This is a genomic window from Tabrizicola oligotrophica, assembly GCF_011008935.1.
Taxonomy (GTDB): Bacteria; Pseudomonadota; Alphaproteobacteria; order Rhodobacterales; family Rhodobacteraceae; genus Tabrizicola_A; species Tabrizicola_A oligotrophica.
In genome coordinates this window covers 55,832-150,624 of record NZ_JAAIVJ010000009.1, presented here as the reverse complement: position 1 = coordinate 150,624, position 94,793 = coordinate 55,832, and the positions used below count along the sequence as shown (strand labels likewise).

General features: G+C 68.1%; 97 protein-coding genes, 2 tRNA genes and 4 riboswitches (1 of these 103 cut by a window edge). Of the genes, 61 read left to right on the top strand and 38 right to left on the bottom strand.

Annotation, left to right across the window (positions count from 1 at the left end; translation table 11 throughout):
* Together G4Z14_RS14840 and G4Z14_RS14835 are read left to right on the top strand one after the other, a co-directional pair.
* The coding region (locus G4Z14_RS14840) for an ATP-binding protein (RefSeq protein ID WP_164627068.1) at positions 1 to 254 on the top strand (254 nt) is incomplete at its 5' end.
* A 347-nt stretch (positions 255 to 601) separates the two neighbouring features.
* Positions 602 to 1,165 (top strand): hypothetical protein, encoded by a 564-nt coding sequence (locus G4Z14_RS14835; protein ID WP_164627066.1) that lies wholly within the window; start codon positions 602 to 604, stop codon positions 1,163 to 1,165.
* Positions 1,166 to 1,287: 122 nt separating this feature from the next.
* On the opposite strand, the gene G4Z14_RS14830 is transcribed toward G4Z14_RS14835, so the two are convergent.
* From G4Z14_RS14830 to G4Z14_RS14780, 11 genes are all read right to left on the bottom strand, one after another.
* Entirely contained in the window at positions 1,288 to 2,583 is a 1,296-nt protein-coding gene (locus G4Z14_RS14830; RefSeq protein WP_227751765.1) for a site-specific DNA-methyltransferase, read from the bottom strand.
* Entirely contained in the window at positions 2,583 to 3,443 is an 861-nt protein-coding gene (locus G4Z14_RS14825) for a DUF5681 domain-containing protein (RefSeq protein WP_164627064.1), read from the bottom strand. Before G4Z14_RS14825 ends, G4Z14_RS14830 begins: the two co-directional genes overlap by 1 nt.
* Before the next feature lie 378 nt (positions 3,444 to 3,821).
* Positions 3,822 to 3,914, bottom strand: a tRNA-OTHER gene (locus G4Z14_RS14820).
* Between the two features lie 897 nt (positions 3,915 to 4,811).
* Complete coding sequence (gene pdxR / locus G4Z14_RS14815) at positions 4,812 to 6,311, bottom strand: MocR-like pyridoxine biosynthesis transcription factor PdxR (protein WP_164627062.1); 1,500 nt, start codon at positions 6,309 to 6,311, stop codon at positions 4,812 to 4,814.
* A 59-nt stretch (positions 6,312 to 6,370) separates the two neighbouring features.
* The gene (locus tag G4Z14_RS14810; protein WP_164627060.1) at positions 6,371 to 7,168 is read right to left on the bottom strand and encodes an inositol monophosphatase family protein; all 798 of its coding nucleotides are present in this window, start codon (positions 7,166 to 7,168) and stop codon (positions 6,371 to 6,373) included.
* A complete protein-coding gene (locus G4Z14_RS14805; protein ID WP_164627058.1) occupies positions 7,165 to 8,202 on the bottom strand; it encodes a sugar phosphate isomerase/epimerase family protein in 1,038 nt (345 codons plus the stop codon). The genes G4Z14_RS14810 and G4Z14_RS14805 overlap by 4 nt, the downstream gene beginning before the upstream one ends.
* Entirely contained in the window at positions 8,199 to 9,005 is an 807-nt protein-coding gene (locus G4Z14_RS14800; protein ID WP_164627056.1) for an ABC transporter permease, read from the bottom strand. Before G4Z14_RS14800 ends, G4Z14_RS14805 begins: the two co-directional genes overlap by 4 nt.
* A complete protein-coding gene (locus G4Z14_RS14795; RefSeq protein ID WP_164627054.1) occupies positions 9,002 to 10,051 on the bottom strand; it encodes an ABC transporter permease in 1,050 nt (349 codons plus the stop codon). Before G4Z14_RS14795 ends, G4Z14_RS14800 begins: the two co-directional genes overlap by 4 nt.
* The gene (locus tag G4Z14_RS14790; RefSeq protein ID WP_164627052.1) at positions 10,044 to 11,141 is read right to left on the bottom strand and encodes an ABC transporter ATP-binding protein; all 1,098 of its coding nucleotides are present in this window, start codon (positions 11,139 to 11,141) and stop codon (positions 10,044 to 10,046) included. The genes G4Z14_RS14795 and G4Z14_RS14790 overlap by 8 nt, the downstream gene beginning before the upstream one ends.
* A 66-nt stretch (positions 11,142 to 11,207) precedes the next feature.
* On the bottom strand, positions 11,208 to 12,323 hold the full coding sequence (locus tag G4Z14_RS14785) for an extracellular solute-binding protein (protein WP_227751764.1): 1,116 nt from the start codon (positions 12,321 to 12,323) through the stop codon (positions 11,208 to 11,210).
* 89 nt (positions 12,324 to 12,412) lie between these two features.
* Complete coding sequence (locus G4Z14_RS14780; protein WP_164627051.1) at positions 12,413 to 14,080, bottom strand: Na/Pi cotransporter family protein; 1,668 nt, start codon at positions 14,078 to 14,080, stop codon at positions 12,413 to 12,415.
* Between the two features lie 390 nt (positions 14,081 to 14,470).
* On the opposite strand from G4Z14_RS14780, the gene G4Z14_RS14775 reads away from it, so the two are divergent.
* From G4Z14_RS14775 to cobD, 14 genes are all read left to right on the top strand, one after another.
* Positions 14,471 to 15,157, top strand: coding sequence for a class I SAM-dependent methyltransferase (locus G4Z14_RS14775; protein ID WP_164627049.1), 687 nt, complete (start codon positions 14,471 to 14,473; stop codon positions 15,155 to 15,157).
* Position 15,158: 1 nt separating this feature from the next.
* Positions 15,159 to 15,302 (top strand): hypothetical protein, encoded by a 144-nt coding sequence (locus G4Z14_RS14770; protein WP_164627047.1) that lies wholly within the window; start codon positions 15,159 to 15,161, stop codon positions 15,300 to 15,302.
* Between the two features lie 411 nt (positions 15,303 to 15,713).
* The gene (locus G4Z14_RS14765; protein ID WP_164627045.1) at positions 15,714 to 16,085 is read left to right on the top strand and encodes a hypothetical protein; all 372 of its coding nucleotides are present in this window, start codon (positions 15,714 to 15,716) and stop codon (positions 16,083 to 16,085) included.
* A 65-nt stretch (positions 16,086 to 16,150) separates the two neighbouring features.
* Positions 16,151 to 17,635, top strand: coding sequence for a multicopper oxidase family protein (locus G4Z14_RS14760; RefSeq protein ID WP_164627043.1), 1,485 nt, complete (start codon positions 16,151 to 16,153; stop codon positions 17,633 to 17,635).
* Between the two features lie 277 nt (positions 17,636 to 17,912).
* Positions 17,913 to 20,246 (top strand): heavy metal translocating P-type ATPase, encoded by a 2,334-nt coding sequence (locus tag G4Z14_RS14755; protein ID WP_164627040.1) that lies wholly within the window; start codon positions 17,913 to 17,915, stop codon positions 20,244 to 20,246.
* Positions 20,247 to 20,278: 32 nt separating this feature from the next.
* Positions 20,279 to 20,758, top strand: coding sequence for a DUF411 domain-containing protein (locus G4Z14_RS14750; RefSeq protein WP_164627038.1), 480 nt, complete (start codon positions 20,279 to 20,281; stop codon positions 20,756 to 20,758).
* A gap of 23 nt (positions 20,759 to 20,781) precedes the next feature.
* Entirely contained in the window at positions 20,782 to 21,816 is a 1,035-nt protein-coding gene (locus tag G4Z14_RS14745; protein WP_164627036.1) for a YncE family protein, read from the top strand.
* A gap of 63 nt (positions 21,817 to 21,879) precedes the next feature.
* Positions 21,880 to 22,103, top strand: a riboswitch (cobalamin riboswitch).
* Positions 22,104 to 22,170: 67 nt separating this feature from the next.
* Positions 22,171 to 22,839 (top strand): energy-coupling factor ABC transporter permease, encoded by a 669-nt coding sequence (locus G4Z14_RS14740; RefSeq protein WP_164627034.1) that lies wholly within the window; start codon positions 22,171 to 22,173, stop codon positions 22,837 to 22,839.
* Positions 22,839 to 23,138, top strand: coding sequence for an energy-coupling factor ABC transporter substrate-binding protein (locus G4Z14_RS14735; RefSeq protein ID WP_164627032.1), 300 nt, complete (start codon positions 22,839 to 22,841; stop codon positions 23,136 to 23,138). The genes G4Z14_RS14740 and G4Z14_RS14735 overlap by 1 nt, the downstream gene beginning before the upstream one ends.
* Before the next feature lies 1 nt (position 23,139).
* Positions 23,140 to 23,874 carry a cobalt ECF transporter T component CbiQ gene (gene cbiQ, locus G4Z14_RS14730; RefSeq protein ID WP_164627030.1) on the top strand — a complete coding sequence of 245 codons (735 nt, stop codon included), beginning with the start codon at positions 23,140 to 23,142 and terminating at the stop codon, positions 23,872 to 23,874.
* On the top strand, positions 23,871 to 24,728 hold the full coding sequence (locus G4Z14_RS14725) for an energy-coupling factor ABC transporter ATP-binding protein (RefSeq protein ID WP_164627028.1): 858 nt from the start codon (positions 23,871 to 23,873) through the stop codon (positions 24,726 to 24,728). The genes cbiQ and G4Z14_RS14725 overlap by 4 nt, the downstream gene beginning before the upstream one ends.
* 45 nt (positions 24,729 to 24,773) lie before the next feature.
* Positions 24,774 to 24,955: riboswitch (cobalamin riboswitch) on the top strand.
* 43 nt (positions 24,956 to 24,998) lie between these two features.
* Entirely contained in the window at positions 24,999 to 25,706 is a 708-nt protein-coding gene (gene bluB / locus G4Z14_RS14720) for a 5,6-dimethylbenzimidazole synthase (RefSeq protein WP_164627026.1), read from the top strand.
* On the top strand, positions 25,696 to 26,508 hold the full coding sequence (locus tag G4Z14_RS14715) for a propanediol utilization protein (RefSeq protein ID WP_227751763.1): 813 nt from the start codon (positions 25,696 to 25,698) through the stop codon (positions 26,506 to 26,508). The genes bluB and G4Z14_RS14715 overlap by 11 nt, the downstream gene beginning before the upstream one ends.
* A 16-nt stretch (positions 26,509 to 26,524) precedes the next feature.
* The gene (cobD, locus tag G4Z14_RS14710) at positions 26,525 to 27,496 is read left to right on the top strand and encodes a threonine-phosphate decarboxylase CobD (protein ID WP_164627024.1); all 972 of its coding nucleotides are present in this window, start codon (positions 26,525 to 26,527) and stop codon (positions 27,494 to 27,496) included.
* Here the strand turns inward: cobD and G4Z14_RS14705 are convergent.
* Entirely contained in the window at positions 27,493 to 28,953 is a 1,461-nt protein-coding gene (locus G4Z14_RS14705) for a cobyric acid synthase (protein WP_227751762.1), read from the bottom strand. The genes cobD and G4Z14_RS14705 overlap by 4 nt on opposite strands.
* A gap of 141 nt (positions 28,954 to 29,094) precedes the next feature.
* Here G4Z14_RS14705 and G4Z14_RS14700 point away from each other — a divergent pair, with 141 nt between their 5' ends.
* Complete coding sequence (locus G4Z14_RS14700) at positions 29,095 to 30,291, top strand: NnrS family protein (protein ID WP_164627023.1); 1,197 nt, start codon at positions 29,095 to 29,097, stop codon at positions 30,289 to 30,291.
* Between the two features lie 3 nt (positions 30,292 to 30,294).
* Here G4Z14_RS14700 and cobO read toward each other — a convergent pair whose 3' ends face one another.
* Positions 30,295 to 30,936 (bottom strand): cob(I)yrinic acid a,c-diamide adenosyltransferase, encoded by a 642-nt coding sequence (gene cobO, locus G4Z14_RS14695; protein WP_227751761.1) that lies wholly within the window; start codon positions 30,934 to 30,936, stop codon positions 30,295 to 30,297.
* Positions 30,937 to 30,980: 44 nt separating this feature from the next.
* Positions 30,981 to 31,221: riboswitch (cobalamin riboswitch) on the top strand.
* 89 nt (positions 31,222 to 31,310) lie between these two features.
* Here cobO and G4Z14_RS14690 point away from each other — a divergent pair.
* The 7 genes from G4Z14_RS14690 (at position 31,311) to cobJ (ending at position 39,337) form a co-directional block, all read left to right on the top strand.
* Complete coding sequence (locus tag G4Z14_RS14690) at positions 31,311 to 31,667, top strand: DUF1636 family protein (protein ID WP_164627021.1); 357 nt, start codon at positions 31,311 to 31,313, stop codon at positions 31,665 to 31,667.
* A complete protein-coding gene (cobW, locus tag G4Z14_RS14685; RefSeq protein WP_164627019.1) occupies positions 31,668 to 32,702 on the top strand; it encodes a cobalamin biosynthesis protein CobW in 1,035 nt (344 codons plus the stop codon).
* A 111-nt stretch (positions 32,703 to 32,813) separates the two neighbouring features.
* Positions 32,814 to 36,050, top strand: coding sequence for a cobaltochelatase subunit CobN (gene cobN / locus G4Z14_RS14680; protein ID WP_164627018.1), 3,237 nt, complete (start codon positions 32,814 to 32,816; stop codon positions 36,048 to 36,050).
* Entirely contained in the window at positions 36,047 to 37,189 is a 1,143-nt protein-coding gene (cobG, locus tag G4Z14_RS14675; RefSeq protein WP_164627016.1) for a precorrin-3B synthase, read from the top strand. The genes cobN and cobG overlap by 4 nt, the downstream gene beginning before the upstream one ends.
* Positions 37,189 to 37,818: a precorrin-8X methylmutase gene (locus G4Z14_RS14670; RefSeq protein WP_164627014.1), complete on the top strand. Its 630-nt coding sequence runs from the start codon at positions 37,189 to 37,191 to the stop codon at positions 37,816 to 37,818. The genes cobG and G4Z14_RS14670 overlap by 1 nt, the downstream gene beginning before the upstream one ends.
* A gap of 11 nt (positions 37,819 to 37,829) precedes the next feature.
* Entirely contained in the window at positions 37,830 to 38,570 is a 741-nt protein-coding gene (locus tag G4Z14_RS14665; protein WP_321573058.1) for a precorrin-2 C(20)-methyltransferase, read from the top strand.
* Positions 38,567 to 39,337 (top strand): precorrin-3B C(17)-methyltransferase, encoded by a 771-nt coding sequence (gene cobJ, locus G4Z14_RS14660; RefSeq protein WP_164627010.1) that lies wholly within the window; start codon positions 38,567 to 38,569, stop codon positions 39,335 to 39,337. The genes G4Z14_RS14665 and cobJ overlap by 4 nt, the downstream gene beginning before the upstream one ends.
* On the opposite strand, the gene G4Z14_RS14655 is transcribed toward cobJ, so the two are convergent.
* Positions 39,295 to 40,062 (bottom strand): cobalt-precorrin-6A reductase, encoded by a 768-nt coding sequence (locus G4Z14_RS14655; protein ID WP_164627008.1) that lies wholly within the window; start codon positions 40,060 to 40,062, stop codon positions 39,295 to 39,297. The genes cobJ and G4Z14_RS14655 overlap by 43 nt on opposite strands.
* Between G4Z14_RS14655 and cbiE the strand changes: the two genes are divergently transcribed.
* The 12 genes from cbiE to G4Z14_RS14595 all read left to right on the top strand — a co-directional run bounded on the left by cbiE (position 40,061) and on the right by G4Z14_RS14595 (position 47,995).
* Positions 40,061 to 41,242 carry a precorrin-6y C5,15-methyltransferase (decarboxylating) subunit CbiE gene (gene cbiE / locus G4Z14_RS14650; RefSeq protein WP_164627006.1) on the top strand — a complete coding sequence of 394 codons (1,182 nt, stop codon included), beginning with the start codon at positions 40,061 to 40,063 and terminating at the stop codon, positions 41,240 to 41,242. The two genes, G4Z14_RS14655 and cbiE, sit on opposite strands and share 2 nt — an antisense overlap.
* On the top strand, positions 41,239 to 41,607 hold the full coding sequence (locus tag G4Z14_RS14645; RefSeq protein ID WP_164627004.1) for a cobalamin biosynthesis protein: 369 nt from the start codon (positions 41,239 to 41,241) through the stop codon (positions 41,605 to 41,607). The genes cbiE and G4Z14_RS14645 overlap by 4 nt, the downstream gene beginning before the upstream one ends.
* Positions 41,604 to 42,377: a precorrin-4 C(11)-methyltransferase gene (cobM, locus tag G4Z14_RS14640; RefSeq protein ID WP_164627002.1), complete on the top strand. Its 774-nt coding sequence runs from the start codon at positions 41,604 to 41,606 to the stop codon at positions 42,375 to 42,377. Before G4Z14_RS14645 ends, cobM begins: the two co-directional genes overlap by 4 nt.
* An 11-nt stretch (positions 42,378 to 42,388) precedes the next feature.
* A complete protein-coding gene (locus G4Z14_RS14635; RefSeq protein WP_164627000.1) occupies positions 42,389 to 43,729 on the top strand; it encodes a cobyrinate a,c-diamide synthase in 1,341 nt (446 codons plus the stop codon).
* The gene (gene cobA, locus G4Z14_RS14630; RefSeq protein WP_164626999.1) at positions 43,726 to 44,445 is read left to right on the top strand and encodes a uroporphyrinogen-III C-methyltransferase; all 720 of its coding nucleotides are present in this window, start codon (positions 43,726 to 43,728) and stop codon (positions 44,443 to 44,445) included. Before G4Z14_RS14635 ends, cobA begins: the two co-directional genes overlap by 4 nt.
* A gap of 5 nt (positions 44,446 to 44,450) precedes the next feature.
* A complete protein-coding gene (locus G4Z14_RS14625; protein WP_321573056.1) occupies positions 44,451 to 44,780 on the top strand; it encodes a DUF1636 family protein in 330 nt (109 codons plus the stop codon).
* Between the two features lie 27 nt (positions 44,781 to 44,807).
* Positions 44,808 to 45,029: riboswitch (cobalamin riboswitch) on the top strand.
* Between the two features lie 31 nt (positions 45,030 to 45,060).
* Positions 45,061 to 45,237 (top strand): CbtB domain-containing protein, encoded by a 177-nt coding sequence (locus G4Z14_RS14620; protein ID WP_164626997.1) that lies wholly within the window; start codon positions 45,061 to 45,063, stop codon positions 45,235 to 45,237.
* Between the two features lie 12 nt (positions 45,238 to 45,249).
* A complete protein-coding gene (locus G4Z14_RS14615; protein ID WP_164626995.1) occupies positions 45,250 to 46,029 on the top strand; it encodes a CbtA family protein in 780 nt (259 codons plus the stop codon).
* A 71-nt stretch (positions 46,030 to 46,100) separates the two neighbouring features.
* Positions 46,101 to 46,880, top strand: coding sequence for a precorrin-6A synthase (deacetylating) (gene cobF, locus G4Z14_RS14610; RefSeq protein ID WP_164626993.1), 780 nt, complete (start codon positions 46,101 to 46,103; stop codon positions 46,878 to 46,880).
* A gap of 10 nt (positions 46,881 to 46,890) precedes the next feature.
* On the top strand, positions 46,891 to 47,133 hold the full coding sequence (locus tag G4Z14_RS14605) for a proline racemase family protein (protein WP_164626991.1): 243 nt from the start codon (positions 46,891 to 46,893) through the stop codon (positions 47,131 to 47,133).
* A complete protein-coding gene (locus G4Z14_RS14600; protein WP_164626989.1) occupies positions 47,130 to 47,693 on the top strand; it encodes an NAD(P)H oxidoreductase in 564 nt (187 codons plus the stop codon). Before G4Z14_RS14605 ends, G4Z14_RS14600 begins: the two co-directional genes overlap by 4 nt.
* Before the next feature lie 11 nt (positions 47,694 to 47,704).
* On the top strand, positions 47,705 to 47,995 hold the full coding sequence (locus tag G4Z14_RS14595) for a DUF1330 domain-containing protein (RefSeq protein ID WP_164626987.1): 291 nt from the start codon (positions 47,705 to 47,707) through the stop codon (positions 47,993 to 47,995).
* A gap of 28 nt (positions 47,996 to 48,023) precedes the next feature.
* On the opposite strand, the gene G4Z14_RS14590 is transcribed toward G4Z14_RS14595, so the two are convergent.
* A complete protein-coding gene (locus tag G4Z14_RS14590; protein WP_164626985.1) occupies positions 48,024 to 49,541 on the bottom strand; it encodes a winged helix-turn-helix domain-containing protein in 1,518 nt (505 codons plus the stop codon).
* Between the two features lie 116 nt (positions 49,542 to 49,657).
* Between G4Z14_RS14590 and G4Z14_RS14585 the strand changes: the two genes are divergently transcribed.
* Together G4Z14_RS14585 and G4Z14_RS14580 are read left to right on the top strand one after the other, a co-directional pair.
* Positions 49,658 to 50,737, top strand: coding sequence for a PLP-dependent cysteine synthase family protein (locus tag G4Z14_RS14585; protein WP_164626984.1), 1,080 nt, complete (start codon positions 49,658 to 49,660; stop codon positions 50,735 to 50,737).
* A 10-nt stretch (positions 50,738 to 50,747) separates the two neighbouring features.
* On the top strand, positions 50,748 to 52,232 hold the full coding sequence (locus G4Z14_RS14580) for a pyridoxal phosphate-dependent decarboxylase family protein (protein WP_164626981.1): 1,485 nt from the start codon (positions 50,748 to 50,750) through the stop codon (positions 52,230 to 52,232).
* 142 nt (positions 52,233 to 52,374) lie between these two features.
* On the opposite strand, the gene ubiV is transcribed toward G4Z14_RS14580, so the two are convergent.
* Genes ubiV through ubiT form a run of 3 tightly spaced genes read right to left on the bottom strand, consistent with a single transcriptional unit; the run spans position 52,375 to position 54,834 of the window.
* Positions 52,375 to 53,259 (bottom strand): ubiquinone anaerobic biosynthesis protein UbiV, encoded by an 885-nt coding sequence (gene ubiV, locus G4Z14_RS14575; RefSeq protein ID WP_164626979.1) that lies wholly within the window; start codon positions 53,257 to 53,259, stop codon positions 52,375 to 52,377.
* A gap of 4 nt (positions 53,260 to 53,263) precedes the next feature.
* Positions 53,264 to 54,256 carry a ubiquinone anaerobic biosynthesis protein UbiU gene (ubiU, locus tag G4Z14_RS14570; protein WP_164627094.1) on the bottom strand — a complete coding sequence of 331 codons (993 nt, stop codon included), beginning with the start codon at positions 54,254 to 54,256 and terminating at the stop codon, positions 53,264 to 53,266.
* Positions 54,256 to 54,834 carry a ubiquinone anaerobic biosynthesis accessory factor UbiT gene (gene ubiT, locus G4Z14_RS14565; protein WP_227751760.1) on the bottom strand — a complete coding sequence of 193 codons (579 nt, stop codon included), beginning with the start codon at positions 54,832 to 54,834 and terminating at the stop codon, positions 54,256 to 54,258. The genes ubiU and ubiT overlap by 1 nt, the downstream gene beginning before the upstream one ends.
* 59 nt (positions 54,835 to 54,893) lie before the next feature.
* Between ubiT and G4Z14_RS14560 the strand changes: the two genes are divergently transcribed.
* From G4Z14_RS14560 to ric, 3 genes are all read left to right on the top strand, one after another.
* Entirely contained in the window at positions 54,894 to 56,375 is a 1,482-nt protein-coding gene (locus tag G4Z14_RS14560) for a UbiD family decarboxylase (RefSeq protein ID WP_164626977.1), read from the top strand.
* 193 nt (positions 56,376 to 56,568) lie between these two features.
* A complete protein-coding gene (locus G4Z14_RS14555; RefSeq protein ID WP_164627093.1) occupies positions 56,569 to 57,138 on the top strand; it encodes a UbiX family flavin prenyltransferase in 570 nt (189 codons plus the stop codon).
* Between the two features lies 1 nt (position 57,139).
* The gene (ric, locus tag G4Z14_RS14550; RefSeq protein ID WP_164626975.1) at positions 57,140 to 57,805 is read left to right on the top strand and encodes an iron-sulfur cluster repair di-iron protein; all 666 of its coding nucleotides are present in this window, start codon (positions 57,140 to 57,142) and stop codon (positions 57,803 to 57,805) included.
* A gap of 169 nt (positions 57,806 to 57,974) precedes the next feature.
* On the opposite strand, the gene G4Z14_RS14545 is transcribed toward ric, so the two are convergent.
* From G4Z14_RS14545 to G4Z14_RS14535, 3 genes are all read right to left on the bottom strand, one after another.
* A tRNA-Met gene (locus tag G4Z14_RS14545) sits at positions 57,975 to 58,051 on the bottom strand.
* Positions 58,052 to 58,256: 205 nt separating this feature from the next.
* Positions 58,257 to 60,257, bottom strand: a complete 2,001-nt coding sequence (locus tag G4Z14_RS14540; protein WP_164626973.1) for a hydantoinase/oxoprolinase N-terminal domain-containing protein — start codon at positions 60,255 to 60,257, stop codon at positions 58,257 to 58,259.
* Between the two features lie 162 nt (positions 60,258 to 60,419).
* Complete coding sequence (locus tag G4Z14_RS14535; RefSeq protein WP_164626971.1) at positions 60,420 to 61,562, bottom strand: MFS transporter; 1,143 nt, start codon at positions 61,560 to 61,562, stop codon at positions 60,420 to 60,422.
* A 186-nt stretch (positions 61,563 to 61,748) separates the two neighbouring features.
* Here G4Z14_RS14535 and G4Z14_RS14530 point away from each other — a divergent pair, with 186 nt between their 5' ends.
* Positions 61,749 to 62,339 carry a 50S ribosomal protein L25/general stress protein Ctc gene (locus G4Z14_RS14530; protein WP_164626970.1) on the top strand — a complete coding sequence of 197 codons (591 nt, stop codon included), beginning with the start codon at positions 61,749 to 61,751 and terminating at the stop codon, positions 62,337 to 62,339.
* A 61-nt stretch (positions 62,340 to 62,400) separates the two neighbouring features.
* Here the strand turns inward: G4Z14_RS14530 and G4Z14_RS14525 are convergent, their stop codons facing one another.
* Positions 62,401 to 63,117 carry a hypothetical protein gene (locus G4Z14_RS14525; protein ID WP_164626968.1) on the bottom strand — a complete coding sequence of 239 codons (717 nt, stop codon included), beginning with the start codon at positions 63,115 to 63,117 and terminating at the stop codon, positions 62,401 to 62,403.
* Positions 63,114 to 64,133, bottom strand: coding sequence for a glycosyltransferase family 2 protein (locus G4Z14_RS14520; protein ID WP_164626967.1), 1,020 nt, complete (start codon positions 64,131 to 64,133; stop codon positions 63,114 to 63,116). The genes G4Z14_RS14525 and G4Z14_RS14520 overlap by 4 nt, the downstream gene beginning before the upstream one ends.
* Positions 64,134 to 64,245: 112 nt before the next feature.
* Here G4Z14_RS14520 and pth point away from each other — a divergent pair, with 112 nt between their 5' ends.
* From pth to G4Z14_RS14505, 3 genes are all read left to right on the top strand, one after another.
* On the top strand, positions 64,246 to 64,959 hold the full coding sequence (pth, locus tag G4Z14_RS14515; protein ID WP_164626965.1) for an aminoacyl-tRNA hydrolase: 714 nt from the start codon (positions 64,246 to 64,248) through the stop codon (positions 64,957 to 64,959).
* A 92-nt stretch (positions 64,960 to 65,051) separates the two neighbouring features.
* Positions 65,052 to 66,215: a serine hydrolase domain-containing protein gene (locus tag G4Z14_RS14510; protein WP_164626963.1), complete on the top strand. Its 1,164-nt coding sequence runs from the start codon at positions 65,052 to 65,054 to the stop codon at positions 66,213 to 66,215.
* A 118-nt stretch (positions 66,216 to 66,333) separates the two neighbouring features.
* On the top strand, positions 66,334 to 66,675 hold the full coding sequence (locus G4Z14_RS14505) for a hypothetical protein (RefSeq protein ID WP_164626962.1): 342 nt from the start codon (positions 66,334 to 66,336) through the stop codon (positions 66,673 to 66,675).
* Positions 66,676 to 66,693: 18 nt separating this feature from the next.
* On the opposite strand, the gene G4Z14_RS14500 is transcribed toward G4Z14_RS14505, so the two are convergent.
* The 7 genes from G4Z14_RS14500 to rpoN all read right to left on the bottom strand — a co-directional run bounded on the left by G4Z14_RS14500 (position 66,694) and on the right by rpoN (position 71,671).
* A complete protein-coding gene (locus G4Z14_RS14500; protein WP_164626960.1) occupies positions 66,694 to 67,173 on the bottom strand; it encodes a low molecular weight protein-tyrosine-phosphatase in 480 nt (159 codons plus the stop codon).
* Positions 67,170 to 67,847 (bottom strand): pyridoxamine 5'-phosphate oxidase family protein, encoded by a 678-nt coding sequence (locus G4Z14_RS14495; protein WP_164626958.1) that lies wholly within the window; start codon positions 67,845 to 67,847, stop codon positions 67,170 to 67,172. The genes G4Z14_RS14500 and G4Z14_RS14495 overlap by 4 nt, the downstream gene beginning before the upstream one ends.
* Before the next feature lie 129 nt (positions 67,848 to 67,976).
* On the bottom strand, positions 67,977 to 68,597 hold the full coding sequence (locus G4Z14_RS14490) for a hypothetical protein (RefSeq protein WP_164626956.1): 621 nt from the start codon (positions 68,595 to 68,597) through the stop codon (positions 67,977 to 67,979).
* A gap of 257 nt (positions 68,598 to 68,854) precedes the next feature.
* Positions 68,855 to 69,355, bottom strand: a complete 501-nt coding sequence (locus tag G4Z14_RS14485) for a copper chaperone PCu(A)C (RefSeq protein ID WP_164626954.1) — start codon at positions 69,353 to 69,355, stop codon at positions 68,855 to 68,857.
* A gap of 39 nt (positions 69,356 to 69,394) precedes the next feature.
* Positions 69,395 to 69,742 (bottom strand): DUF2946 family protein, encoded by a 348-nt coding sequence (locus G4Z14_RS14480; protein WP_164626952.1) that lies wholly within the window; start codon positions 69,740 to 69,742, stop codon positions 69,395 to 69,397.
* A gap of 125 nt (positions 69,743 to 69,867) precedes the next feature.
* The gene (gene rpmB / locus G4Z14_RS14475; protein ID WP_164626950.1) at positions 69,868 to 70,155 is read right to left on the bottom strand and encodes a 50S ribosomal protein L28; all 288 of its coding nucleotides are present in this window, start codon (positions 70,153 to 70,155) and stop codon (positions 69,868 to 69,870) included.
* A gap of 145 nt (positions 70,156 to 70,300) precedes the next feature.
* Complete coding sequence (rpoN, locus tag G4Z14_RS14470; protein WP_164626948.1) at positions 70,301 to 71,671, bottom strand: RNA polymerase factor sigma-54; 1,371 nt, start codon at positions 71,669 to 71,671, stop codon at positions 70,301 to 70,303.
* Positions 71,672 to 71,793: 122 nt separating this feature from the next.
* Here rpoN and selD point away from each other — a divergent pair, with 122 nt between their 5' ends.
* The gene (selD, locus tag G4Z14_RS14465; protein WP_164626946.1) at positions 71,794 to 73,974 is read left to right on the top strand and encodes a selenide, water dikinase SelD; all 2,181 of its coding nucleotides are present in this window, start codon (positions 71,794 to 71,796) and stop codon (positions 73,972 to 73,974) included.
* A 120-nt stretch (positions 73,975 to 74,094) separates the two neighbouring features.
* On the opposite strand, the gene mnmH is transcribed toward selD, so the two are convergent.
* The 3 genes from mnmH to rpe all read right to left on the bottom strand — a co-directional run bounded on the left by mnmH (position 74,095) and on the right by rpe (position 76,616).
* Entirely contained in the window at positions 74,095 to 75,144 is a 1,050-nt protein-coding gene (gene mnmH, locus G4Z14_RS14460) for a tRNA 2-selenouridine(34) synthase MnmH (protein WP_164626944.1), read from the bottom strand.
* 115 nt (positions 75,145 to 75,259) lie between these two features.
* The gene (gene gph, locus G4Z14_RS14455; RefSeq protein WP_321573054.1) at positions 75,260 to 75,937 is read right to left on the bottom strand and encodes a phosphoglycolate phosphatase; all 678 of its coding nucleotides are present in this window, start codon (positions 75,935 to 75,937) and stop codon (positions 75,260 to 75,262) included.
* Entirely contained in the window at positions 75,930 to 76,616 is a 687-nt protein-coding gene (rpe, locus tag G4Z14_RS14450; protein WP_164626940.1) for a ribulose-phosphate 3-epimerase, read from the bottom strand. Before rpe ends, gph begins: the two co-directional genes overlap by 8 nt.
* A 124-nt stretch (positions 76,617 to 76,740) precedes the next feature.
* On the opposite strand from rpe, the gene idi reads away from it, so the two are divergent.
* Positions 76,741 to 77,268 (top strand): isopentenyl-diphosphate Delta-isomerase, encoded by a 528-nt coding sequence (idi, locus tag G4Z14_RS14445; RefSeq protein ID WP_227751770.1) that lies wholly within the window; start codon positions 76,741 to 76,743, stop codon positions 77,266 to 77,268.
* Positions 77,269 to 77,392: 124 nt separating this feature from the next.
* On the opposite strand, the gene G4Z14_RS14440 is transcribed toward idi, so the two are convergent.
* On the bottom strand, positions 77,393 to 78,499 hold the full coding sequence (locus G4Z14_RS14440; protein ID WP_164626938.1) for a class II histone deacetylase: 1,107 nt from the start codon (positions 78,497 to 78,499) through the stop codon (positions 77,393 to 77,395).
* 209 nt (positions 78,500 to 78,708) lie between these two features.
* On the opposite strand from G4Z14_RS14440, the gene G4Z14_RS14435 reads away from it, so the two are divergent.
* From G4Z14_RS14435 to G4Z14_RS14410, 6 genes are all read left to right on the top strand, one after another.
* Complete coding sequence (locus G4Z14_RS14435; protein ID WP_164626936.1) at positions 78,709 to 79,620, top strand: lipid A-modifier LpxR family protein; 912 nt, start codon at positions 78,709 to 78,711, stop codon at positions 79,618 to 79,620.
* Between the two features lie 132 nt (positions 79,621 to 79,752).
* On the top strand, positions 79,753 to 80,817 hold the full coding sequence (locus G4Z14_RS14430; protein ID WP_164626934.1) for a Hint domain-containing protein: 1,065 nt from the start codon (positions 79,753 to 79,755) through the stop codon (positions 80,815 to 80,817).
* 42 nt (positions 80,818 to 80,859) lie between these two features.
* Positions 80,860 to 81,492 carry an imm11 family protein gene (locus G4Z14_RS14425; RefSeq protein WP_164626932.1) on the top strand — a complete coding sequence of 211 codons (633 nt, stop codon included), beginning with the start codon at positions 80,860 to 80,862 and terminating at the stop codon, positions 81,490 to 81,492.
* A 200-nt stretch (positions 81,493 to 81,692) separates the two neighbouring features.
* Complete coding sequence (gene rpsD / locus G4Z14_RS14420) at positions 81,693 to 82,313, top strand: 30S ribosomal protein S4 (RefSeq protein ID WP_164626930.1); 621 nt, start codon at positions 81,693 to 81,695, stop codon at positions 82,311 to 82,313.
* A gap of 79 nt (positions 82,314 to 82,392) precedes the next feature.
* Entirely contained in the window at positions 82,393 to 82,929 is a 537-nt protein-coding gene (locus G4Z14_RS14415; RefSeq protein WP_164626928.1) for a TIGR00645 family protein, read from the top strand.
* Between the two features lie 52 nt (positions 82,930 to 82,981).
* Positions 82,982 to 84,355: a homospermidine synthase gene (locus G4Z14_RS14410; RefSeq protein ID WP_164627088.1), complete on the top strand. Its 1,374-nt coding sequence runs from the start codon at positions 82,982 to 82,984 to the stop codon at positions 84,353 to 84,355.
* 46 nt (positions 84,356 to 84,401) lie between these two features.
* On the opposite strand, the gene G4Z14_RS14405 is transcribed toward G4Z14_RS14410, so the two are convergent.
* Complete coding sequence (locus G4Z14_RS14405; protein WP_227751759.1) at positions 84,402 to 84,683, bottom strand: DUF4242 domain-containing protein; 282 nt, start codon at positions 84,681 to 84,683, stop codon at positions 84,402 to 84,404.
* Positions 84,684 to 84,804: 121 nt separating this feature from the next.
* Between G4Z14_RS14405 and G4Z14_RS14400 the strand changes: the two genes are divergently transcribed.
* From G4Z14_RS14400 to G4Z14_RS14385, 4 genes are read left to right on the top strand one after another with little or no spacing between them, the layout of a single operon-like run.
* On the top strand, positions 84,805 to 85,743 hold the full coding sequence (locus tag G4Z14_RS14400) for a LysR family transcriptional regulator (RefSeq protein WP_164626926.1): 939 nt from the start codon (positions 84,805 to 84,807) through the stop codon (positions 85,741 to 85,743).
* A gap of 26 nt (positions 85,744 to 85,769) precedes the next feature.
* On the top strand, positions 85,770 to 86,855 hold the full coding sequence (hisC, locus tag G4Z14_RS14395) for a histidinol-phosphate transaminase (protein WP_164626924.1): 1,086 nt from the start codon (positions 85,770 to 85,772) through the stop codon (positions 86,853 to 86,855).
* Positions 86,852 to 87,802, top strand: coding sequence for a prephenate/arogenate dehydrogenase family protein (locus tag G4Z14_RS14390; RefSeq protein WP_164626922.1), 951 nt, complete (start codon positions 86,852 to 86,854; stop codon positions 87,800 to 87,802). The genes hisC and G4Z14_RS14390 overlap by 4 nt, the downstream gene beginning before the upstream one ends.
* A 4-nt stretch (positions 87,803 to 87,806) precedes the next feature.
* Positions 87,807 to 88,679, top strand: a complete 873-nt coding sequence (locus G4Z14_RS14385) for an extensin-like domain-containing protein (RefSeq protein WP_164626920.1) — start codon at positions 87,807 to 87,809, stop codon at positions 88,677 to 88,679.
* A 59-nt stretch (positions 88,680 to 88,738) separates the two neighbouring features.
* On the opposite strand, the gene G4Z14_RS14380 is transcribed toward G4Z14_RS14385, so the two are convergent.
* Positions 88,739 to 89,530 (bottom strand): inositol monophosphatase family protein, encoded by a 792-nt coding sequence (locus G4Z14_RS14380; protein WP_164626919.1) that lies wholly within the window; start codon positions 89,528 to 89,530, stop codon positions 88,739 to 88,741.
* 99 nt (positions 89,531 to 89,629) lie between these two features.
* On the bottom strand, positions 89,630 to 90,535 hold the full coding sequence (locus G4Z14_RS14375; RefSeq protein ID WP_164626917.1) for a LysR family transcriptional regulator: 906 nt from the start codon (positions 90,533 to 90,535) through the stop codon (positions 89,630 to 89,632).
* A gap of 91 nt (positions 90,536 to 90,626) precedes the next feature.
* Here G4Z14_RS14375 and metF point away from each other — a divergent pair, with 91 nt between their 5' ends.
* From metF to G4Z14_RS14355, 4 genes are all read left to right on the top strand, one after another.
* Positions 90,627 to 91,493: a methylenetetrahydrofolate reductase [NAD(P)H] gene (metF, locus tag G4Z14_RS14370; protein WP_164626915.1), complete on the top strand. Its 867-nt coding sequence runs from the start codon at positions 90,627 to 90,629 to the stop codon at positions 91,491 to 91,493.
* A gap of 209 nt (positions 91,494 to 91,702) precedes the next feature.
* The gene (gene aroQ / locus G4Z14_RS14365) at positions 91,703 to 92,152 is read left to right on the top strand and encodes a type II 3-dehydroquinate dehydratase (RefSeq protein WP_227751758.1); all 450 of its coding nucleotides are present in this window, start codon (positions 91,703 to 91,705) and stop codon (positions 92,150 to 92,152) included.
* 69 nt (positions 92,153 to 92,221) lie between these two features.
* Positions 92,222 to 93,349, top strand: a complete 1,128-nt coding sequence (locus G4Z14_RS14360) for an AMP-binding protein (protein ID WP_164626911.1) — start codon at positions 92,222 to 92,224, stop codon at positions 93,347 to 93,349.
* The gene (locus G4Z14_RS14355) at positions 93,340 to 94,416 is read left to right on the top strand and encodes a thiolase family protein (RefSeq protein ID WP_164626909.1); all 1,077 of its coding nucleotides are present in this window, start codon (positions 93,340 to 93,342) and stop codon (positions 94,414 to 94,416) included. Before G4Z14_RS14360 ends, G4Z14_RS14355 begins: the two co-directional genes overlap by 10 nt.
* Here the strand turns inward: G4Z14_RS14355 and G4Z14_RS14350 are convergent.
* Positions 94,413 to 94,793 carry the 3' portion of a biotin transporter BioY gene (locus G4Z14_RS14350; protein WP_164626907.1) on the bottom strand. 162 nt of this gene lie beyond the right edge of the window, so only the last 381 of its 543 coding nucleotides appear in the window; its start codon lies off the right edge, out of view; its stop codon occupies positions 94,413 to 94,415. The two genes, G4Z14_RS14355 and G4Z14_RS14350, sit on opposite strands and share 4 nt — an antisense overlap.

Here is a 94,793-nt window from a genome sequence, read left to right as displayed (position 1 = left end):
GCCTCGCAGTCCTGACCGCCCCCGAGCGACGTGACCTCCTGGAAATCCTCGAAGATCGCCACGGCCGTGCTTCCACCATCGTCACCAGCCAACTGCCCGTCGAACATTGGCACGACGCCATCGGCGACCCAACCCTGGCCGACGCGATCCTCGATCGCCTCGTCCACAACGCCCACAGGCTCAAACTCACCGGAGAAAGCATGCGAAAAGCCGCCGCCCGCAACACAAGCCTTGACCTGTCAGCCCAAGCCTGACTCCATGAAACCGTCGGTCAAACCAGCTGCCCACCTTCGCGTGGAACAGCTGCCCAAGATGCCGTGGAACGAGTGCCCACGATCACGTGGAATAGGCGCCCAGCTTCCGTGGAATGCGCAACGACGAGACGCTGTCCAAAAAAACAGACGCGATCTTCCATTACTTTTCACACCGATTTTATAATGGATCGGCCGGGGCCGCGCCCGCTGTTTATTGATACTCGCGGCGGGCATTCATTCTGCTTGATTGTAAACGTTGTCCTCGGCTTTCTTATGAAACCGTGCGACCGTTCCGCATGGCAGCACCCTTGGCCTGAAACCTTTGACCCTTGCACGGATGAACAAAAGTGGAGCGAGAAACTATCAAAGATTATCCTGATTTCGAGAATGGAAAGCCAGTGCGGGTTCCGCCTTTTGACGTCAGCCTCACGGCTCCCGAGCATGGTTGGATTGATCTGGGCCTTTGGACGACGGGTATCGCTTACGGCATCTCGCTCAGTTTTGTCTTCGATCCTTTTGTTGCGATCCGCCAATTTCTTGAAGGAGTTGCGCAAGGAACAGGGGCAGTGCTCTTGATCCACGATGAAGGGCACGATCATTTCATTCGCGCAGGCGAAACGAGCGATGCTGGCCTGTTTCGCCTTGCCGTTTGGAACACATTCAGGCTGCAGTCGACTGGTGGCGATGCTTCTGCGTTGACGCTTGCCTTTGATGTGATGACCGAGAGGGATGCTTTCGCCAGATCCTTTTATCAAGCAATCATAGAGATTTGGGGCCTGCCGGACGACCTCACATTCCGTCGCGCCTGGTTCAACTTTGATGAAAATGAGGATCCTTACGAAGACGAACACGGCCTCGCGCGGACCCTACCGGAGGTTCGGTCACCGGCACTGGATCAATTTTTGGGCTAGAAACCCGAGCTGCCAACTAGCCACAGTCGGGAAAATTGGCAGCTTTCAGGATCGCCGCCCTCTTGGGGCGCTGTTCAACTTTGACTGCCGGGTCGGTTCTGCTGTTCCGCCAGTTCCTCCAGTCACAATCCGCTCGCAAGATGCTTTGCCCGCTTGCCGGAGAGTTTCTCCCAGCGGCGGATGATGGTGTCGCAGTATAGCGGATCATACTCGACCAGCCGGGCCTGCCGGCCGGCGAGATCGGCTGCAATCAGGGTGCTGCCGGAGCCACCGAACATATCCAGCACCACATCGCCCCGGCGCGCGCAATCGCGGATCGCATCGCCGATCAGGGTGACAGGCTTGACGGTCGGGTGCATCGCCAGATCGGCATCCCGGGTGGCGCCAAAGGTGTTGACCCCGGCATAGTCCCAGACGTTGGTGCGATAGCGGCCGGTCTCACCAAGGCCGAAGCTGTTGACATGCGGGCCGGGCTTGACCTTCCAGACGAACACCAACTCGTGCTTGGAGCGGTAGAAGGTGCCCATGCCGCCATTGGTCTTGTTCCAGACGCAGAGGTTCTTCAGCTCGGCGAAGACCGTGTCCCCAGCGGCCATCATTTCGCGCATGTGGCGCCAGTCCATGCAGACAAAGGCGATGGCGCCGTCGCGGCAAAGTGCAGCGGCGGGCACAAGGGCCGCAGTCAGAAAGTCGATGAACTCGACCTCCGTCATTTCGCCGCTGGCCATCGCGAATTCGCGATGCTTGACCCGACCCAAACCGCTGACATGACCCTCGATCGCCACGTTATAAGGCGGGTCGGTGAAGATCAGGTCGACCGGCTGGTTGCCGAGGAGGACCCCTAGGGCATTTGCATCCCGGGCATCGCCACAGATCAGCCGGTGCGGCCCCAACTGCCAAAGATCGCCGAGTTTCGTGATTGCGGGACCCGCAGGCAGGGCGGGAACGTCATCGGCAGCATCGCCCGTTGCACCGCCGCCACGTTCACGGGCGTCGTCGAGGATCACATCGATCTCGGCAATGGCGAAGCCGGTCAGTTCCACTTCGAAGTCGAACTCAACCAAGGCCTGCAATTCGATGGCCAGAATATCGCGGTCCCATCCGGCCTTCTCGGCGAGCCGGTTGTCGGCAAGGATATAGGCCCGCTTCTCGGCGGCAGAGAGATGGGTCACAGATAGGACTGGTACTTCAGTGAGGCCAAGGTGCTTTGCGGCCGCGAGGCGGCCATGTCCGGCAATGACCTGATCTTGTGCATCGACCAGGATCGGGTTCACAAAGCCGAATGCGGTAATACTTGCTGCAATCTGCTTGATCTGCGCACGCGAGTGGGTGCGGGCGTTGCCCTGATAGGGGATCAGCGCCTCAATCGGTCGCAATTCTATCGACTGGGTGATCATGGTTGGGATGCCAAGGACCATCACATGATCCCCCTTTCCCGAAACATCGTCTGTGGCACGGGTGCTGAATTCCCCAAAGGCAGTTCCTCAAACAACCGCTGGCGGCCTTCGGCAATTGCGTCGTCTATCTCGAGACGATTGCCCTCGGCCTCCCGGATCCGCACCAGTGTGGCCAGAGTGATGTCGAGATAGCTGATGCAGATACCAATCCCCGGCAGCTGCGCCCCTCGCGGAAGATGCATTCCAAGCTTAGCCCAGCCGCGGTAGCAAAGTGTGAGCAATTCGCGCTTGGTGTACAGCGAGCTGGCCCGCCGGAGCGCTTCTAACTCCGCAGCTTGGCTCAGTTGGAACCGCTTCGGTAGTGTCCGGTTTATGAAGCTGGCAAAGAGCAGGGGGCTGGTGGGTTTGATCTGACTTTGATCCTCTCGTTCAGACGCACCACCAAGCCGATCTTCCAGGCCCTGCTGAAGGAATAGAAGGTCGCGCATCTGCATGGCTTCGTGACAAGCCGCCAGCTCTGCCGTGTCGCAAGGGCCAACAACGCGCGCATCATCGGCATCAATCACAATATCCTCGGGGTGAGGCAAGATCAGGTCAACATCTTCCCCCTTCGCGATAGCCGCGACATGGCGGCGCTCCTGAGACTGCTTGATACGGACCCAAGCTTCACGCTTGGCCAGTCGTTCTTGCGCCTCGCGTTCTGTGGCGCGTTGATCCATCATCAAAATGTGCCGGATTGCATAAGGGCTGCCCTTGAGTGCCACCTCGGCTTGTTTCGCCAACATGGCCTCCCGCATCGACATTGGCTTGGTTTGGCCGTTTTGTCGGGAGGTGACCGTCTTGCGCATGTGGCGCGCAACCGCGTTGTCGAATTCGTCCATCATTGCCCCCAAATCTGCAGCGAAGATCGTCACAGCTCTTAGGGTAATGGTGCGAAAGCTACTTAATCCACCCTGAAAACAACGAGTTGCGGGCGTCGCGTCTCGCAAAAACAACCGCGTTTAGAGGGAACGTTTAAACCCCCGTTTAAAGGGGTGTTAAATGGATTTTAAAAACCCCGAAAACGTTTAAAGCGACATTTCGTGTCGCAAAAACCCGTGTTCACAAATTGTTTCAACCGCGGCCAATTGGGGAGCTTCAAGCCAGTCAGGCGCAAGAACGGGCGGCTCATCAACAAGAAACGAGCGAAGAAAGTTCTCAAACACACTGCTCTCCGGGCAGCGCCAACTCGGATCTATTGAGGAGGCAAGTGGAAGAGGCGCGCGGGGCCGGACTTGAACCGGCATCAACAGCGGGAAATCACGAGCCTCGAGACCTCCCGTCGCCCCCTTACCCATCGGCGTACACCGCGCGCCACTGGTGGCAAGTCGAGGCTCCCCTTCATATACACACACACTTCCATGCGCGCCGCAGAGCCCGCCCTCAAACTTTGCCTTGCGGTGTGGCGCCAATCAGCCGAAGTCTGGCCGAGCGCCGCGTCCACTAACGGCGGTACGGGTCTTCACGCGACCTCTCGTCAGATTGAGGAAAAGGTGCCCCTGTCGCCATTTTTCCCACCAAGGATACCTCTTCGCAGAATCACAAAACGACGAGGCTACCCTGGGTAACTGCAATCTCATCCCACCTTGCGACAATCCTGCCCCGCGAGGGGGCAAGTACATCCAGCGGGGCGCCAAGAGCTCACATGATAACAAGTGCCCTCAATCACAAACAGCCCAGTGACAACCACTTCAGACCCAAAACTTCCCAGGTAACTGCACTGCTGCGCTTGCCCGGCTCCTGCCGGCTGCAATGTTAACGCTCTGATAATACGATAAAACATTCAGATTTCAACAGAGACTGGTTCGCCAAAACTGACTCCACCGCCATCACGCTTCTGCTCATGGCCATGAACTTCATGCAAAACGAGGATTTTCCCGGAGGCTGTCGGGCCAAATTGACCCGAAGTGCTGCACATCCTGCTCACATTGCCTCTCTTTCCCGAAAAGCGGTTGCGGGCTTGGGCGCATGTCGGTCTGGCAGGGGAAAGACCCGGCGGAGCGACTTTCACCAGGCCTGCCGCGCAGGGCGAAGCGCAACGGCTCTTCCGGGCGTGGCAGGCTGCGCCCGACAAGCGGGATGGTCCTGGCATCAGGTCGCGTGCATTGCGACGGCGGGTCCCCGGGCGGATGGGGCGTCTGCCGTCGGGTAGGCCGGCGCCGCGCCTGGCTGTCCTGACCGGCGACAGCGGCCGGCGTTTCGCGGCAGGTTCACGGCCGGCGCATCGCCGGATCCGCCAGCAGCTGCGCCAGCGCATCGAGGCCCGGTCCAAGCTGGTGCGGCGCGACCCCGGTAAAGCCCAGCAGCAGGCCGGGCCGGGGCAAGGGGCGGACGCAGTAATCGCCCAGCGGGTAGCCATGCACCCCGGCCAGCACGGCACGCCGCGCCGTCTCGCGGTCATCCTGGCCACCGGGAAGCCAGGCGATGGCGTTCATGCCGCTGTCGGGCATCTCGACCTGGTAAAGCCCTGAACCGGATCGGGTTGCGGCCTGAAGAAAGCCTTGCCGGCGTTCGGCATAAAGCTCGCGCATCCGGCGCAGGTGGCTGGCGAAATGGCCATCGGCGATGAAACCGGCCAAGGCCATCTGCGTCGCCAGCGGCACAGAGCGCACCATCAGGGCAATGGCGTTGCGGAACATGCTCACCAGCGCAGGCGGCAGGACCAGATAGCCAAGGCGCAGGGCCGGAAACAGCGCCTTGCTGAAGGTGCCGACATAGATCACCCGCCCGCTGCGGTCGATGCTGCGGATCGAGGGCAGCGGACGGCCGGTATAGCGGAACTCGCTGTCGTAGTCGTCTTCAAGGATCCATGCATCCGTGCTGTTGGCCCAATCCAGCAGGCGCAACCGGCGTGCCAGCGACATGGTGCGGCCAAGCGGGTGCTGGCGCGACGGCATCACGAAGGCCAGCCTTTCGCCGCCGCCGTGGGCGATGGCGTCTTCAAAGTCCATGCCGTCGTCATCCACCGGAACATGCACCAGCTTGCGGCCAAGAGCCTCGAACAGGTTGCGGGCAATCATCGGTCCGGGGTCTTCAAACAAAAGACCGTCGCCGGGTTCAGTCAACAGCAGCGCCGCGATCATGAAGGCGGCATGGCCGCCGGGCGTGATGACGATCTGTTCGGGGTCACAGGCGTCGCTGCGATGCAGGGCGAGGTAATCGGCGATGGCGTGGCGTAGTGGGGCATAGCCCGCCGGATCGCCGTATCCCATAGTGCCGCGATAGGCCTGCCGCGTCTGCCGGTTCACATATTTCTGCCAGAGCGCGAAGGGAAACTGGTCATAGGCCGGTGAGTTCGGCAGGAAGGGCCGGTTTTCGCGGGCAATGAAATCAACCTCGGCCGCGCCGAACCGCGACCCAAGGCCGGAAACCCGAGGGGCTATGGCGCTGTCCGGACCCGGTTCCGGCTGGCTGCGGAACCGTTGTGGCACATGCGCCGGGAACGTGGCCGCGACGAAGGTGCCCGAACCGCGGCGCATCTCCAGAAAGCCCTCCGCCGCGAGGCTTTCCAGCACCTGCACCACCGTTTGCCGCGACACGCCCAGATCGGCGGCCAAGGCCCGGCTGGCCGGTAGCCGCGTACCGCCCGACAGCGAGCCGGCCAGAATCCTGCCGCGCAACTGGTCCTCGATCTGGCGGAACAGGGGCGTCCGGCTGTCGCGGTCGATGGCGATTGTGGTCAGCAGGGCGCCGGATTTTCGCTTGGCCATGGGCTCTGCCTCCTGTCGAACTGCTTGTGCAGTCCTTTGTAGCGGTTGGCGCCGCAGGCTCAACCGGCGTGCAGGGCCTCCAGCGCCGCCGCGTGCAGCCTTGCATTCGCCGCCATCAGCACGGTGTCGAAACGCGCCGCATCGGTCAGGGGCTTGCCTGCCCAGTCGGTCGCAATGCCGCCGGCGCCAAGGATGATCGGCAGTTGCGGCAGGATGTCATAGTCGTGGACGTTGCCCTCGACCAAGAGATCCACCGTGCCAAGCGCCAGCAGCCCCGCCGCATAGCAATCATGCGAAGCGCGCGCGAACCGCGCTCGCCCGGCAAGGCGGTCATAGCGCTGCCGCTGCGCCGCGTCGAAATGGTCGGGGGCAGAGGTGTAGACCACCGCCTCGGCCAGCGCGCCCGTGTCACTGGTTTGCGCCGTTGCCCCGTTGAACAGCGTCGGCTCGCCTGCCCGGCCCAGCCAGCGCTCGCCGGTGATCGGCTGGTCGATCAGGCCCAGCACCGGCTGGCCGCGGTGCAAAAGCGCGATCTGGGTGCCGAAGGCCAGCGAGCCGGAGACAAAGCTCTTGGTGCCGTCGATGGGGTCCAGCACCCAGACCCAGTCGGCATCGGCCTGATGCAGTCCGAATTCCTCGCCGCGGATGCCGTGACCGGGAAACCGCGCCGCGATCATGGCGCGCATGGTCTGTTCGGCCTCGCGGTCGGCGATGGTGACGGGGCTGGCGTCGGCCTTGGCATCCACCGCGATGCGGGTGCGGAAATGGCGGCGGATCACCGGACGCACGGCGTCGGCCATGGCATTGGCCAGCGCGGTCATCTCGGCCGGGCAGGGGGAAGTCTGGGGGGCGGTCATGGTGTTGTCCTGAAAGGTTCGGCGGCGGTGGCGATGTCGTCCAGCAGGGCGCGCACCACCTGCAACTGGCGCAGGGCGGCCTCGCGTTCGCGCTGCAGGCGGGCGGAAAGATCGCCGGGGCCGGGATCGGTGAAACTGGCGGTTCGGGCGGGGATATGCGGGTCGGGGCCCTCGCCCGGAAAGCGCAGGGCGGGGGCGTAATAGTCCTCCTCCTCCTCCAGCCCGAAGGCGGTGACCTGCGCCGCCTCCTCGCCCAGAAGCAGAAGCTCGACCAGAAGGGCGGCCATCGGCAGATGGCCTTCGCCGCTTTGACAGGCGCGATGCGCCCAGCCGCCGCGGTCGGGCAGGATGAGGCAATCCTTGACATGCGCCTCGCGCAGCCAGGGGGCCTGCCGGCGCAGCGCCTCCAACGGCATTTCGCCGGCATTGACCATGTTGCCGAAGTCAAAGAGCAGGCCAAGGCGCGGATTGCCCACCGCGTCGAGGATCTGGATCAGCTCGGCCGACGTCAGATCTTCGTGCTGTTCCAGCGTGAAGCGCAGCCGGCCTTCGGGGTCCAGCGCGGAAAGCCCGCGCAGGGCGTCGATGCTGCGGGCGATCACGGTGGACAGCGGGCCTTCATAACGTGGATATGAGCGCACCGCGACCGCGCCGACCGCATGGGCAATTGCGACCGTGCGCGCCAGATCCCATGCTTCGGTCGAGGAAGTCTCCACATGCACCGCCAGCCCCAGACGCCGGGCCTCGGCGCCGAAAGCCTCCAGCTCCGGGCGCCCCATCGCGGCCAGACTGGCCGCCTCGCCGTCCTCGACATGGATCTGCACCCCGGCAAGCCCGTGGGCCGCGGCATGGGCCAGCAGATCGGCCGGAACCATGGCCCCGAAGCGGAAGTTGAGGTGAAAGGCATAGGCATGGGCAAAAAGCGGCGCCGTCCGTGCCCGGTGGGCCAGCCGGACCGCCTCCGCCGGGTTCAGCGCGGCAATCCGCGCCCGCCAGTCCCAACCCTGTTCGCCAAACGCCGCAGGCCCGTTCATGCCGCCGCCTCCCGTTTCCGCTCGCGCTGGCGCAAGAGCGACCAGACCACGGCACAGATCACCGTAACGAGGATGAACAGGATGCCAATGGCGTTGATCATCGGGCTGATGCCAAAGCGCATCCGCGCGCCGATTTCCGTCACCAGCGTATGGTTGCCGCCGATCGAGAAGATCGTGGTGTTGTAGTTCTCGAAGCTTTGCAGGAAGGCGATGACGGCGGCGGTGACGATGGTCGGCTTCAGGAAGGGCAGGGTGATGCGGCGGAAGGCCCGCGCGCGGGTCGCGCCAAGGTCCAGCGCGGCCTCCTCCAGCGTGTGATCCTGTCGTTGCAGCCGTGCCATGAACATCAGCATCGCGTAAGAGGCGATGAAGGCCGATTGCGCAAGGATTGCGGTGAACAGCCCCGCCGTGGCGCCGAGATTGCGCCAGAAGATCACTGTCGAGATGCCGATGATGATACCGGGCGTCAGAAGCGGCGAGACCATGACGGTATAGGCAATCCCCGCCGACCGCCGCCCGAGCTGCGACAGCAAGAGCGCGCCTGAGAGGCCCATCGGCAAGGCCAGCGCCATCACCGCCACGGCGATCACCAGCGAATTCACCAGCCCCGACCACATCCGCGCATCGGCCCAGAATTCGGCGAACCAGCGGAAGGTAAAGCCCTGCCACACGGTGATCGAGGGCGGGGAATAGGAATTGACCCCGGCCGCCACCATGACCCCCAGCGGCAGGAACATATAGGCGAAGAACAGGCCCATGTAGAGCCGCAGCACCAGCGTGCTGCCCATGCCGGCAGGTTTCATTTGGCGATATCCTTCAGGCTGACTTTCAGAAGGCGCATCATCCCGAAGATGAACACCGTGCAGACGGCAAGCAGGCTGAGCGCATAGGCCGCCCCGACGTTCCAGTTCGTCGCTTCGAAAAAGCGGTTGTAGATCAGCTGGGTGAACCAGGGCGCCGCAGTGCCGCGGGTCATGATATAGGGCACGGCATAGGAGCCGGCCGACAGCATGAAGGTCATGATGCAACCCACCGCAATGCCGGGCCGCGCATGCGGGATCACCACGCGGCGGTGGATGTTCCAGGTCGAGGCGCCAAGGTCGCGCGCGGCCTCCACCTGATTGCCGTCCAGCGTCTCCAGCACGTTGTAGAGCGGGAAGACCATGAACAGGATATAGGCATAGACCATGGCGACAAAGACGCCGGTGCCGCTTTCAAGGAAGGGAACGGGGTCAAGGCCCACCAGCCCCAGGAGCAGGTTCGCCGGGCCGTTCTGGTTCAGGATCATCTGCCAGGCGAAGATGCGCAGAAGCTCGTTGATCGCATAGGGGATCACCAGCGCCAGCATGATGACCGCCGCCGTGCGCGGGGTTTCCAGCTTGGCCACCGCATAGGCAATGGGATAGCAGACCACCAGCGCGATGGCCGACACGGCGAGCGAGGCCGCGATGGTCTTGGCAAAGATCGCCAGATGCGCCGCCCCCATCTGGCCGAAATTGGCCAGCGTATAGACCTTGACCGGCGTGCTTTCGCTTTCCTCCAGCGCGGCGATTTCCGCGTTGATCGCGGCCTCTTTCGCGTCCAGCGCCGCCAGATCCGCGGCGCGCTTGGTGGCATCGGTCCCGGCCTCGGCGGTGCTGCGGTCCAGCGCCATGACGTCAAGCTGGTTGTAAAGCCCGTCGATCTGCACCGAGATTTCCGCCGCCCCCTCGGGCCGCTCCATCCGCCAGAGCGACTGTTCGATCATGATGAGTTGCGGCGCGGCGATCAGGCCCAGAATCCAGATGCTGGAGAACATCAGGATCACCGTCGACAGCGGCACTCCGAAAGCGCGGAAGAGTTTAGTCATCCGACATCTCCCCCTTGGGCAGGATCATGGCCTCAGTGGCGGAGAAACCCAGGGCAATTTCGCCCGAAGGCGGGGCCTCGCGTCCGTCATGGGCCAGATGCAGCTTCAGCTCCTGCCCGCCGGCTTCGACCACCAGTGTCGACCAGGCGCCTTCCATGTCGCGGCGCAGGACGCGCGCCGGGATGTGGTTTTCCGTCGCCTCGCCCGGCGCCAGCAGACGCAGCTTCTCGGGGCGCAGGAACAGGATCGCCTCGTCGCCCGCCCGCAGCCCCTTGGGGTTTGCCGCGCGGAAACCGCCAAGCGGGGTTTCCATCAGGGCCAGACCCTCGGCGGTGGAGGCGAGCTTGCCGGCCAGCGCATTGGTCTCGCCGACGAAAGTGGCGACAAAGGCATTGGCGGGCCGGTCATAGATGTCATCGGGAGAGCCGACCTGCATGATGCGGCCGCGGTTCATCACCGCCACCCGGTCGCTCATGGTCAGCGCCTCGCCCTGATCGTGGGTGATATAGACAAAGGTGATGCCGGTCCTGGCCTGGATCTGCTTCAACTCGGCCCGCATGTGCTGGCGCAGTTTCAGGTCCAGCGCCGACAGGGGTTCGTCCAGCAGCAGCACCGAAGGCTCCACCGCCAGCGCGCGGGCAATGGCGACGCGCTGCTTTTGCCCGCCCGAAAGCTGCGCCGGCATCTTTTCAGCATGATCGCTGAGCGCCACGGTGGCCAGCAGCTCATAGGCCCGGTCGCGCCGCCTGGCCCGGCTCCAGCCGCGCATCTCCAGCCCGAAGGCGACGTTTTCCCAGATCGGCATCAAGGGAAACAGCGCGAGGTTCTGGAAGATCAGCGCGGTCGGGCGGATCGACGGGTCGATCCCCACCATGGACTGACCGCCGATCCGCACATCGCCTGCGGTCGGGTCCAGAAAGCCCGACAAGAGCCGCAGCAGCGTGGTCTTGCCGCAGCCCGAGGGGCCGAGGATGGAAAAGAACTCGCCCGGCTCGATCCGCAGATCGGTGGGCTGCACGGCCTGAAATTGGCCGAACCTGACCGAGGCCCGGTCAAATTCGATCGCCTTGCCGGTCGACTGGTCGGTCATGGGAAGCATCCGTCTCAAGGGGGAAAGGGGGGATACGGGGCCTTGCGACCCCGTATCCTAAGGGCATCAGGCGTTGGTCAGCTTCTCGACATATTCCTCGCGCACCTGGCTGAACCACGGCGTGAACATCGGCCACCACCACAGGTTCGCGATGGCATCGCCCGGATAGGCGAATTCAAACGCGGCGCGGCCGGCGTCCGACATATGCGCGGCGCTGCCCAAGGCGGCCGAGTTGTAGCCGGTGTTGTTCGAGAACAGTCCGCCGACTTCGGGCGAGAGGAGGAAGTTCAGCAGCGCATAGGCCTGGTCGATGTTTTCAGCCCCCGCCGGCACCGCGGCGGTGTCCATCCACGCCAGCGCGCCCTCTTTCGGGGCGGCATAGCGCCATTTCGCATCGACATCGGCATTGAGCTTGATGCCGGTGGTGTCCCAGGTCTGGCCGATGGAGCAACCGGCATCGGTAAAGGCCGCGGTCGCCTCGGTGGCGTTGTTCCAGTAGGAACCGATGTTGGCCTTGTGCTTGGCGGCAAAGGCGACGCAGCCGTCAAAGATGCGGCGGGTGTATTCCTCGGACTTGTAGAGGTCCATCGCCCGGTTCGACGGCAACTCGCCCGTGGCATCCAGATAGATCGCCAGGCTGACGAGGATGGATTTCTGCCGCAGCGCGACCTTGCCCTCCATGCCCTCGGCCCAGAGATGGGCATAGGACAGCTCGCCCGGGGCGACGTTCAATGCGCTCGAGTCATAGGTGATGCCCTCGGTCCCCCAGGTGAAGGGCACCAGATAGCGCTTGCCGCGACGCGCCGCGCCGAGTTCCAGCGACGAGCGCCACAAGGACGGCTCGATCAGGCCGACATTCAGCTTGCTCTCGTCGATTTCGGCCAGAAGATCGCCCTCGTCATAGTTCGGGCGGGTGTCGACCGACGGGAAGATCAGGTCAAAGCCCTTGCCGCCCGCCGCGCGCAGCTTGCTGGCGGCTTCCTCGTTCGAGCCATAGGTCGAGACGTTGATCTTGATGCCGGTCGCGGCCTCGAAGGCCTCGATGATGTTCGGCTGGAAATAGTCGCCCCAGGCGAAGACGTTCACCACCCCCGAGGAGGCAAGCGAACGGCGGGCGAAAAGCGGCGCGGCCAGCGCGGCGGTGCCGGCGGCAAGAAGGCTGCGGCGGGTCATGGTCGTCATGGTCGATGTCCTTTTGTTGCAGGGGTTACAGGTGGAGGTGGTAGACATTGTCTGTGATCGTTTTGCGAAAGCGATGCAGGCGGAACGGGTTAGGCGGTGCCGGCGTCCGGCAGGCGCAGGCGCGAGCTGGCCAGAAGCCCCTGTTCTTCCAGAACCGGATAGGCCAGCGTTGCGAGAAGCGAGTTGATCTGCTTGAGGTCGCGGATCGTGTCGAGGTGCAGCGAACTGGTCTCGATGCTGCGGATGCCGCGATTGCTCAGCCGCCCGAAATGCAGCGCCCGGGCGCTGCGCTCGGCTTCGCGGAACCGCTCCTTCGCCCGCACCAGGGCCAGGGCGGTGGTCTGGTCGCGCGACACGATGACGTTGAAGGCCAGACGCGCATCGGCCATCAAGAGGGCATGCAGGTCGACCAGCTCCTGCCAGCCTTCGGGGCTGAACGACAGGCCCCGGTCATGCTTGCGCTTGACGTGATCCAGCAGATTGCTGCTGGCGACATCGCCGGCCTGTTCCAGGGCAATGCAGGCGGCCAGCAATTCCTGCATGCGCTGCGCTTCGACCGCGTCCACGCCGCTGTTGGCCAGCCGCGCGAGATAAAGCTTGATCTCGCGGTGCGACAGGTCGATCCGGTCGTCCAGCCGGGCGACCGCCTCGATCCGCGCGCTGTCCGGGGCTTCATACAGCTGGATCACCGTGTCCAGCATGGTTTCAAGATCGCCGCAAATCCCCACGACCTCGCGGGTGACATTCGCCAGCGCCAGCGAGGGCGCGCCCAGAACGCTGTCATCCAGCGCCGTGCCGGGTGCCAGATCGACCAAGGGCGGGGCCGACCGTGACAGAACCGCCAGAACAAGGGCGTGGGCGCGTCCTGCCAAAGGCAGGGCGAGAACCGCCACCGCAAGGTTGAACGCGATATGGCCGTTCAGCACCTGCGTCGCCGCGGTGGCGCCCAGCCAGCCGGTTGGTGCCGGCAACAGCGGCAATCCGATCAGGGCCAGAACCGCGGCGCCACCGCGCAGCACAAGGTTGGCCAGCGGCACCGCGCGGGTTTGCGGCACCGCGCCGCGTGACAACAGCACGGCAATCAGCGCCCCGCCCAGATTGCCGCCGAGCATCAGCACCAGCCCAAGATCGGCCGGGATCAAGCCGCGCGTCGCCAAGGCGACCACCAGCAGGATGAAGGCGACCGAGGAATGGAACGCCCAGGCGCAGATCGCCGCGACCAGAAAGGCGGTTGCCGGATCATTCGCCAGATAGCCGATCACCAGCGGCAGGAACTGGCTGTCACGCAGCGGCTCGGACGCCTGCCCGATCAGTTGCAACGCCATCAGGATCAGGCCCGCCCCGATCAGGATGCGCCCGGCCTGCCGCCAGGCGCGTTGCTCGGTCGACAGGAATATCACGGTGCCGGCGATCAGCGCAGCCGGCATGACCAGCGACAGATCCAGCGTCAGCAGGCGCACGACGACGGCAGAGCCGAAATCGGCTCCCAGCGCACCCGCCAGCGCGGCTCCCCCGGCCACCAGACCACTGCCGGCCAGCGAGGACAGCAGGAGGTTGACCGCAGTTGCGCTTTGAAACGCCAGCGCAAGGACCGCGCCGATCAGAGCGGCCCGCACCGGGTTGGACAAGGCCTGTTGCAGATGCCGCCGCAGCAGCGGCCCGCCGGCGCGCTCGACCCCGGTGCGCACCATCCGGGTTGCATACAGCAAAAGCGCCACCGCCCCGGCCAGATGCAACAGCAGGGCCATGCCGCTCATGGGCAGACCCGGCAGGACAGGCCGCACCCGAGGCTGGCGCTGGTTTTCTGGTCAGGGGTTCTGTGCATGCCTGCTCCGCTCCGTCACCATATCGACGAGAGGCAGGCTTGCAGGAAACTGGCATGATAAACATGGCCGCTTTGGATACAACTTGCAGTCCACTTTACCCCGGGCGCGGCAGCGCGCCGGTTTTGCGTCGCAAGGCCGCCGGCGGTCCGCGGCGGATGGGCGCTTTGCCTGACGAACAGCTGTCCTGCGGCCCGCGTCGCGGCAAGTCATCGGCCGGCGGCGTCTGAGCCTGACCTGCGGAACGGTGCGGATACTGTCCGAAGCCGGCGCAAACCTGCTATGATTGCCGCAGGCAGGCGAGGGAGGGTCGCGATGGGCAACATGAGCGAACGCGCAGTCGCGGATCACTATGGCGGCGGAGACCTCAGGTCGCGGATCTTCGCGGCCCTCTCGCAGGCGGGGCTGGATCCGCAAAATCTTCGCCCGGCCGATCTTGCGCCGGTTGACGAATTCCACATGGGCGGGCGTGCGGCCACGGCCGAGATTGTGGCGCGGGCGGGGCTGTCGGCCAGCGACTGCGTGCTGGACATCGGCTGTGGCCTTGGCGGCCTTGTGCGCTATCTGGCCGGCGAAATCGGCTGCTGCGCGACGGGTCTGGATCTGACGCCGGAATATGTGGAGCTGGCGCAAGAGTTCACCAACCTGACCGGACTGGCCGACAGGGCGGACTTCGCGCTTGGCAGCGCCCTGGCGCTTCCCTTTGCCGACCACACGTTTTCCGCAGCCCTGACGTTCCACGCGGGCATGAACATCGCCGATCGGGAAATCAAGTACCGCGAGGCCTATCGCGTGCTGCAACCGGCCGGCAAGATCGTGATCTACGATGTCCTGAAAGGCCCCGAGCCGGGCATGCGGTTTCCCGTCCCCTGGGCCGAGACGGCAGACACCAGCCATCTGGTTTCCGCCGAGGAACAGCGCCGCCTGCTGTCGCTGGTGGGGTTCTCGCTGCTGGACGAGGAGGACCGGACCCCCCCTGGTGCTGAAACATCACCGCGCGCGGGTGGCTGAAATGTCGGTTGGAACACCGCCGCCGCCCTTGGGCCTGCATCTGTTGCAGGGCAGCACGGCCAAGGTGAAGTCGCAGAACATGATCGAGATGGCCGAGGCGGGGCAGATCGCGCTTGGCATGTTCATCGCGCAGAAGGGCGCCTGACAGCGGTCACATCCCCGGCGTGCTGCTGGCGCGTTTCCGCGCCGCACGCCCTGGCGCCTGTGTGCTGCTGATGAAAGGCTGGCCATCGGCGCGTGTTCGCGGCAAGGGAGGCGCCGGTCTTGCGGCCCTGGCGGGCAAGGGCCGGGTTCGGGCCGGCGACGGCGTCTTTGCCCAGTCAGCGCCTTGGGGTGGCCCGGACCTGCCTTGGCAAGGCTTGTCTGCGACCGGTGGGGGAAATGATGCGCCCCGTCCGGAAGGCCTGCACCTTCGGCCCCGGCCGCGCGGCGATGCGCTGGTCGCGGCTGCCGGGTGACACCGGAGCCGGGCCGCCCTCCGTCCCGTCTGCCCGGCCAACGCCTGCGACATGTTCGGCATTGGACAAAGCCCGGCGCGAATGGCAGTATTCCCGGCATGATGCGCCGTGTCATCGCCCTGATTGCCATTGTGTGCTTCGCGATCCTTCCCGCGATCACTGTCGCGCATGCGACCGCCCTGACGGCCAGTGCGCTGACGGCGGATGCGCTGCAGGCAACGCCGGATGCGCATGCGATGCATGCCTCACCGGTCGATCACGCCCGGTGCAAGACCGGCCCTTCCTGCACCCCGGACGATGCCGATGGCTGCGCCGCCGCCTGCAGCGCGCTCTTGGGCCATGTCCTCTTGCCGCAGGGATGCGATGGGATGGCGCAGTCCGGACCGTGTCTTACCTTGCCGGACGAAACCATTGCCGTCGGGCAGGTGCCGGGGCTGAGCGAACGCCCGCCCAAGTCATTTCTCCTCTGAGTGCCGTCCGGGCCGTGGCCCGGCCATCCATCGGACATGGCGGGCTTGCCGCCAAGGAGACCCATGTGACCACATTTTCCCGACGCGGCTTTCTGGCCGCAACTGGCGCGGCCTTCGTGGCCCCGCAGCTTCCGCGCGCGGCCATGGCGCAAACCCCCAGCCCGCTCGCCCTTGTCGCAACCAGCCGGACGCTGGACATCGACGGCCGTGCGGCGACGGTGCTTGGCCTTGCCGGACCGGCGGGGCAGGGGCTGGTGCTTGACCCCGGCCAGGCCCTCCGGGTCGATCTGACCAATGCGCTGGCGGTGCCGACCATCCTGCATTGGCACGGCCAGATCCCGCCCAACGGGCAGGACGGCGTGCCGGACATGCCCCGGCCGCTGATGGCGCCGGGCGAGGTGCGCACCTTCGACTTCGCCGCGCGCCCCGGCACGCACTGGATGCACAGCCATGTTCCGGTGCAGGAGATGCAGCTTCTCGCCGCGCCCCTGATCGTGCGCCGCCCCGAGGATCTGGCCGCCGACCGGCAGGAGGTGGTGCTGATGCTGCACGACTTCTCGTTCAGGACGCCGGAGGAGGTGCTGGCCGAAATCACCGGCGGCAGCGGCATGGCCATGATGGACCATGGCGCGATGGGCCAATCCGGCATGGGCCAATCCGGCATGGGCGCCATGGGCCAGATGGGCATGGCCGCAGGCGGCATGATGGGGATGATGGGCCATGACGGCATGGCCATGGACCTGAACGACTATGACTGGGACGCCTATCTCGCCAATGACCGCACGCTGTCGGACCCCGAGGTGGTGACGGTCGAACGCGCCGGCCGGGTCCGTCTGCGGGTGATCAACGCTGCCGCCGCCACGGTGTTCTGGATCGACAGCGGCGAGGTGCCCGCCCGCCTCGTGGCCGTGGACGGGCAAGCGGTGCAGCCGCGGACCGGCACGCGCTTTGGGCTGGCCATGGGGCAGCGGCTGGATCTGGAGATCGACCTGCCCGCCGGCGCGGGCGCCTGGCCGATTCTTGCGCTGCGCGAAGGCGCGCGGCAGCGCACCGGGCTGATCCTTGCCACGACCGGCGCCGAAATCCGCCGTCTGGACCCCTTGGCCGAGGTCGAGGCCCCGGCCTTCGACCTTGACCTTGGGCAAGAAGCGCAGCTGGTCGCGCTGCACCCGTTGGCTGACAGACCGGCGGATCGCGGCCATGTGCTGATGCTTGGCGGGGCGATGCAGCCCTATCGCTGGACGATCAACGGCGCGACATGGGGCCAGCACCAGCCGATCAGCGCGAAAGCCGGCGAGCGGGTGGTGCTGGCCTTCCACAACATGTCGATGATGGGCCATCCGATGCACCTGCACGGCCACGCCTTTCAGGTGGTGGGGGTGAACGGCCGGCGCATCGCGGGGGCGCTGCGCGACACGGTCTATGTGCCGCCGATGTCGATGGTCGACGTGGCGCTCGACGCGGGCGAGGCCGCGCGCTGGATGCTGCATTGCCATCACATGCCGCACCTGTCGACCGGCATGATGACGGAATTCGCCGTCTCTGCCTGACATGCGCAGGCGGGGCGGCCTGCCTCGCCCCGCCTGCCGTTACCCAGAGTGCCGGGTTGGCACTGCAAGCAAAGGAGATCTCATCATGATGTACGGCACCGGAATGGGATTTGGCTGGCTCTTTGGCCTGCTGATCCTGGTTTTCGTCGTCCTGGCGATCGCAGCCCTCGTGAAATACCTGCGCAAATGAAACCCGGGTCGCGGCCCCTTGCGCCGCCCCCAGGCGCCTCCCGGTAATCGGGGGGCGCTGAGACTGGCACGGAAAGGCAGCAACGGCATGGAACATTCCCACTCCCATTCGACCGCTCCCCTGCCCGAGGGCGCGCAAACCGCCACGGACCCGGTGTGCGGCATGACGGTCGCCATCGCGGAGGACACGCGCCGCGAGACCTTCGCGGGCGCGACCTTCCACTTCTGCTCGGACAGCTGCCGCGCGGCGTTCAAGGCGGACCCGTGGCACCATGCCAGCGGCCGCGCGACGGGCAGGAAGGCCGCCGCGCCTGCGGGCAGCAAATGGACCTGCCCGATGCACCCGCAGATCCTGCGCGACCGGCCGGGAAGCTGCCCGATCTGCGGCATGGCGCTGGAGCCGGTGCTGCCGACCGGCGGCTCCAGCCCGGAGCTGGTCGACTTCACCCGGCGGATGTGGATCAGCCTTGCCGCGGCGCTCCCTCTGGTCGCCCTGACCATGGGCGAACTGGTCAACCTGCCGCTCCGGGACTGGATCGGCCACGCCGTCGCCGGCTATGTCGAGTTTCTGCTGGCCACGCCGATCATCCTCTGGGCTGCCGCGCCCTTCTTCCGCCGCGGCTGGGAGTCGGTCATCAACCGCTCGCCCAACATGTGGACGCTGATCTCGATCGGGGTCGGCGCGGCCTATGCCTATTCGATCATCGCCATCTTCCTGCCGGGGCTGTTCCCCGAGGCCTACCGGATGGGCCACGGCGTCGGCACCTATTTCGAGGCGGCGGTGGTGATCGTGGCGCTGGTCTTTGTCGGTCAGGTGCTGGAATTGCGCGCCCGCGAACGCACCGGCGACGCGATCCGGGCGCTGCTGGACCTTGCGCCCAAGACCGCGCGCCGGGTGCTGGAGGACGGTTCGGAATATGACGCGCCTTTGGAGAACGTCATGGCCGGCGACCGGCTGCGCGTCCGGCCCGGAGACAGCGTGCCGGTCGATGGCATGGTGATCGAGGGCCATTCGGCGGTGGACGAAAGCATGATTACCGGCGAATCCCTGCCGGTCGAGAAAGCCGCGGGCGATGCGGTCACCGGCGGCACGATCAACCGCAACGGCAGTCTGGTGATGGTCGCCGAGCGCGTGGGGGCGGAGACCGTCCTGGCGCAGATCGTCGAGATGGTGGCCAACGCGCGGCGGTCGCGGGCACCCATTCAGGGGCTGGCCGACCGGGTGTCGGCGATCTTCGTGCCGACGGTGGTGGCGATTGCCCTGATCGCCTTTGGCGTCTGGCTGGTCTGGGGGCCGGAGCCGGCGCTGGTCTTTGCGGTTGCCGCGGCAGTGTCGGTGCTGATCATCGCCTGCCCCTGCGCGCTTGGTCTGGCCACGCCGATCTCGATCACCACGGCGGCGGGTCGAGGGGCGCAGGCGGGTGTGCTGATCAAGGATGCCGAGGCGCTGGAACGCATGGCGGCGGTCTCGGTGCTGATCGTCGACAAGACCGGCACGCTGACCGAAGGCCGGCCGAAGCTGACCGATGTCATCGCGTTGGATGGTGTCGGCGAGGCCGACCTGCTGGCCGCCGCCGCCGCTCTTGAACGCGGCTCGGAGCATCCCTTGGCCGAGGCCATCGTCGAGGGCGCGCTGGCGCGCGGGGTCGAGGTGCTGGCAGCGACCGGGTTCGAGGCCGTCACCGGCAAGGGCGTGCGGGGCGAAGTGCAGGGCCGCCCGGCGGCCCTGGGCAATGCCGCGATGATGGCGGCGCTGGGTCTGGACACCACCGCGGCCGAGGCCCGCGCCGATGCGCTGCGCCGCGACGGCAAGACGGCGATGTTCGTGGCGCTGGAGGGCCAGCTGGCGGGCATCGTCGCAGTGGCCGATCCGATCAAGGCCTCGACCGCCGAGGCGATCCGCACCCTGCACCAGCTTGGCCTGCGGGTCATCATGGCCACCGGCGACAACCAGCGCACCGCCGAGGCGGTGGCCGCAAGGCTGGGCATCGACGAGGTGCGCGCGGGCGTCCTGCCCGAAGACAAGAAGGCGATGATCGACGCCCTGCGCAAGGGCGGCGCCGTAGTGGCCATGGCGGGCGACGGCGTGAACGACGCCCCGGCGCTTGCCGCGGCCGATGTCGGCATCGCCATGGGCACCGGCGCAGATGTCGCGGTGGAAAGCGCGGGGCTGACGCTGCTTGGCGGCGATCTGATGGGCGTGGTCCGCGCCCGGCGGCTGGCCAAGGCCACCCTGCGCAACATCCGCCAGAACCTGTTTTTCGCCTTTGCCTACAATGCCGCCGGGGTGCCTGTGGCGGCGGGGGTGCTGTATCCGCTGACCGGCATGCTTTTGTCGCCGATGATCGCGGCGGCGGCGATGAGCCTGTCCTCCGTGTCCGTGATTGCGAACGCGCTGCGGCTGCGGCGGGTAAAGCTTTGACCTGCCGACAAATTCCACGAAAGGAACCGACCATGACTCAACTCTTCCTGACCCGCCGCCGCCTGCTGTCCGCCGGAGCGGCGCTTGTCAGCCTGTCCGCTGGTCCGGCTTTGGCGACCGTGGGGGCGACGCCGCTGCATGTCCTGAAAGACCCCGATTGCGGCTGCTGCGGCGCCTGGATCGAGATTGTCGAGGCCGCGGGCTTTGCCGTCACCACCGACCTCGCCGCGGCGCCCGACCTGCAGCGCTACAAGCTGGCCAATGGCATTCCCGAGGTGATGGCCTCGTGCCATACCGCCAAGGTGGAGGGCTACATGCTGGAAGGCCATGTGCCGGTGGCCGACATCCGCCGCCTCTTGGCCGAGCGGCCCGACGCCATCGGTCTGGCTGTGCCGGGCATGCCCTGGGGGGCGCCCGGCATGGGCCCCGAGGTTGAGCGCGAGGCCTTTGACGTGTTCCTGATCCACCGCGACGGCGGCACCTCGGTGTTCAGCCATTACGCCGCGGCGTGAGCATCTGACGGAAAGGAAATGCCATGGCCAGAATCCTGCGAACCGGGCGGATTGCGCCCGCGCTGCTGACCCTTCTGCTTGTGTTGCCACGGCCCGGCCTTGCCGAGGGTCTTGCCGGCGCGGCCGGACTTGTCTTTACCGCCGACGAGCGCGGCAATTCGGTCAGCCGGGTTGATCTTGCCTCCGGGGCGGTCGAGACGGTTGCCCTGCCGATCTCGCCGCACAATGTGCAGGTCGGGGCCGATGGGCGGCGCTTGCTGGCGGTGGGGGCGGCGGCAGCGCAGCTCGGCTCGACGCATGGTCACGGTGACGGTGGCCAGTTGCTGATCCTTGATCCGCATGAGCTTGACGCCCCGCCCGCCAGCATTGCGGTGGGCGATCATCCGGCCCATGTCGTGACAGACCGCGACGGCGGCCGCGCCTTCGTGACCAATGCCGGCGATGACACCGTGTCGGTCGTCGATCTTGCCGCCGGGGCCGTGGTCGCCAGCATTCCGACCGGCGATTACCCCCATGGCCTGCGGCTGTCGCCGGACGGCGCCAGCCTGCTGGTGGCCAATGTGCAGGACGGCACGGTGTCGCTGATCGACGTGGCCAGCCTGGCGGAGCTGGCGCGCATTCCGGTTGGCACGACGCCGGTGCAGGTTGCCTTCCTGCCCGACGGCCGCCGCGCCTATGTCAGCCTGCGCGACGAGGATGCGGTGGCGATCGTCGATCTGGCCAGCCGGACGACGACAGGGCGCATCGCAGTCGGCGACGGCCCGATCCAGCTCTTCGCCACACCGGACGGGGCGCAGGTTCTGGTGGCCAATCAGGGCAGCGAAGCCCTGCCGGGCGACACGGTGTCGGTGATCGACGTCGCCAGTGGCAAGGTGCGCGCCACGGTGACGACGGACGCGGGCGCCCATGGCGTCGCCATCAGCGCCGACGGTGCGCTGGCCTTTGTCACCAATGTGACGGCAGGCACGCTCAGCGTGGTCGAGGTCGCGGCACCGGCGGTCGTTGCCACCTATTCCGTCGGCGCGGGGCCAAACGGCGTGAGCTATCTTGCCCCCTGAGCGGCCCTCGCCAATGGCCCCCCCGGCAAGCGCCTGTCGCTGATTGACAACCGGCGGTCCGGCCAGTTACCTGCGCGGGATGGTTCCCGAAGCCAAGGGATGAAAAGGGAACACGGTGAGGATTACCCATCAGGGGCCGAATCCGTGGCTGCCCCCGCAACTGTGAGCGGCGAGTCCCCGGTCAATTGCCACTGGCCGCCCCCATTCCACAGGGGGCATGGGCCGGGAAGGCGACCGGGGTGCAACGACCCGCGAGTCAGGAGACCTGCCATCGCGCTTGTGCTGCAAGACGTCCGGGGCGCGGGGTGCGTTGGATTTTTCGATGGCAGCGCGTTCGATGTGGAAGGATTGCAGATGCACATCATGGAGGGCTTTTTGCCCCTGTCGCATGCCTTGGGGTGGTATGCCGCCGCGGCGCCCTTTGTCGTGGCCGGGGTCCGGCGCATCCGCCGGATCCTCCGCGAAAAGCCCGAGGCGCGAATGACGTTGGCCGCCTCGGGGGCCTTTGCCTTCGTGCTGTCGGCGCTGAAGATCCCCTCTGTCACCGGCTCGTGTTCGCACCCCACCGGCACCGGGCTTGGCGCCATCGTCTTTGGCCCGCCGGTCATGGCGGTGCTGGGGGTGATCGTGCTCATGTTTCAGGCGCTTCTGCTGGCGCATGGCGGGTTGACCACGCTCGGGGCCAATGCCTTTTCCATGGCGATCGTCGGCCCATGGGTTGCCTATGGGGTCTGGAAACTGGCCGGGCGGCTGGGGCTGTCGTTCGCGGTCTCGGTGTTTCTGGCCGCGGCGCTGGGCGATCTGGCCACCTATGTCTTTACCTCGCTGCAACTGGCGCTGGCCTATCCCGATCCGGCCTCGGGCCTTGTCGGGGCCGCGCTGAAATTCGGCGGGATATTTGCGGTCACGCAAATTCCCCTCGCGATTGCCGAGGGGCTTCTGACAGTCGTGGTGATCGAGGCGCTTTCGGGCAAGATCCGCGATGAGGACCGGATTTCCACCTTGGCGGGGAAGGGCAAGTGATGTCGAAACGCTCGGTCTGGATGCTGGTGGTCGTGGCGCTGATCGCCATTATTCCGCTGTTCATCGGCGGTGAGTTTGGCGGCGCCGATGGCGAGGCCGCCGCCCTGATCGAGGCCCGCGAAGACTTCGCCCCGTGGGCCCGCCCGATCTGGGAGCCGCCAAGCGGCGAGGTGGCCAGCCTCTTGTTCTCGCTGCAGGCCGCCTTGGGCGCGCTGGTGATCGGCTATGTCATCGGCCGGTCGCATGGCCGAAAAGAGGCCGCAGCACCAAAGGACGGCACCCAGCCGCCGCAGGCCTGAGATGTCGGTCGGAACACTGGACCGCGCTGCCAGCCTGAACCACTGGCGACACCGCGCCTTGGGCGAGAAGGCCTTGATCGGCCTTGGGTTTCTGGTCCTTGCACTGGTCTTGCCGCCTTGGCCGGGGGCGGCGCTGGTCGCCGTCGCCGTTCTGGCCTTCACCTTCCTCGGCGCGCGGGTGCCGCTGCGGCTTTGGCTGGCGACGGTGGTGCTGCCCCTCGGCTTTCTGGCCAGCGGCGGCCTGATGCTGCTGGTGCAGATTACCGGCGACGGGGTTTCGCTGGCACCGGGCGGGGCGGAGAAGGCGGCGTTTCTGTGCCTGCGCGCCATGGCGGCGACCTTCTGTCTGATGTTTCTGGCCCTGACCACGCCGATGGCCGATCTGTTCGCCGGCCTGCGGCGGCTGGCGGTTCCGGCCGAGATCGTGGAACTGGCGCTGCTGACCTACCGCTTCGTGTTTCTGATCGCGGATGAGGCGGCGGCGATGACGGCGGCGCAGCGGGCGCGGCTGGGCCATTCCAGCCGCCGGCGCTGGTTGCGCTCGACGGCCATGGTGGCCGCCAACCTCTTGCCCCGCGCCCTGGCCCGGGCGCGGCGGATGGAAACCGGGCTGGCCGCCCGCGGCTGGCAGGGCGAGATGCGCGTGCTGTCATCTCGCGTGCCGGTCTGCCGCAAGACGGTGGCGCTTGTGCTGGCCGTGCAACTGGCCGTCCTGCTTGCAGTGGTGCTGGCATGACCGCGATCCTGTCGGCAACCGATCTGCACTACGCCTATCCGGGCGAGGTGCCCGCGCTTCGCCAGCTCTCGCTCGGCGTCCCGACCGGGCGCAAGCTGGCCATTCTGGGGCCGAACGGAGCGGGGAAATCCACGCTGCTCTTGCACCTGAACGGCTCGCTTCGGCCCGACCGCGGGGCGGTCCTGCTGGCGGGCAAGCCGGGCGACTATTCGCGCCGCGGTCTTTTGCAGTGGCGCAGCCGGGTGGCGCTGGTGCTGCAAGATCCCGACGACCAGATCTTCGCCGCGACCGTGGCCGAGGATGTGTCCTTCGGCCCGCTGAATCAGGGCCTCACCGACACTGCGGCCCGCGCCCGGGTTCAGGCCGCGCTGGCGGCGCTCGGCATTGCCGATCTGGCCGACCGTCCGCCGCACATGCTGTCGGGCGGGCAGAAAAAACGGGTGGCCATCGCCGGCGCGGTGGCGATGGAGCCGGAGGTCCTGCTGCTGGACGAACCCACCGCGGGGCTGGACCGCGAGGGGGCCGACCAGCTGATCGCGGTCTTGCGCCAGCTTGGCCAGCGCGGCATGACGCTGGTGTTTTCCACCCATGACATCGATCTCGCGCTGGCGCTGGCCGATGATGTGGCGCTGTTTCAGGACGGCACGGTTCTGGCGCAGGGACGGGCCGAGACCCTTCTTTGCGACCCGGCATTGCTGGCGAGCGCGGGGCTGAGGCCCCCGGTTCTGGTGGAGCTGTGGCTGGCCGCGCAGGCACGCGGGCTTTGCCCGGCGTCCGGGCAGATGCCGCGCACGCCCGAGGCCTTGATGGAGCAGCTCGCCCCGGCCCCGCCCGCCTTGCGCGTGGCACAATAAGCCTTGCGCCGGGTGGCAAAACCGTTGCCCGGCGCGCGGGCTTGCGGTATCGGGCCTGTGTCTGGTGCCCTGCGCAAGCCGGGAGAATCGGGAATGTGGTGCAACTCCACAACGTGCCCAACGCTGTAAGGTGGATGGGGCCGCACATGCCACTGGCCGCAAGGCTTGGGAAGGCGCGGCCCTGCTTGAAGCCAAGTCAGAAGACCGGCCAGACGAAACCGGGGCAGCCGAAGGCCGGCGGCCGTTCCGTTTTTCGCCAAGGGGAATGCCATGTCTGTTGCCACATCTGAAACCTTCACTGCCGAAAGCCCCATCCTTCCGGCCGGACCTTTCGAGCCGGCCGAACGCGAGGCCGTCTACCGCGCCATCCACTCGCGCCGCGATGTGCGCAGCCAGTTCACGCCGCGCCCGATTGACGAGGCCACGCTGCGCCGCCTGCTGATGGCCGCGCATCACGCGCCCTCGGTCGGGCTGTCGCAGCCGTGGAACTTCATCGTCATCCGCTCGGATGAGGTGAAGGCGCGGGCGCATGCCGCTTTTGCCCGCGCCAGCGCCGAGGCCTGCGCGATGTTTCCCGAAGCGCAGCGTCCGCTTTATTCGGCGCTGAAGCTGGAAGGCATCCTGCAGGCGCCGGTCAACCTGTGCGTCACCTGCGATCACAGCCGCGGCGGGCCGGTGGTTCTGGGGCGCACGCATCAGCCCGAGATGGACCTGTTCTCCACCGTCTGCGCGGTGCAGAACCTGTGGCTTGCGGCCCGGGCCGAGGGCATCGGCGTTGGTTGGGTCAGCATCTTCCACCGCGAAGACCTGCGCGACATTCTGGGCCTGCCCGACCATGTCAGCCCGGTGGCCTGGCTGTGCCTTGGCCATGTCGACGAGCTTTATGCCGAACCCGAATTGCAGGTCCGGGGCTGGACGCGGCGTCTGCCGCTGGACGATCTGATCTACCACGAAGGCTGGGGTCAGAATGCGGGCTGACGGCCCCGTCTTCCTGCCCTGCCATTTCGGCGAATGGCTGCAGGGCCGGCTTGGGGCGGATGGCCCGCTGGCGCTGGTGACGCTGGTGCCGCAGGGCGTAGCCCTTGCGGCATGGCGTCGGCCGGCGCGGGGCCTTGCCAGCCACGCCATCGGCCATGGCGCGATGGAGCCGGCGCTTCTGACCCGGTTCGGCCGCAGCCTTGGCCACAATCCGCAGGGCCGCATCCTGCTGCGGCTGCCCTATCCGCCGGCTTTGGGCACCGGCATGTCGACGGCCGGGCTGCTTGCGGTCGCGCGGCTGACCGGGGCGGAGCGGCCCGCCGCGACCCTTGCCAAGGCCTGCATCGCCGCCGAGGGCGCCAGCGATCCGCTGATGTTCCGCGACGCGGCGCGGTTGCTCTGGGCCCCGCGCGAGGGCCGGGTTCTGGACTGGCTGCCAGCCCAGCCGCGCGCGCATCTGCTGGCCGGGTTCTGGGGGCCGCCGCGACCGACCCGCGCGGCGGATCAGGACTATGACGACATATCCGATCTGGTGACGGCATGGCGGGCCGGCGGCGATCTGGCCCGCCGCGCCGCGCTGGCCAGCGAAAGCGCCCGGGCCTGCATCGCCCGCCGCGGCCCCTCGGGCGATCCGACCGAGGCGCTTGCCCGCGATCTTGGGGCGCTGGGCTGGGCCATCTCGCATTCCGGCGCCGCCCGGGCGCTGATCTTCGCGCCCGGAGAGGTTCCGGCGCATGGCATGGCCGCCTTGCGCGAAGCGGGCTTGCGCGGGGTGCATCGGCTGGCTACCTGCGGTCAGTAGCTCAGGGGGGGACAGCATGCGCGATCACGGCGGCAATCTGGATCAGGCCATGGCCTCCTACGGGGCGGGCGACTGGATCGACCTGTCCACCGGCATCAACCGCCGCCCCTGGCCCATCCCCGACCTGCCCGCCGCCGCCTGGCGCAACCTGCCGACCAAGGCGGCGCAAGCGGCTCTGGTCGCCCAAGCCGCCGCAAGCTGGGGCGCGGCCAAGGGCGTGGCGGGTCTCGCCCTTGGCGGCGCGCAAGCCGCGATCCAGCTGGTGCCGCGCCTGCGGCCCAAGGGACGCGCCGCCGTGCTTGGCCCGACCTATAACGAACACGCCGCCTGTCTGACCGCCGAGGGCTGGCAGGTCGACGCTGTCACCGATCCGGCCGATCTCGTCGGGGCCGATCTGGCCATCGTCGTCAACCCGAACAACCCCGATGGCCGCAGCTTTGCCCCCGAGGCGCTGCTGGCGCTGGTGGGCCGCGTCGGCCTTCTGGTGGTCGATGAAAGCTTTGGCGATGTGACGCCCGATCTGTCGCTCTTGCCCCATCCGGCGCGCGGGGGGCTTCTGGTCCTGCGTTCCTTCGGCAAGTTCTACGGGCTGGCCGGGGTGCGGCTGGGCTTTGCCTTCGGCACGGCGGAAGACATCGCCACGCTGTCACGGATGAGCGGGCCTTGGCCCGTCTCCGGCCCTGCCATTGAGATCGGTACTCGCGCGCTGGCCGATCTGGCATGGGCCGAGGCGATGCGCGCCCAGCTTGCCGCCGACGCGACCCGCGCCGATGCGCTGGCCCGGACGGCGGGGTGGCGGCTTGTCGGCGGATCGGATCTGTTCCGGCTTTACGACACCGGCGATGCCAGGGCCGCGCAGGACCGGTTGGCCCGCCACCAGATCTGGAGCCGGATCTTCCCGTGGTCGGCTACCCTCCTGCGGCTTGGCCTGCCGGGACCAGAGCCGGAATGGCGGCGCCTGGAAATGGCGCTTGGACCAAAGGCTTAACGCGCCAGCGCCAACAGGCCCGGCACATCCAGATGCGCTTCCAGATGATCGGCGAGCGCCTCCAGCACCGCCTCGATCCCGGCCGCGTGCCGGCGCGGATCGGCTTGAATGCCCAGACCGGCAAGATAGGCCGCGCGGAAGGCGTCCATGTGGAACAGCCCATGCAGGTAACTGCCCACCACCCGGCCGTCGGCACTGATCGCCCCTTCGGGCCGGCCATCGACCATGGCGAAGGGACGGGCGCAGTCGGGGCCCTGGCTGCGGCCGATGTGGATCTCGTAGCCCTCGACCGGCAGGCCGCTGGCCACATGGTCGGCCCGCACCCGGGACAGCCGCTTGTCCGGGGTCATCACGGTTTCGATGTCAAGATGCCCAAGCCCCGCCGTCTCGCCCGCCGGGCCTTCGATGCCGTCAGGGTCCGACACGCTGCGCCCCAGCATCTGATAGCCGCCGCAAATGCCAAGGACATGCCCGCCGCGCCGCAGATGGGCGGCAAGGTCGATGTCCCAGCCCTGCGCCCGCAGGAAGGCCAGATCGCCGCGCGTCGACTTCGACCCCGGCAGGATGACCAGCCGCGCATCGCCCGGAATGGCCTCGCCGGCGCGGACCATGACCAGATTGACGCCCGGTTCGGCCTTCAAGGGGTCCAGATCGTCGAAATTGGCAATGCGCGACAAGGTCAGACAGGCAATGGTGATGCCGTCCCCTCGCGGGCCAGAGGCGATGTCCAAGGCATCCTCCGCCGGCAAGAGATGCGCCTGCGGAAACCACGGCAAAACGCCGAACCCGCGCCAGCCGGTGTGATGCTCGATCAACCGATAGCCGTCGTCAAACAGCCGCGGATCGCCGCGGAACTTGTTGACCAGAAAGCCCGCCACCATCGCCGCGTCCGCCGGAGCAATCACCGCCTTGGTGCCGACCAGCTGCGCGATCACCCCGCCGCGGTCGATGTCGCCCGCCAGCACCACCGGCACATCGGCGGCGCGGGCAAAGCCCATGTTGGCAATGTCGCCGGCGCGCAGGTTGACCTCGGCCGGGCTGCCGGCGCCTTCGACGATCACCAGATCATGCGCCGCCTTCAGACGGTGGAAGCTTTCCAGAACCGCGCCCATCAGCTGCGGCTTCAGCGCGGCATAGTCGCGCGCCCGCGCCGTAGTCAGGCGCTTGCCCTGCACGATGACCTGCGCGCCGACGTCGGATTCGGGCTTCAGCAGAACCGGGTTCATGTCCGTCACCGGCTCCAGCCCCGAGGCCAGCGCCTGCAAGGCCTGCGCCCGGCCGATCTCGCCGCCATCGGCCGTCACCGCGGCATTGTTCGACATGTTCTGCGGCTTGAACGGCGCCACCGAGAGGCCGCGCCGCCGCGCCGCCCGGCACAGGCCCGCCACCAGCATCGACTTGCCCACATTCGAGCCGCAGCCCTGGATCATCAGGCTTTGTCCCGGTCTTTGTTGCATCGACGTTCCTTCCGCTTCCCCGAGGCCTGCGGCAATCGGCCTCTGGCCACAAGCCCTAGCCTTCCGCAGGCGGCAAGGACAAGGTGGCATGATCGTCGCCGGCCGATTTCGCCAAGGCCCGCCCCGACGACCGGAGCCCCGATGCGTCTTGCCCTGTCGAATATCTGGCTGATGCCGCACCGGCCGCTGTTTCTGGCCGCCGGCCTTTGGGCCGTTGTCGCAATCGCGTGGTGGCAGTGGGGCGATGCCGCCGGGTTTGCGCCGCCCAGCCTCGACACGCCGGTTGCCTGGCACGCCCATGAGATGATCTTCGGCTTTGGCGGCGCGGCACTGGCGGGCTATCTGCTGACCACGCTGTCGGGCTGGACGGGCCGGGCGGCGACCGGGGGCTGGCTGCTTGGCGCCATCGTCGCCTGCTGGATCGCGCAGCGATTCGCCCTGGCGCTGGCGGCTGTCCTGCCGGCCCTGCTGGTGCTGCTGCCGGGTCTGGCCTATTTCGGGCTGGTGTCCGGGGTGCTGGCGCGGGGCCTGCATCAGGGCCGCGTGCCGGGGAAATGGGGCTTTCCGCTGGCCGTTGCCGCAATCGGAGGGGGCGATGCGGCGTTTCTGTTGGCGTCGCTGCGGGGCTGGCCCGGTCTGGACAGCATGGTGCTGATCCGCGGCTGTGTCCTCGGGTTTGCCCTTCTGGTGTCGGTCGTCGGGGGGCGGATGGTCGTCGGGTTCACCGACAACTGGCTGCGCCAGACTGGCCGTCCGGTGCCGCCACCCGCGCGCAAGACGGCGGCCGCGCGGCTGGGCTTCGCCCTGCTGGGAGCGGCTTTGGCGCTGACGTTGTTCAACCAAACGCGCGCCAGCGGCCTTGCGCTGGTCGCGGCGGGAGGCGTGCAGGCGTGGCGGCTGGCCGGCTGGCGCAGCCGGCATGTCGGCGGCAATCCCTTGCTCTGGATGCTGCATGGCGGCTTTGGCTGGCTGGCGCTCGGGCTTGTCCTGCTCGGCGCGGCGCGGCTCTTTCCCGATCACCTGAGCGAAGCCGATCTGGTGCATGGCCTGACCATGGGGGCGATGGCCGGCATGATCCTTGCTGTCGCGGCCCGGGCCGCCGCCCGACGCGCGGGCGGAATGCTGCTGGCGCGGCGCGGCCTGTCCGCCGCTTGCCTGCTGCTCTGGGCCGGCACTTGCCTGCGGCTGGCCGTCGCCCCCTGGCCCGAGCTGCGCCCCTGGCTGACCGATGGTGCGAGCCTTTGCTGGCTGGCAGGCTGGGCGCTGTTCCTGCGCTGCTTCCTGCCTGCCGCGCTTGGCCCTGTCCAGCGGCCGGTGTTCAGCGGCAGCCGGGCCTGAGGCTCAGAACTCCACCCCCGGCTGGCCCTTGATGCCCGAGCGGAACGGGTGCTTGAGCAGGGTCATCTCGGTGGCAAGGTCGGCCGCCTCGATCAGCGCCTCCTTGGCGTTGCGGCCGGTCAGGCAGACATGGGTCAGCGGTGGCTTTTCCTCGCGCAGGAAGGTCAGCACCTCGTCAAGGTCGAGATAGTCATAGCGCAGCGCGATGTTGATTTCGTCCAGGAGGACAAAACGGATCGAGGGGTCGCGGATCAGCTCCTTGGCCTTTTCCCAGCCGGCGCGGGCGGCGGCGATGTCGCGGGTCTTGTCCTGGGTTTCCCAGGTAAAGCCTTCGCCCATGGCATGAAACTGACACAGATCGCCGAAATGCCCCTCGATCAGGCGGCGTTCGCCGGTGTCCCAGGTGCCCTTGATGAACTGCACCACGGCGCAGGGCATGTCATGCGCGATACAGCGCAGGATCATGCCGAAACCGGACGAGGATTTGCCCTTGCCCGCGCCGGTGTGGACGATGATCAGGCCCTTTTCGCCCGATTTTCCGGCCATGATCTTGTCGCGCGCAGCCTTCTTCTTGGCCATCTTCGCGGCGTGGCGGGCAAGATCTTCGCCCGGTGTCTCTGGGGCCATGTCGTTTGTATCGACCATCGGGACGATTCCTTCTCCTTGACAGCGCCCGCTTTGTGCCACAGGAGGAGGGCAAAGGCGCTGGTGCCTGTCTTAGGGCAGGCCAAGAGGGAATGCGACAGGATTTGCGACGTCTTGCGTCGTGGCTCCGAAGTGCAGCCGCCCCCGCGACCGTGACCGGAAAGGTCTGTCCGATGCCACTGGCCGCAAGGTTCGGGAAGGCGGGCAGGGCGCCGGGGCAGGGCTTTCGCCCGAGGTGCCCCGATATCCGCAAGCCGGGAGACCTGCCAGGGCCTGAGCTGAATTGCGCGGACGGGGTGTTCCGTGACCTTCGGGTTCTGGGCTTGTCAGGCCCGGACCGTCGGCCATTCCCGTCAGCACCACCGGGAGGGGCCATGGCCACCATACTGCACGTCTGCACCACCTGCCGCGCCGGCCAGCCGGTGCCCGAGGGCGAGATCTGCCCCGGCAAGCGGCTGCATGAGGCGCTTGTGGCCTCGGGTGCCCCTCAGGGAGTGACGATCCGCGCCGCCGAATGCCTGTCGGCCTGCGATCACGGCTGCTCTGTTGCCCTGTCCCGGCCCGGCAGCTGGTCTTATGTCTACGGCCGGATGACCGATGCCGACGCAGCCGAAATCCTGCGCGGCGCGGGGCTTTATGCCGCCAGTGCCGATGGTCTGGTGCCCTGGCGCGACCGCCCTGTGATCTTTCGCAAGCAAAGCCTTGCCCGCATTCCCCCGATGGAGATTTGAATGACCGACCTGACCAAGATCCCCGTGACCGTCATCACCGGCTTTCTGGGCGCGGGCAAGACCACGCTAATCCGCCACCTGATGCAGAACCCGCAGGGCAAGCGGCTGGCCATTCTGGTCAACGAGTTCGGCACCGTGGGCGTCGACGGCGACATCCTGAAATCCTGCGCCGATGCCAATTGCCCGGTGGAAAACATTGTCGAGCTGGCCAATGGCTGCATCTGCTGCACGGTGGCCGATGATTTCATCCCGACGATCGAAGCCTTGATGGCGATGCCGGAACGCCCCGATCATATCCTGATCGAGACCTCGGGTCTGGCACTGCCGAAGCCCTTGCTCAAGGCCTTCGACTGGCCGGCGATCCGCTCGCGCATCACCGTTGACGGGGTTGTCGCCCTGGCCGATGCCGAGGCGGTGGCGGCGGGCCGGTTTGCCCCCGACGTCGCGGCGGTCGATGCCCAGCGCGCGGCCGATGGCAGTCTGGACCATGAAACGCCCCTGTCCGAGGTGTTCGAAGACCAGATCGCCTGCGCCGACATCATCCTGTTGACCAAGGCCGATCTGGCGGGCGATGCCGGTCTGGCCGCCGCCCGCTTGGTGATCGAGGCCGAATTGCCGCGCAAGCTGCCGATCCTGCCCGTCACCGACGGCACCATCGACCCGCGCGTCATTCTGGGTCTGAACGCCGCCGCCGAGGACGACCTTGCCGCGCGCCCGAGCCATCATGACGGCCATGACGACCACGAGCATGACGACTTTGAAAGCGTCGTGATCGAGCTGCCCGAGGTTGGCGACATCGACGACCTGGTCGCCCGCATCCAGCGCCTTGCGCGCGAACAGGATATCCTGCGGGTCAAGGGCTATATCGCGGTGCAGGGCAAGCCGATGCGCCTTCTGGTGCAGGCCGTGGGCGAACGGGTGCGCCATCAGTTCGACCGGCCTTGGGGCGCTTCGCCCCGGCAGTCGCAGCTGGTGGTGATCGCCGAGCATCACGACATCGACGAGGCCGCGATCCGCGCGGTTCTGGGGGCCTGAACCATGGCCTGCTGCGCCGCCATCGCTGAGCTTCCCGCGCCTCCCTCCCCCCTTGTGGGGCAGGGCTGGAGTGGGGGGGCTGCGCCCGGGTCAGGGGGCTGAGGTCGCGCCATGCACGTTGTCTTCCGCGAAACCCAGGGACTCGATTCCGCCGAGGCGCCGTTTGATCCGGCGCAGGATCCGGCGGATATGGTAGTGCTGTCCTTTTCGGACAGCGACCTTGGGGCCTTTGCGGCGGGCTGGCACCGGGCGGCGGGCAAGCTGCCCTCGCTCCGGCTGCAGAACATCGTGGCGCTGAAGCACCCGATTTCGGTCGATACCTATGTCGAGCGCACCCTGTCCGGGGCCAAGGCCATCCTGATCCGCCTGATCGGCGGCGAGGCCTATTGGCCCTACGGCATCGCCTCGGTGCAGGATCTGGCCCGTCGCAAGGGCATTGCGCTGGCGGTTCTGCCCGCCGATGGCCGGCCCGATCCGGGGCTCGATGCAGTCTCGACCCTGCCGGGATCGACCCTGCGGCGGCTGCAGCAGCTGTGCGACACCGGCGGCACGGTGGCGGCGCAGGCCGCGCTGGCCCAGCTTGCACTGGCGGCGGGGCTTTATGCCGGGCCGGTGCCGGGCGACAAGCGCCTGCCCGACATGGGCTTTTATGACCCCGATCAGGGCGCGCTGGCGGCCCCGCCGGCCGGACCGCATGTTCTGGTCAGCTTCTACCGCAGCTATCTGACGTCGGCCGATACCGATCCGGTCGATGCCCTGATCCGGGCCTTCCGCGCCAATGGCATTTCGGCCTGCGGCGTCTTTGCCGCCTCGCTCAAGGCACCCGGTTTTGCCGAGTGGCTGCGCCCGCAACTGCTGGCCAGCCCGCCGCTTGCCGTGGTCAATGCCACCGCCTTTTCGGCGCGGGGCGAGGATGGCGCGACGCCCTTTGATGCGGCCGATTGCCCGGTGTTTCAGGTCGCGCTCTCCACCGCGCGCCGCCGTGACTGGGCGTTGTCCGACCGCGGATTGTCGCCCGCCGATCTGGCGATGCATGTCGTCCTGCCCGAGGTGGACGGGCGGTTGTTCGCGGGCCTCGTGTCGTTCAAGTCACCCGGCGCGCGCGATGCGGCGCTGCAATTCTCGCGCTTTGCCCATCGCGCCGATCCGGCCCGCGTCGCCGCCGTGGTGGCGCGGGTGACGGGCTGGCTGCGCCTTGCCGCCACCCCGCGAGCATCCCGGCAACTGGCCGTAGTTCTGTCCAGCTACCCGGGGCGCGACTGGCAGATGGCCCATGCCGTCGGCCTTGACGCGCTGGCCTCGACCGGGGCGCTGCTGGAGGATCTGGGGCAGGCCGGCTACCAGGTGGGCAGCGCGGCGCTGACCCCGGCGCTGATCTCGGACCGGCTGGACTGGCCGCTGGAGGCCTATCTCGCGGCGCTGGGCGGCTTGCCGGAAAAGCTGCGCCATGACCTCCACGCCGCCTGGGGCAATCCTGCCGACGATCCCGCCTGTCAGGACCGCCAGTTCCGCTTTGCCGCCACCCGCGCCGGAAATGCGCTGATCGCCCTGCAACCCGAGCGGGGCGAGCGCGCCACCCGCGACGGCGATTATCACGACCTCGCCCGCGTGCCGCGCCACGGCTATGTCGCCTTCTACCTCTGGCTGCGGGCGCAGGGGATTCAGGCGCTTGTCCACATGGGCGCGCATGGCACGCTGGAATGGCTGCCCGGAAAATCCGTCGCCTTGTCAGAGGCTTGCTGGCCCGAAGCGCTGGTGGGCGATCTGCCGGTGATCTATCCCTTCATCGTCAACGATCCCGGCGAGGCGGCGCAGGCCAAGCGCCGCATCGGCGCGCTGACGCTGGGCCACCTGCCGCCGCCCTTGCGCGCCAGCAGTCTGCCCGACGGGCTGCACCGGCTGGAACGGCTTCTCGATGAATATTCCACTGCCGATGGGCTGGACCCGGCCCGGCGCGACCGGCTGATCGCCGCGATCCGGCTCGAGGCGCAGGCCGCGAGCGTCGAGGCCGATCTGGGCATCCCGTCCGGCGCCGGCGCGGCCGAGGCGATCACCCGGATCGACCGCTTCGTTTGCGACATCAAGGAAAGCCAGTATGGCGAGGGCTTGCATGTCTTTGGCAGCGGCGCCTGCGGCGCCGAGGAGCGGGCGGGCCTTCTGGCCGCGCTTGACGGCAAGCGCGTGGCAGCGGGACCGTCGGGCAGTCCGGCGCGCGGACGGTCGGATGTGCTGCCGACCGGGCGCAACCTTTATGCCGTCGACCCCCGCTCTGTGCCAAGTCGCGCCGCCCATGCCCAGGGCGTGAAACTGGCCGAGGAACTCTTGCGCAAGGCGCTTCAGGATCAGGGCGATTGGCCGCAGGGGCTGGTCGTCGACCTCTGGGGCAGCGCCACCATGCGCACTGCGGGCGAGGAATTCGCCATGGCGCTGCATCTGGCCGGCCTTGCACCGGTCTGGGATACGGGCTCGGGCCGGGTTGCGGGGGTCGAGGTGGTGCCGCTGACCCTGCTTGGCCGCCCGCGCATCGACGTGACGCTGCGGGTTTCCGGCCTGTTCCGCGATGTGTTCCCGGGGCTGGCGACGCTGTTTGAAACCGGGGCGACGATGCTGGCAGACCGCGACGAAGCCGCAGCGGACAACCCCTATGTCACCCGCGCCGCCCGGGTTTTCGGACCGAAGCCGGGGCAATACGGCCTTGGCATGGGCGTGGCGCTGGATGATTTCACGCCCGAGGCACGGGCGTCGGCGGGCGAGGCCTGGCTTGCGGCCTCGGCCTGGGCGATCGGCATTGACGGCCAGTCGCGCGACGACCGCGCGGGGCTGGAGGCCCGGCTGCGGGGCGCCGACAGTTTCGTCCATGCGCAGGACCTGCCCGAAAGCGATGTTCTGCTGGCCGCCGACTATGCCGCGCATGAGGCGGGGTTTGCCGCCGCGCTGGCGCGTCTCGGGGCCGCGAAACCGGCGCTTTACCATCTCGACGCCACGCAGCCCGACCGTCCGCGCGCCCGGGCGATGAGCGAGGAAATCGCCCGCGTCGTGCGCGCCCGCGCCGCCGATCCGGCCTGGGCCGATGGCATGATGGCGCATGGCTTCCGCGGTGCGGCCGAGATCGCCGCCACCGCCGACCACATGGCGGCCTTTGCCCATCTGGCGGGGGTCGTGCCGCCGCATCTCTTCGATCTTTACCACGAGGCCACCTTGGGCCGGGCCGATCTGGTCGCCTTCATGGAGCGCGAGAACCCGGCGGCGCTGGCGGCGCTGCGTGATCTGTTCCGGCGTCTGGCCGAGGCCGGCCTTTGGGTGACACGGCGCAATTCGATTGCAGCAGCCTTGCAGGAGGGCGCATGACCGGGTCGCCGTTTCAGGTGCAAGGCTGGTGCCCCGGCGCGCTGCGCCCGATGATGTCGGGTGACGGGCTGGTGGTGCGGGTGCGCCCGCAGGCCGGGCGGCTGAGCCGGCAGCAGGCAGCCGGGATCGCCGCGGCGGCGCGGGCGCATGGCAACGGGCTGATCGACCTGTCGGCCCGCGGCAATGTGCAGTTGCGCGGCGTGACCGAAGCCGCGCACCCCTCTCTGATCGCCGATCTGCACGCGCTGGGCCTGATTGACGCCGATGCCGGCGACGAGGCCCGGCGCAACATCCTTGTGACGCCCTTTGCCGAGGCCGGAACCGATGCGCTGGCGGCAGCGCTGGGCGCGGCGCTGGCGCGGATGCCGCCGCTGCCGGGCAAGTTCGGCTTTGTCGTCGATACCGGCCCCGCGCCGGTCTTCGGCGGCATTGCGGGGGACATCCGGCTTGAACGGGCAGTCGGCGGCGGCCTGCTCCTGCGCTGCGAAGGCGCCGGGCTCGGGGCGCCGGTGACCGACGCTGAAGCCGCCGAGGCTGCAGTTGAATTGACGCGGTGGTTCGTCGCCGCCGGTGGGGTAAGCGAGGGCCGGGGCCGGATGGCGGCGCTGATCGGGCGTGGAGCGGCCCCCGCGGGCCGTCTCGCCGGCAGGGTCGCGCCCGCACCCGCCGTTGCGCCGCCGGCGCCGGGTCTGGTGGCGCAAGGCGCGCTGGTGGGCTTCGCTTTTGGCCAGATGACGGCGGAAACCCTGCAGGCGCTTGCCGCGCTTGGCCCCCTGCGCATCACGCCCTGGCGGATGGTGCTGGTCGAAGGCCTGAGCGCCTTGCCCGATCTTGCCGGCCTGATCCTGACTGCCGCCGACCCGATCCGCCGCGTCGAGGCCTGCTCTGGCGCACCGGCCTGCCTGCAGGCGCTGGCCCCGGTGCGCGAACTGGCGGCCCGCCTGGCGGCGCAGGTGCCCGAAGGCCGGCTGCTGCATGTCTCGGGCTGCGCCAAGGGCTGTGCCCATCCGGGCCGCGCCGATCTGACCCTTGTCGCCACCGCGGGCGGGTTCGACCTGATCCGCGGCGGCTCCACGCTTGACACCCCTGACCGGCGGGCGCTCGCCCCCGACACGATCGACCTGAAAGGACTGTTCTGATGCCGCATGTCTACGAAACCGATGGTGCGGCGATCTACGTCCAGTCCTTCGCCACCATCCGCGCCGAGGCCGACCTTGCCCGCTTCACCCCGGAAGAAGAGGTCGTCGCCGTGCGCATGATCCACGCCGCCGGCATGGTCGGGCTGGAGCGTCATGTCCGCTTCACCCCCGGCATGGCCATCGCGGCGCGGGCGGCGCTGGAGGCCGGCGCACCGATCCTGTGCGACGCGCGCATGGTCAGCGAGGGGATCACCCGGCCGCGCCTGCCTGCGGGCAACGAGGTGATCTGCACCCTGCATGACCCATCGGTGCCGGCGCTTGCGGCGAAGATCGGCAACACCCGCTCTGCGGCGGCGTTGGAGTTGTGGCGGCCGCATCTGGCGGGCGCGGTGGTGGCGATCGGCAATGCGCCGACCGCGCTCTTTCACCTGTTGAACATGCTGGAAGACCCCGATTGCCCGCGCCCGGCCGCCATCATCGGCTGCCCGGTGGGCTTCATCGGGGCGGCGGAATCGAAAGACGCGCTGATGGCCGCGCCGCCCTGTCCCGCCGTGATCGTCGAGGGGCGGCTCGGTGGTTCGGCCATCACCGTCGCCGCCGTCAACGCCCTTGCTAGCCGGAAGGAATGACCATGGCTCCGATTGGACGCATCATCTGTGCCGGCCTTGGCCCCGGCGATCCGGATCTGATCTCGGTCCGCTCTGACCGCGCGATCCGGGCCGCGCGCCACATCGCCTATTTCCGCAAGGCCGGCCGGCAGGGTCAGGCGCGCCGCATCGTCGAGGGCATGCTGGCCCCCGGAGCCGTCGAACACGCGATGGAATATCCGGTCACCACCGAAATCCCCTTCGACAGCCCGGAGTATAACGCGCTGCTTGCGGCCTTCTACGACGACTGGACGGTGCGGCTGCAAGTGCTGGTGCAGCAAGGCCACGACGTCGTGGTGCTGTGCGAGGGCGATCCCTTCTTCTACGGCTCGTTCATGCATCTGTATGTGCGGCTGAAGGATCTGGTCCCGGTCGAGGTGATCCCCGGCATTCCCGGCATGGTGGGGTGCTGGAACGCCACCGGCCAGCCGATCACCTGGGGCGATGATGTGCTGACGGTGCTGATGGGCACGCTGCCCGAGGCCGAGCTGCTGCGCCACATGCAGGGCTCGGACGCGCTGGCGATCATGAAGACCGGCCGCAACCTGCCGCGGGTGCGCCGCGCGCTGGCGGCGGCGGGGCGGCTGGGCGATGCCTGGCTGGTCGAGCGCGGCACCATGCCGGGCCAGCGCCTGCAGCCCCTGGCCGAAGTCGATGCCGAGGACTGCCCGTATTTCGCCATCGTGCTGGTGCATGGCCACGGTCGCCGTCCGGTGGCGGAGGCCGCAGAATGACGCAAGACGACAAAACCGGGGGCTGGATTGCCGTTGCGGGTCTTGGCCCCGGCAATGAGGCACTGGTGACGCCCGAAGTCACTGCAACTCTGGCCGAGGCGACCGATGTGGTCGGCTATATCCCCTACGTCGCCCGGGTGGCCCCGCGCGACGGGCTGGTGCTGCACCCGTCCGACAACCGGGTAGAGCTGGACCGCGCACAGTTCGCGCTGGATCTGGCGGCGCAGGGGCGGCGGGTGGTCATTGTCTCCTCGGGCGATCCGGGGGTCTTTGCCATGGCCTCGGCCCTGTTCGAGGCGCTGGAGGCGCGGCCCGACCGGCAGGCGACCGACATTCGCATCCTGCCCGGCATCACCGCCATGCTGGCGGCGGCGGCGCGGGCCGGGGCGCCCCTGGGGCATGATTTCTGCGCCATCAACCTCAGCGACAACCTCAAACCCTTTGCCGAGGTGGAGCGCCGCCTGCGCCATGCCGCGCAGGGTGGCTTTGCCATGGCGTTTTACAACCCGCGCTCCAAATCCCGGCCGCACCAGTTTACCCGTGTCTTGGAGATCCTGCGCGAGGAATGCGAACCAGACCGGCTGGTGCTGTTCGCCCGCGCCGTGACCCGGCCCGACGAGGCGATTGCCTGCGTCGCCTTGTCCGAAGCCACGCCGGAGATGGCAGACATGCAGACCGTGGTGATCGTCGGCAATGAGGCAACGCGCCGGGTCGGGCGCTGGGTCTATACCCCGAGGTCCGTCTTGACCCCTGCGGTTGCCGGATGAGACAGCCAGTCCATCACCTCTGCAACCGTTGCGACCACCCTGCGGGTGGGCAGCGCGGGGCGGTCGATCAGGATCACCGGCAGGTGCAGGGCGCGGGCGGCGATCAGCTTGGCCTCGGCCCCCACGCCGCCAGCGTTCTTGGCGACGACATGGGTGATGGCATGGGCGCGCAGCAGGGCAGTATCGGCCTCGGCATCGAAAGGGCCGCGCGCAATCACCACGCTGGCCTGCGGCAAGGGCAGCGGCGCTTCTGGCGGATCGACAAGGCGCAAGAGGTAATGGTGCTGCGGCTTGGCGGCAAAGGGGGCAAGGGTCTGCTTGCCGATGGCCAGAAACACCCGCGCGGGGATGTCGGGCAGGGCAGCAACGGCGGCCTCGACATCGGCGACGCCCTGCCAGTCATCGCCGGGGCCTGCGAGCCATGCCGGACGCTCCAGCGTGACCAGCGGCGTGCCGGTTGCCGCGCAGGCCGCAATCGCGTTTCGGCTCATCTGGGCGGCGAAAGGGTGCGTCGCGTCGACCACATGGCTGATGCCTTCACGGGCAAGATAGGCCTCCAGTCCCGCCGCCCCGCCAAAGCCGCCAATGCGCATCGGCAAGGGCTGGGCGATCGGGGCTTCGGTGCGCCCGGCATAGGAAAACACCGCCTCCAGCCCCGCATCGGCCAAGGCATGCGCCAGACGGCTGGCCTCGGTGGTGCCGCCGAGAACAAGGATGCGTGTCATGTCTGAGCCTTGGCTTGCAATCATCGGTCTGGGCGAAGATGGACCGGCGGGGCTGGCAAGTGCAAGCCGCGATGCGCTGGCGGCGGCTGACATCGTGTTCGGTGCCCCGCGTCATCTGGAACTGGCCGGGGTCGGGGCAAGGGGTCACGCTTGGCCGATCCCCTTTGACCTCGCGCCGCTGCTGGCCCTGCGGGGGCAAAAACGGGTGGCGATGCTGGTGTCCGGCGATCCGTTCTGGTTCGGCGCGGGGGGCTCGGTTGCCGCGCATCTGTCGCCGGACGAATGGCGGGCTTTCCCGGTGGCGGGCGTGTTCTCGCTGATCGCCGCGCGCTTGGGCTGGCGGCTGGAAGACTGCCTTTGCCTTGGCCTGCATGCCGCGCCCTTTGCCCGGCTGCGCCCGGTGCTGGCGCGCGGGGTGCGGGTGCTTGCCACCCTGCGCGATGCGGCGGCTGTGGCAGAGCTGGCCGCTTGGTTGCAGGACGGCGGCTTTGCCGAGGCCCGGCTGACGGTCTGCGAAGCCATGGGCGGCCCGCGCGAACGGCTGCGGCAGGGGGCCGGATGGCCCGACATTCAGGCGCCGGTGGCCGTGGCGATTGACGGCGCCGACCTGCCGCGCGGCGCGGGCCTGTCGCGGGCGTCCGGCCTGCCTGACGCGCTGTTTCAAAGCGATGGGCAGATCACCAAGGCCCCGATCCGCGCCCTGACGCTGTCGGCGCTTGCCCCGCGTCCGGGCGAGCTTTTGTGGGATATCGGTGGCGGCTCCGGTTCGGTTTCGGTAGAATGGTGTCTGGCTGGCGGCCGGTCGATCTGCCTTGAGACGCGGGCCGACCGGGTGGCGAATATCCGCGCCAATGCTGCGGCTTTTGGCGTCGCCCATCGCCTGACCGCGCTGCATGCAACCGCCCCCGAGGGGCTGGCCGCGCTGCCCGCCCCCGATGCGGTTTTTGTCGGTGGCGGCGGGGATGCGGCGCTGCATGCCGCGATCTGGCCGCTTTTGCCCGAAGGCGCGCGGATCGTGGCCAATGGCGTGACCATCGAGACCGAGGCGGTGCTGGCCGACCAGCACGCGCGCCACGGCGGCAGTCTGCTGCGGCTCGACATCGCCGAGGCCGCCACCCTTGGCCGTTTCCGCGACTGGCGCGCGGCGCGGCCTGTCGTGCAATGGCGGGGGGTGAAATGAGGGTTGCGGGCATCGGATTTCGCCAAGGCGTGCCGCTCGACACCCTCCGCGGGGTGCTGCGCGCTGTCGAGGCACTGGGCGGACCGGCAGAGGCGCTGGCAAGCCTGCCCGAAAAGGCCGCCGATGCCCGGCTGCAAAGCCTTGCCGCCGAGCGCGGCTTGCCGCTTTATCCCGTGGCCGTCGCGGGCCTTGCGACCCCCACCCGTTCCCTCCGCATCATGGCGCGGCATGGCACCGGCTCGGTGGCCGAGGCCGCGGCATTGGCGGCCTGCGGGCCGGGGGCAAAGATCACCGTGGCGCGGATCACCGCGCCGGATGGCATGGCGACTTGCGCCATGGCCGAGACAGAGGAAACCAAGACATGACCGTTCATTTCATCGGCGCCGGACCGGGCGCTGCCGACCTTATCACCCTGCGCGGCCGCGACCTGATCGCCGCTTGCCCGGTGTGCCTTTATGCCGGATCGCTGGTGCCCGAGGCGCTGCTCGCGCATTGCCCGCCGGGCGCGAAGATCGTCAACACCGCGCCGATGAGCCTTGACGAGATCATCGTGGAAATCGCCGCGGCCCATGCCGCCGGGCAGGACGTGGCCCGGCTGCACTCGGGCGATCTGTCGGTCTGGTCGGCAATGGGCGAACAGCTGCGCCGCCTGCGCGCGCTGGACATCCCCTATGACGTCACGCCGGGGGTGCCGTCCTTTGCCGCTGCCGCCGCGGTGCTGGGCGCGGAACTGACGCTGCCGGGCGTGGCGCAATCGGTGATCCTGACCCGCACTTCGGGCCGGGCCTCGGCCATGCCGGACGGCGAGACGCTGGAAAACTTTGCCCGCACCGGGGCGACGCTGGCCATCCATCTGTCAGTGCATGTGCTGTCCGATGTGGTGGCGCGGCTGACGCCGCAGTATGGCGCGGGGTGCCCAGTGGCCGTGGTGTTCCGCGCCAGCTGGCCCGACCAGAAGGTGGTTCGGGCGACACTTGGCACGGTGGAAACCAGCATCGGCGAGGGCGAGCGCACGGCGCTGATCCTTGTCGGTCCTGCACTGGGCGCTGAGGAGTTTACCGAAAGCCGGCTTTATGCCGGCGATTATGACCGCCGCTACCGCCCGGTTGGCACCGAGCCCCGGTTCCCCGAATGACGGCTGCCCGAATGACTGCTCCGGGCCTTCTGATCTCGGCCCCGGCCTCGGGCACTGGCAAGACCACGGTCACGCTGGGCCTGATCGCCGCGTTCCGCGCGGCTGGGCTGGCGGTGCAGCCGTTCAAATGCGGGCCGGATTACATCGATCCGGCCTTTCATGCGGCAGCCGCCGGGCGGCCTTCGGTCAACCTCGACAGCTGGGCCATGGCGCCCGAGCGTATCGCAGTGCAGGCCGCTGCGGCGGAGGGGGCTGATCTGGTGATCGCCGAAGGCTCGATGGGCCTCTTCGACGGGGTGGCGCGGGCGGGCGAAACCGGCACCGGGGCCAGCGCCGATGTGGCCGCCCTGATGGGCTGGCCGGTGATCGCGGTGCTGGATGTATCGGGGCAGGCGCAGACGGCGGCGGCGGTGGCGGCGGGGCTTGCCGGGTTCCGCCCCGGCCTGAAATTCGCGGGCGTGATCCTGAACAAGGTTGCCTCGCCCCGGCATGAAGCCCTGGTGCGCGCGGGCATGCAGGCGGCGGGTCTGGCCGTGCTGGGGGCCCTGCCGCGCAAGGCCGCCGTGGCGCTGCCCGAGCGGCATCTGGGGCTGGTGCAGGCCGAGGAATTGCCGCGCCTGCAAGGGATTTTGGCCGAGGCAGCAAGTTTCGTCGCCGCGCATTGCGATCTGGAAGCGATCCGCGCTGTGGCGCTCGCGGGGCAAACTTCGGCCAGGGCCGTGCCGCCGGTGCACGCCCCCGGCGGGCGCATCGCCCTTGCGCGGGATGCGGCGTTTTCCTTTGTCTATCCGCATCTTCTGGCCGATTGGCGGGCGCAGGGGGCGACGATCCTGCCCTTCTCGCCCCTTGCCGATGAGGCCCCCGATGCCAGCGCCGATTGCTGCTGGCTGCCCGGCGGCTATCCCGAACTGCACGCCGGACGGCTGGCGGCGGCCGAGCGTTTCCGTGACGAGCTGACGGCTTTTGCCGATACCCGGCCCGTGCATGGCGAGTGCGGCGGCTACATGGCGCTGGGCGCGGGGCTGGTGGCAGCGGATGGCACGCGGCACCGCATGGCCGGGCTTCTGGGGCTGGAGACCAGCTTTGCCAAGCGCCGGATGCATCTTGGCTATCGTCTGGCGCGGCCGCTGCATCCCTTGCCGGGGCCGCTTGGCACGGCCGCATTGCGCGGCCATGAATTCCATTATGCCACGATCCTCGGCCAGCCCGACGCCCCGCTTGCCGCCGTTGAAGATGCCAACGGCGAGCCGGTGCCGGAAACCGGCTCTTGCCGCCTGACCTCGGGCGGCGCCCGCGTCAGCGGCACCTTCTTTCACCTCATTGCCCCTGCCAGCCCAAAGGTGTCCCCATGAGCGGCTTTGTCTCTTTCGTTTCCTCCGGCCCGGGCGACCCCGAGCTTCTGACCCTCAAGGCCGCCCGCCGTCTGGCCGAGGCCGATGTGGTGCTGTTCGACGATCTGTCGGCAGGCCCGATCCTGTCGCATTGCAACCCCGAGGCCGATCTTGTCGCGGTGGGCAAGCGGGCCGGGCGCCCCTCGCCCAAGCAGGATCATGTCAGCCGCCTCTTGGTCGATCACGCCCTGACCGGAGCCAAGGTGGTGCGGCTGAAATCCGGCGACAGCGGCATCTTCGGCCGGCTGGAAGAGGAAATCACCGCCCTGAACGCCGCTGGCGTCAGGTTTGAAATCGTGCCGGGCGTGCCATCGGCCTGCGCGGCGGCGGCGGCGGCGGGGATTCCCCTGACCCGCCGGTTGACCTCGCGGCGGGTGCAGTTCGTCACCGGCGCCGATGTGACGGGCGACCTGCCCGCGGGGCTGAACTGGGCCGCGCTGGCGGACCCCACGGCGACGACGGTGGTGTTCATGGGCAAGCGCACCTTTCCGGCACTCGCGGCGGGACTGATGGCGCAGGGCCTGGCCGCCGACACGCCCGCGCTGATGGCCGAGGCCGTCGGCCACCCCGAACAGCGCCTGATCCGCTCGACCATTGGCGCTTTGGGCGAGGTGATCGCCGCCGAGGCAGGCAGCGGCCCGGCGCTGATCCTTTACGGCCCGCTGATGGAGGGGTGACCGCCGTGGACGCTCTCGCGACCGTGACGCTGTGCCAGTCCTGCGCGCTTGGCCGTCAGGGCTTTGCCAATGAGCTTGGCGCGGCCATGGCCAAGGCCGGCCTGCCGGTGGCGGTCGCCACGGTCGACTGCATGTCGGGCTGCACAAGACCGTCGACCTGCGCCTTCCGCAGCCCCGGCAAGACCGCCTATCTGTTCGGTGACCTGAGCGCGCAAGACCTTGAGGCGCTTGTCACTTTTGCCCGGCTCTATCTTGCTTCGGCCGATGGCGCGCTGGCCGATGCGCGCGTGCTGGGCGATCTGCGCTTCAAGGCGATTGCCCGCATCCCGGCCTGATAGGGCTTGACCGGATTTCTGCCATGATGGTAACTGGACCGGCAAGGTGTCCGATCAGGCGCAAAGCGTCCGGACTGAAACGGGAATGGGGAAAGGGTGGACCGATCACGGCACCTCAAGCCCCAACCGCCCCCGCGACTGTGAGCGGAGAGCGGCTTTCCAGAAAGCCACTGGTCCTTCGGGGCCGGGAAGGCGGGAAGCACGCTACGACCCGCGAGTCAGGAGACCGGCCATGCGCAACGGTAACACAGCCGTCGGGTGTGACGGCAAGGAGATGAAGATGACCATGAATTCCGGCGCCCTGCGCGCAACCTCGCAAACCTCGGCCCTCGTGTCGGTGCTGTTCGTCGCCTTTGTCGGCGCCGCGCTGCTGTTCACGGCGGGTCTTGCGCAATCCTCGACGCTGCACGACGCGGCGCATGACGTGCGCCACGCCACTGGCTTTCCCTGCCACTGACCTCCTGCCAGAATGATTCAGAAAATGTTGGCCAGCGCGCTGTTCGCTGGCGTTGTGGCGGGGCTGCTTGCAGCCCTGCTGCAATTCGCATTTGTCCAGAAGCCGCTGCTTCTGGCCGAAGAGTATGAATCCGGCGCGCTGGTGCATTTCCAGGGGGTTGCCCCGGCGGACGGCAGTCATGATGCCGCCACCGCCGAGGCCGATCAGGCTGGCCAGGACGCTACCGCCCAAGACGCTGCCGCCCATGACGCTGACAGTCACGAGCATGCCGGCGAGGAGGCCGCGCCTTCGAGCCTGAAGCGCAATGCGCTGACCGGGTTGTTCCTGATCCTGGTCTACACCGCCTATGCCGCGCTTCTGGTCGCCGGGTTTGGCCTCGCGCTGGTCTACGGCCGCCGGATCGGCGCACGTGAGGGGTTGCTCTGGGGCATCGCCGGCTTTGCGGCCTTCCAGCTTGCCCCGGCGCTTGGGCTGGCCCCGGAACTGCCCGGCATGCTGGCAGCAGAGGCCGGCGCGCGTCAGGTCTGGTGGGTTGGCACAGCGCTGGCCACCGCAACCGGGCTGGGCCTGCTGGCCTATGGCCGCGGCCCGTTGGTCGTGGCGCTTGCGCTCGCCCTGCTGGCCGCCCCGCACCTGATCGGCGCGCCCACGCTCGAGGGCTTTGCCGGTGTGGCGCCGCCCGAACTGGCGGCCATCTTTGCCGCGCGGGTTCTGGGCGTCGGGCTTGTGGTCTGGGCCGTTCTGGGATGGACGGCAGGCGCGCTCTGGTCCAAAGAGACTGCAACCGCCTGAACGCCCTGACATCGACTGCCGCCGCGGGTTCGCTTTCCGGCCCGCGGCGGCAGGAACCGAAGAGTTTTCCCATGATCGACCTGACCCTGATCGGCATTGGCACCGGCAATCCGGACCATGTGACGCTGGAAGCCGCCAAGGCGATGAGCGCGGCGGATCTGATCCTGATTCCGCTGAAGGGCGAGGACAAGGCCGATCTGGCGGGTCTCAGGCTGGAGATCTGCCGGTCCTGCGTGACCAATCCCGCCACAAGGATCGCAAGCTTCGATCTGCCGGTGCGCGACCCCGCGACGCCGGATTACCTGCAGCGGGTCAACGACTGGCACGACCAGATCGCTGCCGTCTGGCAGGGCGCGATCGAGGAGCATCTGGGGCAGGGCGGCGGGTCGAGGGTGGCCTTTCTGGTCTGGGGCGACCCCTCGCTGTACGACAGCACCCTGCGCATCGCCGAGCGGCTGGCCCGGCAGGTGCCGCTGCGGCTGAAGGTCATCCCCGGCATCACCGCCATCCAGACGCTGTGTGCCGCCCATGCCATCCCGCTGAACGACCTGGCCGCGCCCTTCACCATCACCACTGGCCGCCGCCTGCGCGAAGCCGGCTGGCCCGAGGGCGCCGACACCGCCGTCGTCATGCTCGACAGCGGCGGCGCCTTCGCCGAGATTGACCCGCAGGGGGTCCGCATCTGGTGGGGCGCCTATGTCGGAATGGCGAACCAGCTCTTGCTGGCGGGGCCATTGGCGGAGGTGGCCACCCAGATTACCGCGGCCCGCGCCGCCGCGCGCGCGGAACACGGCTGGATCATGGACATCTACCTGATGCGCCGCGACACCGGGCAGGCCGCGCGGGCGTGACGGCAGGCCGATGGCGCCGAGAGCGGGCTTCGGCCCGAGCTGGCGCTCTGACCGCCTGGCGCTTTTGCCCGCAAGGGGCGAGGTGGCGGGTGGCGCGACCGTCTTTCAGCGTGCGATCACCGGCAGCCGGTTCGCCTGCGCCCTTGGCGGGCAGGCCTGGATCCGCGGTTTGACGCGAATGGGGCTGGACCCGGACGCGGCCTTTCAGCAAGGCTTTGCCCGGAGCGATACCTGGTCTGGGGTACTGGCATGAAGGTTCTGATCGTCTTCGACCACCCGCGCCGTGACGGCTTTTGCGGTGCGGTGCTGGACAGTTTCGTGGCCGGCCTGCACGCGGCCGGCCACCAGAGCGAAATCGCCGACCTGCGGTCCGAAGGCTTCGACCCTCGCCTCGATCCCGCGGACGAACCCGACTGGGACAATCCGCGCAAGGCCTACAGCCCCGCCGTGCTGGCCGAGCAGGCGCGCATCGCCCGGCACGAGGCGCTGGCCTTCGTCTTTCCGGTCTGGTGGTGGTCGGTTCCCGCCGCGACAAAGGGCTGGATCGACCGGGTCTGGAACAATGGCTGGGCCTATGGCGACCGCAAGCTTGCCCAGCGCAAGGCGCTGTTTCTGGGCGTTGCCGCCAGCGATGCCGGCCAATACGCCAAGCGCGGCTATGACAGCGCGATGCGCACCCAGCTTGTGACCGGCATCGCCCGGTATTGCGGCATCGACGATGCGGCGCTGGAACTCCTGCACGGGGCGCTGGGGGCGGAAGGGGATCGCCTTGCGGCGTTGGAGCGGGCAAAAGACCTGGGTCGTTCGTTTTGAAGGAGAGAAAGATGGCAGGCTATTGGATCGTCAAGGCCGGACCAATCCGGGACGCCGAGGCGCAGCAGGCCTATGTCAGGCTGTTCAACCTTGTGGCGCAGCGCTACAAGGCCGAGCTCATCGCCGGCAAGGGGCGCATCGAAACCGTCGAGGGGACCGACTTTCCGCGGCAGTTCCTGATCCGCTTTGACAGCTTTGAGACCGCGCAAGCGGCCTATCGCGACCCCGACTATCAGGCATCACTGCCCTTTGCGGCGCGCATGTCCGACCGCGAGTTGTCGATTGTGGAAGGCGTGGTCTGAAAGAGGGGGGGCCGCGGGAGCCGCGGCTTCAAAACCCCTGACCGCGCAGCGTGGCCTCGATCAGCTGGCGAGTTTCGGCGTTGCGGATCGGGAAGGCGCGGGAAAAGTCGGGGGCAGACAGGTCCTGGCGTTTGGCGCGGGCAGTGTCGGCCCATCGCGCGGCCTGCGCGGCATTGCCCGCCAGCCCGCAGGCCGCGACGGCGATGAGCGCGATCAGGTGATGCGCCCCCGGCGCAGTGGCGGCCCGCTCCGCCCAGCGCGCTGCGGCCGCGAACTTGCCCTGCTGGATCAGCATCTGGGCGCGCACGCCGAACATGCCATAAAGCAGCGGGTCGATCGGGCTGAGCTCCAGCGCCGCGTCGATCGCGGCCTCGCAGGCCGGGGCATCGCCGATCAGCATTGCGGTGAACCCGGCGGCATAGAAACCTTGCGCGTAATTCGGGTTGAGCGCGGTGGCGCGCGCCAGCCAGAACCGGGCGGTTTCCGCCTCGTCGGTCAGCCAATGGGCGCGGCCCATGGTGAAATTCACGAACGGGTCCAGCGGATCCAGCTCCAGGCCGCGCTCGGCATGGCGCCGCGCGGCGCGGGCCGCGGCAGGCACGTCGGGGACGATGCGCAGGAAGGCCTCGATGAAGCTGGTGAACGAAAGCCCGGCTTCGGCCCGGGCAAAACCGGGATCAAGGGCTACGGCGCGTTCGAAGTGACCTTTGGCAAGGGCATTGTCGGGCGCGGTGAAGCGGTAAAGGTGGCGCAGGCCCAGATGGAAGCTTGCCCAGGCATCGAAGGCGGCCGAACCGCGCAACTCGGCCTGACGGGCCTCGTTTTCCGGCACCCGCAGGTCCAGCGCCGCGATGATGCGTGCCACGATCACGGCGCGCAATTCGGCAAGGCCCTCGCGCGGGCGGGCGATGCGGTCGGCCCAGATCACCTCGGCATTCCGGCAGTCGGTCAGCTCCACGGTCACCTGCACCCGGCCGGCGGTTTCTTCCAGCAGGCCCGACAGCACATAGCGCACCCCGAGCGTGCCGGCGACAAGGCCGAAGTCGGGGGCCTCCTGCCGGAAGCGGAAGGACGAGCCGCGCGCCGTCACCGCGATCCAGCGCAGGCGCGACAGTGCAAGGATGATCTCGTGCGGGATGGCCTCGGCCAGAATCGACAGCCCGTCGCCGGATCCGAGGATGCGCAGGGGCAGGACGGCGACCGAGGGGCGACCAAGGGGCGCAAGGCCCGGGTCGGGGCTTGCGCTTACCGGCGCCACGAAGCGAAAGCCCAGACCATGCACGGTGCGGATCACTTCCTGCCGTGTCCCGTCATCGCCCAGGGCCGCCCGCGCCGCCTTGATGCGGCCCGCGATGCTGGCATCCGAAACCGCGCCGCCGGGCCAGACCGCATTGGCCAGCTCGTCCCGCGGCACCATCCGGTCGCGCTGGCCCATGAGATAAAGGATCGCGGCAAAGACCTGCGGCTCAACCCCGACGGGCCGGCCGTCCCGGGTCAGTTCATGCCGTTCCGGGTCGATCCGGTATGCGCCAAAAGTCCAGATCATGCGGCAGGATACACCAGAACCGGCGGCTTCTTCATGAAATCTTCAGAACTTGTTCAAGCCCCCGGGTGCAAAATGGCGTAGGCTGGCCAAAAGGCTGGCAAAAGGGAGAAACCGCCATGGACGCACAAGCGATCAGAACGACTGCCGGGCGCGGACGACTTTACGAAAGCATCCTTGACACCGTGGGCGATACGCCTGCCATCCGGGTCAACAATCTCGCGCCCAAGGGGGTGCGGCTTTACGTCAAGGCCGAGTTCTTCAATCCCGCCGCCTCGGTCAAGGACCGGCTGGCGTTGAACATCATCGAGGCGGCCGAGCGCAACGGCACGCTGAAGCCCGGTCAGACCGTGGTGGAGGCGACCAGCGGCAATACCGGCATCGGGCTGGCCATGGTCTGCGCGCAAAAAGGCTATCCGCTGGTTGTCACCATGGCCGACAGCTTCTCGGTCGAGCGGCGCAAGCTGATGCGGATGCTCGGGGCCAAGGTGATCCTGACGCCGCGGGCGCAGAAGGGGACGGGGATGTATGCCAAGGCCGCCGACCTTGCGGCCAAGCATGGCTGGTTCCTCGCCCGGCAATTCGAGACCGAGGCGAATGCCGATATCCACGAGGCCACCACTGCCCGCGAGATCATGGCGGATTTCGCCGGCGACCGGCTGGATTATGTGGTGACGGGTTACGGCACCGGCGGCACGGTGACGGGCCTGGCGCGGGTGCTGCGCCGCGAACGGCCGCAGACGAAGATCGTTCTGGCCGAGCCGGCGAACGCGGCGCTGCTGACCAGCGGCGTGAAGCAGGAACGCGGGCCGGGCGGCGCCCCGGCCAAGACCCATCCCGCCTTCGAGCCGCATCCGATTCAAGGCTGGACGCCGGATTTCATCCCCAATGTGCTGCAAGAGGCGATCGACCAGCGCGGCTATGACCAGCTGGTGACCGTGGCCGGCAGCGCCGGGATCGACTGGGCGCGCAAGCTCGCCCGGCACGAGGGCATCATGACCGGCATTTCGGGCGGCGCCTCCTTTGCCGTGGCGCTGGGCATTGCCGAGACGGCAGCCCCCGGCACGGTCATTCTGGCGATCTTGCCCGACACCAGCGAACGTTATCTGACGACGCCGCTGTTCGAGGCGATCCCCGAAGCGATGGACGAGGCCGAGATGGAGATTTCCCGGTCAACCCCTGGCTATCAGCTGGACTGAGGAGGCGATCATGGAGGCGACGGACCGGACCGGCGAGCGCGACTCGCTGGACCCGCCCGGCTGGGCCGAATTCCGCACGGTGGCCCATGCGGCGGTAGACGATGCGATTGCCCGGATCTCGGGTCTGCGGGACGGTCCGGTCTGGCAGCCGATGCCCAATGCGGCCCGCGCGCGGTTTCGCCAACCGCTGCCGGTTGCGCCGCAGCCCTTGGCCGAGGTCTATGCCGAAGTGGCAGAGGGTGTCTTGCCTCATGCCATGGGCAATGTGCATCCGCGGTTCTTCAGCTGGTACATGGGGGCGGGCGACCTGACCGGGGCGCTGGGTGATTTCCTCGCTGCGGTCGATGGCTCCAACCTCGGCGGCGGGGATACGGCGGCGACGGCGGTGGACCGGCAGGTGACGGGCTGGATCTGCCAGATGATGGGCTTTCCCGAAGGCGCCAGCGCCGCGCTGGTGTCGGGCGGCTCGATGGCCAACATCATCGGCCTGACGGCGGCGCGCAACGCCATGGCGGGGGTGGACCTGCGGCATGAGGGGCTTGACGCCCTGCCGCAACCCCTGGCCTTCTACGCCTCGGATCAGGTGCACAGCTGCCACAAGAAGGCGATGAACCTGCTGGGCCTTGGCCTGAACGCCCTGCGCCGGGTGCCGACTGACGCCGATTTCCGCATGGACCTTGCCGCTCTGGAAGGGCTGATCGCGGACGACCTTGCCCGGGGCATCCGCCCGGCCTGCGTGATCGCCACGGCGGGCACCACCAACACCGGCTCGGTCGACGATCTGAATGCGGTGGCCGACCTGTGCCGGCGCCATGGCATCTGGCTGCATGTCGACGGCTGCATCGGGGCGCTTCTGGCCATCGCCCCGCGCAGCGCCGGCCTTGTCGCTGGGATGGAGCGGGCGGATTCGCTGGCGATGGACTTGCACAAATGGTTGCACGCCCCCTTCGATGTCGGTTGCGTGGTGATCCGCGACCGGCGGCTGCACCGCGAGACCTTTGCCGAGGAGGCCGAGTATCTGGAACAGGCCGAACGCGGTCTGGCCGCGACCGAGTTCCTGCACCATTACACGCTGGAAACCACCCGCAGCTTTCGCGCGCTGAAGCTGTGGATGATGCTGAAGCATCACGGCGTGGCGCGGTTCGGCGCCCTGATCGACCGCAACGTGGCGCAGGCCCGCCATCTGGCCGACCGCATCAAGGCCGATCCGCGGCTGGAGCTGCTGGCCCCGGTGGCCACCAGCATCGTCTGTTTCCGCTACAATCCCGGCGAGATGGACGAACCCGCACTGGACCGGCTGAACCACGAGATCCTGTTCCAGCTGCAGGAAACCGGCATCGCAGCGCCCTCGGGCACCACACTGCGCGGCCGGTTCTGCCTGCGGGTTGCGCTGTGCAACCACCGCACGCAACTGGCCGACCTTGACCTGCTGCTGGACGAGGTCTGCAAGCGGGGCGATCTGGAAAGCCGGACTGCCGCGCCCCGCTCGGCCTGAAGCATCATGACCGGCAGGTGTTCAGGCGCCGGTCATTCCGGCTCCCGCCTGCCCGGCAAGACAGCCATCGCAGCCTGTCGCGCCCGGCCTCAAACCCGGCCAGCCCCGCGCCGCGCCCCGGCTGACTGCGCCCGGCAGGCGTTCAGCCGCCGGTCATGGCCGCGCCCGCCTGCCCGGCAAGGAAGCCGTCGCAAAAGGTCGCGCCCGGCATCAGCCCGGCCAGGTCCGCGCCGAGGTCCGTCTGGCCCTGCAAGGCGGCGGCATAGGCCCGCACTACGCCGGCGAAATCCCCGACATGCGGCGACAGGCGCAGGGCAGAAACCCCGGCGGCGCGCAGCTCGGCGATCTGGTGGGCGACCGTCGTCACTGCCCGGCCCAGCGTCTGCACGCCGTTCACCGTCAGGAAGGCCCGCCCGTCCAGCGTATCGACATCGCGCCCGTCGGGATCATCGGCGCAGACGAACTGGCAGCTGTCCTTGGCCCGGTCATGCAGCCGCGCGTGATAGCAGCGCGCCGAAATGGCCAGGGGCGCGCGACCATGACCCCAGACCTCGACCGCGACCCCTGCCGCCCGTCCCGCCTCGGCCAGCCGGGCGACCGAGGCCAGCGGCAGTTCCGGCGGCAGGCAGATCCGGGTGGCGCCACGGCGGGCCAGCCATTCCAGCGTGCCCTCGTTGTAGACGTTCACCACCGGCCCCACCCAGAAGGCCGCACCGTCCGGCAGATGGCGCAGCACGCTCAGGTCGTTGATCTCGACCGGCAGGCCCATTTCGGCCAGTTCGGCGGTCTGGCGCCGCTCGCGCGGCAGGGTGATGAGGGTGAGCGAGCTGATCACCACCTCCTTGCCCGCCGCCCTCAGGGTGTCGACGGCATGGGGGATTTCATCCTGCCAGAACGGCAGGCGTTTCGAGCAGACCCATTCGCCCAGCGCGACGCGGGCCACCGGCGTTTGCGCCAGCGCCGCATAAAACGCGCGCACCGCCGCGGCGGACCAGAAAAAGGCATTGGCGCCAACCGTCAGGTCCATCGGTCTATCTCCAGGTCTTGGCATAGGAGCCCGTCGTGGCCGCTTGCCCTTCGGTCAGGCTGGCCAGCAGGCTTTCAGGCATCGGCGCGCCGGCTTCGGCCGCCTCGACCGCCGCGCGGAAGGCACGGACCACCTGCGCGACATAGGCCCGCGACCGCTGCCGCCCTTCGATCTTCAGCGCCCGCACGCCGGCGCGTTGCAGGGCCGGGATTAGCTGTGTCGCATCAAGGCTGACCGGGTCTTCGAAGATATGTCCGGTCTGCACCGCCCCCTTGCCATCGGCCGAGGTGAAACAGCCCTTGCACAGCGTCGGATAGGGCACCGAGGCCCCCTTGGCCGTGCGGTGGATCAGCCAGTCGGCCAGCCGCGCCTCGCTTTGGCCTTGCACGTCGGAATAGCTGACATGGCTGGCGGGCGAACAGACGCCGTTCATGTTGGGCGACAGCCCCGTCGCCCAGGAGGACAGCGAACAGCGCCCCTCGGCCATGACGCACAACCCGCCAAAGACAAAGACTTCGGTCTCGACATCGACCTCGCGGTTGATGGCGGCGATTTCGGCCACTGTCAGGACACGCGGCAGCACGACGCGGCGGACGCCAAAGGCCGTGGCGTAAAGGTTGATCGCATCGGGATTGGCGGCGGCGGCCTGCACCGACAGGTGCAGCCGCAAACCGGGGTGACGCTCGGCGGCAAAGGCCAGCAGGCCGGGGTCGGCGAGGATCACCGCATCCGCCCCGGCGCGGGCCGCATCCGCGACCGCGCGATGCCACAGCGCCTGATCGCCGGCGCGCGGAAAGGTGTTGATCGCCACCAGCACCTTGGCGCCGCGCGCATGGGCAAAGGCCACGGCCTCGGCCATCTCCTGCCGCGAGAAGTTCAGGCCGGGGAAGTTGCGGGCGTTGGTTTCATCGGCAAAACCGCAATAGACGGCATGGGCGCCGGCCTCGACGGCGGCGCGCAGGGCGGCGGGAGTGCCGGCGGGGCAGACCAGTTCCATCATGCCAGCCCCTCCTGCCGCGACAGCGCCAGCCCGGTGCGGCGCGCGACAAGGGCAAGCGCCGGTTGCAGCACCGGCGCGGCGCGGCCCGAAAGCGCCAGCAGTTCCTCGCTCAGGTCCAGTTCGGCATCGTCCAGCGCATTGCGCAAGGCCAGCACCGCGGCGGTATCGCCCGAAATCGCCAGCGCACCGGAAAAGAACAGCGCGTCGCCATCCACCCCGCCATGCAGCATCGCCAGAAACGCCGCCAGCTTGCCGCGGATCACCGCATCGGCCGTGGGCAGTGTGGCGCGGCGATGGGCGCTGACCCGCTGCCGCGCCGGCTCGAACAACAGCGGAAACGGGGCGTCGGTGACATCCAGCAGGATCCGCGCCGTGGCATGCGGTCCAAGGCGGCGCAGAATCGCCGGGTGCCGGGCGACAATCCCGCGCATCAGCCGCGAGAGGGCAAGGTTCAGGGGCAGGAGCGGCGGCAGAAGGGGGAGGGGAACCTGGGGGAGCATGATCTCGGGCGGTGCTGCGGGGATGGTGCCGCAGCGATAGGGCCGGGCCGGGGCGCGAACCTTGACAATCGTCAAGTCCCGCCCCGCGCGGCCAAGATATGGGAGGGTTCTGTTCCCCCAGCCGCCCAGGACCGATGCGCGACCTGCCTCCCTTTCCCGACCTGCGCGCCTTTCTCGACCATCTGTCGGGGCAGGGCGATCTGGCAGCCATTGCCGCCCCGGTGGAGACCCGGCACGAAATGACCGCCGTGCTGCTGCAGGCGCTGCAGGCTCGCGGCCCGGCGCTGCGCTTTGACGCGGCGACGGTGGCGGGACAGCCGGCGGGCATGCCGGTGGTGGGAAATCTTTTCGGCACAAGGGCAAGAGTTGCGGCGGGTCTTGGCGTGGCGCCGGATCGGGTGGGCGATCTTGGCGCCTTTCTGGCCGCCCTGCGCGCGCCCGCCCCGGTTGCCGGCATGCGCGACGCGCTGTCGCGCTGGCCCATGCTGCGCGCCGCGCTCAGCACCCGCGCCCGGCTGCAGAAGCGCCCGCCGGTGCAGGCCGAGCGGCTGCGCGACCTGACCGAAATCCCGGTTCAGCTGCCCTGGCCGGGCGATGCCGGGCCGCTCATCACCTGGCCCGTGGTCATCACGCGGCCCTTCGGCGGGCAGGCCGATGACCTGCAGGACTACAACCTTGGCGTCTACCGCGCGCAGGTGATCGGGCCGGACCGGCTGATCCTGCGCTGGCTGGCCCATCGCGGCGGCGCGGCGCATCACCGCAGCTGGATGCGGGCGCAGGAACCGATGCCGGTCGCCGTGGCGTTGGGCTGCGACCCGGCGCTCTTGCTGTCGGCCGCGCTGCCGCTGCCGGAAACCGTGTCGGAGCTGACCTTCTCGGGCGTGCTGCGCGGCGCGCGGGCCGAGATCGCCCCGGCTGCGACAGTGCCGCTGATGGTGCCCGCACGGGCCGAGATCGTGATCGAGGGCTGGGTCCACCCCGGCGACACCGCCCCCGAAGGCCCGTTTGGCGACCATACCGGCTATTACAACGCCGCCGAACCCTTTCCGGTGCTGCAGGTCAGTGCCATAACCTGCCGGCCCGATCCGCTTTACCTGACCACTGTGACCGGCCGCCCGCCGGATGAACCCTCCGTCATCGGCGAGGTGTTCAACGATCTGGCGCTGCCCGTCATCCGCGCCCAGATCCCTGAAGTGCAGGATCTCTGGCTGCCGCCCGCCGCCTGTTCCTATCGCATGGCGGTGGTGAAGATCGCCAAGCGCTATCCCGGGCAGGCCCGGCGGGTGATGATGGCGCTTTGGGGCATGCTGCCGCAGTTCAGCTATACCAAGATGATCGTCGTGGTCGATGACGACATTGATCCGCGCAACTGGGACGACGTGCTTTGGGCGCTGTCGACCCGGATGGACCCGGCGCGCGACCTGATGGTGATCGACGGCACGCCGATGGATTACCTTGATTTCTCCAGCCCGCGCGAGGGGCTTGCCGGCAAGCTCGGGCTGGATGCCACCACCAAGATCGGCTCGGAGACGACGCGCGACTGGGGCCGGGTGATGACGCTTGACCCGGGGCATGCCGCGCGGGCGGCCGAGCTGCTCGCGGGGGTGCTGCGATGACCGGGCGGGTGGTGCCTGAGGGGCGGGGATGCCTCCGCCTTGGCGTCGGATCGCGCTCGGGCGCCGGAGTTGCCAGCGGAGCGGCCAGGATGAGCCGGCGGGTGATCGTGGGCGGCTCCGGGGCTGCGGGTTTGGCCTTGGCGCTGGATTACGCCGGGGCGGCGAGGTTGCTGGTGGAGGTGCCGAGATGAGCCTGCGGGTGGTGCTGGGCGTCTCGGGCGCCTCGGGGGCGGCCCTGGCGCTGGATTGCGCGCGGGTCTTGCGCAGCTTGGCGGCAGAGGTGGATCTGGTGATCTCGCCCATGGCCGAGCGCACGCTGGCCGAGGAAATCGGCCCCGACGCCAAGGCCCGGCTCTGCAGCCTTGCAACCCGCATTCACGATGTCCGCAACCTCGGGGCGTCCATCGCCTCGGGCTCCAGCCCCGTCGCCGGCATGATCGTCGCGCCCTGTTCGATGCGCAGCCTTGCGGCCATCGCGCATGGGCTGGACGACAGCCTGCTGACCCGCGCGGCCAGCGTGCAGCTGAAAGAGCGTCGCCCGCTGGTGCTGCTGGCGCGCGAAGCCCCGCTGACGCTGGCACATCTGCGCAACATGACCGCCGCGACCGAGATGGGGGCGGTGATCCTGCCCCCGGTTCCGGCCTTTTACCTGCGCCCCGATAGCCTTGCCGCCGTGACTGCCCAGATCGCCGCCCGGGCAGTCGATCTGCTGCGGCTGGCCGCACCCGCCGCCACCCCCTGGACCCCTGATGAAAGTGCATGACATGACTGGATGGACCCTGACCCCCGACACCACCGTAGGCGAGATTGCCGAAAGGCTGCCCGGCTCGACCGAAGTCTTCCGCCGCGCGGGCATCGGCTTTTGCTGTGGCGGCGGGGAATCGCTGGCCACCGCCTGCGCCCATCAGGCGCGCGACCTTGGCGCGGTGATGACCGAGCTTCAGACGCTGCTGGCCCGCGCGGCGCACCAGCCGCCCGCCGAAACCGACGCGCTGATCGACCATATCCTGATCCGCTTTCACGACATCCACCGCGAGGAGCTGGACTGGCTGATCCCGCTGGCGCAAAAGGTGGAAACCGTGCATGGCGACCATGACGAGGCCCCCCTTGGCCTGACCGAGGCGCTGGTGGCGCTGGCCTCGGGGCTGGACAGCCACATGCAGAAGGAAGAACAGGTGCTGTTCCCGATGATGCGGGCCGGGGGCCATCCGATGATCGCCCATCCGATCGCCGCGATGCGCAGCGAGCATGACGAGGTGGATCAGCTTCTGGGCAATGTGCGCCGCATCACCCGCGACCTGACCCTGCCCGAAGGCGCCTGCCGCAGCTGGACCGCGCTTTACACCGGGCTCGACAAGTTCGCCACCGATCTTGCCGCGCATGTCGCGCTGGAAGACAATGTGCTGTTTGCCCGGTTTCAGCCGGCCTGACGCCGCGCGCGGCGTTTGATCCGACTACAGGACAAGGCGCGGAGGAGGGCATCGCCCTGTTTCGCGTCTGCCCTGCACAAACGACCCGTCCGGTTGCCACTCATCCGCGACTTCTGAAGCCGCGAGTGCCGGCTTGTGTCAGTGGTCCGCAATGTCTCTTGGGGGGATTTGGTGGCGGGGGGGAGACTTGAACTCCCGACCCCGTGATTATGAGTCACGTGCTCTAACCAACTGAGCTACCCAGCCACTGGCGCGGGGGATAAGACGAGGCGCGGGGGGCGTCAAGAGGAAAAAGGCAAGGCCGGCGCGGATTTGCGAAGCCGGCCCATGCCCGGGGGTTGGCCGCAGGCAACCAGCGCTGCAGACCTGCCGCGACCCCGGAGTTTTGCAAAACTCCGAACCGGAAAATTGCAATTTTCCGGTTCGATTTCTGGCAAGAAATCGGCCCGTGTCAGTGGGCGACGCGGGGGCGGCCTGCGGCGGTGACCGAGACCGAGGCCTCGACGAACATCTTGCGGCCTTCGATGTCGACCTCGCGCAGGTCGCGCGTCGCAGTCAGGCGCAGATCTTCGGCGCCGGCGCTACGGGCGCGGGTCTCGGCCTCGATCCGCAGCGCGGCCTCCAGCGCATCCAGCGCGGCGGTGGCGCTGGCGAAATTCTCAAGGCCGCCCGGCAGATGGGCGACAAAGCGGCCTTCGGCGGGCGAGGTGACAATGGCGGTCACCTTCTGGCTGACCTGTCCCACCACCGCGCCGATGGCATTGGCGACCCCGGCATGTTCCGGCAGGATCATCTCGCAGCCCAGAACCGCGCCCACCGCGCCGTAATAGGAGGGGGCCGAGGCGCCGAGCCCGATCACCGGCACGCCGAGGCGGGCGTTGAGTTCCACGATGCCGCGATGGCCCCGCAGCCCGGCTTTCACCAGCGGATGCCGGGCCAGGGCGTCGCTGTCCTGACCTTCGAAGGCGGTGTCCTCGTCAAAGGCGGCTTCCAGCAGGCAGTCCACGGTCTGCGCCGTGAGCTGGTCGATGATCGCCTGTGCCAGCACCTCCGGCCCCTTGGCAAAGCGCTCGCCCGCGCCATTGCGGCGGCGCGCGAGCAGCGTCAGCGCCTTGACGGCGGCGGGTTTGTTCCAGCTGTCCAGCCGGTCGAGCGCATGGCTGGCATCCGACGGCGTCACGCCCGAAAGCATGACCAGCCCGCGGGCGACAAGGCGTTCCAGCGCCGCGACCTCGATGCGGCTGGTCAGCGCTGCGGCCAGCGGCATGGGCCGGGTGATGCGGGCCAGCACGGCGGCCTCGCGGGCATTCAGCCCGCCGGCATTGCCCCCCATCGGCACCACGAAACGGCCATCGAACTCGCCCGCCGTCTCGGTCGACAGCGCCCGGTCCAGCGCGGCATGCACCATCTCGCCCTCGGTCTCCGCCAGCAGCGACACCGGCATCAGCCGGCGCGGACCAAGGCGCAGCCCGCCCTGCAGCCCTTCGGTCTTCAGATGCACCTCGCTGTCGCCACCCAGCCCGGTGGTGCGCATCGCCACTGCCTCGACCATGGTGCGGAAGCCGCCGACGCGGGCGCCGGCCGGGTCGATCTCGGGCAGGCCGTCCTTCAGCAGCGCCACATCGGTCGTCGTGCCGCCGATGTCGGAGACCAGCGCATCCGCCGCGCCGGTCAGCCAGCGCGCGCCGACGATCGAGGCGGCGGGGCCGGAGAGAATCGTCTCGATCGGCCGCTCGCGCACCATGGCCGCCGAGATCAGCGCGCCGTCGCCGCGCACCACCATCAGGGGCGCGTCGATGCCGACGGCAAGCAGGTGGCGCTCGCAGGCCGCGACCAGCCGGTCGATCATGCCGATCAGCCGGGCGTTCAGCACGGCGGTCAGCGCCCGCTTCGGGCCGTTCAGGTTGGCGGACAGCTCGTGCGAGCAGGTCACGGGCCGGCCGGTGACGCGGCGGATCACCTCGCGCGCGGCGACCTCATGGGCGGGGTTGCGGGTGGCAAAGCGGGCGGCGACGGCAAAGCCCATGACGCTGTCGGCCAGTTCGACCAGCTGCGCCTCCAGCCCGGCGGCATCAAAGGCGGCGGCTTCGGTCCCGGCATGGCTGTGACCACCGTCCAGAAGGATCACCGGATCGCCCTTCAGCGCCTCGGTCAGCCCGCCGCGTTCCAGATCGCCGCCGTCAAAGCCGATGAAGACCAGCGCCACGCGCCCGCCCTGACCTTCGACCAGCGCATTGGTGGCCAGCGTGGTGGACAGCGAGACCAGCGAGACATCGCGTGCCGCCACCTGCGCCCCCGCCAGCGCGGCGTCCACCGCCCGGCCGATCCCCAGCGCCAGATCCTCGCGCGTGGTCAAGGACTTGGCCTTGCCGATCACCCGGTCGGCGGCCTCGTCCACGATCACGGCATCCGTATAGGTGCCGCCGGTGTCAACGCCGAGAAAATAGGCCATGGGTTCAAACTCCTGTCGCGCGCGGGGCCGGGATAGCCTGTGGCGGGCGAAAGATCACCCCCGCGCGCGACATTTTCTGTCGTTCGCCCGACCCCGTTCCTCCTCGTGCGCCTGCGGCTTCTCGTCGAGACCGCCGAGGAGCGACAGCGTCGACGACGAGGCTCAGCCGCGGCGCACCAAGAGGCGGGCAAGCAGCGGCACAAGGATCAGCGCGGCGGCGGCGAAGACGAAGGCAAAGCGCAGGCCAAGGGTTCCGGCGACAAAGCCAAAGCCCGGCGGGCCGATGAAATAGCCGAAATAGCCCAGAAGCGTGGCGCGGGCCACCGCGCGGGCGCGGGCCTCGGGCGCGGCGCGGGCACCGACCAGCGAAAAGGTCGTCGGCGCGATCACTGACGAGCCGATGCCCATGATGACGAAGCCGGCATAGGCCATGGCGGGCGACACCGCGCCGCCGACACAGAGCGCCCCGGTGGCCGAAATCGCCGCCCCGGCGGTCAGCAGCCGGATCGGATTGATCCGGCCCGCCACGCCCTGACCGACCAGCCGGGCGATTCCCATGGTCAGCGCCAGCGTCGCCGGCCCCAGCGCCCCATGCGAGGGCGAGCCGCCAAGGGTCTGCTCGATATGCAGCGCCGACCAGTTCTCGGCGGCGTTTTCGGTCAGGAAGGCGATGAATACCATCGCCCCGCCGAACATCGGCACCAGCCCGAGGCCCGCGCTCGTGCCCTTGGGCGGGCGGGCGAGGCCGTCGATGCGGCCGTCCTCTTCCAGCGTCAGCAGGCACAGGAGCGCGGCCAGCACAGCCATGCTGCCCAGCACCCAGCCGGGCGACCATTCCGCCTGCCGCAACACTCCGGTCAGCAGCGAGCCGCCGGCATAGCCGAAGGAATAGGCGGCATGGCACAGGTTCATCAGATGCAGCCCGCGCTGGCTTTCCATCGCCGCCACGCGGGCGTTCATCAGCACATCGGTCAGCCCGGTGCCGAATCCGGCTGCCATCATGGCGATGGGAAACATCCAGATTTCCGCCGCCTGTCCCGGCAGGGCGAAACCGAAGCACATCAGCGCCGCTGCGACCGGCAGGGCCACCCGGCCAAAGGCCACGCCTGCCGCAGGTGCGATCAACATGGCCGAAACGGCGGCCACCGGGGTCAGGAACATCAGGAGGCCCATCTGCGCCTCGTCCACCCCGAGCATGGCTTTGAGGTCGGGCAGGGCGGCGGCGAAGGTGCCCCACAGGATGCCCATTGCGGCAAAGGCCGCCACCGCGGGGCGTGAAATCGACAGGAGGGCAAGGAAGGACATGGAAATCTCGGACCGATCAGACGCCACTGCTAGCCTTGGCGCACGGCCGCGGCTATCTTCCCGCCGACACGGGCTTTGTCGCTCCCGGGCGAAATTCCTGCTTTCCCTTTGACCGATTCCCCGCTATAGGCCCCCGGTCGCGCCATGCACCCTTGGAGGATGGCGGACTTATTTAGGAGAAGAACCATGGCTCGTGAAGCACAAGATTTCAGCGCCGCGGTACGGACGGGGACAGGCAAGGGGGCCGCTCGTCAAGCTCGTCGTGAGGGCAACGTACCCGGTATCGTTTATGGCGACGGCAAGGAGCCGGTCGCTCTGAACATCAACTACAACTACCTCTTGAAGCGCCTGAAGCAGGGCCGGTTCCTGCAGTCGCTGTTCAACCTCAAGGTTGAAGGCCAGCCCGACGTGCATGTGATCTGCCGCGGCGTGCAGCGCGATGTGGTCAAGGACCTGCCGACCCACGTCGATTTCATGCGCATCCATGACGAATCGAAGATCGAACTCTTCATCCACGTCGACTTCATCAACCACGAGGCCTCGCCGGGCCTGAAGCGCGGCGGCACCCTGACTGTCGTGCGTCACGAAGTGGAACTGGAAGTCACCGCCGGTGACATTCCGGACCACATCACCGTGGACCTGACCGGCAAGCAGATCGGCGATGTGATCCACATCAACGAAATCGAACTGCCCGCCGGCGCCAAGCCGACCGTGGCACGCAATTTCGCCGTGGCGAACATTGCCGCCCCCTCGGGTCTGGCCGCTTCGGCCGAGTAATCACTCGCCTTCGGGCGAAAAAGGGCGCGGCAGGGCAACCTGCCGCGCCTTTGTATTGCGATCATGCCTTGCGCCGCACACCGCCCGCCGATCCCGCGATGCGGATCAGCCGTCGCCGGTCGCCGGCAAGGGCAGCCTCCATCAGCCCCGCCAGCACGCCACGCGCCTTCAGATGCGGCACGAGGTCGGAATGGCCTTGGCCGGCAAACAGGAAATGATCGGTCCCGGGTTGCAGCGCAAAGGCCATCGCCTCGGCCCCGTCATCGACCAGCCCGTGAAAGACGCAGGCCCAGCCCTGACCCGGCCCGGGCAGGGGGGCGACGGGGTAGGGGGTCGCAGAAATCCGCCCCGTCCAGCCCGACCAGCGGTCCGGCCCCCGGCCCAGAACCCGGCGCTGCGGACCGAAGGCGAGCGTCACTTCGACCGGCAGCACCTGCATCGCGGCCAGCGCGGCAAAGCCGCCCATCGACAGGCCGAGGCAGGCAATGCGCGCGACAGGGGCCATGGCCCGCACGGCGCCGACGGCGGCCAGAAGGGCGGGGGCAAAGCCGGGGTCGCTCGCCCAGCCACGGCCCGCGTCCTGCACAAAGAGCGCGCGGCGGGGATAGGCCGTCGTGCCGCGCCCGGTCGCGGTGGCGACAAACTCGGGCGAGGGCGGCCGGCTCGGGTCATGGCCGATCGAGGCAAAAGCGATCACCAGATCGCCCCCTGTCCCGTCCAGAAACTCCACCGTGAAGGGGGCGCGGTCCCAAAGCCGCCGGAAACCCGGCGCGCTCACGCCCCGGCCTGCCCGGCGGCCTCGGCTGCGGCCAGAAAGGCATGCCAGCGCGGATCCTCCTCGACCCGGCGGTCGTGCTTCTCGGCGATCAGCCGCAGATGGTCGGCGCAGCACAGCGCATGCAGCCGCGCGACGCCGGGCAGCGCCATGGTGCTTGCCTGCACCTCGGCGAAGGCCTCGGCATGGCGGAAGGCGGAACTGTCGGTTTCCGGGTCGGCATTGGCGCGGCGCCGGTAGGTGTCGGTATAGCGCAGCGACAGCGTGACCGGCGCCTGCGTGCCCGCTTTCAAGGAATAGCTTTCCTCCGAGCGCAGCATGTAATGGTTCATCTGCGCCCCCTCATGCGTGGCCAGCGCCTCGGGCAGGTGGCGCATGTAGCGCCCGTCGGGGTTCCAGTCGGGCACCTCCTGCCCCTTGGCGTTGACCATCTGCATGCCCGGATCTTCGGGGTTGCGCTGAAAGCGCGCCAGATCCCAGCCGCGCGGCCCGTGTTCACCAAGCGCCTGAAACCAGCGCGGCTGGCGGTGCAACACCTTGATATGGCGCGACAAGGCCCGCTCCAGCGGCAGGCCGAAGGCGAATTGCTGATGCACGGGGCGGTCCTCGAACCGCTTGACGCCGCCGGTGCCGAACACCCGCCAGTTGAAGGCCATGGCGGCAAAGGGGGCATCTTCCGGCTGGGTGCCGATCAGCGCGTCGATCTTGCCCGTGCCCTTGTGGATCACCAGAAACTCGTCGACGTCGCAGACCAGCAGCCAGTCCGCCCGCCGGACGGCCTTGTGTTCGGCGGCGGCGGCCAGCTTGCGATGGGTGATCCGCTTGCCCGGCTCCACATTGCAGCGGATGTGATGCACCAGCTTCGCCGCCTCCAGCGCGTCCAGAAGGTCGGGCGAGCGGTCGGTGCAGTTGTTGGTCACGACGACCACATCGCTGAAGCCCAGCATGCGATACCAGCTGACCCATTCGACGATGAAGGGCCCCTCGTTCCGCATCGAGGCGACAACCGTGATCCGCAAGCGCTGCTCCGTTTTTCCCATAGCTGGCCCGCGCCTCGGGGCAAGTCAAGCCACGCAAGGCTTGCCATGCGCGGGCGGTCATGAGATTGCGGGGCCGGCAAGGGAGATGGGCATGCGGCTTTTCGTGGGGCTTGGAAATCCGGGCGCGAAATATGCGGGCAACCGCCACAACATCGGTTTCATGGCGCTGGACCGCATCGCCGCCGACCATGGCTTTGGCCCGTGGCGGAAGGCGCATCACGGGCTGGCGGCCGAGGGGCGGCTGGGGCTGGAAAAGGTCGTGCTTCTGAAACCCGAGACCTTCATGAACCTGTCGGGCCAGTCGGTGCAATCGGCAGTGTCCTTTTACAAGCTCGCGCTCAACGAGGTGACGGTGTTTCATGACGAGCTGGACCTTGCCCCCGGCAAGGCCCGCGTCAAGACCGGGGGCGGCCATGCCGGGCACAATGGCCTGCGTTCGATCCATCAGCATCTGGGCGAGGCTTACAACCGCGTGCGGCTGGGCATCGGACATCCCGGCCACAAGGACGCCGTGGCCGCCTATGTGCTGCATGATTTCGCCAAGGCGGATCAGGACTGGCTGGATGATTTGTTGCGCGGCATTTCCGACGGGGCGGCGGCTCTGGCGGCGGGCGATAGCGCAAGGTTCCTGAACGCGGTGGCGCTGCGCATGGCGCCGGCACGCAATTCCGGCGCGGGTGGCGAGGCGGCGTCCGCGCAACCCGATGACAAACCCGGCGCGATGGCCCCCGAAAAAGCCACGGCGCCGGCCAAGCCGCACAGCCCCTTCGACGCCTTGCGCGGGCTTTTGCGCAAGGGAGACTGAGACAGGGACCTGACGCGGCGTCCCCGCAATTTCCGCCTTGCCACCATCGGCCGGCCGTGGTCGCCTGACGGCACCGCAACCGGAGATCGCCCATGCCCCGCCTCCTGCGCCGCGCCCTGCAGGTCATCGCCGTCCTTCTTGTGCTTGCCACCGCCGCGGCAGTCTGGAAGCGCGAGGAGATCACCCGGCTGATGGCGGTCAACAGCCTGTTTGACGCCGAAACCATCGTGCAGAATTTCAGCCACATGGACCAGCTGTTCCTGACCCGCCCGCTGTCGCGCGGCGCGGGGCCGGTGTCGCCCTTGCCCCCCGGTCCGCCCGCCGAGCTGTCGGCGGAGGCCGCGCAGTGGGTCAAGGACCGCGCGATCACTGGTCTTGTGCTGCTGAAGAACGGCCAACTGGTGCATGAAAGCTATTACCTTGGCACCGGGGCCGAGGACCTGCGGATTTCCTGGTCGATGGCGAAAAGCTTTCTGGTCAGCCTGTTCGGCATCCTGAATGCCGAAGGCGCCTTTGCCAGCCTGGACGATCCGGTGGTGCGCTATGCCCCCGGCCTGACCGGCTCGGCCTATGACGGCGCGACGATCCGCGATGTGTTGACCATGTCCTCGGGCGTGGCCTTCAACGAGGACTATCTGGACTTTAATAGCGATATCAACAAGATGGGTCGGGTTCTGGCTTTGGGCGGCTCGATGGATGCCTTTGCAGCCGGGCTGGTGGCGCGCGACGCTGACCCCGGCGCGCGGTTCCATTATGTCTCGATTGACACCCATGTCTTGGGCATGGTCATGCGGGGCGCGACCGGCAAGGACATTCCCGAACTTCTGGAAAGCCGTCTCCTCGCGCCACTGGGGCTGGAAGCCGCGCCTTACTACCTGACCGATGGCGAGGGCGTGGCCTTAGTGCTGGGCGGGCTCAACCTGCGCACCCGCGACTATGCCCGCTTCGGCCAGATGGTGCTGCAGGGCGGCAAATGGCAGGGCGCGCAGGTGGTGCCGGAGCCTTGGGTCATCGCCATGACCAGCCGGCAGGCGAGCGACGGCTCGGACTACGGGTTCCAGTGGTGGATCCCCGAAAACGCCAGTCCGGGCGAGGTGATGGCGCAGGGGATTTACGGCCAGTATATCTATATCAACCCCGGTCTGGGGGTGGTGATCGCGGTCAATGCCGCCGACCGGAATTTCGAAGCGCCGGGGGTGGTCGCGGGCAATCTCGCCATGCTGCGGGCAATGGCGGCAGGGCTGGCCGGCCCGTGACGCTGCGGTGAGCGGCAAAGCCCCATTGAAAACCCGGGGCCTTGCGGTCATAGTATTGCGCAGAATACGATCCGCAGGCCCGCCTCACGGGATCATGTGGACAGACAGAGGCCGAGACATGACCAAATCCCATTTCCTTGCCGCCGGACTGGCCGCAGGGCTGGCCCTTGTGGCCGGCGCCGCCGTTGCCGGTCCCATCGAGCGCGCCTGCAACAAATCCGACCGCGAGGCGGCGACGCGCTCGCTGTGCGCCTGCATCGAGCAGGCCGCCAACATGACCTTGTCGACCAGCGACCAGCGCCGGGCGGTCAGCTTCTTCAAGGACCCCGAAAAGGCCCACAAGGTCTGGATGTCGAAAAGCCGGGGCGATGATGCGTTCTGGGAGCGTTACAAGGCTTTCGGTGCGCAGGCCGAGGCGCTGTGTGGCGCCGGTGAAAGCGCAAGCGCCAGCCAAGGCTGAAAGTCGCGCGCGGGCGGGTCATGACCCCGCCGGCTTGCCGCTCTGCAAGGCGGCGATCAGCCCGTCACTGGCCGCCTCCAGCATGTCCAGAACCCCGTCGAAATCGCCGGAATACCAGGGGTCCGGCACCTCATCGCCGTGCTGTGGCGCATAGCCGAGGACCAGCTGCGGCGTGGCGCCGTCCTTGGGCTGCAGGGCGCGCGCCTCGGCGAGATTGCGGCGGTCCATCACCAGAACATGGTCAAAGGCGGTGAAATCCGCCAAGGTGAGTTGCCGGGCGCGCAGCCCGTTCAGGTCATAGCCGCGCCGCAGTGCGGCCTTGACCGCAGGCGGATGCGGCGGTTCGCCCGCATGCCAGCCGCCCGTGCCGCAACTGTCCACCTCGACCGCCAGCCCGGCCTTTGCCGCCCGCGCCCGGAACACGCCTTCGGCGGTGGGCGAGCGGCAGATGTTGCCAAGGCAGACGAACAGCACACGGGGTTTGTGCGGAGATGTCATTCGGGCTTTTCCCCGAAGCGATAGCGCGCGGCGTGGGCAGGAAGCGCGGTGCCGGGCGGCAGGTCGGGCGCCGGGATCGGCACGCCCATTTGGAACGCGATCGGCAGAAGCCCGGCCCAGACCGGCCAGCCCTTGTCCGCCTCCGCATCGGTTTCGCCGGGTGCGGCGGCGGAAATCTTGGCGGAAGCCTCGGTCAGCGGCAGCGACAAAAGGCCCGTGGCCTTGACCTCGGTCTCGGTCATCGGACGCAATTGCGGCCAGCGACCGGGGAACAGCCGCTCCACCATGGCCTGCAGGTGCGCGGCCTTGGCGACGGGGTCAGTGACCCACTCCGCCTGCCCGAACACCATGACCGAGCGCGAATTGACCGAATGTTCGAAGGCCGAGCGCGCCAGCACCATGGCATCGCTCAGCGTGACGGTGACGCAGACCGGGCAGCCCTTGCCCGCCTTCATCGACCGCGAGGCGGCCGATCCGTGCCAGTAGATCCGGTCGCCCTCGCGCCATTGCAGGGTGGGAATGACCACCGGCGCGCCGTCCATCACATAGCCGACATGGGCCAGCGGCATGGCGTCAAGGATGGCGTGGATGGTGTCCCGGTCATAGGCGGCCTTGTCATGCAGGCGGCGCAGACGGGTGCGGTCGGTCGGGGCTTTGGCGCGGGAACGGGTCATGCGCCAGACCCTAGAACGTGTCAGGTTCTCTTTGAAGCGGGTCGTGGCGAAAATCGCGTTCGAGCCTATGCGAGAGGCCGCGCTTTTCGTTCCAACTCAAACCTGGCACGCTTTGGCGCAAAGGAAGGCTTACGTCGCGCCGTGGAGGGGAGCATCGGCACGGTCGCGCATCAAAAGGCTGGCGATCAGAAACGCCTGGGCCAGCAACAGGGCATAGGCGGCGAGGATGACCGCACAGGGCACGACAAAATTCAGTTGTGGCGCCGCCCCGAGAAAGACCGGCACGCCCCAGGATACGAGCGAAATGACGCCGCACCCGATCAGGGCTCCCTTCGTGCCAGCCGAGACGCCGGCCAGGAGCGGGCTGCCGATCTGCCCGCGGACGAAGGGCAGCACGAAGCGGTGAATGACAAGGCCGTTCGCGGTCAGAATGCTGACGATGGTCAGCTTGGCCCAGATCTTCGGGTTCATCAGCTTCTCGGGTTCGGCCACCTGATACAGCGCAAGAAACCCGAGGCCGGAGATCCAGAGCAGCAGGAGGCCGAGGGCGACGAAGCGACTGACCCATTCGATGTGGCCGACCAGTTCGGCGCTGACCCGCATGCGGCGGTAGCGCGACAGGATCAGGTCGAGAAAGACCGCGCCGCCAAGGCCAAGCACAAGGCCAAGAAAATGGACGAGCCGAAGGGTCGTGCGGATATAGGAAACCAGCGCCGGTGCCGACGCCAGAGTGTAGTCAAGAACGGCCATCTTCCAAATTCCCAAGTCTGGCGTGCCAATGCGGTCGCAACCCGGCATGGGTGCGTCCGCTTGCGATGGATGTGATGGCTGATCGGCGCGGTTTCGATCGAATCAGAAGCCGCCCGCCTTGCTGGCCCCGCTATAGTTTATGTTGAGTTTTTCAGTCAATAATTATGATCGCCCTATTGGCGGGTTCAGGGGGGCGGAAGGCCGGGGCAAAGGGGCAGGCCCAGCCCGCCCCCCAACCGTTCCCTTGTGTCTTCGGGTCAGTTGCTGACGTCGGTCTGGCCTTGCGGCATCTGGTGACCGGCATGGCCCATGCCGTCGGCCTTGCGGGCATTGTCGACCGGAGCCTCGACCACCACCTCGCCGGCGTGTTCGAAGATCAGCGTGAGGGTGATGATGTCGCCATCCTTCAGCTCGCGCGTCAGGCCCATCAGCATGATGTGGTCGCCGCCGCGTTGCAGGTTATGGCCGCCAAGGGCGGCGACCGGAAAGCCTTCGGGCACATGCAGCATCTGCATGACGCCGTTGCCGTCATCCTTGTGGGTGTGCAGCTCGACCTTTTCGGCGATGTCGGATTTCACGTCGACCAGCCGGTCGTCGACATCGGCATGGTTGCTGATTTCAAGAAACACCGCGCCCGAGGCGCCGATGCCGCCCATGGTGCGGGCATAGGGGTTGTCGATCTGCACGCCGTCATGGGCGAACACGGGAAGCGCGAAAAGGGTTGCCGCCGCAGCGAGCAGGGTCTGAAACCGGGTCATGGTTTGTCTTTCTGTCAGATTGGTCAAAAGGGTGAGGGATCAGACAGAACAAGGCGGCGGTCCGCGGGCATGGAAGGTGAGGGGGGTCGCGACATGCCGCGCGGTGTGCAGGGGGGCGTGCGCGACGGGCCGGGCGATCCGGTCCGGCGCGGCGAGGACCAGCGGCACGGTCAGGTCAAGGGCGGTCGCGGCACTCAGGCAGTCGGGGCAAAGATGCGGGGCCATCGGCACCGGGGCGCCGCTTGCGTCCATCATCACGGTGACCGCGCCGCCTTCGGAGCACAGCTCCATCGTGCCGCCCATCGGCGCCTGCCCGCGCGCCACGGCCATCGACACCGAGGCGACGGCCAGCACCAGAGACAGCAGAAGGGCGGCAAACATGCGCATGGCCCTGCCTTTAGTCGATCCGCGTGGCAGGGGAAAGGCGACAGTTCGTCCACCCCCAAGACCCGCCAAAGCGAAAAACCCCGCCTGACTAACAGGCGGGGCTTTCAAGGCATATGCCGGAAAGATCAGGCGGCAGCCTGAGCCTTGGCGATTTCTTTCTTGATCTTCAGCGCGTTGACCGAAAGCTCATCATCCTTGGCCTTGGCCAGGAAAGCGTCCAGCCCGCCACGGTGGTCAACGGTGCGCAGAGCAGCCGCCGAAACGCGCAGCTTGAACGACTGGCCGAGAACGTCCGAGATCAGGGTAACGTCGTTCAGGTTCGGGAGGAACCGGCGACGGGTCTTGTTGTTGGCGTGGCTGATGTTGTTGCCAGACATCGGGCCTTTGCCGGTCAGTTCGCAGACGCGCGACATTGTCGTGATCCTTCGTGTCAAAACAGGAGGGTCCGCCCGAACGGGGGGCAGAGACCGAATTCGATTTGGGGCGTGTAAGGGGATTCCGCTGCGGCGTCAAGCGATTCAGGCGCTCAATCGCACCGTGGCCGGCAGGATTCTCGCGCTAGACCTGACCATCCTTTGGCGTGCCGGTTTTTCGCCGCGCTTTCAGGGGCCTGAGGCGGCGGCGATGGGCGGCGGGAAAGCCTTCGGCTGCACGATACTGGGCAATGGTGCGGCGGGCAAGTCGCACGCCGGTTTCCGCCGCCAGCCGATCGGCGAGGGCGGCATCGGACAGCGGCGCGGCGCGCGGCTCGGTGGCAATCAGGCGGCCCAGCCGATGGCGCAGTGCCGCGACCGAGACGCCGTCGCTGGCCATGGCTTCCTGCCCGGCGTCCGCCGCGCCCCGGGCTGCGGAAAACATCTGCCGCAGCCACCAGACCCCGGTCGGCCCGTCGAGGCTCGCCCCTGCCACCACGCGGCTGATGGTGGAGACATGCAGCCCCAGCGCCTCGGCCAGATCGGCCATCACCATCGGGCGCAGCGCCCCCGGCCCCTGCGCCAGCGCCTCTGCCTGCCGCGTGACGATCTCGCGCCCGACCCTGAGCAGCGTGTCATTGCGCGCCTCGACCATATGCTGCAGCGCCTTGGCGGCCTGTAGCCCCGCCGGATTTGCGGCCCCGTCCTCGCCACCCGTTCCCGACACCTCGACGGTGGGCAAGGCCGAGCGGTTCAGCGCCACCTGCCAGCGCCCCCCTTGCAGCGGACGGGCGAGCAGATCGGGTTCGCGGGCCTCGGCCGGGTTTGCGGTTGAAAACCCGGCCCCCGGCTTGGGGTTCAGCGTGCGGATCAGGCGAAAGCGCTGCGCGATCCCCGCTTCGTCACAGCCGCACAACTGGGCAAGGCGCCGGGTGCCACCCGAGGCGAGAAGGTCGAGATGGTTCAGCAGCACCGCCATCTCGCGGTCAAGTTTGCCCAGATCCTCGACCTGCAGGGCAAGGCATTCGGCAAGGCTTCTGGCAAAAAGCCCCGGCGGGTCGATCTTTTGCAGCCGCTGCAGCACGGCCTCGACCTCGGTCGCCGGGTGATCCAGTTCGGCCGCAATCTCGGCCAGCGGGCGGCCAAGCCAGCCCGAGGGCTCCAGCGCCTCCAGCAGGGCAAGGGCGATCGCATGTTCCACGCGCGGCAAGGCCAGCGCCTGCACGGCCGCAACGACATGAGCAATCAGGCTGGGCTGGGCCGAGGCCGGCTCGCTTGCCGTGGTCTGGCCCGCCTTGCCAAAGGCCAGAACGCCCGACCAGCGCGGCAGCCAGTCGCCAATGGCGGCAGGCTCGGGGCCGACAAGCCGGACATGCGGATTTTCCGCTGCCTGTTCCTCCAGATAGCGGGTCAGCCCGGCGGTATCGCTGCGCAAAAGCCGGATCGAGGCGCTGAGGTTGGCGTTCAGCGCCAGCCTTTGTCGCTGGGCAATGATGATGCGCGGGCGCTGGCTCATGCGCGGCAGGCTAGCGCAGGCGGCAAGGCCGGGCAATCGGTCGCGGGCGGGGCCGCACGCTTCCCGGCTGTTCAATCCCCTCCCGCGCGGCTAGGAAGGGGCCGGTTGAAACAGGGGCGGCGATGCAGGCGTTGGGCTATCCGGCGGTGAAGGATCTGGTGCTGGTCGGAGGTGGCCACGCCCATGCGCTGGTGCTGTTGCGCTGGGCGATGCAGCCCATGCCCGGCGTGCGGCTCACGCTCATCAACCCCGGCGCCGCTGCGCCCTACACCGGCATGCTGCCCGGCCTGATCGCCGGCCATTATGCCCGTGACGAGATCATGATCGACCTGATGCGGCTCGGCCGGCAGGCCGGGGCGCGCCTGATCCTTGACCGCGCCACCGGCATCGACCGCGACCGGCGCCTTGTGCATCTGGCGGGTCGCCCGCCCGTGACCTATGACCTTATGTCGCTTGACATCGGCATCGGCTCGGACCTGCCCGACATTCCGGGTTATGGCGATCACGCGGTGGCCGCCAAGCCGCTGGGCCGCTATGCCGAGACCTGGGAGCGGTTCCTGTCCCGCGATCTGCCAAACCCCCGCCTCGTCATCATTGGCGGCGGTGTGGGGGGGGTGGAGCTGGCGCTGGCATCGCATCACCGGCTGGCGCGGCTTGGCCGCAGGCCCGCCATCACCATCATCGAACGCGAGGCCGAGGCGCTGCCCAACATCGGCCGCGCCGCCCGGGCGCGGCTGGTGCAGCATTGCGCCGAGGCGGGGGTACGCTTTGTCACCGGGGCCGAGGCCACGCAGATCCGCGCCGATGCGGTGCAACTGTCGACCGGAGAAACCCTGCCGTCGGATTTCACGCTGTCGGTCGCCGGCACCCGGCCGCAGGGCTGGCTTGCCGGGACCGGCCTTGCGCTGCATCAGGGCTTTGTCAGCGTCGGCCCGACGCTGCAAAGCTCGGACCCGCTGATCTTTGCGGCGGGCGACTGCGCCCACCTGTCGCACGCCCCGCGCCCCAAGGCCGGGGTCTTTGCGGTGCGCGAGGCGCCAGTCCTCATGCACAACCTGCGGGCGGCGCTGAGCGGAGGGCGGCTTAAGGCCTACCACCCGCAGCGCGACTATCTGAAACTGGTCTCCACCGGTGGCAAGGGGGCGGTCGCCGACAAGTTCGGCCTGCGTTCGGGCGGGGGCTGGCTCTGGCGGGTGAAGGACCGCATCGACCGCAAGTTCATGGCGATGTTCACCGCCGGCGGCCCCATGCTGCAACCGCTGCCCGCCGGCCCCCGTGTCGAAGGGCTGCTCGAGGCGATGGGAACCAAGCCGCTTTGCGGCGGCTGCGGCGCGAAGCTCGGGGCCGAGGGCCTGTCGGCGGCGCTGGCCGGCCTGCCGGCGCCGTCGCGGACCGATGTGCTGTCGGGGCGGGGCGACGATGCGGCGGTGCTGCGCGCCGGGCCGGGGGTGCAGGTCATCACCACCGACCACCTGCGCGCCCTGACCGAAGATCCGCGCCTGATGGCCCGCATCGCCGCCACGCACGCGCTGGGCGACATCTTCGCCATGGGCGCCCGCCCGCAGGCGGCACTGGCGCAGGTGATCCTGCCGCGCCTCAGCGAAACCCTTGGCGCGCGCACGCTGGCCGAAATCATGGACGAGGCGGCGCAGGTCTTTGCCGAAGCCGGGGCCGATATCGTTGGCGGCCATTCCTCGACCGGGGCCGAGCTGACCGTCGGCTTCACCGTTACGGGATTGGCTGACCGGGCGATTTCCAAGGCGGGGGCCGAGCCGGGCGATGTGCTGATCCTGACCAAGCCGCTTGGCACCGGCACGGTGCTGGCGGCGGAAATGGCCATGGCGCGGTTGCCGGGTCTGGTGCTGGGCGAAGCCGTGGCGGCCTGTCTTGCATCGATGGCTGAAAGCCTCGGCCCGGCGGCGGCGCTGCTCGCGCCTCAGGCCCATGCCATGACCGATGTCACCGGCTTTGGTCTTGCCGGACATCTGCTGGAGATCTGCGCGGCGTCGGGCTGCGGCGCCACGCTCCGGCTGGCCGACCTGCCGCTTTTGCCCGCCGCCGAGGCGCTTGCCGCCGCCGGCGAGGCCTCCAGCCTCGCCCCGGCGAACCGCGCCGCCTGCCTTGGCCGCATTTCCGGCCCGCTGACCACGCCCCGCGCCGCGCTCATCTTTGATCCGCAAACCTGCGGCGGGCTTCTCGCGGCGGTGCCGGCCAAGGCCGCGCCGGCGCTCCTCGCGGCCGTTCCCGCGGCCCGGGCCATTGGCGAGATCACCGCCGGCCCGGCCCGGATCACCTGCGCCTGACCGGCCTTTCAGACTGGCGCAAATATCCTCGGGGGGCGGGATTTGGCCCTGCCAAATCCCGTGGGGGGCAGACAGCCCCCCGCCTTGCGCCGCCCGCCCCCGGCGAGGCGGCCGGGCGGTCTAGCCCAGTGCGGCGATGGCAGCCGCCACGCGGGCGGCAGTGGCCGGCAGGCTCCCGGCCGTCAGCGGGCCGGCCTCGATCTCCTGAACCGGCACTTTCATACGGGCGCGGTGCTTGGCGTAGCGCGGGTCGTAGTGGCGCACCATCAGACCTTCGGCCAGCGCGGCAAAGGCCCCGGTCGCGGCCATTGCCTGCCATTCGGCAATGACTTCCTGCGCGTGCTGTGGCTTCAGCAGGTCGATCACCGCCGAAAGCCGGACGGCATCCTCCACCATGTCGGCATAGGCGCGGGTCAGATAGCGCGCGCGGTCCGCCGTCGTCGCAGTCAGGGCGACGCGCGGGGCGCGGGTCATCGCCTTCCAGATCTCGGGCGGCAGCCGGCAATTGCCGATCTTCGAGCTTTCGGCCTCCACCACCACCGGGCGCGTCGGGTCGAGCGCGGCGAGCGCCTGTGCCAACCGGCCCTCGAAGGCCTTCTGGCTGGGCTGGTCACCGCGCGCGCCAAAGAGCGAGCCGCGGTGGTTCGCCAGCCCTTCAAGGTCGATCACCTGCACGCCGTGAGCGGGAAGCAGGTTCAGGATCTCGGTCTTGGCCGATCCGGTGTTGCCGTCCAGCACGACCATCGGCGCGCGGACCGGGGTGTCATAGACCTCGCGCACCACCAGCCCGCGCCAGGCCTTGTAGCCGCCCTGCAGCGTCTCTGCCCGCCAGCCGATCTGCTGGAGAATGATCGCAAACGAGCCCGAGCGCTGGCCGCCGCGCCAGCAATAGACCAAGGGCCGCCAGCCGCCCGGCTTGTCGGCCAAGGGCCCGAGCAGATGATCGGCGACATTGCGCGACACCAGCGCCGCGCCGCGTTTCTTGGCGGTGAAGGGGTTCACCTGCTTGTAGAGCGTGCCGATCTCGGCCCGTTCGGCGTCGCTCAGCACTGGCAGCGAGATCGCGCCGGGCAGGTGGTCTTCGGCATATTCGGCGGGGGCGCGGGCGTCGATGATGGCATCGAAGCCGAGGGCGGCGAGGTCGGACAGCGAGGTGAGCGTGACGGGCATGTCCGCGGTTTAGCCGAAGTGGCGCGTGGCGGGAAGGGGAAAGCCTGCCGGCCTGCGGGCGCGCGGCAGGCGCGGTGCCGTGGATATTTGGGCCAGTATGAAAGGCAGGGCGCTGTCAGAGGAGATCGGTGACGAGGCGGGGCAGGTGCGACCAATCGGCAAAGGCGGCGGTGTGGGCGATGCGGTCAACCGGCGACTTGCGGTAGCCTTCGGTGAACAGGAGGAATGGCACCCGGGCCGCGGCGGCGGTGTCGGCGTCGACCTCGCTGTCGCCGACGAAGATCACCTTGCGGCGGTCGAGCGCACGGGCGGTGGCGTGCAGGTGCTCCGGATCGGGCTTGCGCAGGGGCAGGCTGTCGCCGCCGAGGATGGCGGCGAAATGCCGGGTCAGGCCGAGGTGATCCATCACCGCGCGGGCGGGGGCGAGCGGTTTGTTGGTGCAAAGCCCCAGCGCCGCGCCGTCGCCTGCGAGACGTTCCAGCGCCGGCAACACGCCGGGGTAGGGCCGGGTCTGGCTGTGGGCGGTGAGGTATTCGGCTTCGAACCGGGCGATGGTGGGGGCAAGCAGCGGCCCGGCCGGGTCTTGCCCGTGGTGTTCCAGCAGCCGGGCGACGAGGTTCGGCACGCCCTTGCCGACATAGGCCTGCACCTCGGCGCGGCTGAGCGCGGCATGGCCCATCTCGCCCATCACCCGGTTGGCGGTGGCGTGGATGTCGGCGGCGGAATCGATCAGCGTGCCGTCGAGGTCGAAGATGACGGCAACCGTATCAAGCCGCGGCAGGGGGTCAGCCACGCGCGGCCTCGGCCGCAGCGCGGATGGCGCGGATGTTCTGGCCGTAAGCGCCGGGGTTGGCGACCGAGCCGCCCTTGAACACCGCCGATCCGGCCACCAGCACATCGGCGCCGGCGGCAGCGACGAGGGGGGCCGTCACCGGGTCTACCCCGCCGTCGATCTCGATATGGATCGGGCGGTCGCCGATCATGCTGCGCAACTGGCGCACCTTGGCGGTCATGTCGATGAACTTCTGCCCGCCAAAGCCGGGGTTCACCGTCATCACGCAGACCAGATCGGTGAGGTCGAGAAGATGGGCCACCGCCTCGGCCGGAGTGCCGGGGTTGAGCGCGATGCCGGCCTTCATGCCCGCGCCGCGGATGGCTTGCAGCGTGCGGTGCGAATGCGGTCCGGCTTCGACATGGGCGGTCAGGATATCGGCGCCGGCACGTGCGAAGGCCTCGATATAGGGGTCGACCGGGGCGATCATGATATGGACGTCCATCACCGTCTTGACATGCTTGCGGAAGGCGGCAACGGCGGGCGGGCCGAAGGTGATGTTCGGCACGAAATGGCCGTCCATCACGTCGACATGCACCCAATCGGCGCCCTCCGCCTCGATGGCCTGAATTTCGCGGCCGAAATCGGCGAAATCGGCCGAGAGGATCGAAGGGGCGATCTTGATGGAACGGTCGAACATGGGGGCCTCCGCTGCCGCTGTCGGGGGCAGGTAGCGCGGGGGGCGGGGGATTGGCAAGGGTTGATCGCGCGGGGCGTTGTGGGTAAGGGGCTGCAAGGGTCAGACAGGTGCGGCGCGGATGGTGATGGATGAGATGATCCCGGCCTGGGTGGAGGGGCAACTGGCCCCGGTCGAGAAGCTGGCGGTGCATCTTCGCGGCCTGCGCCACAAGGCGGTGTCGGTCTTCGTGCTGTCGGAGCGCGGCATCCTGATCCAGCAGCGCGCCTTGGCCAAATACCACACGCCGGGGCTTTGGGCGAACACCTGCTGCACGCATCCCCGCTGGGGCGAGGCGGACGCGGAGTGCGCAGCGCGCCGGCTGCGCGAGGAGTTGGGGATCGTCGGGCTTCATTTGCAGGCTGCGGGCAGGGTGGAATACCGCGCCGAAGTCGGCGGCGGCATGGTGGAGCATGAGGAGGTGGCGCTGTTTCGCGCCGTGGCCCCGGCCGATCTGGCGCTGCGGCTGAACGCTGACGAGGTGATGGCGGCGCGCTGGGTGGAACTTGCCGCGCTGCAGGCCGAGATTGCCGCCGCGCCCGAGGCGTTTACCCCGTGGCTGCGGATCTATCTGGCGGATCATTCGCGGCAGATTCTCGGCCCGGTCGGCGGCTGAACCCGGCGGGAGCGCTCCGCGCGGGGATATTTAGGCCAGTATGAAAGGCCGGGAGAGATTTATCTTTTCCAACCCGTCGTGCTGCGTCTGGCGCCGAGATGGTTCTGGACTTGCAGAAAAGCGATTATCCGAAAACCGCCTTCGCCTGTGCCTCGAGCCGCGCGCGCTGGAAGGCGATCATGTCGGCGGGGGGTTGCTGGGCGTGGATGATGTCGAACATCGGGTCGATGACATCGGTCTTTTCGCCCAACAGGGTTTCGACGATGGCAAGGCCGCAGAACGGGACCATGAGTTCGGAATAGCCGCCCTCGTGGACGCAAAGCAACTTGCCGTCGCAGAGCTCTGCCGCCAGCGCCTTGATGCGGGTCGCCATGGCGCGAAAGGTTTCGGCATGGGCCAGCATGCGGGCGAGGGGGTCGACGCCGTTGGCATCAAGGCCCGAGGCGACGACGATCAGCTCGGGCCTGTAGGCGCGCAGGGCGGGGGCGACCAGCAGGTCGAAGGCGTCGAGATAGGCCTGATGGCCGCCGCCGGGCAGGAGCGGGATGTTCAGATTGCAGCCCAGACCCTTGCCGGCGCCGCGGTCGGCGGCGGCCCCCTTGTCGAGCGGGAAGCAGGCTTCCTGATGCAGCGAGATGGTCAGCGTGTCGTCGCGGTCGTAGAACACCGCCTCGGTGCCGTTGCCGTGATGCACGTCCCAATCCACCACCGCCACCCGCAGCGCGCCATGGGCGGCGCGGGCGGCCTCGAGCGCGATCGGGATGTTGGCCAGCAGGCAAAAGCCCATCGAGGCTTCGGACAGGCAATGATGGCCCGGCGGGCGCGACAGCACATAGCCGTTCGAGACCGCGCCGGTCAGCACATCCTGCACGCCCTGTTTCACCAAGCCCGCCGAGACGGTGGCGATTTCGTAAGATCCCCGGCCGAAGGGCGAGTAATAGCCGGCGTTGCCACCGCCCGCGTCGGAGACATCCTTGAATTTCTTCAGATAGTCCTCGCTGTGAACGCGCAGCATGTCCTCGGTCGTCACCGGGGCGGCATCGCGGACGGCCAGTTTCTTCCAAAGCCCCGAAACCTCCAGCAGGTTCTTGAACCGCCGCTTGGTTTCCGGGCTTTCGGCATGACCGGCGCCGGCGGGCGGCTGGACATAGCCCCCGACCGGGATGATGAGCGCATGTTCCCCGGTGGTGTGCCACAGGCAGCGTTCGTCGTGATAGAAGGCGGTGGTCATGGCGCGTCTCCCTCTGCCGGTGGCCCCACTGTTTCGCAGGGCCGCGCGCCGCGCCATAGTGCAGATGCACCATGCAGGCGGCTGCAGCGGGCGCGGCGTGGCATATCGGAAACAGCCGGTCCGTCCATAATTTCAACACAGTGGCGGGCGAGGTTCATGCGGATTATGGTCACCTTCGGCTGGGGGGCCTGGGCAGAAGGATTCGCGGGATGTTCAAAAGGCTCCTCTTGGCCGCCGTTCTGGCGGTGTCGGCGACGGGTGTGGCGGCGGAGGGCCGGGTGACGCTGGGCTGGGGCCGCATCTTCACCAATGACCAGATCGGCGACAGCAAGGACCGCTGGCGCTCGGGGTCCTACACGGTCAGCCGGGTGCGCGGGCCGTCATGGCACGGCTACGAGGCGCTGGCCTTTGGCGATCTGCTGGAGTTTCGCGGCCATGCGGCGGTGATCGCGCCGGACAACCTGACGGCGCCGGCAGTCGGAGACCGGCGCTATGCCGGGCTGTTGAGCCTTGGGATGAACACCCATTTCGGCTGGAAGGCGGCAGAGGTCGGGCTGGGCGCCGAACTGGCGATGACCGGCCCGCGCACCGGCATCGGCAGCTTTCAACGCTGGTTCCACGAGCTTGCCGGCATGGTGCCGCCCTCGGCCGGGACCCTTGGAAACCAGATCGGCAACCACCTGTATCCCGGTCTGAATGCCGAGATCGGGCGCAGCTACGATCTGGGCGGCCTGCGGGCCCGGCCCTTTGCCGAAGCGCGGGTCGGGGTGGAAAGCCTGGTCAGGGTCGGGGCGGATTTCACCTTTGGCGCGCTTGGCCGCGATGATCTGATGCTGCGCGATGTGACCACCGGCCTGCGCTATCGCGGGGTCGCGGGCCGTCGGGACGAGGGTCTCAGCCTGACTGTCGGCGGCGATCTGGCGCATGTCTTCGACACCGCACTCTTGCCGTCGGGCGGGGCGGCAGTGGCCGAGGATGCGCGCTATCGCCTGCGCGCGGGGGTGCAATGGCAAGGCAAGCGCGCCGCGGCTTTTTATGGCGTGAGCTACCTGTCGCGGGAATTCACCGGCCAGCCCGAAGGCCAGCTGGTCGGGGCGCTCAGCCTGAACCTGCGGTTCTGAACTGATGTACAATATGGCAGGTGTTGCCCGTTTGCTCTAGCCAAGGGCCGGGGCAGTTGTTAACTTTTGCTCACAAGCGGCGGAAAAAGCCGCGAAAAATGAAAACAAGAAGAACGAGCAGGCATACAGGCAATGAAGACGGGCTCTTTGGGCACGTTCGTCATCTCCTGGTCTCAGACGGAAGTGGACGGCCTCAGGGCCGCGCCTTTGGATGTTCTCGCGGTCGGCACCACCTGGCGCTGGACGGGGGCGGCGGTGCGCGTGGACGGGCCGCAGGGGGTGTTGCTTCTGGAAGGGGCCGAGGGGGCTGCGGACATACGCAAGCGGGCGGCGCGCATGGTGCGCCGATTGGTTGGCGTTGCGGTCGGTGGCGAGGGGGATGCGGACCGCGACGAGGTGGAAATCCTTCCTGAACAAGGGTTTATCGTCACTGACGGCCATCAGAGCTATGCCGTGACACTTATCCCGGTGCCCGATACCGGGGCGCGGCTCCTGATGCTGGTGGGCGACCTGCCGCCGGTGGATCAGGATCTGTGGGTGGTGCGTACCTCGATCGACCGCACCCATTCCGGCGCGGGCGCGCGCACGGCGGGCGGGGTGATCTGCTTTACGCCCGACACCAGGCTGGCCACGCCGGACGGGCCGCGCCTGATCCGCGACCTGCGCCCCGGCGACCGGATCGCCACCCGCGACAACGGCCCGCAAGAGGTGCTGTGGTGCGGCCACCGCCGCATGACGGGCGCGCGGCTTTATGCCATGCCGCATCTGCGCCCGGTGCGGTTCAAGGCGGGGGCGCTGGGGATCGGCCGGCCGGATGAGGATCTGCTGGTCTCGCCGCAGCACCGGATGCTGCTCAGGGGAGCCGCCGCGCAGGCCCTGTTCGACACGCCCGAGGTGCTGGTGGCGGCTGAGGATCTGGTCAACGACCAGACGGTGATCGTCGATCACATGCTGCGCGAGGTGACCTATGTGCATATCCTGCTGGAGCGGCACAACGTGATCTGGGCCAACGGGCTGGAATCGGAAAGTTTCCACCCGTCGAACACCGCGCTCGATACAGTGGATCCGGGGCAGTTGGGCGGCCTGTTGCAGCTTTTGCCGGAGGTGGAGGCCAATCCGCACAGCTATGGCGACTATGCGCGGCGCAACCTGTCGGCCTCCGAGGCGGCGATCCTGCGTTATGAAATGGCGCATTAATCCGGGCTTTCCCAGTTAGCCACGCCGCAATGGAAGCAGATATTGGCGATCTTCCACCTGAAAAGTTCTTATGTAGAGTCCCATCGTTTCGGTGTTCATATCTGGCCGCCTGATGGCAAGCGAACCATAGACGAAGATGCCGAAATCTTCTCGTCCGTGCCCAGCCTGAATGGCGCGCGCGCCTTGAACGACGCCGAGGTTTCATTGCTTTTGCGCAGCAAGGTCGTGGTGCAGCATAAGCGGAAAAAGCCGCTGCACATCGCGGGCATTCATGAAAACCTTTTGATTGTCAGTCAGCAAATATCTGATCTGATTGCAGAAATGTCCCCCGGCCTGCACCAGATCATGCCTTTGACGAATCTGTGGTATGTGGGCGAAAAAGAACCCGCACCGGGCCTTTTCTGTGCGGTTCTCATCCTTGACTACGCCCATACCGTTGATCTTGACCGCGCCGACGTGCAGCGCCACTACATCGAACATCTGGGCCAAACCGCGATCTGGCTGTCATCAATCTTCCCCGAAACCTGCATCATCCGGGCCGCAACCGGACAGGGCCGCCACATCTGGGCCGACAATCCGACGGGGGCCGTGTTCTGCTCGGACGCCTTTCGCAAACGGGTTCTTGCCTTGCCCGGCCTGCCCGGGGCCGACTTTGCCGGTTGCACGGAAACCTGACCCATAGCTGCCCGCAGCAAATGCAAAACCGTGGGCCGGTGGGTGTTGACACCACCTTTGCCCCCTGTATAAGCCGCCCCACTGTTCCCGGAAGCAATTCCGGGGCTTTTCGTTGGTGTTGGTGGCCCCCGCAAGGGGATGCCTGTCGGGTTTTCGGACCAAAGGACAACGCCCTTCATGTCTAACGAAGGAGATCAGCCGTGACCAAACGCACGTCTGCCAAGTACAAAATTGATCGCCGCATGGGCGAAAACATCTGGGGCCGCGCCAAGTCGCCGGTCAACAAGCGCGAATATGGCCCCGGCCAGCACGGCCAGCGCCGCAAGAACAAGCTGTCGGACTTCGGTACCCAGCTGCGCGCCAAGCAGAAGCTCAAGGGCTACTATGGCGACCTGACTGAAAAGCAGTTCCGCAAGATCTATGGCGAAGCCGAGCGTGTGCGCGGCGACACCGGCGAGATGCTGATCGGCCTGCTGGAGCGCCGTCTGGATGCGGTGGTCTACCGCGCCAAGCTGGTCCCGACGATTTTCGCCGCCCGCCAGTTCGTCAACCACGGCCACGTCTCGGTCAACGGCAAGCGCGTGAACATCGCCTCCTACCGTGTGAAGGAAGGCGACGTCGTCGAAGTCCGTGAAAAGTCGAAGCAACTGGCGATCGTGATCGAGGCGCTGGCCTCGGGCGAGCGTGACATTCCGGACTATCTGGAAGTCGACGCCGGCAAGAAGGTCGTCAAGTTCGTCCGTACCCCGGGCCTGTCGGATGTGCCCTATCCGGTGCAGATGGAACCGAACCTGATCGTCGAATACTACGCCAAGAACTAAGGCGTTCTGCGCGCAAGCGCAGCTCAGCTTCGGGGGCCGCGCCGCAAGGTCGCGGCCCTTTTACATTCCAGAGGATACCATGGCCGAAAAACCCAGCCTTGAAGCCAGATTCGAACGCGGATTGTTCGCCAGCCGCTGGCTGATGGCACCGATGTATCTGGGGCTGGTCGTCAGCCTTGCAATGCTTCTGGTCATCTTCCTGAAAGAGCTGGCCTATTACGCGCCGAAGGCCTTCAGCCTGACCGCCGATCAGGGCATTCTTGCCGTGCTGACGCTGATCGACCTGTCGCTGGCGGCCAATCTGCTCTTGATCGTGCTGTTCTCGGGCTATGAGAACTTCGTCTCCAAGCTGGAAATCGGCGAGACCGCCGACCGGCCCGACTGGATGGGCACGGTGGATTTCTCGGGGCTGAAGATGAAGCTCATCGCCTCGATCGTGGCGATTTCCGGGATTCACCTGCTCAAGGTGTTCATGGCGCTGGGCAAGGGCGAGGCGGCCAATGCCCCCGGCACCGACACGCTGCGCTGGATGGTCGTCATCCATCTGACCTTCGTCATTTCCGGCGTCCTCTTGGCGCTGATGGACTGGCTCACCGCCAGGACCGACAAACATTAGGAGTTCGATCTTGACCTACACCGTTCACGCCCGCATCGACGGCCCTCTGGTGATGATCGGCTTCGGCTCCATCGGGCGCGGCACCTTGCCGCTGATCGAGCGCCACATCGGTTTTGACCGCGAGGCCTTCACCGTCATCGAGCCTTCGTCCGAATTCGCCCATATCCTGCGCGACCATGGCATCCGCCATCTGCCGCTGGCCCTGACGCCCGAGAATTACGAGGCGACGCTGCGCGGGCTGTTCCCGGCGGGCAAGGGCATGGTGGTGAACCTGTCGGTCGACGTGGATTCCATCCTGCTGATGGAACTCTGCGCGACCCTTGGCGTGCAGTACATCGACACCGTGGTCGAACCCTGGCCGGGGTTCTACTTCGGCTCGACCCTGCCCAATGCCGAGCGCACCAACTACCCGCTGCGCGAGAAGGTGCGGGATCTGGGCCGCGCCCATGTCGGCGGACCGACGGCGGTGTCGTGCTGCGGCGCGAACCCCGGCATGGTGAGCTGGCTCTTGAAAGAGGCGCTCTTGAAGCTGGCCGAGGATACCGACGTTGCGGCCGCACCGGCCTCGCGCGAGGACTGGGCACAACTGGCCATGACGCTTGGCGTCAAGGGCGTGCATGTGGCCGAGCGCGACACGCAGGTTTCGGCCAAGGCCAAGCCGCAGGGCGTTTTCGTCAACACCTGGTCGGTGGACGGCCTGTTGTCCGAGGGCTATCAGCCGGCCGAGTTGGGCTGGGGCACGCATGAAAAGAAGCTGCCGCCGCACGGCCATGCCTTCACCCATGGCGCAGGCTATGCGATCTGGATCGACCGGCCCGGCGCCGATACCCGGGTGCGGTCATGGTGCCCCGGCGTCGGCCCGCAGTTCGGCTATGTCGTGACCCACAATGAATCGCTGTCGATCCCGGATTACTACACGGTCCGGGACGGCGAGCGGGCAATCTACCGGCCGACCTGCCATTATGCCTATCATCCCTGCAACGATGCGGTCCTCAGCCTGCACGAGATCAACGGCGCAGGCCAACTGCCGGAAAGCAAACACATTCTGACGGCGGACGAGATCGTCTCGGGCGGCGATGATCTGGGCGTGTTCCTGTATGGTCACGCCAAGGGCGCCATGTGGTACGGCTCGCGCCTGACCATCGACGAGGCGCGCAATCTGGCGCCCTATCAGAACGCCACCGGCATGCAGGTGACCTCTGCCGTGCTGGCGGCCATGGTCTGGGTGGCGGAAAACCCGCATGCGGGCTGGGTCGAGGCCGACGAGATGGACCACGAGCGCTGCCTGCAGGTGCAGCGCCCCTATCTGGGCCGGATCGAGTGCCATTACACCGACTGGACCCCCGTGCAGCACCGCATCAACAGCTTTGCCGAAGACCGCGACGACGAGGACCCCTGGCAGTTCACCAACTTCCTGGCGGTCTGACGGTTCGGGCCACCCCCGGCCCGAACCGTTTTGCAGGTTGGGACGGTCAGTTGTTGGCCGTCGTCGGGTCGATGATGATCGGGATTTCGGTGATCTTCGTTGCCGGGAACCCGCTCAGCCGGGCGTGGTCACGCACCGCGTCCTCGTCCTCGGCGAGATAGATGCAAAAGGTCTTGTCCGCCGCGACATAGCTGTGATTCCACTGCACGCGCGGCGCAAGCTGGGCCAGCGCCTGGTTCGAGGCCCGCGCCGCGCCGCAGAGTTCGGTCAGCGACATGGCTCCCATGCCGGGAACCTCGCGTTCGATGATGTATCGCTTCATGGGCATTGCAAGTCTCCTATCCGAAGGGTGGAACGTGCCGGCCAGCAGCAAAAGCCTGAACCCGTTGCGGCCATGGCGCAATCCAGTTGTTCTTTACCGACATAAAGAAAATCTTTAGACTGCAGCCATGAGCCGCGTTGTCTACCTGAACGCCCTGCAAGCCCTTGACGCGGCGCTGCGGCACCGCTCGATGCGGGGTGCGGCCGATGAGCTGGGCATCACCGCCGCTGCCGTGGGCCAGCGCATCCGCGCGCTGGAGGAGTTCACCGGCACAAGGCTTCTTGACCGCGGCAATGCCGGCGTAGTGCCGACCGCGGCATCGGCCGGGGTGGCCCAAGCGCTGCGCCGGGCCTTTGCCGAGCTGGATCAGGTGGCGATGCGGCTCAATCTGGACCGCGATACGCAGGTGCGCATCGCTTGCGACGCCGATTTCCTGGCGCTCTGGCTCAGACCCCGCCTCGCCGCGTTCGAGATGCAGTTTCCGGCGATCCGGCTGGCCTTCCTGTCCCCTGCCGACCCGGCCCCGCCGGATCTGACGCTGCGGGCCGGGGGCGCCGGGGCCTTGCTGATGCCGGACTGGATGCTGCCGCTCGGCTCGTCTGAAAACCTGCCGCGGATGGGGCGCGGTCCCTCGCCGCTGCCGCTGGAGGGCATGCCGCTCTTGCATGTCGAACCCGTCGCGGCAGCCCGGGCGGAACTGGGCTGGCCCGAGTGGCTGGCGCGTCATCCGCTGCGCCGGGACGGGGCGCAGCGCGGCTTTCGCTTTGGCTGCTGGTCCGATGCGCTGAACCTTGCGACGGCGCATATCGGATTTGCCCTTGTGCCGCTTGCCTTGGCGCGCGGCGCACTGGAGCGTGGCGACATTCACCCGATGTTCCCCGAAACGCCGCTGTTGCCGGCCCGCAACCCCTGGATGTTGCAGGAACATCCCCGCCCGCGCCCCAGGCCGCACGTCGGGCATTTCCTTGACTGGCTGCGCGGGGCGGTGGCCGTCTATCTGGCATCCTTGCCACCCCCCGGCGCGGATGGCGAATTGGCGATGGAAACTGGCGGGCGCTCCCGCTAGAACCCAGCCAGAGACGAGGGAATCCGATGAACGATCATATCCGCCCGCAGCCCGGCATCCTGGACATTGCGCTTTACGAAGGCGGCAAGGCCTCGGTCGCGGGGGTGTCGAACGTGGTCAAGCTGTCGTCGAACGAGAACCCCTTCGGCCCGTCGGACCGGGCCAAGGACGCGTTCCAGCGGTCGGTGCATCAGCTGCACCGCTACCCCTCGACCGATCACGCCTCCCTGCGCGAGGCGATTGCCGATACGCACGGTCTTGATGCGGCCCGCATCATCTGCGGTGTCGGCTCGGACGAGATCATCCATTTCCTCTGTCAGGCCTATGCCGGGCCGAAGGATGAGGTGGTCTATACCGAACACGGCTTCCTGATGTATCGCATCTCGGCCATGGCCGCCGGGGCGACCCCGGTCGAGGTGGCGGAACGCGACCGCACCACCGATGTCGACGCCATCCTGCGCGCCTGCAATCGCCGCACGAAGCTGGTGTTCATCGCCAACCCCAACAACCCGACCGGCACGATGATTTCGGCCGCCGAGGTGGAGCGTCTGGCCGCCGGCCTGCCGCCGCAGGCCATTCTGGTGCTGGACGGGGCTTACGCCGAATATGTCGAGGGCTTTGACGCCGGTGCCGCGCTGATCGAGGCGCGCGACAATGTGGTGATGACCCGCACCTTCTCCAAGATCTACGGTCTGGGCGGTTTGCGGATCGGCTGGGGCTATGGCCCGAAGCATATCATCGACGTCTTGAACCGCATCCGCGGTCCGTTCAACCTGTCGAACACCCAGCTGGACGTGGCCGAAGCCGCCGTCCGCGATCAGGATTATGTGGCGAAATGCCGGGCCGACAATGCCCGGATGCGGCACTGGCTGGCCGAGGCGCTGGCCGAGCTGGGCGTGCCTTCGGACACCTCGATGGCGAATTTCATCCTTGCCCGCTTCGCCTCGGTCGATGAGGCCGAAGCCTGCGACAAGTTCCTGCAAAGCCAGGGCCTTATCGTGCGCCGCGTGGCCAGCTACAACCTGCCCAACTGCCTGCGCATCACCATCGGCGACGAAGCCTCGTGCCGGCGGGTGGCCCATGCCATCGGCCAGTTCAAGGGGGTACGATGACGAAGCCGATCTATGCCCCACCAATCTATGACCGCGTGGCGCTGATCGGGCTGGGCCTGATTGCGTCTTCCATGGCCCATGCCATGAAGCAATCCGGCCTTGCGGGCGAGATCGTCGGCTATGCCAAGACCGAGGACACCCGCCGGGTCGCCGTGGAAATCGGCATCTGCGACCGGGTGTTCGGCTCGGCCGCCGAGGCAGTGCAGGGCGCCGATCTGGTGGTGCTGGCTGTGCCGGTCGGCGCCATGGCCGAGATCGCCGCCGAGATCGGCCCGCACCTGTCGCAGGGCGCCTGTGTCACCGATGTCGGCTCGGTCAAGCAGGCCGTGGTCGATGCCGTCGCCCCGCATATTCCGGCGGGGGTGCATTTCATCCCCGGCCATCCGATTGCCGGCACCGAGCATTCCGGGCCGCGCTCGGGCTTTGCCACGCTGTTCCAGAACCGCTGGTGGCTGCTGACCCCGATGCCCGACAGCGACCCCAAGGCGGTGGCCCGCCTGCGCCGCCTGTGCGAAGCGATGGGGGCCAATGTCGATGAAATGGACGTGCCGCACCATGACCTCGTGCTGGCGGTCACCTCGCACACGCCGCACCTGATTGCCTATACGATGGTGGGCGTGGCCGAACACATGCGCCGGGTGTCGAACTCGGAGATCATCAAGTATTCCGCCGGGGGCTTCCGCGACCTGACCCGGATTGCGGCCTCGGACCCGACGATGTGGCGCGATGTGTTCCTGACCAACAAGGAGGCGGTGCTGGATATTCTCGGCCGCTTCACCGAGGAGCTTTTCATGCTGCAGCGCGCGATTCGCATGGGCGACGGTGAGCAGCTGCACGCCTATTTCACCCGCACCCGCGCCATCCGCCGTGGCATCATTGAAGCGGGTCAGGACACCGCCGCGCCGGACTTTGGCCGCGCGGCTCCGGCGGCCAAGCCGGGGGAATAACCCGGTGCGCGGGCTGGCGCTGTGCCTTGCGCTCAGCCTTGCAGGGCAGGGCGCAGGGGCCGAGGCCCCGGCAACATCACCCCGCCCGATGCCGCGGCTTCAGCTTGCCGCACCCGACATCACGCCCGACCCCCCGGTCCCCGAGCCGCAAGGCCAGTCGCCGGTCCGCCCGAAGCGCCGCCCTGATCTGTCGCCGCCTGCGGCCGAAGTCGTCCTGACTGTGCCGGTTGCAGCTGAACCCGCGCCCCTGCGCCCCAGACGCCGCCCCGATGGGCTGAACGCCAGTTTTGCCGCCCCCTTGGCCGAAGCCGGCCAGGGCACGGGCAAGACGAAGGACAAGGCGAAGGACAAGACGAAAGACAAGGCGACGCAGAAAGGATCGGTCTGCGGCGACCCGGAAATCAAGGGCGAGGTGCTGGCCGCGATCAAGGGCAAGGTCAAGGGCTGCGGCATCGAGGCGCCGGTGCGCGTCACCGCGATTTCCGGCATCCGGCTGAACCAGCCCGCGACCATCAGCTGCGAAACGGCGACGGCCTTCAAGACCTGGATCGAACAGGGCATGCGCCCGGCCATGGGCAAGCGCGAGGTGGTCGAGATCCGTATTGCGGCCAGCTACATCTGCCGCCCCCGCAACAACAAGAAAGGGGCGAAGATCAGCGAACACGGCCGCGGCCGCGCGCTGGACGTGGCGGGATTCGTGTTTTCCGACGGCACGCAATGGTCGGTGGCGCGCGACTACAACAGCCAGACCCGCAAGGCCCACAAGGCGGCCTGCGGCATCTTCGGCACCACGCTGGGACCGGGATCAGACGGCTATCACGAGGATCATCTGCACTTCGACATCGCCGGCTATCGCAGCGGGCCTTACTGCAAGTAGGATGTCTTGCGCCACGGGCGGGCAAACGCTCCGCCTGCGGCAAGGGCATACAGGCAGGGTCAGGCGTTGCGGATGATCTTGGCGAAGCCTTCGAACAGCGGCTCATTGGCGCACAGGATCGCGCCCTTGCCCAGAATGTCGTCGCCCTCGCGCACCGGGCCGACCATGCCGCCGGCTTCCTTCACCAGCAAAAGCCCCGCCGCGATGTCCCAGGGCTGCAACTCGCGTTCCCAATAGCCATCGAAGCGACCGGCAGCCACGAAGGCCAGATCCAGCGAGGCTGCGCCCCAGCGCCGCACGCCGGCGCAGGCGGGCATCAGACGGGCCAGATCGGCCAGCATGGCCGGCAGCGTCTTTTTCGCGCCGAACGGCACGCCGGTGGCAAACACCGCATCGGCCATCGCCCGGCGGCCAGAGACGCGCAGGCGGCGGTTGTCGTTCAGCCAGGCGCCCGCGCCCTTTTCGGCCCAGAACATCTCGTCCTTGGCGGGGTCATAGACTACGGCGGAAACGATCTCGCCCTTGTGTTCCAGCGCGATGGAAATCGCCCAATGCGGCATGCCGTGCAGGAAGTTGGTGGTGCCGTCCAGGGGATCGACGATCCAGCGCCGGGTCGGGTCGGCGCCGGCCTCTTCGCCGGTTTCCTCGCCCAGCCAGCCATAGGTCGGCCGCGCGCCCATCAGCTCTTCCTTGATCAGCCGCTCGGCCTCGCGGTCGGCCTTCGAGACGAAATCGCCGGGGCCTTTCGAGGAAACCTGCAGGTTCTCCACCTCGCGGAAGTCCTTGACCAGCGACTTGCCAGCGCGCCGCGCGGCCTTGATCATCAGGTTGAGGTTGGCACTGCCCTGCATGGGAAAACTCCGGTCCGGTTCAAGGCGGTGGCCTTACACCGAAAGGGGGCGAAGGGAAAGGGGGCAGGCGGGCCCGGGTTGCAATCACGCCGCGGGATCTCAGCCGCGCTGGAATTTCAGCGGTTCCGACCGTCCGAGTTTCAGGAAATGCGCCATGTGGGGACGGGCGGCGTCTTCTTCGCGCAGGCAGGCATAAAGCCGGCGGGTGACATTGCCGGGGGCAAGGGGGCGCGTGACGTAATCGGCGTTCGCCCTGACCTCGCGGATCACCCAGTCGGGCAGCACCGCCACACCGCGGTTCGATCCGACCAGCATCAGGATCACGGCGGTCAGTTCGACATGGCGATGCGCGGCGGGCTCCACCCGGGCGGGCGTCAGAAGGTCGGTGAACACATCCAGCTTGTCGCGGCCGACGGGGTAGGTGATGAGCGTCTGGTCGCGCAGATCCTCGGCCGCAATCATCGCCTTGGCCGCCAGCGGGTTTTGTGCCGACGCGACGAAGGTGGGCGCATAGTCGAACAGCGGCTGGGCCACGACGCCGGGCAGCGGTTCGGGGTTCGACGAGATCACCAGATCCACCTCCTCGCGTGCCAGCGCCGGGAAGGGTTCGAAGGCAAGGCCGGCGCGGATGTCGACATCGACCTCGGGCCAGGCGTGGCGAAAGAGTTCCAGCACCGGGAAAAGCCAGTCGAAACAGGCGTGGCACTGGATGGCGATGTGCAGCCGGCCGGTCTTGCCCGAGCGCAGGGCGCGGAATTCCTCTTCCAGCGCAGCAATCTCGGGCAGGATGCGTTCGGCGGCGCGCAACATGCGCTGGCCTGCTGCCGACAGCCGCATCGGTTTCGAGCGGCGGACGAAAAGCTCCATCCCGGCCTGATCCTCCAGCCCCGCAACCTGATGCGACAGCGCCGACTGCGTCATGTTCAGCATCTCGGCCGCGCGGGCAAGGCCGCCCGCCTGATGGATGGCGCGCAGCGAGCGCAGGTGGCGCAACTCGATGTACATGCGGCAAACCTCATAATGATCGTGAATATTATGAATTGGCGTCACATTGGGCGATCTGGCAAAAAGGGGCAAGTGAAAAGGAGCAAGACCCATGGCCCAACCCCGCATCTCGTTCGAGTTCTTCCCGCCGCAGTCGCTGGATGCCTCGTTCAAACTGTTCGAGACGGTGCAGGCTCTGGCTCCGATGTCGCCCGAATTTGTCAGCGTGACCTATGGTGCCGGTGGCACGACGCGGAAGCTGACGCATGACGCGGTGGGCACCATTCACCGCAATTACGGGCTGAATGTCGCGGCGCACCTGACCTGCGTCGAGGCGTCGAAATCCGAGACGCTGGAGATCGCCGAGGCCTATCATGCGGCAGGCGTGCGCCAGATCGTGGCGCTGCGCGGCGATGCGCCGAACGGGGCGGACCGCTTTGCCCCGCACAGGGACGGCTTTGCCCATTCGGCCGACCTGGTGGAAGCGCTGGCCAGGACCGGAAAGTTCGAGATCGCAGTCGGCGCCTATCCCGAGCCGCATCCGGACGCGGCCGACCCGACGGCTGATGTGCGCTGGCTGAAGCGCAAGGTGGATGCGGGGGCCAACAAGGCCATCACCCAGTTCTTCTTTGACGCCGACACGTTCTTCCGCTTCCGCGATGACTGTGTGGCCGCCGGCATCCACGCGCCGATCATTCCGGGCATCCTGCCGATCCAGAGCTGGGCCGGCGCCAAGCGCTTTGCCGCGCGCTGCGGCACCAAGGTTCCTGCCAAGCTGGACGAGGCCTTCACCACGGCGGCGCGCGACGGGCGCGAGGAGCTTCTGGCGCTGGCGCAATGCACGGCGCTGTGCGACCGGCTGATCGAGGGCGGGGTGGAGGATCTGCACTTCTACACCCTGAACCGCCCGAACCTGACGCGCGAAGTGGTGCGCGCCTTGGGCATCACGCCGCAGGTTCAACTGGAAAAGGTCGCCTGAGGAACATCCTCGCTGCGCCGGCTGGTCTCCCTGCCGGGCGGTTCCCCCCAAGGTATGCGACCTCTCTTGCGCCCCCCGCTGGTTCGGGGGGCGTTTTTTTACCCGATCTTTCGCGCCCGCCTCCTCGGGCGCGCGCGGCGCTTCTCGTCGGGGCGGCGGGGCTTTGCGGGCGCGGCAAGATCGGCTAGGCTTCGCGCGAGTTGCAAAGGATGCTGCCCGTGGCAAAGCCGATCTTCGTTCTGAACGGTCCGAACCTGAACCTGCTGGGCCTGCGCCAGCCCGAGATCTACGGCAAGGAAACCCTGGCCGATGTCGAGGCGGCGCTGGGCCGGCTGGCGGCGGAGCTGGGTCTGGCGGTGGACTGCCGGCAGTCGAACCACGAGGGGCAGCTGGTGGACTGGATCCATGAGGCGCGGGCCGCGGCTGCGGGCATCCTCATCAACCCCGGCGCCTACAGCCATACCTCGGTGGCCATTCTGGATGCGCTGAATGCCTTTGATGGCGCGGTGCTGGAGGTCCACATCTCGAACATCCACAAGCGCGAGGCGTTCCGGCATCATTCCTTTGTCTCGGGGCGGGCCGAGGGGGTGATCGCGGGGTTTGGCACCGAGGGCTATCTGCTGGCGCTGCGGCGGATGGCCAGCCTGCTGCGGACCTGACGCGGGATCGTCGCGGCGATGTGCGCCTCCGGCGGGGATATTTCGGCCAGTCTGAAAGGCGGATTCCGGGTGCATCCGGCTGCGCGGCTGTTCGATGCCGGCGGGGAGGCGTCCTTGGCGCCGGGGGGCGGTGGGCTGCTGGCCGAGCGGCCTTCGGCGGTTGCCCTGGACGGGGCCTTCGGCGGGCCGTTCCGCATTGGCGGAGTGGGGGGGCTGGCGACCGGGGCGGAGGAGTTCGAGACGCTGACATCGGGGTCTTCGGGCCAGCCGCGGCGGATCGTGCGGAGCTTTGCCTCGTGGCAGGCGTCGTTCGCGGTGAATGCGGGGCTGTTCGGCATCGGGCCGGGGGTGCGGGTGGCGGTGCTGGGTCGGCTCACGCATTCGCTGGCGCTTTATGGCGCGGTCGAAGCGGTGTCGCTGGGGGCGGAGCTGCATCTTCTGGACGATCTGCGCCCGGACCGGCAGCGGCGGGCCTTGGGCGAGCGGGCGGTGACGGTGCTTTATGCGACGCCGGCGCAGTTGCGGCTGCTGATCGAGGCCGGCGGGCCGCAGCTGCCGCTGGCGCGCGTGCTGGTGGGCGGCTCAAAGCTGGACCGGGCCCTGCGCGCCGGGCTGGCCGCGATGGCGCCGGATGCACAGGTGCAGGAGTTCTACGGCGCGGCGGAGGCAAGTTTCATCACGCTCTCGGGGCCGGATTGCCCGGAGGATTCGGTCGGGCGGCCCTATCCGGGGGTGGAGATCGTCGTCGAGGCGGGCGAGATCTGGGTGCGCAGCCCCTATCTGTTCCGAGGCTATGCCGGCGAGGATCCCGGCTCGGCGCGGTGGCGCGCGGGCTGGCTTTCGGTGGGCGAGATGGGCCGGATGGAGGGCGGGTTCCTGTACCTGTCCGGCCGGGCCGGGCGGATGGTGACGGTGGCCGACCAGAACGTCTTTCCCGAAGAAATCGAAGGCTTTCTCATGGGCTTGCCGGGAGTGGAGCGGGCGGCGGTGCTGCCGCGCCCCGACGCGCTGCGCGGGGTGCATCTGGTGGCGGTGATCGCGGGGACGGCGGGCGATGCAGACTTGCTCGCTGCCTGTCGGGCGGCCCTGGGGCCGCTCAAGGCACCCAAGGCGGTGTTCCGACTGGCAGAGTGGCCGATGCTGGCCTCGGGCAAGACCGATCTGGCGGCAATCGAAAGGGCATTCGGATGGCGGTGATCCTTGCGGCCCGGCGCACGGCGGTCGCGCCGCGGGGCGGGGCCTTTGCGCGGCTCAGGATCGAGGATCTGGGGGCGGCAGTGCTGCGGGCCGTGCTGGCCGATGCGGGCCTTGCCGCCGAGGCGGTCGACGAGGTGATCGTCGCCAATGCGCTGGGCGCGGGGGGCAATCCGGCGCGGCGCGTCGCCTTGGCGGCGGGGCTGCCCGAGCGGGTGGCCGGGCTGACCATCGACCGGCAATGCGCCGGCGGGCTGGATGCCATCCTGCTCGCCCGGGCGCTGGTGGACAGTGGCGCGGCCGAGGTGGTGGTGGCGGGGGGCGTGGAGAGCTATTCGCTGCGGCCGCTGCGGGCGATGCCGGGCGCCGATGGCCAGCCCGTGCCCTACGACCAGGCGCCCTTCACGCCCTGGCCCGCGCGGGACCCCGAGATGGGGGCTGCCGCGGCGGCCCTGGCCGACAGGCTGGGGATCGCGGGCGCGGCGCAGGTGGACTGGGCGGTGCAGAGCCATGCCCGCGCGCGGGCCGTGGCGGACTGGCCCGAGATCGTGGCTTTGTCCGGGGTGACGCGCGACGCGTTCACGCGGGAGCTGACGCCGGCGGTGGCCGGGCGGGCCAGGGTCGTGGCGGGGTCGGTCACGGCGGCGACGGCGGCGGTGGCGGCGGATGCGGCGGCCCTGGTCGTCGTGGTGTCGGACCGGACCGCGGCGGGACGGGGTTTGCGCCTCCTTGGCGGTCTGACGCTGGGCGGCGACCCCGAGGAGCCGGGCCTCGTGCCGGTGGCGGCCATTGCCGCCGCATTGGGTGGGCTGGGTCTGCGGCCCGCCGATCTGGCGATGGCCGAGGTGATGGAGGCCTATGCCGTGCAGGCCATGGCCTGCGTGGCGGGCGGGGGGCTTGACCCCGCCATCGTGAACATCGGCGGCGGGGCCCTGGCGCGCGGGCATCCGATCGGGGCCTCGGGCGCGATTCTGGCGGTGCGGCTGTTCCATGGCCTGCGCGCGGGCAAGGGCCTTGCGGCCATTGCGGCGGCGGGGGGCCTTGGAACAGCCCTTGTCGTGGCGCGTTAGCCGCGCGACAGCAGGGCGGCCGGACGGGCCTTGGCGACGGCGGCGGTAATGGCGGCGGTCAGCACGGCCTTGACCAGATCGCCCGGGATGAACGACAGCGAGATCACCAGCGCCTCGTTCAGGGTCTTGCCGAGGCCCCAGGCCATGCCGGGGATGCCAAAGGCGTACAGCACGCCCATGCCGCCGATGACCGAGGCGAAGAAGGCCGAGACGGGGATCGAGGCGGGCAGGCGGCTCATCATCCAGCCGGTGACGAAGGCGGCAAAGGGGAAGCCCACGATGAAGCCCACCTTGCCGGTGGCCAGCAAGCCCACGCCACCGACGCCACCCGCCCAGATCGGCAGACCAAGAAGCAGGACCAGCACGAAAAGCCCGGC

What these genes read in the sequence shown, in the direction of transcription:
- G4Z14_RS14480 (WP_164626952.1), bottom strand. Translation starts at nt 69,742, where the DNA reads ATGCGCATGTTTGCCGCCCTTCTGCTGTCTCTGGTGCTGGCCGTCGCC.
- G4Z14_RS14375 (WP_164626917.1), bottom strand. Translation starts at nt 90,535, where the DNA reads ATGTACATCGAGTTGCGCCACCTGCGCTCGCTGCGCGCCATCCATCAG.
- G4Z14_RS14585 (WP_164626984.1), top strand. Translation starts at nt 49,658, where the DNA reads ATGGACGCACAAGCGATCAGAACGACTGCCGGGCGCGGACGACTTTAC.
- G4Z14_RS14645 (WP_164627004.1), top strand. Translation starts at nt 41,239, where the DNA reads ATGAGGGTTGCGGGCATCGGATTTCGCCAAGGCGTGCCGCTCGACACC.
- metF (WP_164626915.1), top strand. Translation starts at nt 90,627, where the DNA reads ATGGCCCAACCCCGCATCTCGTTCGAGTTCTTCCCGCCGCAGTCGCTG.
- G4Z14_RS14790 (WP_164627052.1), bottom strand. Translation starts at nt 11,141, where the DNA reads ATGACCGACCAGTCGACCGGCAAGGCGATCGAATTTGACCGGGCCTCG.
- G4Z14_RS14795 (WP_164627054.1), bottom strand. Translation starts at nt 10,051, where the DNA reads ATGACTAAACTCTTCCGCGCTTTCGGAGTGCCGCTGTCGACGGTGATC.
- cobA (WP_164626999.1), top strand. Translation starts at nt 43,726, where the DNA reads ATGAGCGGCTTTGTCTCTTTCGTTTCCTCCGGCCCGGGCGACCCCGAG.
- G4Z14_RS14605 (WP_164626991.1), top strand. Translation starts at nt 46,891, where the DNA reads ATGGCGCCGAGAGCGGGCTTCGGCCCGAGCTGGCGCTCTGACCGCCTG.
- G4Z14_RS14400 (WP_164626926.1), top strand. Translation starts at nt 84,805, where the DNA reads ATGAGCCGCGTTGTCTACCTGAACGCCCTGCAAGCCCTTGACGCGGCG.
- pdxR (WP_164627062.1), bottom strand. Translation starts at nt 6,311, where the DNA reads ATGGCCAAGCGAAAATCCGGCGCCCTGCTGACCACAATCGCCATCGAC.
- G4Z14_RS14535 (WP_164626971.1), bottom strand. Translation starts at nt 61,562, where the DNA reads ATGTCCTTCCTTGCCCTCCTGTCGATTTCACGCCCCGCGGTGGCGGCC.
- rpe (WP_164626940.1), bottom strand. Translation starts at nt 76,616, where the DNA reads ATGTTCGACCGTTCCATCAAGATCGCCCCTTCGATCCTCTCGGCCGAT.
- G4Z14_RS14355 (WP_164626909.1), top strand. Translation starts at nt 93,340, where the DNA reads ATGGCGGTGATCCTTGCGGCCCGGCGCACGGCGGTCGCGCCGCGGGGC.
- cobF (WP_164626993.1), top strand. Translation starts at nt 46,101, where the DNA reads ATGATCGACCTGACCCTGATCGGCATTGGCACCGGCAATCCGGACCAT.
- ric (WP_164626975.1), top strand. Translation starts at nt 57,140, where the DNA reads ATGACTGGATGGACCCTGACCCCCGACACCACCGTAGGCGAGATTGCC.
- G4Z14_RS14805 (WP_164627058.1), bottom strand. Translation starts at nt 8,202, where the DNA reads ATGAACGGGCCTGCGGCGTTTGGCGAACAGGGTTGGGACTGGCGGGCG.
- G4Z14_RS14590 (WP_164626985.1), bottom strand. Translation starts at nt 49,541, where the DNA reads ATGATCTGGACTTTTGGCGCATACCGGATCGACCCGGAACGGCATGAA.
- G4Z14_RS14725 (WP_164627028.1), top strand. Translation starts at nt 23,871, where the DNA reads ATGACCGCGATCCTGTCGGCAACCGATCTGCACTACGCCTATCCGGGC.
- rpmB (WP_164626950.1), bottom strand. Translation starts at nt 70,155, where the DNA reads ATGTCGCGCGTCTGCGAACTGACCGGCAAAGGCCCGATGTCTGGCAAC.
- G4Z14_RS14405 (WP_227751759.1), bottom strand. Translation starts at nt 84,683, where the DNA reads ATGCCCATGAAGCGATACATCATCGAACGCGAGGTTCCCGGCATGGGA.
- G4Z14_RS14740 (WP_164627034.1), top strand. Translation starts at nt 22,171, where the DNA reads ATGCACATCATGGAGGGCTTTTTGCCCCTGTCGCATGCCTTGGGGTGG.
- cobG (WP_164627016.1), top strand. Translation starts at nt 36,047, where the DNA reads ATGACCGGGTCGCCGTTTCAGGTGCAAGGCTGGTGCCCCGGCGCGCTG.
- G4Z14_RS14750 (WP_164627038.1), top strand. Translation starts at nt 20,279, where the DNA reads ATGACTCAACTCTTCCTGACCCGCCGCCGCCTGCTGTCCGCCGGAGCG.
- cobN (WP_164627018.1), top strand. Translation starts at nt 32,814, where the DNA reads ATGCACGTTGTCTTCCGCGAAACCCAGGGACTCGATTCCGCCGAGGCG.
- G4Z14_RS14415 (WP_164626928.1), top strand. Translation starts at nt 82,393, where the DNA reads ATGGCCGAAAAACCCAGCCTTGAAGCCAGATTCGAACGCGGATTGTTC.
- cobM (WP_164627002.1), top strand. Translation starts at nt 41,604, where the DNA reads ATGACCGTTCATTTCATCGGCGCCGGACCGGGCGCTGCCGACCTTATC.
- G4Z14_RS14595 (WP_164626987.1), top strand. Translation starts at nt 47,705, where the DNA reads ATGGCAGGCTATTGGATCGTCAAGGCCGGACCAATCCGGGACGCCGAG.
- G4Z14_RS14495 (WP_164626958.1), bottom strand. Translation starts at nt 67,847, where the DNA reads ATGACCCGTTCCCGCGCCAAAGCCCCGACCGACCGCACCCGTCTGCGC.
- G4Z14_RS14715 (WP_227751763.1), top strand. Translation starts at nt 25,696, where the DNA reads ATGCGGGCTGACGGCCCCGTCTTCCTGCCCTGCCATTTCGGCGAATGG.
- G4Z14_RS14530 (WP_164626970.1), top strand. Translation starts at nt 61,749, where the DNA reads ATGGCTCGTGAAGCACAAGATTTCAGCGCCGCGGTACGGACGGGGACA.
- G4Z14_RS14765 (WP_164627045.1), top strand. Translation starts at nt 15,714, where the DNA reads ATGATGCGCCGTGTCATCGCCCTGATTGCCATTGTGTGCTTCGCGATC.
- G4Z14_RS14560 (WP_164626977.1), top strand. Translation starts at nt 54,894, where the DNA reads ATGCGCGACCTGCCTCCCTTTCCCGACCTGCGCGCCTTTCTCGACCAT.
- G4Z14_RS14755 (WP_164627040.1), top strand. Translation starts at nt 17,913, where the DNA reads ATGGAACATTCCCACTCCCATTCGACCGCTCCCCTGCCCGAGGGCGCG.
- G4Z14_RS14390 (WP_164626922.1), top strand. Translation starts at nt 86,852, where the DNA reads ATGACGAAGCCGATCTATGCCCCACCAATCTATGACCGCGTGGCGCTG.
- G4Z14_RS14440 (WP_164626938.1), bottom strand. Translation starts at nt 78,499, where the DNA reads ATGACCACCGCCTTCTATCACGACGAACGCTGCCTGTGGCACACCACC.
- G4Z14_RS14540 (WP_164626973.1), bottom strand. Translation starts at nt 60,257, where the DNA reads ATGGCCTATTTTCTCGGCGTTGACACCGGCGGCACCTATACGGATGCC.
- mnmH (WP_164626944.1), bottom strand. Translation starts at nt 75,144, where the DNA reads ATGCCCGTCACGCTCACCTCGCTGTCCGACCTCGCCGCCCTCGGCTTC.
- G4Z14_RS14435 (WP_164626936.1), top strand. Translation starts at nt 78,709, where the DNA reads ATGTTCAAAAGGCTCCTCTTGGCCGCCGTTCTGGCGGTGTCGGCGACG.
- ubiU (WP_164627094.1), bottom strand. Translation starts at nt 54,256, where the DNA reads ATGGAACTGGTCTGCCCCGCCGGCACTCCCGCCGCCCTGCGCGCCGCC.
- G4Z14_RS14505 (WP_164626962.1), top strand. Translation starts at nt 66,334, where the DNA reads ATGACCAAATCCCATTTCCTTGCCGCCGGACTGGCCGCAGGGCTGGCC.
- G4Z14_RS14500 (WP_164626960.1), bottom strand. Translation starts at nt 67,173, where the DNA reads ATGACATCTCCGCACAAACCCCGTGTGCTGTTCGTCTGCCTTGGCAAC.
- ubiV (WP_164626979.1), bottom strand. Translation starts at nt 53,259, where the DNA reads ATGGACCTGACGGTTGGCGCCAATGCCTTTTTCTGGTCCGCCGCGGCG.
- G4Z14_RS14490 (WP_164626956.1), bottom strand. Translation starts at nt 68,597, where the DNA reads ATGGCCGTTCTTGACTACACTCTGGCGTCGGCACCGGCGCTGGTTTCC.
- G4Z14_RS14510 (WP_164626963.1), top strand. Translation starts at nt 65,052, where the DNA reads ATGCCCCGCCTCCTGCGCCGCGCCCTGCAGGTCATCGCCGTCCTTCTT.
- G4Z14_RS14700 (WP_164627023.1), top strand. Translation starts at nt 29,095, where the DNA reads ATGCGTCTTGCCCTGTCGAATATCTGGCTGATGCCGCACCGGCCGCTG.
- cbiQ (WP_164627030.1), top strand. Translation starts at nt 23,140, where the DNA reads ATGTCGGTCGGAACACTGGACCGCGCTGCCAGCCTGAACCACTGGCGA.
- G4Z14_RS14705 (WP_227751762.1), bottom strand. Translation starts at nt 28,953, where the DNA reads ATGCAACAAAGACCGGGACAAAGCCTGATGATCCAGGGCTGCGGCTCG.
- rpoN (WP_164626948.1), bottom strand. Translation starts at nt 71,671, where the DNA reads ATGAGCCAGCGCCCGCGCATCATCATTGCCCAGCGACAAAGGCTGGCG.
- G4Z14_RS14615 (WP_164626995.1), top strand. Translation starts at nt 45,250, where the DNA reads ATGATTCAGAAAATGTTGGCCAGCGCGCTGTTCGCTGGCGTTGTGGCG.
- G4Z14_RS14775 (WP_164627049.1), top strand. Translation starts at nt 14,471, where the DNA reads ATGAGCGAACGCGCAGTCGCGGATCACTATGGCGGCGGAGACCTCAGG.
- G4Z14_RS14745 (WP_164627036.1), top strand. Translation starts at nt 20,782, where the DNA reads ATGGCCAGAATCCTGCGAACCGGGCGGATTGCGCCCGCGCTGCTGACC.
- cobD (WP_164627024.1), top strand. Translation starts at nt 26,525, where the DNA reads ATGCGCGATCACGGCGGCAATCTGGATCAGGCCATGGCCTCCTACGGG.
- G4Z14_RS14635 (WP_164627000.1), top strand. Translation starts at nt 42,389, where the DNA reads ATGACTGCTCCGGGCCTTCTGATCTCGGCCCCGGCCTCGGGCACTGGC.
- G4Z14_RS14410 (WP_164627088.1), top strand. Translation starts at nt 82,982, where the DNA reads ATGATCGGCTTCGGCTCCATCGGGCGCGGCACCTTGCCGCTGATCGAG.
- G4Z14_RS14830 (WP_227751765.1), bottom strand. Translation starts at nt 2,583, where the DNA reads ATGGTCCTTGGCATCCCAACCATGATCACCCAGTCGATAGAATTGCGA.
- G4Z14_RS14780 (WP_164627051.1), bottom strand. Translation starts at nt 14,080, where the DNA reads ATGAGCGGCATGGCCCTGCTGTTGCATCTGGCCGGGGCGGTGGCGCTT.
- G4Z14_RS14735 (WP_164627032.1), top strand. Translation starts at nt 22,839, where the DNA reads ATGTCGAAACGCTCGGTCTGGATGCTGGTGGTCGTGGCGCTGATCGCC.
- G4Z14_RS14485 (WP_164626954.1), bottom strand. Translation starts at nt 69,355, where the DNA reads ATGACCCGGTTTCAGACCCTGCTCGCTGCGGCGGCAACCCTTTTCGCG.
- G4Z14_RS14825 (WP_164627064.1), bottom strand. Translation starts at nt 3,443, where the DNA reads ATGGACGAATTCGACAACGCGGTTGCGCGCCACATGCGCAAGACGGTC.
- G4Z14_RS14430 (WP_164626934.1), top strand. Translation starts at nt 79,753, where the DNA reads ATGAAGACGGGCTCTTTGGGCACGTTCGTCATCTCCTGGTCTCAGACG.
- idi (WP_227751770.1), top strand. Translation starts at nt 76,741, where the DNA reads ATGGATGAGATGATCCCGGCCTGGGTGGAGGGGCAACTGGCCCCGGTC.
- cbiE (WP_164627006.1), top strand. Translation starts at nt 40,061, where the DNA reads ATGTCTGAGCCTTGGCTTGCAATCATCGGTCTGGGCGAAGATGGACCG.
- G4Z14_RS14785 (WP_227751764.1), bottom strand. Translation starts at nt 12,323, where the DNA reads ATGACGACCATGACCCGCCGCAGCCTTCTTGCCGCCGGCACCGCCGCG.
- selD (WP_164626946.1), top strand. Translation starts at nt 71,794, where the DNA reads ATGCAGGCGTTGGGCTATCCGGCGGTGAAGGATCTGGTGCTGGTCGGA.
- pth (WP_164626965.1), top strand. Translation starts at nt 64,246, where the DNA reads ATGCGGCTTTTCGTGGGGCTTGGAAATCCGGGCGCGAAATATGCGGGC.
- G4Z14_RS14580 (WP_164626981.1), top strand. Translation starts at nt 50,748, where the DNA reads ATGGAGGCGACGGACCGGACCGGCGAGCGCGACTCGCTGGACCCGCCC.
- cobJ (WP_164627010.1), top strand. Translation starts at nt 38,567, where the DNA reads ATGACGCAAGACGACAAAACCGGGGGCTGGATTGCCGTTGCGGGTCTT.
- G4Z14_RS14670 (WP_164627014.1), top strand. Translation starts at nt 37,189, where the DNA reads ATGCCGCATGTCTACGAAACCGATGGTGCGGCGATCTACGTCCAGTCC.
- G4Z14_RS14810 (WP_164627060.1), bottom strand. Translation starts at nt 7,168, where the DNA reads ATGACCGCCCCCCAGACTTCCCCCTGCCCGGCCGAGATGACCGCGCTG.
- hisC (WP_164626924.1), top strand. Translation starts at nt 85,770, where the DNA reads ATGAACGATCATATCCGCCCGCAGCCCGGCATCCTGGACATTGCGCTT.
- cobW (WP_164627019.1), top strand. Translation starts at nt 31,668, where the DNA reads ATGACCGACCTGACCAAGATCCCCGTGACCGTCATCACCGGCTTTCTG.
- G4Z14_RS14690 (WP_164627021.1), top strand. Translation starts at nt 31,311, where the DNA reads ATGGCCACCATACTGCACGTCTGCACCACCTGCCGCGCCGGCCAGCCG.
- G4Z14_RS14600 (WP_164626989.1), top strand. Translation starts at nt 47,130, where the DNA reads ATGAAGGTTCTGATCGTCTTCGACCACCCGCGCCGTGACGGCTTTTGC.
- G4Z14_RS14620 (WP_164626997.1), top strand. Translation starts at nt 45,061, where the DNA reads ATGACCATGAATTCCGGCGCCCTGCGCGCAACCTCGCAAACCTCGGCC.
- cobO (WP_227751761.1), bottom strand. Translation starts at nt 30,936, where the DNA reads ATGGTCGATACAAACGACATGGCCCCAGAGACACCGGGCGAAGATCTT.
- G4Z14_RS14380 (WP_164626919.1), bottom strand. Translation starts at nt 89,530, where the DNA reads ATGCAGGGCAGTGCCAACCTCAACCTGATGATCAAGGCCGCGCGGCGC.
- G4Z14_RS14655 (WP_164627008.1), bottom strand. Translation starts at nt 40,062, where the DNA reads ATGACACGCATCCTTGTTCTCGGCGGCACCACCGAGGCCAGCCGTCTG.
- aroQ (WP_227751758.1), top strand. Translation starts at nt 91,703, where the DNA reads ATGCTGCCCGTGGCAAAGCCGATCTTCGTTCTGAACGGTCCGAACCTG.
- G4Z14_RS14800 (WP_164627056.1), bottom strand. Translation starts at nt 9,005, where the DNA reads ATGAAACCTGCCGGCATGGGCAGCACGCTGGTGCTGCGGCTCTACATG.
- G4Z14_RS14770 (WP_164627047.1), top strand. Translation starts at nt 15,159, where the DNA reads ATGTCGGTTGGAACACCGCCGCCGCCCTTGGGCCTGCATCTGTTGCAG.
- bluB (WP_164627026.1), top strand. Translation starts at nt 24,999, where the DNA reads ATGTCTGTTGCCACATCTGAAACCTTCACTGCCGAAAGCCCCATCCTT.